This is a genomic window from Corynebacterium sp. c25Ua_89, assembly GCF_047459735.1.
Classification (GTDB): Bacteria; Actinomycetota; Actinomycetes; order Mycobacteriales; family Mycobacteriaceae; genus Corynebacterium; species Corynebacterium simulans.
Genome location: NZ_JASBOD010000002.1, coordinates 171,731 through 284,176, shown reverse-complemented (window position 1 = coordinate 284,176; position 112,446 = coordinate 171,731). Strand labels below are relative to the sequence as shown.

General features: G+C 60.3%; 112 protein-coding genes, 1 pseudogene and 1 riboswitch (2 of these 114 only partly in view). Of the genes and pseudogenes, 71 read left to right on the top strand and 42 right to left on the bottom strand.

Annotation, left to right across the window (positions count from 1 at the left end; translation table 11 throughout):
- The 3 genes from QKB66_RS04165 to QKB66_RS04155 form a co-directional block, all read left to right on the top strand.
- Positions 1-413, top strand: the final stretch of a protein-coding gene (locus tag QKB66_RS04165) for a [protein-PII] uridylyltransferase (RefSeq protein ID WP_070587296.1). Its footprint begins 1,699 nt before the window's first position; 413 of the gene's 2,112 nt are visible here — the last part of the coding sequence; its start codon lies off the left edge, out of view; it ends in the stop codon at positions 411-413.
- A gap of 48 nt (positions 414-461) precedes the next feature.
- Entirely contained in the window at positions 462-2,090 is a 1,629-nt protein-coding gene (gene ffh / locus QKB66_RS04160; RefSeq protein ID WP_070456386.1) for a signal recognition particle protein, read from the top strand.
- A gap of 83 nt (positions 2,091-2,173) precedes the next feature.
- On the top strand, positions 2,174-3,316 hold the full coding sequence (locus QKB66_RS04155) for a TIGR04053 family radical SAM/SPASM domain-containing protein (protein ID WP_414252756.1): 1,143 nt from the start codon (positions 2,174-2,176) through the stop codon (positions 3,314-3,316).
- Positions 3,317-3,386: 70 nt separating this feature from the next.
- On the opposite strand, the gene QKB66_RS04150 is transcribed toward QKB66_RS04155, so the two are convergent.
- On the bottom strand, positions 3,387-5,663 hold the full coding sequence (locus QKB66_RS04150) for an acyltransferase family protein (protein WP_414252755.1): 2,277 nt from the start codon (positions 5,661-5,663) through the stop codon (positions 3,387-3,389).
- Between the two features lie 442 nt (positions 5,664-6,105).
- Here QKB66_RS04150 and rpsP point away from each other — a divergent pair, with 442 nt between their 5' ends.
- The gene (gene rpsP / locus QKB66_RS04145) at positions 6,106-6,612 is read left to right on the top strand and encodes a 30S ribosomal protein S16 (RefSeq protein ID WP_062038405.1); all 507 of its coding nucleotides are present in this window, start codon (positions 6,106-6,108) and stop codon (positions 6,610-6,612) included.
- Between the two features lie 83 nt (positions 6,613-6,695).
- Here rpsP and QKB66_RS04140 read toward each other — a convergent pair whose 3' ends face one another.
- The 3 genes from QKB66_RS04140 to QKB66_RS04130 form a co-directional block, all read right to left on the bottom strand.
- Positions 6,696-7,202: a TetR/AcrR family transcriptional regulator gene (locus QKB66_RS04140; RefSeq protein ID WP_414252754.1), complete on the bottom strand. Its 507-nt coding sequence runs from the start codon at positions 7,200-7,202 to the stop codon at positions 6,696-6,698.
- 121 nt (positions 7,203-7,323) lie between these two features.
- Positions 7,324-8,532 (bottom strand): IS110 family transposase, encoded by a 1,209-nt coding sequence (locus QKB66_RS04135; RefSeq protein ID WP_005297392.1) that lies wholly within the window; start codon positions 8,530-8,532, stop codon positions 7,324-7,326.
- Positions 8,533-8,925: 393 nt separating this feature from the next.
- Positions 8,926-9,351, bottom strand: coding sequence for a cupin domain-containing protein (locus QKB66_RS04130; RefSeq protein ID WP_282440016.1), 426 nt, complete (start codon positions 9,349-9,351; stop codon positions 8,926-8,928).
- A gap of 131 nt (positions 9,352-9,482) precedes the next feature.
- Between QKB66_RS04130 and rimM the strand changes: the two genes are divergently transcribed.
- From rimM to QKB66_RS04100, 6 genes are all read left to right on the top strand, one after another.
- Positions 9,483-9,983 (top strand): ribosome maturation factor RimM, encoded by a 501-nt coding sequence (rimM, locus tag QKB66_RS04125; protein WP_414252753.1) that lies wholly within the window; start codon positions 9,483-9,485, stop codon positions 9,981-9,983.
- Positions 9,980-10,846, top strand: a complete 867-nt coding sequence (gene trmD, locus QKB66_RS04120; RefSeq protein WP_070433262.1) for a tRNA (guanosine(37)-N1)-methyltransferase TrmD — start codon at positions 9,980-9,982, stop codon at positions 10,844-10,846. The genes rimM and trmD overlap by 4 nt, the downstream gene beginning before the upstream one ends.
- On the top strand, positions 10,836-11,198 hold the full coding sequence (locus QKB66_RS04115) for a hypothetical protein (RefSeq protein WP_414252752.1): 363 nt from the start codon (positions 10,836-10,838) through the stop codon (positions 11,196-11,198). The genes trmD and QKB66_RS04115 overlap by 11 nt, the downstream gene beginning before the upstream one ends.
- A gap of 202 nt (positions 11,199-11,400) precedes the next feature.
- Positions 11,401-11,979: a hypothetical protein gene (locus QKB66_RS04110; protein ID WP_311517875.1), complete on the top strand. Its 579-nt coding sequence runs from the start codon at positions 11,401-11,403 to the stop codon at positions 11,977-11,979.
- A gap of 182 nt (positions 11,980-12,161) precedes the next feature.
- A complete protein-coding gene (locus QKB66_RS04105) occupies positions 12,162-14,492 on the top strand; it encodes a Tex family protein (protein WP_248091600.1) in 2,331 nt (776 codons plus the stop codon).
- Positions 14,493-14,610: 118 nt separating this feature from the next.
- Positions 14,611-16,716, top strand: coding sequence for a YhgE/Pip family protein (locus QKB66_RS04100; protein ID WP_414252751.1), 2,106 nt, complete (start codon positions 14,611-14,613; stop codon positions 16,714-16,716).
- 14 nt (positions 16,717-16,730) lie between these two features.
- Here QKB66_RS04100 and QKB66_RS04095 read toward each other — a convergent pair whose 3' ends face one another.
- The 6 genes from QKB66_RS04095 to thiC form a co-directional block, all read right to left on the bottom strand.
- Positions 16,731-17,867 carry a ThiF family adenylyltransferase gene (locus tag QKB66_RS04095; RefSeq protein ID WP_414252750.1) on the bottom strand — a complete coding sequence of 379 codons (1,137 nt, stop codon included), beginning with the start codon at positions 17,865-17,867 and terminating at the stop codon, positions 16,731-16,733.
- Positions 17,867-18,646 (bottom strand): thiazole synthase, encoded by a 780-nt coding sequence (locus QKB66_RS04090; RefSeq protein ID WP_414252749.1) that lies wholly within the window; start codon positions 18,644-18,646, stop codon positions 17,867-17,869. Before QKB66_RS04090 ends, QKB66_RS04095 begins: the two co-directional genes overlap by 1 nt.
- Positions 18,647-18,650: 4 nt before the next feature.
- Complete coding sequence (gene thiS / locus QKB66_RS04085; RefSeq protein WP_061923244.1) at positions 18,651-18,848, bottom strand: sulfur carrier protein ThiS; 198 nt, start codon at positions 18,846-18,848, stop codon at positions 18,651-18,653.
- 47 nt (positions 18,849-18,895) lie between these two features.
- Complete coding sequence (thiO, locus tag QKB66_RS04080; protein WP_414252748.1) at positions 18,896-20,020, bottom strand: glycine oxidase ThiO; 1,125 nt, start codon at positions 20,018-20,020, stop codon at positions 18,896-18,898.
- On the bottom strand, positions 20,017-20,658 hold the full coding sequence (locus tag QKB66_RS04075) for a thiamine phosphate synthase (RefSeq protein WP_345791624.1): 642 nt from the start codon (positions 20,656-20,658) through the stop codon (positions 20,017-20,019). The genes thiO and QKB66_RS04075 overlap by 4 nt, the downstream gene beginning before the upstream one ends.
- The gene (gene thiC, locus QKB66_RS04070; RefSeq protein ID WP_414252747.1) at positions 20,651-22,408 is read right to left on the bottom strand and encodes a phosphomethylpyrimidine synthase ThiC; all 1,758 of its coding nucleotides are present in this window, start codon (positions 22,406-22,408) and stop codon (positions 20,651-20,653) included. Before thiC ends, QKB66_RS04075 begins: the two co-directional genes overlap by 8 nt.
- Positions 22,405-22,520, bottom strand: a riboswitch (TPP riboswitch). Its footprint overlaps the gene before it by 4 nt.
- A 175-nt stretch (positions 22,521-22,695) precedes the next feature.
- Here thiC and rplS point away from each other — a divergent pair.
- The gene (gene rplS / locus QKB66_RS04065) at positions 22,696-23,040 is read left to right on the top strand and encodes a 50S ribosomal protein L19 (protein WP_311517870.1); all 345 of its coding nucleotides are present in this window, start codon (positions 22,696-22,698) and stop codon (positions 23,038-23,040) included.
- Between the two features lie 139 nt (positions 23,041-23,179).
- On the opposite strand, the gene QKB66_RS04060 is transcribed toward rplS, so the two are convergent.
- Positions 23,180-23,371: a hypothetical protein gene (locus QKB66_RS04060; protein WP_414252746.1), complete on the bottom strand. Its 192-nt coding sequence runs from the start codon at positions 23,369-23,371 to the stop codon at positions 23,180-23,182.
- A 232-nt stretch (positions 23,372-23,603) separates the two neighbouring features.
- On the opposite strand from QKB66_RS04060, the gene lepB (QKB66_RS04055) reads away from it, so the two are divergent.
- The 8 genes from lepB (QKB66_RS04055) to QKB66_RS04020 all read left to right on the top strand — a co-directional run bounded on the left by lepB (QKB66_RS04055) (position 23,604) and on the right by QKB66_RS04020 (position 30,400).
- Positions 23,604-24,335: a signal peptidase I gene (gene lepB / locus QKB66_RS04055; RefSeq protein ID WP_414252859.1), complete on the top strand. Its 732-nt coding sequence runs from the start codon at positions 23,604-23,606 to the stop codon at positions 24,333-24,335.
- The gene (lepB, locus tag QKB66_RS04050) at positions 24,313-25,092 is read left to right on the top strand and encodes a signal peptidase I (protein ID WP_414252745.1); all 780 of its coding nucleotides are present in this window, start codon (positions 24,313-24,315) and stop codon (positions 25,090-25,092) included. Before lepB (QKB66_RS04055) ends, lepB (QKB66_RS04050) begins: the two co-directional genes overlap by 23 nt.
- Positions 25,079-25,720, top strand: coding sequence for a ribonuclease HII (locus QKB66_RS04045; RefSeq protein ID WP_311517867.1), 642 nt, complete (start codon positions 25,079-25,081; stop codon positions 25,718-25,720). The genes lepB (QKB66_RS04050) and QKB66_RS04045 overlap by 14 nt, the downstream gene beginning before the upstream one ends.
- A gap of 66 nt (positions 25,721-25,786) precedes the next feature.
- A complete protein-coding gene (locus QKB66_RS04040; protein ID WP_061923219.1) occupies positions 25,787-26,092 on the top strand; it encodes a DUF2469 domain-containing protein in 306 nt (101 codons plus the stop codon).
- Positions 26,093-26,358: 266 nt separating this feature from the next.
- Positions 26,359-26,727, top strand: coding sequence for a YraN family protein (locus QKB66_RS04035; protein ID WP_248091611.1), 369 nt, complete (start codon positions 26,359-26,361; stop codon positions 26,725-26,727).
- The gene (locus tag QKB66_RS04030; protein ID WP_248091614.1) at positions 26,714-28,234 is read left to right on the top strand and encodes a YifB family Mg chelatase-like AAA ATPase; all 1,521 of its coding nucleotides are present in this window, start codon (positions 26,714-26,716) and stop codon (positions 28,232-28,234) included. The genes QKB66_RS04035 and QKB66_RS04030 overlap by 14 nt, the downstream gene beginning before the upstream one ends.
- Positions 28,231-29,409: a DNA-processing protein DprA gene (gene dprA, locus QKB66_RS04025; protein WP_414252744.1), complete on the top strand. Its 1,179-nt coding sequence runs from the start codon at positions 28,231-28,233 to the stop codon at positions 29,407-29,409. The genes QKB66_RS04030 and dprA overlap by 4 nt, the downstream gene beginning before the upstream one ends.
- Before the next feature lie 91 nt (positions 29,410-29,500).
- Positions 29,501-30,400, top strand: coding sequence for a tyrosine recombinase XerC (locus QKB66_RS04020; protein WP_061923208.1), 900 nt, complete (start codon positions 29,501-29,503; stop codon positions 30,398-30,400).
- On the opposite strand, the gene QKB66_RS04015 is transcribed toward QKB66_RS04020, so the two are convergent.
- Complete coding sequence (locus QKB66_RS04015; protein ID WP_248091618.1) at positions 30,378-30,935, bottom strand: M23 family metallopeptidase; 558 nt, start codon at positions 30,933-30,935, stop codon at positions 30,378-30,380. The two genes, QKB66_RS04020 and QKB66_RS04015, sit on opposite strands and share 23 nt — an antisense overlap.
- 393 nt (positions 30,936-31,328) lie before the next feature.
- Here QKB66_RS04015 and rpsB point away from each other — a divergent pair, with 393 nt between their 5' ends.
- The 5 genes from rpsB (at position 31,329) to QKB66_RS03990 (ending at position 35,646) form a co-directional block, all read left to right on the top strand.
- Complete coding sequence (gene rpsB, locus QKB66_RS04010) at positions 31,329-32,135, top strand: 30S ribosomal protein S2 (protein WP_061923205.1); 807 nt, start codon at positions 31,329-31,331, stop codon at positions 32,133-32,135.
- A gap of 153 nt (positions 32,136-32,288) precedes the next feature.
- Positions 32,289-33,101: a translation elongation factor Ts gene (gene tsf, locus QKB66_RS04005; RefSeq protein WP_061923201.1), complete on the top strand. Its 813-nt coding sequence runs from the start codon at positions 32,289-32,291 to the stop codon at positions 33,099-33,101.
- 177 nt (positions 33,102-33,278) lie between these two features.
- Positions 33,279-34,025: a UMP kinase gene (gene pyrH / locus QKB66_RS04000; protein ID WP_061923198.1), complete on the top strand. Its 747-nt coding sequence runs from the start codon at positions 33,279-33,281 to the stop codon at positions 34,023-34,025.
- 98 nt (positions 34,026-34,123) lie between these two features.
- Positions 34,124-34,681 carry a ribosome recycling factor gene (gene frr, locus QKB66_RS03995; protein ID WP_061923195.1) on the top strand — a complete coding sequence of 186 codons (558 nt, stop codon included), beginning with the start codon at positions 34,124-34,126 and terminating at the stop codon, positions 34,679-34,681.
- A gap of 83 nt (positions 34,682-34,764) precedes the next feature.
- Positions 34,765-35,646, top strand: a complete 882-nt coding sequence (locus QKB66_RS03990) for a phosphatidate cytidylyltransferase (RefSeq protein WP_179294363.1) — start codon at positions 34,765-34,767, stop codon at positions 35,644-35,646.
- 120 nt (positions 35,647-35,766) lie between these two features.
- On the opposite strand, the gene QKB66_RS03985 is transcribed toward QKB66_RS03990, so the two are convergent.
- Positions 35,767-36,147 carry a LapA family protein gene (locus tag QKB66_RS03985; RefSeq protein WP_414252743.1) on the bottom strand — a complete coding sequence of 127 codons (381 nt, stop codon included), beginning with the start codon at positions 36,145-36,147 and terminating at the stop codon, positions 35,767-35,769.
- Positions 36,148-36,241: 94 nt separating this feature from the next.
- Here QKB66_RS03985 and rlmN point away from each other — a divergent pair, with 94 nt between their 5' ends.
- Complete coding sequence (rlmN, locus tag QKB66_RS03980; protein ID WP_070497271.1) at positions 36,242-37,348, top strand: 23S rRNA (adenine(2503)-C(2))-methyltransferase RlmN; 1,107 nt, start codon at positions 36,242-36,244, stop codon at positions 37,346-37,348.
- Here rlmN and QKB66_RS03975 read toward each other — a convergent pair.
- Positions 37,345-37,476 carry a hypothetical protein gene (locus QKB66_RS03975; protein ID WP_414252742.1) on the bottom strand — a complete coding sequence of 44 codons (132 nt, stop codon included), beginning with the start codon at positions 37,474-37,476 and terminating at the stop codon, positions 37,345-37,347. The two genes, rlmN and QKB66_RS03975, sit on opposite strands and share 4 nt — an antisense overlap.
- 59 nt (positions 37,477-37,535) lie before the next feature.
- Positions 37,536-37,985 (bottom strand): DUF2631 domain-containing protein, encoded by a 450-nt coding sequence (locus tag QKB66_RS03970; protein ID WP_248091626.1) that lies wholly within the window; start codon positions 37,983-37,985, stop codon positions 37,536-37,538.
- Positions 37,986-38,145: 160 nt separating this feature from the next.
- Here QKB66_RS03970 and dxr point away from each other — a divergent pair, with 160 nt between their 5' ends.
- The 5 genes from dxr to map all read left to right on the top strand — a co-directional run bounded on the left by dxr (position 38,146) and on the right by map (position 44,734).
- A complete protein-coding gene (gene dxr, locus QKB66_RS03965; protein ID WP_061923187.1) occupies positions 38,146-39,312 on the top strand; it encodes a 1-deoxy-D-xylulose-5-phosphate reductoisomerase in 1,167 nt (388 codons plus the stop codon).
- 15 nt (positions 39,313-39,327) lie between these two features.
- Positions 39,328-40,536, top strand: a complete 1,209-nt coding sequence (locus QKB66_RS03960; RefSeq protein ID WP_414252741.1) for a M50 family metallopeptidase — start codon at positions 39,328-39,330, stop codon at positions 40,534-40,536.
- A 125-nt stretch (positions 40,537-40,661) separates the two neighbouring features.
- Entirely contained in the window at positions 40,662-41,825 is a 1,164-nt protein-coding gene (gene ispG / locus QKB66_RS03955) for a flavodoxin-dependent (E)-4-hydroxy-3-methylbut-2-enyl-diphosphate synthase (RefSeq protein ID WP_248091635.1), read from the top strand.
- A 103-nt stretch (positions 41,826-41,928) separates the two neighbouring features.
- Positions 41,929-43,785: a penicillin-binding transpeptidase domain-containing protein gene (locus tag QKB66_RS03950; RefSeq protein ID WP_248091638.1), complete on the top strand. Its 1,857-nt coding sequence runs from the start codon at positions 41,929-41,931 to the stop codon at positions 43,783-43,785.
- 79 nt (positions 43,786-43,864) lie between these two features.
- Positions 43,865-44,734 (top strand): type I methionyl aminopeptidase, encoded by an 870-nt coding sequence (map, locus tag QKB66_RS03945; protein WP_248091641.1) that lies wholly within the window; start codon positions 43,865-43,867, stop codon positions 44,732-44,734.
- Between the two features lie 172 nt (positions 44,735-44,906).
- Here the strand turns inward: map and QKB66_RS03940 are convergent, their stop codons facing one another.
- From QKB66_RS03940 to QKB66_RS03925, 4 genes are all read right to left on the bottom strand, one after another.
- On the bottom strand, positions 44,907-45,263 hold the full coding sequence (locus QKB66_RS03940) for a hypothetical protein (protein WP_248091644.1): 357 nt from the start codon (positions 45,261-45,263) through the stop codon (positions 44,907-44,909).
- Positions 45,264-45,296: 33 nt separating this feature from the next.
- Entirely contained in the window at positions 45,297-45,671 is a 375-nt protein-coding gene (locus QKB66_RS03935; protein WP_070433242.1) for a hypothetical protein, read from the bottom strand.
- Positions 45,672-46,013: 342 nt separating this feature from the next.
- The gene (gene mtr / locus QKB66_RS03930; RefSeq protein WP_248091650.1) at positions 46,014-47,405 is read right to left on the bottom strand and encodes a mycothione reductase; all 1,392 of its coding nucleotides are present in this window, start codon (positions 47,403-47,405) and stop codon (positions 46,014-46,016) included.
- A 56-nt stretch (positions 47,406-47,461) separates the two neighbouring features.
- Positions 47,462-48,496, bottom strand: a complete 1,035-nt coding sequence (locus QKB66_RS03925; protein ID WP_414252740.1) for an alpha/beta hydrolase — start codon at positions 48,494-48,496, stop codon at positions 47,462-47,464.
- A 317-nt stretch (positions 48,497-48,813) separates the two neighbouring features.
- Here QKB66_RS03925 and mqo point away from each other — a divergent pair, with 317 nt between their 5' ends.
- Positions 48,814-50,316, top strand: a complete 1,503-nt coding sequence (gene mqo, locus QKB66_RS03920; RefSeq protein ID WP_414252739.1) for a malate dehydrogenase (quinone) — start codon at positions 48,814-48,816, stop codon at positions 50,314-50,316.
- 9 nt (positions 50,317-50,325) lie between these two features.
- Here the strand turns inward: mqo and QKB66_RS03915 are convergent, their stop codons facing one another.
- Positions 50,326-51,660 carry a protein adenylyltransferase SelO family protein gene (locus QKB66_RS03915; RefSeq protein ID WP_414252738.1) on the bottom strand — a complete coding sequence of 445 codons (1,335 nt, stop codon included), beginning with the start codon at positions 51,658-51,660 and terminating at the stop codon, positions 50,326-50,328.
- 2 nt (positions 51,661-51,662) lie between these two features.
- Positions 51,663-52,478, bottom strand: coding sequence for a PhzF family phenazine biosynthesis protein (locus QKB66_RS03910; protein WP_414252737.1), 816 nt, complete (start codon positions 52,476-52,478; stop codon positions 51,663-51,665).
- Between the two features lie 56 nt (positions 52,479-52,534).
- Between QKB66_RS03910 and QKB66_RS03905 the strand changes: the two genes are divergently transcribed.
- Positions 52,535-53,842, top strand: coding sequence for a DUF4921 family protein (locus QKB66_RS03905; protein ID WP_414252736.1), 1,308 nt, complete (start codon positions 52,535-52,537; stop codon positions 53,840-53,842).
- 17 nt (positions 53,843-53,859) lie between these two features.
- On the opposite strand, the gene yaaA is transcribed toward QKB66_RS03905, so the two are convergent.
- Entirely contained in the window at positions 53,860-54,600 is a 741-nt protein-coding gene (gene yaaA, locus QKB66_RS03900; protein WP_414252735.1) for a peroxide stress protein YaaA, read from the bottom strand.
- A 31-nt stretch (positions 54,601-54,631) separates the two neighbouring features.
- On the opposite strand from yaaA, the gene QKB66_RS03895 reads away from it, so the two are divergent.
- Positions 54,632-56,401, top strand: a complete 1,770-nt coding sequence (locus QKB66_RS03895; protein ID WP_414252734.1) for a proline--tRNA ligase — start codon at positions 54,632-54,634, stop codon at positions 56,399-56,401.
- A 456-nt stretch (positions 56,402-56,857) separates the two neighbouring features.
- On the opposite strand, the gene QKB66_RS03890 is transcribed toward QKB66_RS03895, so the two are convergent.
- Positions 56,858-57,193, bottom strand: a complete 336-nt coding sequence (locus QKB66_RS03890) for a transglycosylase family protein (RefSeq protein WP_414252733.1) — start codon at positions 57,191-57,193, stop codon at positions 56,858-56,860.
- Positions 57,194-57,401: 208 nt separating this feature from the next.
- On the opposite strand from QKB66_RS03890, the gene QKB66_RS03885 reads away from it, so the two are divergent.
- Complete coding sequence (locus QKB66_RS03885) at positions 57,402-57,779, top strand: hypothetical protein (protein ID WP_414252732.1); 378 nt, start codon at positions 57,402-57,404, stop codon at positions 57,777-57,779.
- Here the strand turns inward: QKB66_RS03885 and QKB66_RS03880 are convergent.
- The 3 genes and pseudogenes from QKB66_RS03880 to QKB66_RS03870 form a co-directional block, all read right to left on the bottom strand.
- Positions 57,748-58,062 (bottom strand): annotated as a pseudogene (locus QKB66_RS03880) (MMPL family transporter); the annotation flags it as partial. The gene QKB66_RS03885 and the pseudogene QKB66_RS03880 overlap by 32 nt on opposite strands.
- Positions 57,990-58,211 carry a hypothetical protein gene (locus QKB66_RS03875; RefSeq protein WP_414252731.1) on the bottom strand — a complete coding sequence of 74 codons (222 nt, stop codon included), beginning with the start codon at positions 58,209-58,211 and terminating at the stop codon, positions 57,990-57,992. The pseudogene QKB66_RS03880 and the gene QKB66_RS03875, both read right to left, overlap by 73 nt.
- 136 nt (positions 58,212-58,347) lie before the next feature.
- Positions 58,348-59,235 carry a DUF4439 domain-containing protein gene (locus tag QKB66_RS03870; protein ID WP_414252730.1) on the bottom strand — a complete coding sequence of 296 codons (888 nt, stop codon included), beginning with the start codon at positions 59,233-59,235 and terminating at the stop codon, positions 58,348-58,350.
- Positions 59,236-59,272: 37 nt separating this feature from the next.
- On the opposite strand from QKB66_RS03870, the gene rimP reads away from it, so the two are divergent.
- The 9 genes from rimP to QKB66_RS03825 all read left to right on the top strand — a co-directional run bounded on the left by rimP (position 59,273) and on the right by QKB66_RS03825 (position 68,789).
- On the top strand, positions 59,273-59,839 hold the full coding sequence (rimP, locus tag QKB66_RS03865; RefSeq protein WP_414252729.1) for a ribosome maturation factor RimP: 567 nt from the start codon (positions 59,273-59,275) through the stop codon (positions 59,837-59,839).
- Positions 59,836-60,852, top strand: coding sequence for a transcription termination factor NusA (nusA, locus tag QKB66_RS03860; protein WP_414252728.1), 1,017 nt, complete (start codon positions 59,836-59,838; stop codon positions 60,850-60,852). The genes rimP and nusA overlap by 4 nt, the downstream gene beginning before the upstream one ends.
- Before the next feature lie 130 nt (positions 60,853-60,982).
- Positions 60,983-61,294, top strand: coding sequence for a YlxR family protein (locus QKB66_RS03855; RefSeq protein ID WP_248091681.1), 312 nt, complete (start codon positions 60,983-60,985; stop codon positions 61,292-61,294).
- 164 nt (positions 61,295-61,458) lie between these two features.
- Positions 61,459-64,305: a translation initiation factor IF-2 gene (infB, locus tag QKB66_RS03850; protein ID WP_414252727.1), complete on the top strand. Its 2,847-nt coding sequence runs from the start codon at positions 61,459-61,461 to the stop codon at positions 64,303-64,305.
- Between the two features lie 168 nt (positions 64,306-64,473).
- Positions 64,474-64,917, top strand: a complete 444-nt coding sequence (gene rbfA, locus QKB66_RS03845) for a 30S ribosome-binding factor RbfA (protein ID WP_070733318.1) — start codon at positions 64,474-64,476, stop codon at positions 64,915-64,917.
- A 1-nt stretch (position 64,918) separates the two neighbouring features.
- Positions 64,919-65,911 (top strand): DHH family phosphoesterase, encoded by a 993-nt coding sequence (locus QKB66_RS03840; protein WP_147760413.1) that lies wholly within the window; start codon positions 64,919-64,921, stop codon positions 65,909-65,911.
- 77 nt (positions 65,912-65,988) lie between these two features.
- Positions 65,989-67,263 carry an MATE family efflux transporter gene (locus QKB66_RS03835; protein WP_311517852.1) on the top strand — a complete coding sequence of 425 codons (1,275 nt, stop codon included), beginning with the start codon at positions 65,989-65,991 and terminating at the stop codon, positions 67,261-67,263.
- A gap of 30 nt (positions 67,264-67,293) precedes the next feature.
- Entirely contained in the window at positions 67,294-68,121 is an 828-nt protein-coding gene (locus QKB66_RS03830) for a metallophosphoesterase family protein (RefSeq protein ID WP_062044087.1), read from the top strand.
- Complete coding sequence (locus QKB66_RS03825; protein ID WP_414252726.1) at positions 68,121-68,789, top strand: 4'-phosphopantetheinyl transferase family protein; 669 nt, start codon at positions 68,121-68,123, stop codon at positions 68,787-68,789. The genes QKB66_RS03830 and QKB66_RS03825 overlap by 1 nt, the downstream gene beginning before the upstream one ends.
- A gap of 29 nt (positions 68,790-68,818) precedes the next feature.
- On the opposite strand, the gene truB is transcribed toward QKB66_RS03825, so the two are convergent.
- Complete coding sequence (gene truB / locus QKB66_RS03820) at positions 68,819-69,712, bottom strand: tRNA pseudouridine(55) synthase TruB (protein ID WP_248091688.1); 894 nt, start codon at positions 69,710-69,712, stop codon at positions 68,819-68,821.
- Between the two features lie 37 nt (positions 69,713-69,749).
- Between truB and QKB66_RS03815 the strand changes: the two genes are divergently transcribed.
- The 4 genes from QKB66_RS03815 (at position 69,750) to QKB66_RS03800 (ending at position 72,568) form a co-directional block, all read left to right on the top strand.
- Positions 69,750-70,775, top strand: coding sequence for a bifunctional riboflavin kinase/FAD synthetase (locus QKB66_RS03815; RefSeq protein WP_248092069.1), 1,026 nt, complete (start codon positions 69,750-69,752; stop codon positions 70,773-70,775).
- Positions 70,776-71,708 (top strand): nucleoside hydrolase, encoded by a 933-nt coding sequence (locus QKB66_RS03810; protein WP_070733306.1) that lies wholly within the window; start codon positions 70,776-70,778, stop codon positions 71,706-71,708.
- A gap of 167 nt (positions 71,709-71,875) precedes the next feature.
- Positions 71,876-72,145, top strand: coding sequence for a 30S ribosomal protein S15 (rpsO, locus tag QKB66_RS03805; protein ID WP_070733304.1), 270 nt, complete (start codon positions 71,876-71,878; stop codon positions 72,143-72,145).
- Between the two features lie 108 nt (positions 72,146-72,253).
- A complete protein-coding gene (locus QKB66_RS03800; protein ID WP_061923115.1) occupies positions 72,254-72,568 on the top strand; it encodes a DUF4288 domain-containing protein in 315 nt (104 codons plus the stop codon).
- Between the two features lie 13 nt (positions 72,569-72,581).
- Here QKB66_RS03800 and QKB66_RS03795 read toward each other — a convergent pair whose 3' ends face one another.
- Entirely contained in the window at positions 72,582-73,094 is a 513-nt protein-coding gene (locus QKB66_RS03795; RefSeq protein WP_061923112.1) for a CPBP family intramembrane glutamic endopeptidase, read from the bottom strand.
- 149 nt (positions 73,095-73,243) lie between these two features.
- On the opposite strand from QKB66_RS03795, the gene QKB66_RS03790 reads away from it, so the two are divergent.
- Positions 73,244-75,484 carry a polyribonucleotide nucleotidyltransferase gene (locus QKB66_RS03790; protein ID WP_414252725.1) on the top strand — a complete coding sequence of 747 codons (2,241 nt, stop codon included), beginning with the start codon at positions 73,244-73,246 and terminating at the stop codon, positions 75,482-75,484.
- A gap of 164 nt (positions 75,485-75,648) precedes the next feature.
- Here the strand turns inward: QKB66_RS03790 and QKB66_RS03785 are convergent, their stop codons facing one another.
- Complete coding sequence (locus QKB66_RS03785) at positions 75,649-76,047, bottom strand: VOC family protein (protein ID WP_061923103.1); 399 nt, start codon at positions 76,045-76,047, stop codon at positions 75,649-75,651.
- 149 nt (positions 76,048-76,196) lie between these two features.
- Here QKB66_RS03785 and dapB point away from each other — a divergent pair, with 149 nt between their 5' ends.
- From dapB to QKB66_RS03750, 7 genes are all read left to right on the top strand, one after another.
- A complete protein-coding gene (gene dapB, locus QKB66_RS03780) occupies positions 76,197-76,943 on the top strand; it encodes a 4-hydroxy-tetrahydrodipicolinate reductase (protein ID WP_070588380.1) in 747 nt (248 codons plus the stop codon).
- 33 nt (positions 76,944-76,976) lie between these two features.
- Positions 76,977-77,726: an FAD-dependent thymidylate synthase gene (gene thyX, locus QKB66_RS03775; protein ID WP_070497230.1), complete on the top strand. Its 750-nt coding sequence runs from the start codon at positions 76,977-76,979 to the stop codon at positions 77,724-77,726.
- A gap of 87 nt (positions 77,727-77,813) precedes the next feature.
- A complete protein-coding gene (gene dapA / locus QKB66_RS03770) occupies positions 77,814-78,722 on the top strand; it encodes a 4-hydroxy-tetrahydrodipicolinate synthase (RefSeq protein WP_070497231.1) in 909 nt (302 codons plus the stop codon).
- Between the two features lie 2 nt (positions 78,723-78,724).
- Complete coding sequence (locus tag QKB66_RS03765) at positions 78,725-80,830, top strand: ribonuclease J (protein WP_248091703.1); 2,106 nt, start codon at positions 78,725-78,727, stop codon at positions 80,828-80,830.
- 79 nt (positions 80,831-80,909) lie between these two features.
- Complete coding sequence (locus tag QKB66_RS03760; RefSeq protein WP_414252858.1) at positions 80,910-81,548, top strand: TIGR03085 family metal-binding protein; 639 nt, start codon at positions 80,910-80,912, stop codon at positions 81,546-81,548.
- A 133-nt stretch (positions 81,549-81,681) separates the two neighbouring features.
- Positions 81,682-85,059: a DNA translocase FtsK 4TM domain-containing protein gene (locus tag QKB66_RS03755; RefSeq protein ID WP_414252724.1), complete on the top strand. Its 3,378-nt coding sequence runs from the start codon at positions 81,682-81,684 to the stop codon at positions 85,057-85,059.
- Between the two features lie 216 nt (positions 85,060-85,275).
- Positions 85,276-86,394 carry a TerC family protein gene (locus QKB66_RS03750; RefSeq protein ID WP_414252723.1) on the top strand — a complete coding sequence of 373 codons (1,119 nt, stop codon included), beginning with the start codon at positions 85,276-85,278 and terminating at the stop codon, positions 86,392-86,394.
- 3 nt (positions 86,395-86,397) lie between these two features.
- On the opposite strand, the gene QKB66_RS03745 is transcribed toward QKB66_RS03750, so the two are convergent.
- The gene (locus QKB66_RS03745) at positions 86,398-86,691 is read right to left on the bottom strand and encodes a YciI family protein (protein WP_414252722.1); all 294 of its coding nucleotides are present in this window, start codon (positions 86,689-86,691) and stop codon (positions 86,398-86,400) included.
- Between the two features lie 67 nt (positions 86,692-86,758).
- Here QKB66_RS03745 and pgsA point away from each other — a divergent pair, with 67 nt between their 5' ends.
- The 4 genes from pgsA to QKB66_RS03725 all read left to right on the top strand — a co-directional run bounded on the left by pgsA (position 86,759) and on the right by QKB66_RS03725 (position 89,215).
- The gene (gene pgsA, locus QKB66_RS03740) at positions 86,759-87,340 is read left to right on the top strand and encodes a CDP-diacylglycerol--glycerol-3-phosphate 3-phosphatidyltransferase (protein WP_414252721.1); all 582 of its coding nucleotides are present in this window, start codon (positions 86,759-86,761) and stop codon (positions 87,338-87,340) included.
- Positions 87,340-87,813, top strand: a complete 474-nt coding sequence (locus QKB66_RS03735; RefSeq protein ID WP_414252720.1) for a nicotinamide-nucleotide amidohydrolase family protein — start codon at positions 87,340-87,342, stop codon at positions 87,811-87,813. Before pgsA ends, QKB66_RS03735 begins: the two co-directional genes overlap by 1 nt.
- A gap of 44 nt (positions 87,814-87,857) precedes the next feature.
- Entirely contained in the window at positions 87,858-88,217 is a 360-nt protein-coding gene (locus QKB66_RS03730; protein ID WP_061923073.1) for a helix-turn-helix domain-containing protein, read from the top strand.
- Between the two features lie 134 nt (positions 88,218-88,351).
- Positions 88,352-89,215: a PspA/IM30 family protein gene (locus QKB66_RS03725; protein ID WP_061923070.1), complete on the top strand. Its 864-nt coding sequence runs from the start codon at positions 88,352-88,354 to the stop codon at positions 89,213-89,215.
- Between the two features lie 74 nt (positions 89,216-89,289).
- Here QKB66_RS03725 and QKB66_RS03720 read toward each other — a convergent pair whose 3' ends face one another.
- From QKB66_RS03720 to QKB66_RS03710, 3 genes are read right to left on the bottom strand one after another with little or no spacing between them, the layout of a single operon-like run.
- Entirely contained in the window at positions 89,290-89,904 is a 615-nt protein-coding gene (locus QKB66_RS03720) for an energy-coupling factor transporter transmembrane component T family protein (RefSeq protein WP_414252719.1), read from the bottom strand.
- 31 nt (positions 89,905-89,935) lie between these two features.
- The gene (locus tag QKB66_RS03715) at positions 89,936-90,628 is read right to left on the bottom strand and encodes an energy-coupling factor ABC transporter ATP-binding protein (RefSeq protein ID WP_414252718.1); all 693 of its coding nucleotides are present in this window, start codon (positions 90,626-90,628) and stop codon (positions 89,936-89,938) included.
- Positions 90,629-91,201, bottom strand: a complete 573-nt coding sequence (locus tag QKB66_RS03710) for a biotin transporter BioY (RefSeq protein ID WP_248091731.1) — start codon at positions 91,199-91,201, stop codon at positions 90,629-90,631.
- Between the two features lie 117 nt (positions 91,202-91,318).
- Here QKB66_RS03710 and QKB66_RS03705 point away from each other — a divergent pair, with 117 nt between their 5' ends.
- The 5 genes from QKB66_RS03705 (at position 91,319) to QKB66_RS03685 (ending at position 95,642) form a co-directional block, all read left to right on the top strand.
- On the top strand, positions 91,319-91,534 hold the full coding sequence (locus tag QKB66_RS03705; protein ID WP_414252717.1) for a DUF3046 domain-containing protein: 216 nt from the start codon (positions 91,319-91,321) through the stop codon (positions 91,532-91,534).
- Between the two features lie 210 nt (positions 91,535-91,744).
- Positions 91,745-92,878, top strand: a complete 1,134-nt coding sequence (gene recA, locus QKB66_RS03700; RefSeq protein WP_061923051.1) for a recombinase RecA — start codon at positions 91,745-91,747, stop codon at positions 92,876-92,878.
- Positions 92,879-93,475, top strand: a complete 597-nt coding sequence (gene recX, locus QKB66_RS03695; protein ID WP_311517843.1) for a recombination regulator RecX — start codon at positions 92,879-92,881, stop codon at positions 93,473-93,475.
- Between the two features lie 41 nt (positions 93,476-93,516).
- A complete protein-coding gene (gene miaB / locus QKB66_RS03690; protein ID WP_414252716.1) occupies positions 93,517-95,037 on the top strand; it encodes a tRNA (N6-isopentenyl adenosine(37)-C2)-methylthiotransferase MiaB in 1,521 nt (506 codons plus the stop codon).
- Between the two features lie 11 nt (positions 95,038-95,048).
- Positions 95,049-95,642 carry a hypothetical protein gene (locus QKB66_RS03685; protein ID WP_248091749.1) on the top strand — a complete coding sequence of 198 codons (594 nt, stop codon included), beginning with the start codon at positions 95,049-95,051 and terminating at the stop codon, positions 95,640-95,642.
- A gap of 9 nt (positions 95,643-95,651) precedes the next feature.
- Here the strand turns inward: QKB66_RS03685 and QKB66_RS03680 are convergent, their stop codons facing one another.
- Both QKB66_RS03680 and QKB66_RS03675 read right to left on the bottom strand, forming a co-directional pair.
- Positions 95,652-96,752 (bottom strand): GNAT family N-acetyltransferase, encoded by a 1,101-nt coding sequence (locus QKB66_RS03680; protein ID WP_414252715.1) that lies wholly within the window; start codon positions 96,750-96,752, stop codon positions 95,652-95,654.
- Positions 96,742-98,049: a DUF349 domain-containing protein gene (locus tag QKB66_RS03675; protein WP_070823575.1), complete on the bottom strand. Its 1,308-nt coding sequence runs from the start codon at positions 98,047-98,049 to the stop codon at positions 96,742-96,744. The genes QKB66_RS03680 and QKB66_RS03675 overlap by 11 nt, the downstream gene beginning before the upstream one ends.
- A gap of 96 nt (positions 98,050-98,145) precedes the next feature.
- On the opposite strand from QKB66_RS03675, the gene QKB66_RS03670 reads away from it, so the two are divergent.
- Genes QKB66_RS03670 through dapF form a run of 3 tightly spaced genes read left to right on the top strand, consistent with a single transcriptional unit; the run spans position 98,146 to position 100,474 of the window.
- Positions 98,146-98,751, top strand: coding sequence for a hypothetical protein (locus tag QKB66_RS03670; protein ID WP_414252714.1), 606 nt, complete (start codon positions 98,146-98,148; stop codon positions 98,749-98,751).
- Positions 98,745-99,647, top strand: a complete 903-nt coding sequence (gene miaA, locus QKB66_RS03665) for a tRNA (adenosine(37)-N6)-dimethylallyltransferase MiaA (RefSeq protein ID WP_414252713.1) — start codon at positions 98,745-98,747, stop codon at positions 99,645-99,647. The genes QKB66_RS03670 and miaA overlap by 7 nt, the downstream gene beginning before the upstream one ends.
- Positions 99,644-100,474 (top strand): diaminopimelate epimerase, encoded by an 831-nt coding sequence (gene dapF / locus QKB66_RS03660; protein WP_414252712.1) that lies wholly within the window; start codon positions 99,644-99,646, stop codon positions 100,472-100,474. The genes miaA and dapF overlap by 4 nt, the downstream gene beginning before the upstream one ends.
- Here dapF and QKB66_RS03655 read toward each other — a convergent pair.
- Together QKB66_RS03655 and QKB66_RS03650 are read right to left on the bottom strand one after the other, a co-directional pair.
- A complete protein-coding gene (locus tag QKB66_RS03655) occupies positions 100,471-100,986 on the bottom strand; it encodes a hypothetical protein (RefSeq protein ID WP_062038628.1) in 516 nt (171 codons plus the stop codon). The two genes, dapF and QKB66_RS03655, sit on opposite strands and share 4 nt — an antisense overlap.
- A gap of 22 nt (positions 100,987-101,008) precedes the next feature.
- The gene (locus QKB66_RS03650) at positions 101,009-101,785 is read right to left on the bottom strand and encodes a hypothetical protein (protein ID WP_414252711.1); all 777 of its coding nucleotides are present in this window, start codon (positions 101,783-101,785) and stop codon (positions 101,009-101,011) included.
- Between the two features lie 79 nt (positions 101,786-101,864).
- On the opposite strand from QKB66_RS03650, the gene hflX reads away from it, so the two are divergent.
- The 3 genes from hflX (at position 101,865) to QKB66_RS03635 (ending at position 105,742) form a co-directional block, all read left to right on the top strand.
- Entirely contained in the window at positions 101,865-103,319 is a 1,455-nt protein-coding gene (gene hflX / locus QKB66_RS03645) for a GTPase HflX (protein WP_248091765.1), read from the top strand.
- Positions 103,320-103,349: 30 nt separating this feature from the next.
- Entirely contained in the window at positions 103,350-104,630 is a 1,281-nt protein-coding gene (locus QKB66_RS03640; protein WP_070497239.1) for a uracil-xanthine permease family protein, read from the top strand.
- 113 nt (positions 104,631-104,743) lie between these two features.
- Positions 104,744-105,742, top strand: coding sequence for an HNH endonuclease signature motif containing protein (locus tag QKB66_RS03635; protein ID WP_414252710.1), 999 nt, complete (start codon positions 104,744-104,746; stop codon positions 105,740-105,742).
- 89 nt (positions 105,743-105,831) lie between these two features.
- Here QKB66_RS03635 and QKB66_RS03630 read toward each other — a convergent pair whose 3' ends face one another.
- Genes QKB66_RS03630 through QKB66_RS03620 form a run of 3 tightly spaced genes read right to left on the bottom strand, consistent with a single transcriptional unit; the run spans position 105,832 to position 109,280 of the window.
- On the bottom strand, positions 105,832-106,101 hold the full coding sequence (locus QKB66_RS03630) for an HPr family phosphocarrier protein (protein ID WP_062038643.1): 270 nt from the start codon (positions 106,099-106,101) through the stop codon (positions 105,832-105,834).
- A gap of 51 nt (positions 106,102-106,152) precedes the next feature.
- Positions 106,153-108,276 carry a fructose-specific PTS transporter subunit EIIC gene (locus tag QKB66_RS03625; RefSeq protein ID WP_414252709.1) on the bottom strand — a complete coding sequence of 708 codons (2,124 nt, stop codon included), beginning with the start codon at positions 108,274-108,276 and terminating at the stop codon, positions 106,153-106,155.
- A 41-nt stretch (positions 108,277-108,317) separates the two neighbouring features.
- Positions 108,318-109,280: a 1-phosphofructokinase family hexose kinase gene (locus tag QKB66_RS03620; protein WP_414252708.1), complete on the bottom strand. Its 963-nt coding sequence runs from the start codon at positions 109,278-109,280 to the stop codon at positions 108,318-108,320.
- A gap of 201 nt (positions 109,281-109,481) precedes the next feature.
- On the opposite strand from QKB66_RS03620, the gene ptsP reads away from it, so the two are divergent.
- Complete coding sequence (ptsP, locus tag QKB66_RS03615; RefSeq protein ID WP_414252707.1) at positions 109,482-111,167, top strand: phosphoenolpyruvate--protein phosphotransferase; 1,686 nt, start codon at positions 109,482-109,484, stop codon at positions 111,165-111,167.
- A 51-nt stretch (positions 111,168-111,218) separates the two neighbouring features.
- Here ptsP and QKB66_RS03610 read toward each other — a convergent pair whose 3' ends face one another.
- The gene (locus QKB66_RS03610; RefSeq protein ID WP_414252706.1) at positions 111,219-112,004 is read right to left on the bottom strand and encodes a DeoR/GlpR family DNA-binding transcription regulator; all 786 of its coding nucleotides are present in this window, start codon (positions 112,002-112,004) and stop codon (positions 111,219-111,221) included.
- Between the two features lie 310 nt (positions 112,005-112,314).
- Positions 112,315-112,446 carry the end of a transcriptional repressor LexA gene (gene lexA, locus QKB66_RS03605; RefSeq protein ID WP_414252705.1) on the bottom strand. The gene runs 588 nt beyond the window's last position, so 132 of the gene's 720 nt are visible here — the last part of the coding sequence; its start codon lies beyond the right edge, outside the window; the stop codon is at positions 112,315-112,317.

The following is a 112,446-nucleotide window of genomic DNA, read 5'->3' as shown; positions in this document are numbered from 1 at the left end:
TGGCGCTGATTGCGGCGTTGGGGTGGACCATCGAGTCCTCCCGCATGGGCAGGGTAAGTGACGAGCAAGGCGAGGGCTTTGCTGCCGAATTCGACGTGCGTACCGTGGCGGAGAGCTTCGATGCGGCGGCCGATGAGGCGCGTTTCATCCAGTCCTATAAATCTGGCGTGTACACCATGCTTCCGGAGATTGATGGCGCGCCCACAACGGCGATGTGGACGGGAAGCATCTTCGAGGTGCGCACGGGCGAGCGTACGGGTGTGCTTGGACATGTCATCGCCAAGCTTCCCGATTGCGAATGGATTACGAGCTACGTTCCGGGCGCAACGATGGTGCTGCACGCCAAACCGCTAGGCGATGTCGCGCGCGCGACATTGGTCAGGAATGTGACCGAAGCGCTAGTCAGCGGCTAAGCTGGGGGAGTTAAAAAATACTCGAGATTGTTTAGGGAGCACTCACTCGTGTTTGAGTCACTGTCCGATCGCTTGCAAACTGCCTTGTCGGGCCTGCGTGGCAAGGGCAAGCTGACCGAGGCCGACATCAATGCCACCGCGCGCGAGATTCGCCTTGCGCTGCTGGAAGCTGACGTCTCGCTGACCGTAGTCCGCGCGTTCATCAAGCGTATTAAGGAGCGCGCTGCCGGTGCAGAGGTCTCTGAGGCGCTGAACCCGGCGCAGCAGGTTGTCAAGATTGTCAATGAAGAACTCGTTGACGTCCTGGGTGGCGAGACTCGCCGCCTGCAGCTGGCAAAGAACCCGCCTACGGTCATCATGTTGGCTGGTCTGCAGGGTGCTGGTAAGACCACTTTGGCCGGTAAGCTGTCCAAGCACCTGGCCAAGCAAGGCCATACACCGATGCTGGTCGCCTGTGACTTGCAGCGTCCGGGCGCGGTCCAGCAGCTGCAGATTGTTGGTGAGCGTGCGGAGGTGCAGGTCTTTGCTCCGGACCCAGGTACCTCCATCGACTCCAACGATCACGAGATGGGTACCTCCCACGGTGACCCAGTCGCCGTCGCCCAGGCCGGCATCGAGGAAGCTAAGCGGACCCAGCACGACATCGTGATTATCGATACCGCGGGCCGCCTCGGCATCGATGAGACCTTGATGACGCAGGCACGCAACATTCGCGATGCTGTGAACCCGGACGAGGTCCTCTTTGTCATCGATTCCATGATCGGTCAGGACGCGGTGCAGACCGCCGAGGCCTTCCGTGACGGCGTTGATTTCACCGGCGTCGTGCTGACCAAGCTCGATGGCGATGCCCGCGGTGGTGCGGCGCTGTCCATCCGTGAGGTCACCGGCAAGCCGATCATGTTTGCCTCCACCGGTGAGAAGCTTGAGGACTTTGACGTCTTCCACCCAGAGCGCATGGCTTCGCGCATCCTGGGCATGGGTGACCTTCTCTCGCTGATTGAGCAGGCTGAGGCCACCCTGGACCACCAGAAGGCAGAGGAAGCTGCCGCCAAGCTGGGCACCGGTGAGCTAACGCTCAACGACTTCTTGGACCAGATGCTGATGATCCGCCGCATGGGCCCGATTGGCAATCTGCTGAAAATGATGCCGGGCGGCAAGCAGATGAACAAGATGGCGGAAATGGTCGATGAGAAGCAGCTCGACCGCATCCAGGCCATCATCCGCGGTATGACCCCGCAAGAGCGTGAGAATCCGAAGATCCTTAACGCCTCGCGCCGTAAGCGTATTGCAAACGGTTCTGGCGTTTCCGTCTCCGAGGTCAACCAGCTCATCGAGCGCTTCAACGAGGCGAAGAAGATGATGTCCAAGATGGCCGGTCAGTTTGGCATGGGCCCGGGCATGGGGCGCTCTGCCACCAAGAAGAAGCGGAAGGGGCGCAAGGGCAAGAACGGCAAGCGCAAGGCCCCGAAGAACCGTCCAGGCGGCGGCATGCCAGGCATGCCAGGCGGTATGCCGGGAATGCCAGGCGGCATGCCTTCCATGGAGGAGCTGCAGAAGCTGCAGGAGCAGATGGGCGGCGGCGGAATGCCAGGCATGCCAGGGGGTATGCCTAAGATGCCGAAGGGCATGGAAAACATCGACTTGAATAACCTGGACTTTGGCCAGGGCAAGAAGTAGTCGGGCCTAGAAGAGGCGAGGGAACTCCTCGCCTCTTTTTTCGCGTTTTGGAGGCGTGTTTTTCTACGACTAAAGTTGTATTTATGAAGCCGACTCCAGCCGTTCGCCAAGTTCGCCACGACATCAACGCCAAGCCTTTCATCGCAATCTGGGAGGTGACGCGCGCGTGCCAGCTGGTGTGCCAGCATTGCCGCGCCGATGCGCAGCATGAGCCAGCGCCAGGGCAGCTGAGCACGCAGCAGGGCAAGGCGCTATTGGATTCCATCGCGAGCTATGAGAAGCCGCGTCCCATTGTGGTGCTCACAGGCGGCGATCCTTTTGAGCGTGGCGACCTCGAGGAGCTGACGGAGTACGGCACCTCGCTGGGGCTAAACATCTCCCTTTCGCCTTCGGTCACCCCGCGTCTTACTCGCGAGCGCCTAGAGGGCCTGCGGGCCGCGGGTGGCTCGGCGTTATCGCTTTCGCTCGACGGCGCGACGGCCAAGACCCACGATTATTTTCGCGGCTTTTCCGGCATCTTTGACCAGACCATCGAGATGGCGGAGGTGGTCACGGACGTGGGCTACCGCCTGCAGATCAACTCCACGATCACCAAGAACAACGTTTATGAGGCGCCACAGCTGCTCAAGCGCGTCATCGACATGGGAGCAAAGCTGTGGAGCGTGTTTTTCTTGGTGCCAACTGGCCGTGGAACGGGTCTCGAGGCGCTGACTCCGCACGAGCGAGAGGACGCTATGCACTGGCTGCACGATGTTTCGAATTGCGTGGCAATCAAGACCACTGAGGGCCCGCAGTATCGCCGTATCGTGCTGGAGGCACAGCAGGGCAAGGAATACGTCGGGGGAGAGCTCTATCGCTATCTCACCGAAGAGACCGAGCGGGTACTCGGGCCTGCCGACGCCGCGCATACTCGCCGCCCGCGCCCGCCTATGGCGATTAATGCAGGCTCCGGCTTCGTGTTCATCGACCACCTCGGCGATGTTTATCCCAACGGCTTCCTACCGATGCACTGCGGCAACGTCAAAGACACTCCGCTGCCCGAAATCTATGCCAATTCGCCTGTCTTTAAGAAGTTGCGCGACCCCGCCCAGTGGTCGGGCAAGTGCTCCGTGTGCGAGTACGCCACCGTCTGCGGCGGTTCCCGCTCGACCGCGTTCGCAATGACGGGTGATCCGCTAGCTTCCGACCCGACGTGCGCATACGTGCCCGCGGCGTGGGTCAAATAGCAGAAAGCGTGGTGCCATCTGGCACCACGCTTTCTTTGCTCTAGGGTGAGGAAATTAAGTAATCCGCGACTTAGACTGCGTCGTTGTCGGTCAGATACGGGTAGGGGACCGGCTGGGCATTGGAGGCCGTGGCCGTGGAATCGGCCGGTGCTGACGGCGTGGTCGGTGCGGTTGAGGTCGGCATGTTAGCAGGCGTCTTAGGCGGTGCCTGCTTTACTTTTTTGCCGGCCAGGAACGGCTCGATGGCCTCGCGCAGCATTGGCATTGCGGACTCCGCGAAGGCGTTGCTGATGTGGTGCATATCGCGGTAGACCATCGTGTTGCCGATGACCACCGGGCAGTCGCCATTTTTGTCACAGAACCAGGAAGAGGTATCCAGCGACAGCATGTTGTCGTATTGGGACAGGATTTCCGCGCCTGGATCGACCGGCGCGTAGACCTCGTCGAAGGTCATGCCGCAGCCCTTCTCGTCCTCGGTGGCGACATAGCACTCGTCGAACTCGCGGCCCTTGCCAGCATCGTCAAAGCCCCACGGGTTATCGCGCAGGCCCATAAATGGAATCTTGGCGTCTGCCAATTGCTTCCAGAACTCGGCGTAGCCTGCCGGGACGTAGTCTGGGCCTTCTCCCAGCGGGCCGGATGGGCGAGTGGTATTCGAGATGACCAGCGCCGGATCCGCATCCAGGATGCGCTCGGTGACCATCTCGCCCCACTCGTGACATTCAGGGGTAACGGTCAGGTCTTCGCCAAGTTCGATCGGGCAACCCTGACGCAGCATTGGGATGATCTTGAAGTGCATCTCACGGCCCAGGCGGTCCAAGCCGGACATCCACTGTTCCGCGTGGGAGCCACCGACGACGTAGACCTCGGTCTTTGACTCACGGTCGCCCCACTCACATGGAGTGCCGTCGCGGCGGGCATCCGGCAGGTAATCCGCCGGCATGTCCTGCCCAATAAAGCAATAGGCCACTGCGGTTGGCGGCATGAGGCCGCCAACGAGGATCGGGTCCGGCTTGTACTCTACGTCCTTCGGCACCGGCTTATTTAGTGCGAGGGCCGTGGCACCTGGGTAGAGCTTCGGGTCGAGGTTCTCCGCATTCTCGGAGTAGATGGTGTTCATCCACAGCGGCTGAATGGCAAGCAAACCGACAACGCAGGCGCCCACGACGACGCCGCCTACTGCTCGGAATGCGCCAGCGCGCTGCTTCATTGAGGCAATTGCGCTATTGACCGGCATATCGTCCGCCGTCGGGCGCTTGCGGGCCTGGCGCAGCGGCTTCTCCAAGAAGCGGTGGGTAAGATCTGCCAGCACCAGGGAGATGGCGATGATAATGATGCCCAGCCACCATGGAGGGGTCTCCAGCTCGAGGGCCTTGGTGGACAAAATCAGAAGCGGCCAGTGCCAGAGGTAGAGCGGGTAGGCGACGTCGCCAAGCCAGCGCGCCTTTTTTGAAGCCATGTGGCGGGAGATGGAACCGCCGCCGCCCAAGATGATGAGCACCGCACCACCCAACGGCAGCAGGGAGAGCGGGCCTGGGTAAGCCGTGGTCTCAGCAATGATAGCGCCGGTAAACGCTAGGCACACCAGGCCGAGGCCAGTAAACAGGTTGGAAAAACGGTTAGAAATATTCCACTTCGTACCGTAAATAGCTAAAACCGCACCCAGGGTCAGCTCCCATGCGCGCGACCACGTGGAGTAGTAGTTCGCGGCCGTGCCGTAGAGGCCATCGCGGGAAGCATAGGCAAAGGACGCGATGGTAACGACGATAAGGATAGGGCCAGCAATCTGGTTGACGGTGGGGAAGCGCACCTGCTTGAGGCGCTTCGGGTCCGGCGCCGGGCGCAGCTTCATGATGGCTGCCAGAATCAGCGCAAAGGCGATGCCCATGATGTAGAACTGACCCTGTACAGCCATGGACCACATGTGCTGCAGAGGGGAGGTGCTAGCAGAAGCTGCGGTGTAGTCCGCGTTTTGGCGGGCTAGCTCCCAGTTCTGGAAATACAGCATCGTGGCCGTGATTTGCTGGGCGAGCTCTGTGCGCATCAGTTCCGGAGTAAAAATGCGAACCAAGATATAGGTGACGCCGATGACCAACACGAGGCTGGGAACGAGGCGTCGCAAAGTGCGCCAGATTGGCCACCATGGATTCAAAGAAGCATTAGGCTTGGCCGCGTAACGCAGCTGGGAGCCTAAGAAAAAGTAGCCCGAAAGCAAAAGGAACACGTCCACGCCGCCCGAGACTCGGCCGACGAAGACGTGATAAATGACCACGAGTGCGATGGCGATGCCGCGCAGACCATCGAGGTCATAGCGGTAACGGAAGCTGCGTGGTGAATTTTGAGTCATAATTTCTCTCAGCAGGCCAATTAAGGCATACGTCTGCCCCTTAAAGGTTTTGCCTCAAGGGGAAGTGTTAGGAAGTATATAAAGGCAAACTGGCCTGAAAGGTGTCTAGGTTAGCGTCAAATAGGTTACTCTCTCGGGCCGCGCTGTTCATAACGCCACGGGCAGTGCCGCCAAAGATTGCATAAAAGTCAAAGGAAAAGTGCCACCAGAGTTCGCCGCGGGAGGATTTCCGTTTTGGGGAGTCTGCCGCTAATATAGTCGGGGTTGTCTATAGGTAGTTGGTTCTATAGATAGACAACACTGCAAACTTAACATTCTGCGTAACGCCGTATACCGCCTACGGACGGCCGGCACGTCACGCGCAGGGTAAATCCAAGAGCTGAACCGGCGTGGTTTGAATCCACGCGTCTGAACTGCTCGGTGACTAGAAAAGGAGCCAATCATGGCTGTCAAGATCAAGCTGCAGCGTATGGGTAAGATCCGCAACGCTGAGTACCGCGTCATCATCGCTGATGCACGCACCCGCCGTTCCGGCAAGGCTATCGAGAACATCGGCATCTACCAGCCGAAGCAGGAGCCTTCCCTCATCCAGATCGATTCCGAGCGCGCACAGTACTGGCTGGGCGTCGGCGCACAGCCGACCGAGCCGGTTCTCGCACTGTTGAAGGTGACCGGTGACTGGCAGAAGTTCAAGGGCCTGCCAGGTGCTGAGGGCACCCTGAAGGTTGCTGAGGAGAAGCCTTCCAAGCTGGAGCTGTTCAACGCTGCACTGGCTGAGGCCAACAACGGCCCGACCATCGAGGCTATTACCGAAAAGAAGAAGAAGGCCAAGGAAGAGGCAGAGGCTAAGGCTGCTGCTGAGAAGGCTGCAGAAGAAGCTGCTGCCGCTGAGGCTGCCGCTGCAGAGTCCGAGGAGTCCGCTGAGGCTTCTGAGGAGTCCGCAGAGTAATCTCGCCGCGCTTTTGCGTAACTAGATCTTCTAAAGGGCGCCTGTTACCTCCCGTAAAGGGGAACGGTAACAGGCGCTTTTTGCTATTGCGCTTCCGGGCGCACGCTGCCTGGGTAGTTGCGATAAGGATTTTCCGGATTCTTAAAATCGGTGCCGCGGATGACGGCGGCGAACACGAATTTGGCGATGTCGAGCTTCATTTGCTCCGGCAGCGCGCTGAGGTGACCGCTGGTGGCGAGTACCGAAAAGCGGTGCAGCGTAGGCGAGCGGCAGTCGGAAGCGCCCATGTCTAGATCATCGTTGAGTGCCCGCGGGTAATTAAAGCCGCGTCCAGACAAGATGCATTGGAAGAAGCCGTTTTCGCCCAAAGCGAAGCGGAGATAAGCCATTGCGGCGTGCATGAGCTGCTCGACGTGAATGGGGCCTGGATGTTCTTCCTGCGCGGCGAAGTCCTCGGTCTCTATCAGCGCGGCGTCGAGGCGCTTGAGGAGCTCATCAATCGAGGCGTCGGCAACCGCGCGTAGCAGTTCCTCCCGATCCGTGAAGTGGTGGTACGCCGAGGTGGGGGGTGTTCCTATATAGGTTGTCAACCTAGCGGGTGGAGAAATTGGGGGCGGATTCTCTCTGCGGGGTTGTTTGGTCGTGTTGTTTTCGGGCATGGCTGCTAGCCGACTGGGATTTTACCCGGTCGGCTATCTTTACTCTTAGTGTCTAGGCTGCTAGGTCTTCCTGTGATGGTGCGGGATCGTGGTAGTGCTTGTGGTTGCGCATCATGGCGTAGAGGACGTTGAGCCGTCTGCGGGCTAGTGCTACTACTGCGGCGTTGTGTCTCTTGCCTTCACGGCGCTTTCGTTCATAGAATTGCCGGGAACGCTCATGGAATCTGATGGATGCAAAAGATGATTGCCATAGGGCGTTCTTTAATTTTTTATTGCCAGCTCGGTTCAGTGAGTTCGACATGATCGAGGTCCCGGACTGGTTTGTCCGAGGTGATAAGCCAGCGTAAGAGGCTAGGTGCCCAGCTGTCGGGAAGTCGGTCATGTCGCCCGCGGTCATGAGAATTTGTGCTGCCGTCTTTGGTCCGATTCCTGGCATGGATAGCAGGATTTGAGTGTGGGGGATGTCGTTGATGAGCTCGATGACTTCCTGCTCGATTTGTGTGCGGTGCTCGAGCTTTAAAAGCGCGTCCTTCGCCGACATTGCTACGCCCATTTCGGCATAGTGTGCACCAGCAATGGCAACTGTTTGCTCAGAGATGGCAGCGAAAATGGCATCGAGGACAGGTTCAGGATTGCGTGCCTTATAGCGTCGAGCGAAGGCAGTTGCCTTGGCCTTTCCGAGGCGTTTTATCTTGGTCGGTCCGCCGTAGCGTGCAAGTAGGTGCAGAACCCACTTGCGGTGAATTATCTGACCGCGAAGGGCCTGTTCGAATTGCGGGTAGCAGCCTACTAGTGCACTTCGAATCTGATTGATGAGCCTGGTGTAGGAGCGCGCTAAATCTTCGTCGATACCGTTGAGGACCTTCAACTGGAGGAAGGCTTCTTCGACGCGGTCGACGCTGCGGAGGGATTCCGGAAGGTTCTTTGCAGCGTGGGCGATGATATAGGCGTCCCGGATATCAGTTTTGGCATTGCCAGCGTGGATGCGCGAGAGTTGACGCATAGCCAAACCGGGAAGGTAGCGCACGTCGATCCCGAGTTCTTGAGCAACCGCGACAGTTAGTCGACCAATGTTATTGGGCTGGTCCACGACGACAAGGACCTTGTGGTCGTGTGCGCTGAACGCTGAAAACAGTGCGCGCAGGGATTTTTCGTTTTGGTTGATGCGCTTAGATAGCACCTGGGTGCCGTCGATATCTAAGACGCAAGCGTGGTGAAAGTATTTACCGACGTCCATGCCGATGACATAGTCGTAGGTCATGCCAGACCTCCTAGCGAATTGAATGAGTATGGGACTTATTTCATCGCTGGTGGTCGGACATACTTCACGCTGGCATCCAGATTACTTTGAGACCTCGCACATTCTGTGCGGGTCAGGTTCCTATTAGCAGTCTGGAGTATGCCACTGCCTTCGGCGGCATCACCCCCCGGATCATTTTCAGACAGGGACGAAAACAAGCCATACCGAAGCCAGCGACTAGTTCCACTGCCCCAAGGCAGAAGGAACGCAGATAAACATAACCTGCCCCAGCATGGGGCTAGGAGTACGAATCCTGAGTTCCTTCAAGCGGAACTGCCAACAACGTAATGGGACACACCAATGGTGTGCGTGACTGCACGAATGTGGCTTGGAGGCACACATGTTTTCACCGTCTTAAGCGCTCGTTATTGTTTCTCCTGTCAACATTGTGAGCAGCATAATTGCCGGTGAATCGCCGTCGGATTTCACTGCGTCAACCCGGTGTGGAACATAGGCCGGAAGGTGGATGATCTGGCCTGGTCGGAGGAGGACTTCTTTGCCTTCACACGTAAACAAGACTTCTCCGCGCAACGTTTGTACGGTAATCGGATGCGCGGCCTTGTGATCCGGCAAACTTTGGCCCGCGTTAAAGGTGAATAGGATGAGGTTGCCGCCATCGGCGCTTAACACGCGTTTGACGGCCGGGCGTGGGCGCTGCGCGTTTGGTTCCGGCGCCTCCGCCAGGAGGTCCAGGTTAAGCATTTTCTCGCCGTGATGGCTGGCATTACCGAAGGTGCTTACGTCATTGATTGGAAGCTCTGCCACGGGCCTATCTGTCATGGGCTTCTCCTTTATCTAAAGGCGGTGGTTTCATTCTCAACGTTACCCAAAAACATCAGATTTAATAAGGCTCGAGCCGTATAAAATATTGTAGTTCGTGCCGTCAGTTGGAAGCGATTAAAGTTGAGCAAATGGAACTAATGATCGGCCGTGTCATCAAATCGCACGGAATCAAAGGCGAGCTGAGCATCGAAGCCACCACCGACGAGCCCGAAATCCGCTTCGCGGTGGGCGAGGTGCTCCATGGCCGCCAGGGAAAGAAGGAACACGATCTCACCGTCAAGGCAGTGCGCGCGCACAAGGGCCGCCTGCTCATTACCTTCGAGGAAGTAAAAGACCGAACCGCAGCCGATAGTCTGCGCGGCACCCAATTTTTTGCGCCACCACTGGATAACCCAGACGACGAAGGTTTCTACGACCACGAGCTCGAGGGTCTGCGCGTCATCCACGAGGGGGCCGGCATCGGTGAGGTCACCGGAATTACCCATGGGCCAACCCAGTCCTTGCTAGAGGTGCGATTGGAATCTGGCAAGGAAGCCTTGATTCCCTTCGTTGAAGAAATCGTTCCCGAGGTCGACCTTGAGGAAGGCACCTGCACGATTACGCCACCGGAAGGATTGCTAGAGCTGTGAGGCTAGACGTCGTCACAATTTTCCCTGAATACCTAGACCCGCTGCGCCATGCTTTGCTGGGCAAGGCCATCGAGCAGGGCAAGCTTTCGGTGGGCGTGCACGATCTGCGCGGCTGGGCCACCGATACACATAAGTCGGTGGATGATTCGCCCTTCGGTGGCGGCCCCGGCATGGTGATGAAGCCGGAGGTCTGGGGCCCTGCGCTTGACGACGTCGCCAGTGGCGCCGCGCGCACCGCGGACCTGGAATCCTCGCTCCCGCACCTCAATAAGCCGCGCCACGACGACGTCGAGGGCGTGGAGGCCACCGGCTACGAGCGGTCGGTAGGGGAGGACGGCGTTGCCGAGGATCTGTCCTTGCCGCTGCTTATCGTCCCGACGCCTGCCGGAAAACCTTTCACGCAGGCAGACGCCCAAGAGTGGTCCAATGAGGAACATATCGTCTTTGCCTGCGGGCGCTACGAGGGCATCGACCAGCGCGTCATTGACGATGCAGCGCAGCGCTACCGCGTACGCGAGGTCTCCATCGGTGACTACGTGTTGATCGGCGGGGAAGTGGCGGTGCTCGTCATGGCCGAGGCCATCGTGCGCTTAATCCCAGGAGTGCTGGGCAACAAGCGCTCTCATGAGGAAGATTCATTCTCCGATGGTTTGCTGGAGGGGCCGAGCTACACCAAACCACGTGAATGGCGCGGGCTGGCCGTGCCTGAGGTGCTGACCTCTGGAAACCACGCGCTCGTGGATAAGTGGCGCCGCGAGCAATCCCTGCGCCGCACCTTTGAACGCCGCCCCGAGCTATTGGACGGCGTGGAGCTCGATAAAGCCGACCGCAAGTACCTGGAGCAGCTACGCAATGGAAGTTAGTACCGATCTATCTATTTTGATGACGGAAAAAGAATGGAATGACATTCTTACCCGCATGCCGCAGCAGCTGGCAGAAGGTGGCTATGAGCCGGCGAATATCAGCGCGGAGGTCATCTCCTTTACCTGCGAGCCAGACAACATCTTGGTCAACGAGTACATGTCCAAGCACGGCAGCGCACCAGTAGGTGAGAGCGTGTGGCGCGTCATCGTCAATGGTAGCTCTGACCTGCCCTTGCATAAGGTCACCGCGGTGGTGGTGGACTGTTTGCCGCCGCACACGCTGTGGTACGGCACCTCCGAGATCGGTCATACCGAGTTTGGGTTGGGTACCGCCTGCGCGTGGCAACCATAAATCTTTAGGTAGTAACTTCGGCGACGAAAATGGGGAACCTCGCCCTCTGATTAGTTGCTGCAGAATCATCTTGTGAACTGCGGAAAGAGGAATGCTCCCCGGATTCAATCGTCGTTGGTAGCGTCCGTCTTAACATGAGGTCATCAAAAGGAAGTCTCCTTACTTCCTTCTCTCTTTACTCGATATAAGGCAGGTGCACCGCATGTCCATCCCCAACACTTTCCCTCCGGCCAACAACGTCGCTGGTTTCCCCAATCCGGCAGATGGCTACGTGGCACCCACAGAGCAGCGCGGCGGGATATCGACCGGCTTGACGGTGGCTATTACGGCCATCGTTGGTCTTTGCCTGGCTGCAATCGTGGCGGGCGTCATGGCGTTCATGGGCAAAATTGGCGGCTCTGATGCTGCTGCTGGTGCGGCCTCCCCAGCACTCGTCTCTCCTGCACAGGAGGCCGTCCCAGTAACTGTTACTGAGCAGCGCCCGGCCACCGTGACCGCGCAGGCGCCAGAACCCGTCGTACCTGTTGAGCGCGTTGCACAAGCTCCGTCCTATTCCTCTGGATACTCCAGCTATCGAGCGCTCACCGGCAACACCTCGCAAAGCTTTGCAGCAAATGTTTATTCATCCTTTGTAAGCAACTACGCTGCGACCGGCTCCCCGAACGCAACGCTGAAGGTTTATTCTCCGGCTACCGGCGGCAACTACTACATGTACTGCTCCGGCACGTCCTCCTCTGTCCGCTGTTCTGGAGGCGACAACGCAGCAGTTCTCATCTACTAGCACCCTGCGAGCACGTCAAAGCGCTTTCGTTTCCTGGACGAGTCGCCCCGACACGAATGTGTTGGGGCGTTACTGCGTGAGGGAAAGTAATTGAGGAGTTGGAGCGCTCATCGCTGGGATGAAAGGGCGGTGCGGTACCTTTGTTGAGTCCAGAAAATCAGCCACAAAGGTGAGGATTTCTTTTGAAGATTGCAGCTACCATCGCCGCAGAGATTGGTGTAAAGGAGTCTCAGGTTGAGACTGCTTTGACGCTTCTGGCGGAGGGAAACACTGTCCCATTCATCGCGCGTTACCGCAAAGAAGCCACTGGTGGTTTGGATGATTCGCAGTTGCGCACCATCGAGGAGCGCGCGACGTACCTGCGCGAATTGGAAGAGCGTAAAGAGGCAATTTTGGCGGCTATCGATGAGCAGGGAAAGCTCACCGACGAGCTGCGTGCCCAGATTCTCGAGTGTGAGACCAAGGCGCGTTTGGAAGACTTGTACCTGCCATACAAGAAGCGCCGCAAGACCAAGGCGGACATCGCTCGTGAGGCCGGCCTGGAAGAGTTGACGGACAAGCTCATTGAGAACCCCACGGCCAATCCAGAAGAGATGGCGGGGCAGTTCCTGACTGAAGGATTTGAAGACACCAAGAAGGCTCTCGAGGGCGCGCGTTCCATCATCATTGACCGTTTTGCTCTCGACGCCGACTTGGTCGGCGAGGTGCGCGAGCGCATGTTCAACGAGGGCACCATGGGTGCTTCCGTGGTGGCTGGCAAGGAAACCGAAGGCGCCAAGTTTAAGGACTACTTCGAGTTCTCTGAGCCTTTCGACCAGCTGCCCTCGCACCGCATCCTGGCGTTGCTGCGCGGTGAGAACGAGGGCGTTCTCCAGCTCAACCTGGATGCCGGTGAAGACGAAGTCTATGAGGGCATGATTGCCGAGCGTTTTGATCTTGCGGTTAAGGATTCCAAGTGGCTTTCCGACGCCGTGCACTGGGGCTGGCGCACGAAGCTCTATATCTCTTCTGGCCTTGATGTGCGCATGCGCCTCAAAGAAATCGCGGAGGAGGGCGCGCTCAAGGTCTTTGCTACCAACCTGCGCGACGTCTTGTTGGCGGCACCGGCGGGTCAACGCGCCACGATTGGACTGGACCCGGGCTATCGAAACGGCGTGAAGTGCGCTGTAGTTGATTCCACCGGCAAGGTTCTTGATACCGCAATTGTCTACCCGCACCAGCCACAGAACCAGTGGAGCCAGGCAGTAAACACTCTGGCCACGCTGTGTGCGAAGCACTCGGTGGACCTTATGGCTATCGGCAACGGCACCGCTTCCCGTGAGACGGAAAAGCTGGCCAACGAGATCGCCGACATGTTGAAGCAGGCCGGCGGCCAGCGCCCAACTCCGGTCGTGGTCTCTGAGTCGGGTGCTTCGGTCTACTCCGCATCCCAGCTTGCCGCGGATGAGTTCCCAGACATGGACGTCTCGCTGCGTGGTGCGGTCTCCATCGCTCGCCGCCTCCAGGATCCCCTGGCTGAGCTGGTAAAGATCGATCCGAAGGCCATCGGCGTGGGGCAGTACCAACACGACGTCAACCAGACCTCGCTGGCGCGCACCCTCGACGGCGTGGTTGAGGACGCCGTAAACGGTGTCGGCGTTGACCTAAACACCGCATCTGTTCCGCTGCTTGAGCGCGTGGCGGGCGTGAACGCCACTATCGCCACCAACATCGTGGCCTACCGCGACGAGAACGGTTCCTTCGCATCCCGCAAGGAACTCAAGAAAGTTCCGCGCTTGGGGCCGAAAGCCTTCGAGCAGGCAGCAGGCTTCCTGCGCATCAATGGTGGCGTTGACCCACTTGATTCCTCCGCCGTACACCCTGAGGCCTACCCGGTGGTCGCCCGCATTGCGGAGTCCACGGGGCTCGGCGTGGCTGAACTTATCGGTAACTCCAGAGTGCTGCAGAAACTGCAGCCGGCAGACTTCGCTGACGATACTTTCGGTGTCCCGACTGTCACCGACATCATTGCCGAGCTGGATAAGCCTGGCCGCGACCCGCGTCCAGAGTTTAAGACCGCTACTTTCAAGGAAGGCGTGGACAAAGTCTCGGACCTGGTACCGGGCATGATCCTGGAGGGGACCGTCACCAACGTTGCGGCTTTCGGCGCCTTCGTGGACGTCGGAGTGCACCAGGACGGCCTAGTACACGTCTCCGCGATGAGCAATAAGTTCATCTCCGATCCACATGAGGTCGTGCGCTCCGGGCAGGTAGTAAAAGTCAAAGTCATGGAAGTTGACGTGCAGCGTCAGCGCATCGGCCTCTCGCTGCGCCTCGATGATGAACCAGGCCAGCCTGCACAACGCCAGGGTGGTGGCAAGCGTGGTGGCAACGGCGGTAGCAGCAAAGGCGGCAACACTGGCAATGGGGCCAAGGGTGGCCGTGGAGCGCGTGGCGGCCGCGGCAATTCCGGTGGGCGTCCCGCCGGCGGCTCCATGGCGGATGCGCTGAAGAAGGCCGGCTTCGGCAACTAAATTTATTAAAAGTTGCTTCGTGGCGTGCTAGTGCAGCGCGGCGAGTTAGTGATAAGTTTGGTGAAACAAACAAAAGGGTGACCGCGGTCACCATACCTTCATGAGGGAGGGTTTCGCCTTGCACCAGAAACAAACGCCGTTCGACGCCACGCAGCCGGCTGCCCATGCCGTGCAGGAAACGGAAGCGAAGGGGTGGCATCGCATCCTGGACTGGCGCCCGCGTAGCGCACTCTCGCGGGTGCTGATCGTTTTCCTGCTGGTAGCGCCAGTCATCCTCGCAGCCACGATGATGTGGGCGATGTGGGACCCTTCCAAGTACATGCGGCAGATTGACTTGGCGGTGGTCAATGAGGACGCCGGCGTGGAAAAGCAGGGCAAATACGTCAACTACGGCGATCAAGTAGTAGAAGGCCTCCTGGAAACTGACTACCTGAACTTCGCCGAGATGAACGCTCAGGAGGCAAACGATGGGTTGTTAAAGGGCAAGTACCTGATGGTGGTGACCATCCCAAAGGTTTTCTCGGAGCAAGCGGTCACCATCATTAGCGATAAGCCGGTCAAACCGCAGATCCACTTCGCCAGCAACGACTATTACGGAACGAATGGCTCGGTGATTTCTTCGAGCCTGGTTCCGCAGGTTCAGACCAGCGTTGAGAACGCGATTTCCAAAAAGTATGCGGATCAAGTCATCGAGGGCATGGTCAAGCTCAGCGATGACATTGGTACCGCGGCCGAAGGTGCAGGCCGTCTTGACGAGGGCGTGGGCAAGCTCCAGGTTGGCGGCGAGAAGGCTGTGACCGGCATCGACAAGCTGGATGCCGGAGCGGGCGAGCTCAACAACGGTGCGGGTCAGCTGCACGATGGCACTGGCCGGCTGGTCCAGGGCGTAAGCGAGCTTTCCACGGGCGCGGGTCGGCTTGACGACGGCGCGAATGAGTTGGCGACGGGCTCCGATAAGTTGCTGGAGGGCACGGGCAAGCTTGGCGAAGGCGCCAGCCAAATCGAAGGCGGCGTCGGCCAGCTCACCGGCATGCTCATCCCACTCCTGCAGCAAGCACAGTTAGTGGTGCCGAACCTCATCGGCTTGGTGGATGTGCTGCGCGGAATGGGAATGACGGCTCAGGCAGACCAGCTTTCCACTTTGCTGACGAAGCTGGATCCGGCAAATAGCAGCAACATGGTCTCCCAGCTGGAGAAGCTGCGTGATGGTACGCAGCAGCTGAATTACAACTTGTCCGACCCGAATTCCGAGTACCTAGGTGGCATGCTCAAGCTCAACCAGGGCACCCATCAGCTGGCGGAGGGAACCGGACAGCTGAAAAGCGGCGTGGGCGAGCTATCTACCGGCGCTGTGCAGCTGGATGAAGGTGCGGGACGCTTGGCAGAGGGCACCACGAGCCTTAAGGATGGTACCGGTCAGTTGAAGGGCGGCGGTGCCCAATTGAAAGACGGCATCGATCAGCTCAAGGATGGTTCGGGTCAGCTCGCCACGAAGCTGGGGGAGGGTGCTGAGAAGGCCCCGCATATTACCCAGCCCGACGTGACGGCACAGAATATGGCGGTGCCGATCAACTTCACCGAATCCAACGTCCATCCGGTGCAGACCGGCGTTAGCGCCGTCGACCCAACCAAGAAGGAAATCACGGGCGGCGTCTCGATGCTTCTGGTGCTCGTCTTTGGCTTCCTAGCCATGCTGCTGCTCGCTATGACCCTGCCTTATTATCTGCGTGGCATTTTGCCCGCATTCGCGGTGGTTAGCGGCATCAACTTCCTGTTGTTGCTGGGGATGGCGCTGATGTCCACGCTTATGGGCTGGCACCCGGCAAGCTGGCCGATGATGCTGGGAGTGCTCGCAGCAATCGCGATGGTGGGCGCTGCCACCTACCAGCTGCTGCTGGTGACCTTCGGGCGCAGGATTGGCGCCATCTTCTCGGTTGGCGTTTTTGCCATGGGAGTCATGGTTTTCGGCGGCGTGTGGCCCACGGCGGCCATCCCGGCACCGCTGCGTTTGCTGCATCCTTTGCACCCGATGACCTATGCCAAGAACGCCTTCACACGCGCCACCGATGGTATTCATGACGGCACCTTCGCCGGCGGCATCATGGTCTTGCTCAGCGTCACCGTCTTGGCGGTAGCCGCCAGCTACCTCATCTTCCGCGCACGCCACCACGGCACCGCGCGCCTGCTGGACGAGCACAAGGTCATGGCAGCGACCACGGCTTAAGCCGCGTGCGCGAGCTAACCAAGCTCCCGGTGTAGGCGCTCCGCGCCGCCGGGGTAGCTTCTCAGACGCAGCCCAAGTCCTGCGGCGAGCTCGCCATAGCGCAGCGCGAAACCGGCGCTGCGGCTGCCAGAATCACAAATTACCCAGACGGTGCCGCCAGCCGGAGCATCTAAGGAGCCCAGTGCCGCGCGCACCATCTCATCGCCAGCGGTGCCTGCCGCAATTTTGTGAAAAGGCAGAGCGCGCTGGCGCAAGTTCGCCGGCAGCGAGCTATAAAGCAGTGTGGACGGGTCACGGATGTCGAGGAAGCACTCCGCAGCCTCGCCAGCGCTAGCAGCAACGCCAGCGCTAGCAGCAACGCTGGCGTTAGAATTGAGCTCGGCATGAGCTTCCAATGAGGTGCATAGTGCGCGCCCAGGATCGGCGCTGACGCGGAAGCTGCGCAGGCTAGCTGGGTACGCGGTGTAGCTGGATACCTGGCCCACGGTGGTGTCGATTCCGGTGAACCAGCCAATCGCGGCGGTGGCCATCAGCCCGCCGATGACGGAGGTGGTAGCTCCCAGAACACCGGCGCTGGCGCAATCGGGAAGGGCATCGGCATTGGGAGCGGCAGGGAAGAGGTCGCGCAAACCGCAGCCGCGGCCATCCGGTGTGAAAGTGCCTGAATGCCATAGTGCTACGTCGCCGCGAAAACCCAAGACGGTGCCCCAGACCAGCGGAGTCGAGGTTGCCTCGCAGGCGTCGGCGATGAGGTACTTCGTGTCGAAGGTATCTGTGCCGTCGATGACGAGGTCTGTGTCCTGACACAGTCGCAGTGCATTGTCGGCGCTAAATCGGGCGACTTTCGCCTGAATGTGTATCTCTGGCTGTAGCTCGTGGGCGCGCCGGGCGGCGACCGCGGCTTTGGGCTGGCCCACGTCATCCACGCCGAAGAGCACCTGGCGGTGGATATTGCTCAGCGCTACCTCGTCATCGTCGATGAGCGTAATGTGCCCGATACCCGCGGCGGCCAGCTGCTGCAGGACCGGGCAGCCCAATCCGCCCGCACCCACGATGAGCACGTGCGCGCGGTTAAGAGCTACCTGCGCATCTTGGCCGATTAGCACCTGTTGGCGCGCGGTGCGGGCAGACTCGAGTTCGCTAAGGCCCACTAGAGCACCTCATCGGCCCAGCTGGCAAGGCCTTCAAAGGTTGAAGAGGCTTGGGCATGCTCGCGGCGCGGGATGCGTCCTGCCTGGCGGGCATAGTGCCCGGCGGCCACCGCATGACGCATAGCGTGGGCCATGGCCACGGGGTCTTGGCAGCGGTTGATAGCGCTGGCCAGCAGAACCCCGTCGCAGCCTAGCTCCATCGCGAGGGCGGCGTCGGAGGCGGTGCCGATGCCGGCGTCGACAAGCACGGGTACATTGGCGCGCGCGGCGATGAGCTCGATGTTGTGGGGATTTAAAATACCCAGCCCCGTGCCGATGGGCGCTCCCAGCGGCATCACGGCGGAAGCGCCCGCATCCTCCAAGCGCAGCGCCGCCACTGGGTCATCGCTGGTATAGGCCAAGACCGTAAACCCCTCTGCCACGAGGAGCTCGGTGGCGTCGATGGTTTCTACGACATCGGGAAGCAGCGTGTGCTCATCCGCAATGACTTCTACCTTGACCCAATTGGTGCCTAGCGCCTCGCGCGCCAGCTGCGCCGTAAGCACGGCATCGCGCGCGGTGCGGCAGCCCGCGGTATTCGGCAGCGGCTCAATGTTAAGCCGGCGCAGCAAGTCAAAGACGCTCTCGCCACCTGCCTGCGCGCTGTGGCGGCGCATCGCCACGGTGGTTAGCTGCGTGCCGGAAGCTACCAGTGCTTTTTCCAGCGCGCCCTGGCTGCTTGCGCCACCCGTGCCCATGATGAGCCGGGATTCAAAGCTCTTATCCGCGATTGTCAGCACTTTACTAGCCTCCCTGGATTGCAGTAAGAACATCGATGACCGCACCCTCTTCGAGGCGGGTGTCTTCCCACGCCGAGCGCGGAACCACCGCGCCATTTATGGCCACCGCAGTGCCCGCCTCTGGTGCATTGACCTCGGCAATTAGTGCCGCCACTGTTGCTGCGGTGGTATCCATCTTCTGCCCGTTGTAGGTGATTGTCATCGTGTTCCTTATATATCTGTCTTGATATAGCTGTCTTTATTTCGGCTCTAGCGCGCAAAGCGCAGCGGGTCGCAGGCCGAAAGGTCGATGCTGGGGTCCTCGCCGAGGACGAACTCGCGCGTACACCGTGCACCGAAGGCGGCCAGCAAGATGCCGTGGCGGAAATACCCGGTGGAGACAATGAGCCTGTCACTCACGCGCCCCAGGTAGGGAAGATCATCAGGCGTGCCCGGGCGGGCGCCGGTGGTAGCTTCCAGGAACTCGCAATCTTCGATGCCCGGCAGCACCCGGATGGCATCGCGCAGCAGGTCATAGACACCGCCGGCCAGCGGGGCATTGAGGCTATCCTCGCGGCTGGTCGCGCCCACGGCGATGGTTCCGTCGCCGCGTGGAATCAGATAGATAGGGCGGTCTTCCACGAATCCGCGCACCACGCGGTTTAGCAGCGGGCGGCGTTCCTCTGGCACACGTAGGCGCAGAATGTCGCCATAGACTGGGCGTAGCGGTTGCGACCATTCGCTAAGGCCATTCGCCCCCAGTCCGGCGGCCAGCACCACCTGGTCTGCGGCGAAAGTACCTTCTTCGGTGTGCACCATTCCGCCGTCGACTCCATCGCCGAGGTGTGTGACCTTTGTGCGGTGAAAGCGCACGCCTAGGTTTTCCGCGGCGTCGTATAGCGCGAGCGCCCATTGCCGGGGGAAGACCTGCGTATCCCCAGGAATTGAGACGGCGCCGGCCAAGCGTGGGCTCAGCCCCGGTTCGAGGGAGCGCGCCTGCCGCACGGTGATGCGCTCGACCTGCATGCCGTGCGCATTCTGGTAGTCCATGAGCTCTGACAAATGCTGGGAATCGGCGCGGTCCGCGGCTACCACGAGAGTGCCTTCGTCGCGGTAGCCGGTATCGAGGTCGCTGTGCTTGGCGACGGCCGCGATAAGCTCCGGATACCACTTGCCCGAGGCCTGCATCAGCGGAAAGAGCGGGTCTTGTTGATAGACCACCTCCGCGGCGGGAGCCAGCATGCCGCCGGCATGGTGCGTGGCGCCGGATGCTGGCGCTGGGTCGAAGACATCGACTTTGATTCCTGACTGGGCCAACTCTACTGCGGTGGCAAGGCCGATGACCCCGGCGCCGACGATGGCAACGCTTGAGCTGGCAGTGCTGGCAGTGCTCATGCGCGACCTTTCTCGAATTCGCTCAGGAGACGCTCGCAGTAGGCGGCTGGGTCCGGGGCATTCATGATTCCGCGCACGACGGCCAGGCCGTCGACGCCGGTTGCAGCGAGCTCGGCGGCATCGTCCGCGGTGACGTCGCCGATGGCGACTACGGGCAGCTGCGAGGCGGCGACGATCTCTGGGTAGCCCTCGAGTCCCAGCGGGGTGCGCCCAGAATCCTTCGTCGGGGTAGCGCGGAAGGGACCGCAGCCGACGTAGTCGAGGACGTCCGCGTACTGGTTTGCGTCCCTAATTAACTCAAGCGTTCCCGTGGTCAGGCCAATTATGGCATCGGGGCCGAGCAGCTCACGCGCGGCACGTGGGCAGAGATCGTCCTGGCCGATGTGCACGCCGTGGACGGGCGCGCCCGCGCAACGCAGAGCTAGGGCGACGTCGACGCGGTCGTCGATAAGCACGTGCGCGCGCGGATTTACCTCGTGCACCGCCTCGGCCACGCGGGCGCCCAAATCATAGAGCGAGCGGGCAGAAATTGGCTTTGAGCGCACCTGTACCACGCCCGCGCCGCCACGCACGGCGGCCGCGGCAATCTCCGGTGTCATATTGGTGCCGGTGACGAAGTAACAACGCAGATCAAGCACGGTCGGCTGGCTCCTTGTCTGCCGTTTGATAGAGCTTGGAGCCTTGCGCCTTGAACTCGGCTGACATCATTGCCTCGCCCGCCTTGGCGTCGGTGGGAAAGCTCGGCATGCCCAGGGAATCCGAGAAAGTATCGCGGATGTCCTGGCTAATCCGCATGGAACAGAACTTCGGGCCACACATCGAACAAAAGTGCGCGGTCTTGGCGGGCTCAGCCGGCAGGGTCTCATCGTGGTATTCCTGCGCGGTCTCAGGGTCGAGCGAAAGCGCGAACTGATCGTGCCAGCGGAACTCGAAGCGGGCCTTGCTCATGGCGTCGTCCCACGCCCGCGCGCCGGGGTGGCCCTTGGCCACGTCGGCGGCATGCGCGGCGAGCTTATAGGTGATGACGCCGGTCTTGACATCGTCGCGGTTCGGCAGACCCAGATGTTCCTTCGGGGTGACGTAGCACAGCATCGCGGTGCCGCCCATGGCGATGTGTGCGGCGCCGATGGCGGAGGTGATGTGGTCATATCCCGGAGCAATGTCCGTGACCAGCGGACCCAGGGTGTAGAACGGGGCGTCGTGGGCCCAGTCCTGTTCCAGCTCGTTGTTTTCCTGGATCATGTTCAGCGGAACGTGGCCGGGGCCTTCCACCATGACCTGCACGTCGTACTCCCAGGCGCGGCGGGTGAGCTCGCCGATGGTCTTAAGCTCGGCGAACTGCGCGGTGTCGTTGGCGTCGGCCAGGCTGCCAGGGCGAAGGCCATCGCCCAAGGAGAAGGCGACGTCGTATTGCGCGAAAATCTCGCAGAGCTCGTCGAAGTTCTCGTAGAGGAAGGACTCCTTGTGGTGAGCCAAGCACCAGCCCGCCATGATGGAACCGCCGCGGGAGACAATTCCGGTGACGCGCCCCGTGGTCAACGGGATGAATGGGAGCAGAACGCCGGCGTGGACGGTCATGTAGTCCACGCCCTGCTCGCACTGCTCGATGACGGTATCGCGGAAGATCTCCCAGGTAAGGTCCTCGGCAACGCCGTTTACCTTCTCCAGCGCCTGGTAGATAGGCACGGTTCCAATCGGTACTGGGGAGTTACGCAGAATCCACTCGCGGGTGGTGTGGATGTCATCGCCGGTGGAAAGATCCATCACGGTATCGGCTCCCCAGCGGGTGGCCCAGCGCAGTTTGGACACTTCTTCTGCGATAGAAGAAGTCACGGCGGAGTTGCCGATGTTGGCGTTGATCTTGGTCAAGAACTTGCGGCCGATGATCATCGGCTCGGACTCAGGGTGGTTGATGTTATTCGGGATAATCGCGCGTCCGCGGGCGACCTCGGAACGCACGAACTCGGGATCGCAGTGCTCGCGCAGCGCCACGAACTCCATTTCCTTGGTGATGATTCCCTTGCGGGCATAGTGCATCTGGGTGACGCGCTTGCCGGCCTTGGCGCGCAGGACAGCACGCTTCTCGCCGCTCCATTCCGCTGAGGCCGCACCACGCTTTTGGGCGGACTTGCCGTCGTCGGCCAGATTGCGCTCGCGGCCGGCGTACTCCTCGACGTCGCCGCGGCCTGCAATCCACTTGCTGCGCAGACCCGGCAGGCCCACCTCCGGCTCACACTCGGGGCCGCGGGTGCGGTAGACGCGGAAAGGTTCGTTGGGCCCAGTGGGCGAGTCATCGAGCTCGATCTGGGTTTCCGGTACCTCCAGTCCATCACGGATGATGGGGGAGTAAGAGTGCTTTGGATGGATCTCGTTAGGGGTAGCCGACATGGCGCCTTCCTCACTTCCTTCGCTGGTGCTAACCAGACAGGTTCGAACGGTCTAGACGCGGCCTTGGCGCCTATCTCAGCCCACTTCTTCGTGGGCACCCGTGGGGTACTTGCATCACACACCATAAACCCTGTGATGCGCGGCTGTCTTGGAATTGCAAGAATTTGCTGTTCGCGCGGTGGGTATGGAAGAATTCCTTTGTTCTATGTAACAGGCACGAACCGGTCAGCTTCTTCAAGGTTGAAGGGGCGCTAGGGTCCTCTGTCTTAAACTGAAAAGGAAAAACAATGGCTAACCTCATTGAAAAGGTAGATGCAGCACAGCTGCGTGACGATGTCCCAGACTTCCGCCCAGGCGATACCCTCGACGTAAACGTCAAGGTCATCGAGGGTAAGACCCAGCGTGTTCAGCTCTTTAAGGGCGTGTGCATCCGCCGCCAGGGCGCTGGCATCCGTGAGACCTTCACCGTCCGTAAGGTCTCCTTCGGTATCGGCGTTGAGCGTACCTTCCCGGTTCACTCCCCGAACATCGAGTCCATCCAGGTTGTACGCCGCGGCCGCGTCCGCCGTGCAAAGCTGTACTACCTGCGCGACCTGCGCGGCAAGAAGGCTCGCATCAAGGAGCGCCGCTAGTTCTAGCGCCGAAAGCGCCCGCCTCCGTCTTCGTTCCTCATTCGAGGTTCGAGGGGGAGAGCGGGCGCTTTTGCTATGTCTAGACTGTTAGGTCTGGACTGTTAGCTTTGCTCTAGTTTTCTTGTTTTCGGTCCTGCGTTTAAATCTGTGCTGAGCCGGTGCCCGGCTGCTGGGTGGAGCCCTGGGCCATTTGCTGCTCGGTGAGCATGTGCTTAATGTCTTGTTGGTCGCTCCTTACCTTTTTCGCCCACCAGACGACGCCCGCGACGATCGCAACGATGATCAGTAGCGGTACGAGCATGAAAAGAAGTTCAATTATTCCCAAAGACATAAACAGCACGCTACTTCAGGCGAAAAAGTAATTCAATACTTTTTGATGGAAGTTTGCGGAGCTTGCGGGGGACTGATGGAGGATTCGGCGAGCTTAGAGTTCGCTGAATGCTTTCGTCAGGGTGCCGGTTTTCGAGCCTATTGTTGCTAGGATTTAGCCCGTGAATAACGAGAAGGAATTCGAAGACCATGGCGCAGACCTCGCGACTAGCGAGGCCAAGCCGGTAGAAGAAATATCAGAGAAGACAGAAGAGAAGGAGAAAAAGGAGCTGCCGTGGCTCCTAGAGACCCTTCTCATCATCCTCTGCGTGTTGTGCGTGGTAGGCCTCGTACAAACTTTCATCGGCCGCCAATATGTCATTCCTTCTGGTTCGATGGAGCCAACCCTCCACGGCTGCGATGGCTGCACCAATGACCGCATCTTCACCGAGAAGATTTCCTACTACGGAGATAAGAGCCCAGAGCCTGGCGACGTCGTGGTGTTCAAGGGCACCGATGACTGGAATCGCAATTACCAGTCGCCGCGTTCTTCCAACGAGGTCATTCACAAGATTCAGGATGTACTGAGCTACGTCTCGCTGACCCCGCCGGATGAGAACACCTTGGTCAAGCGCGTCGTAGCTACGGGCGGCCAGACCGTGTCCTGTCAGGAGGGAGATCCAGCTGTGATGGTGGATGGCAAGCCGATTAACCAGGACTATGTTATGGACCCGCCAACCTACAAGGTTGACGAGAAGACCGGTTCCTATGCCTGCGGTGGTGCTTACTTTGGCCCAGTTACCGTTCCGGAAGGAAACATCTGGGTAATGGGCGATAACCGCACGGCTTCCGCGGACTCCCGCTATCACATGCAGGATCAGTACCAGGGCACCATTCCGGTAGAAAACGTCCGCGGCAAGGTCATGTTCGTGTTCTTCCCGTTCAACCACATCGGTGGGGTAGATGACCCAGACATCCAGGCCTAGAAAGCGGCGTCCCAACCTAGAAAACCGCGCCGTTGACCACGCCCCGGAAGAAGAGCCCGTGCGCGTGCGCGATCTTCTGCCTACGGTCATCGTGGTGTTTCTGGTCTTGGCTTTCGTGCAGACGTTCATCGGGCGGATGTATCTGATTCCGTCGGCTTCGATGGAGCCGACGTTGCATGGCTGTGCGGGCTGTAAGAATGACCGTATCTTGGTCCAAAAGCTCAGCTATTACTTCTCTGATCCGCAGCCCGGTGATGTCGTGGTCTTCGCGGGCGCCGATTCCTGGAATTCCTCTTTCGAAATAAAACGCTCCGATAACGTGCTCGTTCGCGGCGTCGAAAACGCCGGCGCGGCCATCGGTTTGCTGCCTAATGGTGAAAACATTTTGGTCAAGCGCGTTATCGCTACCGAAGGCCAGATCGTTTCCTGCGAGGCAGGCGACCCGGCAGTGATGGTGGATGGCCAGCCCATCGACCAGTCTTATGTCAAGACCCCGCCAGAGATGCCGGTGGATACCGCAGCTGGCTCGGAGGCCTGCGGCGGCAGCTATTTTGGCCCCGTCACGGTCCCGGAGGGAAATATTTGGGTGATGGGTGATAATCGCACGAACTCGCTCGACTCCCGCGCGCACTTGGGCGATAACCTGCAGGGCACGATTCCGGTGGACAACGTTCGCGGCAAGGTAGAGGCAGTGGTTCTGCCGATTCCACGCGCACAGCTTATCGACGATCCCAAAATCCAACATGCGGCGGCTTAAACAACAGCGCACCTACGAAGTGGCCTTGAGTAAGGCTGGCCTGGGCCCAGTAGCCGGCGTCGATGAGGCCGGCCGCGGGGCGTGCTGCGGGCCGATTACTATCGCCGCATGTATCCTGCCGGAGAAGATCATTCCGGAGTTGGATAAGCTCACCGACTCTAAAAAGCTCACGCCCAAGACGCGGGAGAAGCTCTATCCCATCATCAAAGACAAGGCTCTGGCCTGGTCTGTGGTGCATATTGAGGCGGATGACATTGATTCTTGCGGCATCCAGCACGCTAACGTCTCTGGAATGCGCAGGGCGGTAGCGCGCCTGGAGGTGCGCCCGCACTACGTGCTTACCGACGCCCTGAAGATCCCCGGCATGCCCGCACCCCAGCTGCCCATGGTGGGCGGCGATGCCGCGGCGCGCTGCATTGCGGCTGCCAGCGTGCTGGCGAAGGTCTCGCGCGACCACGTGATGGATGAGCTCGATAGGCAGTATCCGGGCTATGGTCTGGGCTCGCACAAGGGCTATGGAACGGCTATTCATCAGGAAGCGATCGCCCAATTGGGTGCCTGCCCGGAACACCGGATGAGCTATCGCAACGTGGCACAAGCCCACGCGAAATTTCTCGCGCGCGCCTGAAACTGTTCAGGTGATTTCCGGGTTAAGCTAAGGCCCATTGACCCCACAACTTTGGAGGATTAACAAGTGAGCGCCGAGGAACTCGACAACTACGAGGCGGAAGTAGAACTCTCCCTCTACCGCGAATATCGAGATGTTGTAAGCCAGTTCTCCTACGTAGTGGAAACCGAGCGCCGCTTCTACCTGGCGAACGCCGTGGAGCTCATCCCGCACACCTCGGGCCCGGATGTCTACTACGAGGTACGCATGTCTGATGCCTGGGTATGGGACATGTACCGCTCTGCTCGCTTCGTGCGCTACGTCCGCGTTATTACCTACAAAGACGTCAACATCGAGGAGCTGGATAAGCCAGACTTCCTCCTGCCGGAATAGTTATTTCCTTAAAATGTCAGCTCCTGAATAAGGCTGTGCTGGCTTAGCAAACGACACCATCTTTGCGCGCCCTGTCGCGGTAACTTGCCTGAGTCGCGGTGAGTTATCCACAGTTGGCGCGCTTTTTGCGCTTTGGGGCTAGCTATATTCTCTGCTTCTGCGCTGGACTGGGTCTTACAAAGAAAAGTTGATGCGGCTTTTGCGGCGTTTCAGCGGGTGTCGCAGCCCAGGGCGCGGCGAAAGCTCGGAATTTGGGGGAGTAAAGCGTGCTTTTAAGGTCCAATAAGAACCAGGTTTTAGGAAAACGCGGGGAGGCATTTGCCGCGAAGTTTTATCGTGAGCGCGGCGGACAGGTGCTGGCCGCCAACGTGCATTATGCGGTGGGCGAGATTGATCTTATCGTGCAGGAGGGGGCCACGACTGTTTTCGTAGAAGTTAAGACGAGGGCCTCTGATGCTTTTGGGGTAGCCGAAGCCGTTACCCCGCGAAAGCTGGCGCGCATGCGGAAGGCTGCGGCGCAGTGGCTGCAGGATAAACCCTTGTCCGTGGTGCGCTTCGACGTCGTGGCACTGGTGGCTCGCGGCCAGGGATTTGAGCTCACGCACTACGAAGGGGTGGAGCATGGCGCTCGGTAGATGCCATACGACGGCCCTCGAAGGCGTTACCGCGCACGTGGTCACGGTGGAAGCCAACGTGGGAACGGGGCTGCCGGGAGTGCAGGTGGTGGGCATGGCGGATACGGCGATCTCGGAATCGCGAGACCGCATCCGTACTGCGGTGGTTAACTCGCGGCTGCCGTGGGCGAAGACGCGCGTGGTGGTCTCAATGGCGCCAGCGGCGTTGCCGAAGTCAGGCGCACACTTTGACCTGCCCATGGCGTTGGCGATCTTGTCTGCACAGATGCCGCGCAATGAACTCCTCGATAATGCGTTGGTGCTTGGTGAGCTGGGCTTGGATGGCAGCGTGCGCCCAGTATCTGGCATCATTCCCGCACTTCTAACGGCGCGTTCCCAGGGCTTCGATACCTTGGTGATCCCGCCGGGCAATGCAGCTGAGGCGACGCTGGTGCCGGATATGAACGTGCTGGTGGCGCACACGCTTGTCGATGCCTTCGCATGGGCATGCGGCAGCCGGGACTTGCCTCCGGCGCAGGGGATGGAAGTACCAGTACCCGCATGCGAGGAGGTTCCAGACTTTCGCGACATCGCGGGCCAGAGGGAAGCGAAGTGGGCCGCAGAGGTTGCGGCCGCTGGCGGGCATCACCTGTTGATGGTGGGCCCGCCGGGATCAGGAAAATCGATGATCGCGGCACGTTTGCCTTCCATCCTGCCCAAGCTGAGCACCGATCAATCCGTCGAGGCCACAGCCATCCACTCTTTGGCGGGCACTCCCGGCGCGGTGGTCTCCCGTGCGCCGTTTATTGCGCCCCATTCCTCGGTCACGCGGGCAGCGCTGCTCGGCGGCGGTGCGGGGAATCCGCGGCCAGGCGCGGTGAGCTTGGCGCATCATGGGGTCTTGTTCCTCGACGAGGCCAGCGAAGTATCCGCGCGCGTATTGGACGGGCTGCGCGCTCCCTTGGAGGACGGGCACGTGACCATCTCGCGTGCGCGGCGCGAAGTTACCTTCCCGGCGCGCTTTCAGCTGGTGCTGGCCGCCAATCCATGCCGGTGTGCCGCTGAGGAGCCAAGCAAGTGCCGGTGTAGGGCGTCTGAGCGGCGGAACTATCTCACAAATTTGTCGGGGCCGTTGCGTGACCGCTTGGATATGGTGGTGGATTTATCGGGCCGGGCGGCGAGCTTGCATGCGGTGGATGAGGAGCCTTCGGCGGCAATCGCGGAAAGGGTCGCGCAAGCACGGGATAGAGCGAAGCGGCGCTGGCGCGGTGACGGACTTGCCGTTCACAGTAACGGTGCGGTGCCGGCTTCCTATTTGCGGCGGAATCGTCCTGCGACGGAGACTGCAATGGCGATGCTTGCGGCCTATCTTGCAGAGGGCGAGCTAAGCCAGCGCGGCGTTGACCGTGTACTACGCCTAGCGTGGACGCTGGCAGACCTTGATGGCAGCGCCCAGCCTGACATCGACCATGTGGGCAAGGCGCTAGACCTGCGAGGGGCGGGCGTGCTGGAAAGGCTGGCGGCATGAGTAGCTTAAATTTGTCTACTTCGCTGCATGCTTGGGTCTATCTCAACCGAGTGGTGGAAGGCCCGTCTCGTACCCTGCACGGTTTGTTGTCCCAGTACCCCGTGGATGAGGTGGCACATGGTGTCTATCACGCGGCGGACTGGATTGGTGCGCTGCGAGATGAGACGGCAAGTAGGAGGGACTGGCTGCGGCAGGACGAAGACTTGGCAGCGGCGCAGCGCGTGGGCGCGCGGCTGATTACTCCTGAGGATGCTGAATGGCCTAGGGAAGAATTCGCGCAGGCCTTCGGCTTCTATCAGTCAGGCAGCGCCGATGCCCCGGCGACCTTTGATAGCCAGGCCGTTCCACCGCATGCGCTGTGGGTGAAAGGCAAGTCCGTGCGCGAATGCGTGGCTCAGTCGGTAGCTCTCGTGGGAACACGCGCGATTAGTCGCTATGGCTGGGAGGTCTCCAAGTTGCTGGCTGGGGGCCTGGCCAGCCATCAATGGACCACAGTTTCGGGCGGGGCGCTGGGCGTGGATACGACTATCCATGAAGCAACTTTGGAAGCAGGCGGCCAAACAGTCGCGGTTGCGCCATGCGGCATTGATGTTAACTATCCTGCGCGCAATGCGTCCTTGTTCGCGCGGATCGCGGAAAGCGGATGCGTCATCTCCGAGTTCGCGCCGGGGACTACCCCGCAGCGTCATCGTTTTCTCACTCGCAACCGCTTGGTCGCGGCGCTTTCGGCCGGCACTGTGGTGGTAGAAGCCGCGTTTCGTTCAGGGGCTCTCAACACTTTGAACTGGGCGGAGGCGCTCGGCCGGGTAACCATGGCGGTGCCAGGGCCAGTCACCACAGCAGGCTCGCTGGGATGCCATCAACGCATCCAGGACCAACGGGCACAGCTGGTAACATCGGTGGATGAGATTCGCGGGTTGGTGGGCAACGTCGGAAGTGTGGATGCGGCAGGGCAATACGAGCTCGACTTTGCTCCGAGCAAGGTGCAGCAGCTATCTCGCAACGAGCTCAAGGTCTTTGATGCCGCGCCACAAAATAGCGAGGAAGGTGCAACCGCAGAAGACATCGCGCAACAAGCAGGCATGCGCGTGGCCTTGTGTGTCCACCTCTTGGTGGCTTTGCAGAAACAGGGGCTGGTCATGCGCGAGGGCAAGCACTGGCGGCGCAGTGAATGAGATACGAGAACACAAATGACAAAGGCGACAAAGGCGCTGCGCTAGACAGGGGAATGTTGAGCCTTCTGCAACTGGAGTAGACTCCTGGGACATGACACGGAGCGCGGAGGAGCTATCTGGGCAGCTGGTGGAGGCAATCGAGGATTTCGCCGAGCACCAGCTGCTCATCCGTGGGCGCTCGCAGGCCACGGTGAAGGGATACCGCTCTGACCTTCGGGACTTAGCTCGTAGCGTTCCAGATTTTGCGAGTTTCGACCTGAACGCATTGCGCGCCTGGCTCGGTGAGGCTGTCACCGCCGGCAAGTCCCGAGCCACCTTGGCACGCCGCACCGCGGCGGTTCGAGCGTTTTCGACGTGGGCGGTGCGCGAAGGCCATCTTGGCTCGGACGTTGCAGCGCGCTTGGTGACTCCGAAGGTGGGCAAACACCTGCCTAAGGTTCTGGGGGAGAACGAAGCAGGGGAGCTCGTGGGCAATGCCGTCTCGGCCGACGAGGTTCATTTCCTGCGTGATAGTGCGATGCTGGAGCTGCTCTACGCCACCGGCATGCGTGTGGCAGAGCTTGCCGGCCTCGATATCGGTGACCTCGATCTGCGCCGGCAGACCGCGCGGGTTACCGGTAAAGGAAACAAACAGCGCGTGGTGCCTTTTGGAGAGGCAGCCGCTGATGCCTTGCGCACTTGGCTGGATAAGGGCCGCGCGCAATTGGCGGGGGAGACGGAAGCCGTCTTCGTGGGCACACGCGGTGGGCGTATTGACCAACGCCAGGTACGCCGCGTGGTGGAGAAAGCCGCACAGGTAACCGGCGCCAATGGGCTAAGCCCGCACAGCTTGCGGCACACAGCGGCGACCCACCTTCTAGAAGGCGGCGCAGACCTGCGCGTGGTGCAGGAGCTTTTGGGGCACTCGTCCTTGCAGACCACGCAGGTTTATACCCACGTTTCCGCACAGCGGCTCAAGGACGTTTACTCTAAGGCCCATCCACGGGCTTAAGCCGGATCACCGGGGCGTCGAGAAGCGAAAGCGGATCGATATACGTCTTTTCCGGGCCGTCGATAAGCGCGCCCCAGTGCAGGCCAGGCTTGCCGTCCACCGGTGGCGCTAACCTGCCAATGATTTGGCCCTCGCGGACCTTATCGCCTTTGGCCACATGCCCGAATACAGGCTGATAGGTCGTGCGCACGCCATCGGCATGTGCGATGGAAAGTACGGGTTTGCCCGCCACCTTGCCAACAAAGTAGACCTCGCCGTCGCCAGCAGCGCGTACGTCAGAGCCAATCGAAAGCGCCAGGTCCACACCGCGATGACCAGCGTTCCACTTCTGTGCCGGTGGATCAAAACCTTCCAAAACCCGCGTTGCCATGGCAGCGCCCGTCGTGGGATCGACATATGCCCATGCGGTCGGCGTGTTGGGCGCGCCGGGAACACAGGGAAGAATGACCAGTTGAAAGGCGCCGAGGCACAGAGCGAGCCAGCAGACAGTCGGCTTTGTGTGTATCCAAGACAGGTTCTTTGCGTTGAGTTTCATAGACCTAGTTTTTGCAATGGGGCAGTGGTGGCGAAAGAGTTGATTAATGCGCTGTGAACAAACTGGGGTTAGTGAGGTGCATGTGAACGATGTGGCGCAGTTTGGGGCCGCGTCAGCGAAAAATTGTGGAAAAGCGCCACTCGTTTTGGACTAGTGCGCAGGATGCGGCTAGAATTTGCCCCAGCAGTGTGTCTGGCATGTTTAAAAACATTTCGATGCGCTGACTACGCGCGGCGAAGTCGTTGCTTCCTGGGTTAAGGAAGAAACAGCCCTGTGTTGACGCGGTCCCCACATGAAGTGGGGTGTTGACCAGAGCCTTCGTTGCTAGGGTGCGGAATAAAACACCGCACATTTTCTTGCAAAACCGAAATAACAACAGAAAGCGAGCGAATCATGGCAGTTGTAACCATGCGCGAGCTCCTCGACGCTGGTGTGCACTTCGGCCACCAGACCCGTCGTTGGAACCCAAAGATGAAGCGTTTCATCTTCACCGACCGTAACGGCATCTACATCATCGATCTTCAGCAGACCCTGACCTACATCGATGAGGCTTTCGAGTTCGTCAAGGAGACCGTTGCCCACGGCGGCACCATCCTCTTCGTCGGCACCAAGAAGCAGGCTCAGGAAGCAGTTGCTGAGGAAGCAACTCGCGTTGGCATGCCTTACGTCAACCACCGTTGGCTGGGCGGCATGCTCACCAACTTCCAGACCGTTTCCAAGCGTCTGAAGCGCATGAAGGAGCTTCAGGCAATGGACGCAGCTGAAGACGGCTACAAGGGCCGCACCAAGAAAGAAGTTCTCATGCTGACGCGCGAGCGCGTCAAGCTGGAGCGCGTTCTCGGTGGCATCTCCGAGATGACCAAGGCGCCTTCCGCACTGTGGATTGTTGACACCAACAAGGAGCACATCGCGGTTAAGGAAGCTCAGAAGCTGAACATTCCAGTTGTTGCCATCCTGGACACCAACTGCGATCCGGATGACGTTGACTTCCCGATCCCGGGCAACGACGACGCAATCCGCGCTACCAAACTGCTGTCCGGCATCATCGCCACCGCAGTTGAAGAGGGCAAGAAGGCCCGCGAGGAGCGCCAGCTGGCTGCAGCTAAGGAAGCTGCCGGCGACTCCGCTGAGAAGGAAGCTCGCGACGCAGCAGAGGCTGCTGCTGCTTCCGACCCAGCATCTGCTGAGTCCGCAGAGTAAAAGACTTTAGGCTAAGCCCCCGCTACCGTTGGATTACGGCCGCGGGGGTTTATTCTTCTGTAAAAACTCACCCCCAAGGGCGGCGTAAAACGTTAGCGTCGAGTACGCTGTCACATCGAATACTGTTTGAAACCAAGGAGGATCGCCCGAACTATGGCGAACTACACTGCTGCAGACGTAAAGGCACTGCGCGAGGCTACCGGCTCCGGCATGCTTGATTGCAAGAAGGCACTCGACGAGTCCAACGGTGACTACGACAAGGCCGTAGAGTTCCTGCGCATCAAGGGCGCAAAGAACGTTTCCAAGCGCGCTGAGCGCGAGGCTACCGAGGGCCTCGTTGCTGTTTCCGGCAACACCATGGTCGAAATCAACTGCGAGACCGACTTCGTTGCAAAGAACGAGGCATTCAAGGCTTTCGCTACCAAGATCGCTGAGGCTGCTGGCGAGGCTAAGGTCAACTCCGGCGAGGAGCTGAACAACCTCGAGATCGACGGCAAGAAGGTTTCTGAGATCGTCGACGAAGAGTCCGCAAAGACCGGCGAGAAGCTGCAGGCACGCCGTGCAGTCACCCTCGAGGGCGACAACGTCGCTGTCTACCTGCACCAGCGTTCCGCTGACCTGCCGCCGGCAGTTGGCGTTCTCGTTTCCTACGAGGGCAACGCTGAGGGCGCACACGCTGTTGCTCTGCAGATCGCAGCTATGAACGCTGAGTACCTGACCCGCGAGGACGTTCCGGCTGAGGTCGTTGAGAAGGAGCGCGAGATCGCTGAGGCTACCACCCGCGAGGAGGGCAAGCCGGAAGCTGCTCTGCCGAAGATCGTGGAAGGTCGCCTGAACGGCTTCTACAAGTCCGTCGTTCTGCTTGAGCAGGCTGCACTGTCCGACTCCAAGAAGACCGTCAAGCAGGTTGCTGAGGAAGCTGGCACCACCATCAAGGGCTTCGTGCGTTATGAGGTCGGCGCCTAAGGCTTCGATTTAAAGCTGCTTGCTTTTTAGCTGCAGACTTTCTAGTGGTCCTGTCGCAATTGCGGCAGGACCATTTCGCGTTTTCTGTGCGGGTGGCATCCACCCCATTGAATATGAGCAATAGAGCTTGTGTGGGTAAGATGGAACGGACTTAAAAACGCCCGCATTAAGGAGACGATGAAGGCCGTGGCTAACCCTGACACCAAGCGAACCGGATACAAGCGCGTAATGCTTAAGCTGGGCGGTGAAATGTTCGGAGGTGGCAAGGTCGGCATCGACCCAGACGTTGTAGAAAACGTCGCCCAGCAGATCGCCGAGATTGCAAAGCAGGGCACCGAGGTTGCCGTAGTCATTGGCGGCGGTAACTTCTTCCGCGGCGCCGAGCTTTCCCAGCGCGGCATGGATCGCGCCCGTTCTGACTACATGGGCATGCTGGGCACCGTTATGAACTCCCTTGCACTGCAGGACTTCCTGAAGCAGCAGGGCGTCGATTGCCGCGTGCAGACCTCCATCAACATGGCTCAGATCGCAGAGCCTTACCTGCCGCTGCGCGCAGACCGCCACTTGGAAAAGGGCCGCGTGGTTATTTTCGGCGCTGGCATGGGCATGCCGTACTTTTCCACTGACACCACCGCCGCACAGCGCGCGCTGGAAATTGGGGCAGAGGTGCTCTTCCTCGCCAAGGCTGTCGACGGCGTCTATTCCGACGACCCACGCACCAACCCTGATGCGGAGCTCTACTCCGAAATCACCCCGCGTGAGGTCATCGAGAAGGGGCTAAAGGTTGCAGACGCCACCGCGTTCAGCCTCTGCATGGATAATGACATGCCAATCCTGGTGTTCAACCTGCTGACTGAGGGCAACATCAAGCGCGCCGTCAACGGCGAGCAGATCGGCACCCTGGTTCAGTCCAAGGAAGACTAAGAAAGTACTTTAGGCCACGTCCTTCGCCCCAGAAGGCGTGCGATCCTGCTAGATTCAATCCCAGTTACTTTAAATTCGAAAAGGGGAGTTTTAACCCAATGATCGACGAGATCCAGCTCGAAGCAGAAGAGCACATGACCGCTTCGGTGGAGCACACCCGCGAGCAGCTGGTCACCATCCGTACCGGCCGCGCAAACCCGGCTATGTTCAACGGCCTGGTCGCTGAGTACTACGGTGCGCCGACCCCGATCACCCAGATGGCTACCATCTCCGTTCCGGAACCACGCATGATGCTCATCAAGCCTTATGAACAGTCCATGATCCAAGAGATCGAAAACGCTATCCGCAACTCCGACTTGGGCGTTAACCCAACCAACGACGGCCACGTTCTGCGCGTAACCATCCCGCAGCTGACCGAGGAGCGCCGCCGCGACCTCGTCAAGCAGGCAAAAGGCAAGGGCGAAGACGGAAAGATTGCTATCCGCAACATCCGCCGCAAGGCCATGGACCAGCTGAAGAAGCTGCAGAAGGACGGCGACGCCGGCGAGGACGAAGTCGTTGCAGCCGAAAAGGAAATGGAAAAGACCACCGCGGGTTATATCGACCAGGTGGATAAGCTCGTTGCCAACAAGGAAAACGAGTTGATGGAGGTCTAAGCACCTCGAACCTGGCCGCCGGGCACTTTCAGCTCGGCGGCGCTTTTTTGTGAGTATCCCATCTTCCTGTGGAAGGAGCGCGCGTGACTAGCGAGTCGAATCGTCGTCTGCCCAAGCCGAAGAACGGCGCGGGCCGTGACCTGCCTGCGGCGGTCGGGGTAGGCGTGGGCCTTGGCGCACTCGTTGTCTTTGCCGTCTGGGCCGGTGCCTTTGCTTGGTACATGGTCGTGGCAGTAGCCGTCGCTATCGCAATGTGGGAAGTACTCACACGCCTGCGCGAGCATTCCTTTTTTATGCCTCGCACCCTGCTCATCGTCTTGGGCCAGGCGATGCTTTGGGTCTCCTGGCCTCTGGGAGCCCCCGGCCTCGTAGCGGTCTACGTCGTCGCCGTCTTGGCACTCATGTTTGGCCGTCTCTTCCACAACGGCCGGCATCGCCCGCCGATTAACTATCTGCGCGATATGTCCGTGGGACTTTTCGTCCTGACCTGGATTCCTTTGTTTGCCACGTTTGCGGCGATGCTGTCCCGCGTGGAGACCCCGTTCGCCTCTGGCGCGGCGTCGATTGTGGCCTTCATGCTCTGTGTCGTGGCCTCTGACACCGGCGGCTACGTAGCCGGCGTGATGTTCGGCTCGCACCCCATGGCTCCTGCAGTAAGCCCCAAGAAGTCGTGGGAAGGTTTTATCGGCTCGGTCATCTTTGGCGTTGCCACCGGTGCCCTTAGCGTGAAGCTGCTGCTGCACCACGATGCATGGGTAGGCGGCCTGATGGGCTTGGGTCTGGTGTTCTGCGCCACCTTGGGCGACCTCGTGGAATCCCAATTTAAGCGCGAGCTGGGTATCAAGGACATGTCCCAGATTCTTCCCGGCCACGGCGGCTTAATGGATCGCCTCGACGGCATGCTTCCTTCCGCCATGGTGACCTGGGTGGCCGTGAACTTCTTGGCTAATTTCCACGGTTTCTAAATTTTTAGCCGAAGGCAAAACCAAAAAGACTCCTCCCTCTCTTCCGGCCACGCGTCGAGCGTGACTTAAGAAGATGCGGGAGGAGATTTTTAATGTATTAGTGTTTGGCTCGCTGGGTATTTAGCGGTTGCGTGCCTTGGCCTGCTTGCGCACCTGGCGGCGCAGCTCGAACATGCGCCACATGCCAACCAGTGCCATGATCAGTGCGCCGGCGATGGCGAAGATGAGGTAGGCGATGCCAGCCGGGAATTCGCCCGACCAGTTCAGGAAGTTCATCGGCACCTTCTGCTGGTTCTGCAGGATAAAGACGATGAGGACGATGAGCAGCAGGAATTCCACGATCAGTGCGGCCCAGGTGGAAGCTGCGAAAGATCCTTTGACCTTCGTGTCCTCTTGCTGGGAGTAAGTGGACTCAACTTCGGTGTGCGTGCCAGTGGTGTTATCAGCGGTGGTCTCTGGCGCGTAGGCGGTCTCGTCTGCGGGGAATTCGTTTTGTGTCATATGTCTATTTAATCCTGCGAGCTGTCGATTGTGCCACTTCGCCTCGGTTTCAATTGGGTAAAAGTGCCGAAAACGTGGAAAAATGGGCGGAACCATGGCTGAAGCATTGAAACTTAATTTCTCCGCCCCTCGGCGCGGTTTGCCGCCGAAGCACTTCGCGGATCTGTCCCACGACGAGCGCATTGACGTCCTCGCGGAAATTGGCCTGCCTAAGTTCCGCGCGAACCAGCTGGCAAAGCACTACTACGTACACCGCACCGCGGATGTCTCCGAGATGACGGACATCCCGGCCGGCAAGCGTGAGGAAGTCCAGGAGCGTCTCTTCCCAACGCTGATGACTCCCATCCGCCAGACCTCCACGGATGACGGGGAGACCACCAAGTCCCTGTGGCGCCTGCACGATGGCACCATGCTCGAGTCTGTGCTTATGCGCTACCCGGGCCGCGCCACCTTGTGTATTTCTTCCCAGGCCGGCTGCGGCATGGCGTGCCCGTTCTGCGCTACCGGTCAGGGCGGCCTCGACCGCAACCTGTCCACCGCAGAGATCGTGGAGCAGTTCCGCCACGCCGCCAAGCTCATGGAGGAAGAAGGCGGCCGCCTGTCCAACGTGGTGTTCATGGGTATGGGCGAGCCGCTGGCCAACTACAAGCGCGTGGTTCACGCCGTGCGCCAGATAACCGGCCAGGACTTGACGGGCTTTGGCCTTTCCCAGCGCAACGTGACGGTTTCCACCGTGGGACTTGCTCCAGCTATCCGCAAGCTTGCCGACGAAGACCTCTCCTGCACCCTGGCAGTCTCCCTGCACACTCCAGACGATGAGCTGCGTGATTCCCTGGTTCCGGTCAACAACCGCTGGCCGGTCGAGGAGGTCCTCGACGCCGCTCGTTACTACGCTGACAAGTCCGGCCGTCGCGTCTCCATCGAGTATGCGCTCATCCGTGACAAGAATGATCAGGACTTCCGCGCCGACATGCTGGGGCAGAAGCTGCACCGCGCGCTCGGCTCCAAGGTGCACGTCAACGTCATCCCGCTGAACCCAACCCCGGGCTCTGAGTGGGACGCCGCACCGAGGGACCGCCAGGACGAGTTCGTCCGCCGTGTCATCGCACAGGGCGTGCCGTGCACCGTCCGCGATACTAAGGGCGATGAAATCGCCGCCGCCTGCGGCCAGCTCGCTGCCGACGAGCGCGAGTCCGCCTAAAGCTCGGCCAATCCACCCGAGCCATTCACGCCGCCCAAGCCACTCACGCCGCCCAAGCCACTCACGCCGCCCAAGCCACTCACGCCGCCCAAGCTCGCCTTGGGCGGCGCTTCAGCTAAAGAGCGCATAAAAATCTCCCCGTCACCCAACAGCAACGTGGGTGGCGGGGAGTATTTCGCGTATGCGTTTAGTGCATTGCCTTGTGAGCTGGACGAGCGGTTCCGCGCTCGACGCGCAGGTGGGAAACGCGAGCCGGGTCGATGTTCAGGGCGCGCAGCTCTGCGTCGCTAAGCTCAGCGTAGGAGCCGGAAACCGTCTTCTGGTCATATACCCAGTCCGGCTCAACGTGGCCAACCGGCTGGTTGCGAGCGGTGACGGTACGCACCTGGGAGAGGTTCGGGCGCAGGGCAAAGATGATAAGGCCCAGAGCAAGAACGACGGCAAGAGCGATGAGCCAGACGGTCTCAACGTGGCCCTTGTGGTTACCGAAGTTGTAGGCCAGCAGGAAGAGTACAGAAATCCAGCCAGCGATCTGAACGCCAGAGCGGCTGATGCGGGACCAACCGAAACCTGCGGATGGGACATCCTCAGTGGAAATGCCGTCGAAAATCTGCGATGCCGGCTTATGGGAAGACACTTGCTCTCCTTTGCGTGTACATGCGGCTTAGGTCTAGTGCGCACATGAAATGCCATTTATTCTGTGTAGTAGTTTAAATCATCCTCTGCGCGTTAGCGAAGAAACACCCCCGGCAATTTCGCTCACCCTATTTTGGCCGCGGCTCGCTAGGGTTGGAGAGGTGAGTACACAGCGCATTCTTATTCTCGGGTCCACGGGCTCCATCGGCACCCAGGCACTGGAAGTTATCGCCGATAACCCGGATAAATTCCAAGTAGTCGGCATCGCCGCGGGCGGTTCCAACCCGCAATTAGTGATAGAGCAGGCCCGTGCTCTCAATCTTTCGTTTGACCACGTGGCGGTGGCGAGTGAGCAGGCTGCACGCGAAGTCTCAGCAGCCTTGGGAGGCCCGGTGCGCACGGGCGCGGATGCCGCTGAGCAGTTGGTGCGCGAAGTCGAAGCAGACAAGGTGCTCAACGCCTTGGTGGGCTCGATGGGCCTGCGCTCTACCATCGCCACGCTGGAGCAGGGGGCGTTTCTTGCCCTGGCCAATAAAGAATCTCTGGTGGCCGGCGGCCATATTGTCACCCGCATGGCAAAACCGGGCCAGATCATCCCGGTCGATTCCGAGCATTCCGCCATGGCGCAGTGCCTGCGCTCCGGCGCGGAAGGGGAGCTGGATAAGCTCGTGTTGACGGCTTCGGGTGGCCCTTTCCGCGGCCGCACGCGTGAGGAGATGTGGGACGTGACCCCGCAGCAAGCGGCGCAGCACCCCACGTGGTCCATGGGGCAGATGAATACGCTTAATTCCGCGACCTTAATTAATAAAGGCTTGGAGCTTATCGAGGCCACCTTGCTCTTCGACATTGCCCCCGAGCGCATCGACGTTACGGTGCACCCGCAGTCCATCATTCATTCCATGGCTACCTTCAAGGATGGCTGCACCATTGCCCAGGCTTCGCCACCTTCGATGAAGCTGCCGATTTCCCTGGCGCTGGATTGGCCGCATCGCGTGCCCGGTGCGCAGCCGGCGCTCGATTTTTCCAAGGCGCACGATTGGCACTTTGAGCCGCTTGACGACGCCGCGTTCCCCGCCGTTTCCCTTGCCCGCGCCGCGGCGGAGGCGGGTGGCACGCATCCGGCGGTCTACAACGCCGCGAACGAGGAGGCTGCGGCGGCTTTCTTGGCAGGCCGCATCCACTTCCCAGAGATCGTCGACGTGGTTGACAAGGTCGTGGGGGAGGCCTCCCAGTTCGCTGGTGTACCCTCATCCGTCGAGGATGTAATCGCCGTTGAGGGCGAGGCCCGCCGGCGCGCAAACGCGCTGGTGGACACTTTGGCTAACTAGAAAGCTTTCACCACTATGGCAAATATCCTGGGCATCGTCTTATTCGCCCTGGGAATCGGTATCACCGTTGCTTTGCACGAGGCTGGACACATGTTCAGCGCTCGTGCTTTCGGCATGCGCGTGCGCCGTTTCTACATCGGCTTTGGCCCCAAGATCGCGGGCTTTACTCGCGGGTACACCGAGTACGGCCTAGCGGCCTTCCCGGTGGGCGGTTTCTGCGACATCGCGGGCATGACGGAACAAGATGACTTCCTCACGGAGGAGGAAGAGCCGCATGCGATGTACAAAAAGCCGGCATGGCAGCGCGTCATCGTGATGGCTGGCGGCATCACGGTCAACCTCTTTTTGGGTTTTGTCATCTTGCTGCTCATCGCCATGACGGCGGGCATTCCGAACCCGGATGCAGACGTGCGCCCACGAGTGGGCGAGGTGGTTTGCTCAGCAGATCAGAACCAGCAGGGCGAGTTTGCGGACTGCCAGGGCGAGGGGCCTGCGGGCAAGGCTGGAGTGAAGGTCGGCGACATCGTCGTGGCCTTGGACGGCAAGCCTTTGCAAAGCTTTGCGCAGCTGCGCGAGGAGGTCTTCCCGCGCCCGGGGGAGAAGGTGCAACTCGAGGTCGAGCGCGATGGCCAGCACAAGACGCTGGAGATCACTCTGGATTCGGTCAAGCGTTTGAATCAGGAGGGCGCGCTTGTCGACGCCGGCTCCATCGGCCTGGTCAACCAGCCGGTAGATACCACGGAAAAGCATGACTTTATCGGCGCCTTCCCGGCCACGGCGCGTTATGCGGGCTATGTCTTAGACGCGACTGTCGACGGCATCATTCAGTTCCCGGCCAAGGTACCTGGGGTAGTGGCCTCCATCTTTGGTCACGAGCGCGATGTCAACGGTCCGATGTCAGTGGTTGGCGCTTCCCGGGTAGGCGGCGAGCTGGTGGAGCGTAGCCTGTGGTCGACCTTCTTCATGATGCTGGCGACGCTGAACTTCTTCCTGGCTTTGTTCAACCTCATTCCGCTGCCGCCTTTTGATGGCGGTCACATTGCGGTCATCATTTATGAAAAGATTCGCGACGCCATCCGCCGCTTGCTTGGCAAGGAGCCGAAGGGTCCGGCCGACTACACAGCCTTGATGCCTATTACTTATGCCATCGCGGCCGTGCTGATGGTGGTTGGTGCGCTCATCATCGTCGCCGATGTGGTCAACCCGATCCGCCTCTTCGGCTAAGCCTCTTCGGCTTAGCGCTATTGCTCGCCTCGGGCGCAGGGCGGGCAAGAGGCGCACCACTTAGCGGTGCTAAAGTGGTGACGTTAAATCCCCATTTAAATTCCATGCTTGGTTAAGGAGCATTCATGTCGACCCCAATCGGTCTTGGTATCCCAGACGGCCCACCTCCTACCTTGGCTCCGCGACGCAAAACGCGTCAGCTTTTCGTAGGCCCTGTTGGCGTTGGCTCCGAGCACCCGATTTCGGTGCAGTCCATGACCACCACCAAGACCCACGACGTTAATGCCACGCTGCAGCAGATCGCGCAGCTGACCGCCACCGGTTGTGACATCGTGCGCGTTGCTTGCCCGAAGCCAGTCGACGCCGAGGCGCTGCCAGCGATTGCGAAGAAGTCGCCGATCCCGGTCATCGCCGATATTCACTTCCAGCCGAAGTACATCTTCCAGGCCATCGATGCCGGCTGCGCGGCTATCCGCGTGAACCCGGGTAACATCAAGGAGTTCGACGGCCGCGTCAAGGAAGTTGCTAAGGCAGCCGGTGACGCTGGCATCCCGATCCGCATTGGCGTCAACGGCGGCTCCCTGGATAAGCGCCTGCTCGAAAAGTACGGCAAGGCCACCCCGGAGGCCCTCGTCGAGTCCGCTATCTGGGAGGCTGGCCTCTTTGAGGAGCATGGCTTCGGCGACATCGCAATTTCCGTGAAGCACTCTGACCCAGTCCTGATGGTCGAGGCTTATCGCCAGCTGGCTGCGAAGACCGATTATCCGCTGCACCTCGGCGTTACCGAGGCGGGCCCGAAGTTCATGGGCACCATCAAGTCCTCCGTGGCTTTCGGCGCCCTGCTTTCTGAGGGCATTGGCGATACCATCCGCGTTTCGCTTTCCGCCGATCCGGTTGAGGAAATCAAGGTTGGTGACCAGATTCTGCAGTCGCTAAACCTGCGTCCACGCAAGCTGGAGATCGTCTCCTGCCCGTCTTGTGGCCGTGCCCAGGTGGACGTTTATAAGCTCGCCGAGGAAGTTACCGCTGGTCTCGAGGGTATGGAGTTCCCGCTGCGCGTGGCTGTTATGGGTTGTGTTGTTAACGGCCCAGGTGAGGCTCGCGATGCCGACTTGGGTGTTGCTTCCGGCAACGGCAAGGGCCAGATCTTTGTCAAGGGCAAGGTCATTAAGACTGTCCCTGAGTCCCAGATTGTGGAAACCCTCATCGAGGAAGCTATGCGCATTGCTGACGAGGAAGGCTTGGAGGCCGTCGAGGGTGCCAAGGCTGAGGTCCGCGTAACACGCTAGGGACCACAGAAAACTCAGCATAAAAATACGCTCAAAATCGTCCGCTTCACGCTTCGGCGTGGGGCGGACTTTTTGTCTCTTTCGGCTACTAGTATGCCGAAACATGAGAAAGATGTTGGCGCTGCTATGTGCGGCTTCGTTTGGGGCTAGCTCGCTTGTGGCGTGCACGCCGAAACTTGTTTCGGCGGGGCCGGTGGCGGAAAAATTCATCGCGGACATGGAAGCCCGCAACAACGATGAGCTGGCAACGCTGGTGGATAATCCGGACGCCACCACGTCCACGCTGGATGCCACCTACTCGGGCCTGCAGGCAGAAGGTCTTGATATTGAGCTTGGCGATGTTACCCAGGATGACACGCACGCCACGGCCAAGTACAAAGTGACGTGGGACCTGCCCAAGGACCGCACCTTGAGCTACGACACCGAGATGACCTTGACCAAGAAGGACAAGGACTGGCAGGTGCGCTGGCAGCCGAGCCTGGTTCACCCGAACTTGGGCGCACATCAGCACTTGGAGCTGCGCGCCATTGACGCCAAGCGTGCGAGCGTGGTTTCCTCCGACGGCGTGGAGCTATTATCGCCGGGCCTGCAGTACCGCGTGGTGGTGGACAAGGAAAAGGCGGGGGATATGCGCCCGCTGGCTGCCAAGATTTCAAACGCGTTGAACCAGGCGCACGCCAAGGACGATTCCGTGCCGGAGAAGGACGCGGGGGAGTTAGCTAAGGAGCTGGAGGGCTCTGAGGGCAATAGCTACTCGGTGACGTTGCTCAATGAGGCCCAGGTTGAGCAGGTGCGCCCGCAGTTAGAGCACATCAAAGGCGTGCGTTTGAACGAGGAGCCTGCGATGGTGGCGAGGGAGACGGGCCTGGCCCCGGATATCCTGGCGCGCGTGCGCTCGATTGTTTCGGATGAGGTCGAGGGCAATTCTGGTTGGTCTATTTCGGTGGTCAATGAGAACGGTGCCGCGCTTAGCGACGTCGAGCTGCATCAACCCGAGGAATCTCCCTCCATTCGCGTTGGCTTGGACTACAACGTGCAGCGCGCGGCCCAGGAAGCGGTGAACATGCGTGCTGACTCCGAGACGATGCTCGTTGCCATCCGCCCCTCCAACGGTGAGATCCTTGCCGTTGCGCAGACTGAACAGGCAGACAAGAAGGGCGATATCGCGCTGCAGGGGCAGTTCCCGCCGGGTTCGGTGTTCAAGATCATCACGGCCTCGGCCGCGGTGGATAAGCAGGGCGCTACGCCGGATACCATCGTCCCGTGCCCGGGCACGATGAATCTGTTCGGCCGCACCGTCACTAACTTCGACGGCTTTTCGCTGGGCAGCGTGCCGATGCGCGAGGCTTTTGCACAGTCTTGTAACACCACCTTCGCTGAGGCTTCGACGAACCTGAAGGAAGGCGAGTTGGCGAAGACGGGCAAGGAGTTCGGCCTGGGCATTGATTACGACATCCCGGGGCTGACCACTATCACGGGCTCCATTCCAGAGGGCAAGACTCCGTTGGAACGCACCGAAGCAGGGTATGGCCAGGGCACGGACTTGGCTAGCCCGTTTGGCATAGCTTTGGTTTCTGCAACGGTGGCGGCCGGCAAGACGCCGATGCCGACTCTGCTGTCGAATCACAAGACGAAGGCGTCTGAGGACGCCCCGGCACCTGACCCACATGTGCTAGAAGAAGTCCGCGACATGATGCGCGCGGTGGTTACCGGCGGTACGGCATCGGGTATGCAGGCCGGCGGTACTATTTACGGCAAGACCGGTGAGGCTGAGATCAACGAAGGCTCACACGCTTGGTTTACCGGTTACCGCGACGATGACATCGCCTTCGCTACGCTCGTTGTCTTGGGCGGTGGTTCCGAAATCTCGGTCAACATCACCGACAACTTCCTGCAGAAGCTTGATGCTTACCGCGCCGAGGGCAACGGCTCGGCGCCCGCGCCACAAGAAGGCGAGTAGAACGCACGAAACCCAGCGCTAGCCGCAGCACTTAACCTGGTTAGCGGCGGGGTGGGGAACAGGACTACCATGGTCAAACATGAGTAATCGCGCAAAATTGACCCCTCAGAAGCCCACCCCGATCCGTACGGTTCCGGATTCCATTGAGCGCCCGGAGTACGTCTGGAAGCAAACCGTCCAGGAAGCGATGGGTGAGCCTTTCGTTCAGACCCCTGAGACCGTTGAGGCCATGCGCGAGGCATCCAAGATTGCCGCTAACGCCCTGCAGGAGGCCGGCAAGGCTGTTGCTCCCGGCGTTACGACTGATGAGCTGGACCGCATCGCGCATGAGTACATGCTGGATCACGGTGCATACCCTTCGACGCTGGGGTACATGGGCTTCCCGAAGTCCTGCTGCATCTCGCTGAACGAGATCATCTGCCACGGCATCCCGGATAGCACCGTGATTGAGGATGGCGACATTGTCAACATCGACGTCACCGCATTCAAGAATGGTGTCCACGGCGATACCAACGCTACCTTCTTCGCCGGAAACGTTTCTGAGGAGCACAAGCTCCTTGTCGAGCGCACCCACGAGGCAATGATGCGCGGCATTAAGGCTGCAAAGCCAGGCCGTGAGGTTAACGTCATCGGCCGCGTTATCGAGTCTTACGCCAACCGCTTTGGGTACAACGTTGTCCGTGACTTCACTGGCCACGGCGTTGGCCCTACCTTCCATAACGGCCTCGTGGTCCTGCACTACGATTCCACCACGTACCGTGACATCCTCGAGCCAGGCATGACCCTTACCGTCGAGCCGATGATCAACCTCGGTTCCCTTGATTACGAAATCTGGGACAATGACTGGACCGTGCAGAACGTTGACGGCAAGTTCACCGCGCAGTTCGAGCACACCCTCGTCATCACCAACGACGGCGCCGAAATCCTCACGCTGCCAGATGAGGAATAGTCGAAGCTAGAAACCCAGTCAACACAATATAGTGGCGCCCTCCATCTTGGAAGGCGCCACTTTTGCTATCTGATCCCGACTCAATACTGAGCCCAGATACGCGAAAAGCGCTCCGTCCCCAAAAGGGGAGGAGCGCCAGCGCTTTGAAAGTCCTAGAACCTTCTACCGTGAATTAGCGGCGGAAGATTGGGTCCAGGATGTGCTGCGGCAGGATGCCGGTGTAGACAGCCTGGTTGTAAGCAGCGATCAGGCCACCGATAGCAGCAACGATGCCAGCAGCGATGGTGCCATCGCGCCAAACGAGGGACCAGGTTGCGTCGTTGTTCTCGTCATTGGTCTCCTTGCCAAGAAGATCGGTGCCGACAACCTCTTCATCAGCCTTCAGCCAGTCACCGAGCTTGGAGGAACCAGAGAAAGAGGAGGTCTGGGACTGGGTGTCAGGCTCTGCTGCGGACGCAGCGGAAACGCCGCCGAAAGCGACGGTGGTAGCAGTTGCGAGTGCAACAGCAGCGGTACGGAAGTTACGCATTATTTTGCCTTTCGGAATTCTTGATAGTGCTGATTAGCGAGCGAACGGGCCGTGAACGATGAAGTTGTAAACAGGGCCGATGACGCCGCCAACGAGAGCGCCGATGCCGCCAACGATGGTTGCAGCGTAGAGAGCCTTAGCCCATGCCGGAACTGCGGAGAAGTCCTTGGAGGAACCAAAGATGTCGCGGCCATTGGTGGCCTGATCGTTCTCGAGATCGATCTTGGAAGACAGGGAGCCTTCGCCCTTGGTCTCGCCTTCGGAGTTTGCCAGGTCGTTGGAAGAACCAGCGAAGATTCCGTCGTAGGAGGAACCGTCAGCGGTCTCAGCAGCGGAAGCAACGGTGGTGCCGCCGAATGCTACAGCGATTGCGGTTGCGCCGGCGAGGGCTGCATTGCGGATACGCATATCAAAAATCCTTAAATGTCGTACTTGCAAGGCTTTCGATGGAAAACCTAAGTGTTTTGTGGAAACTACTTCCGAAATTGCTTTCAGAGCATTTCCAGAAACACACGGTCGCCGGTTTAATATCGGCTCGAGCCGGTGTCCTCAATCAAGTTAGCCCATATGCACTTAAATTGCACGTCACGTTTGTAATTTGATTTAGAAAGTTTTCGGGGCTGCCCCCGAAACCTATCGGATTTACAACGATGGATTTCGGGATGGTCCCCGCGCTCAAGTGGGCAAACTCTCTTTCTGGGGCTTCCCTGTGGGGGGGTGATCGTGATGATGGTCACGTAATGCAGTCATTTACCAGTTTAATCCAAGGACTGCGTTTTCTACGAGCTCTGGCAGAGCTGGATGAATCCAGTATTGCTTCCGAGCAAATGTGCGCATGTCAACGTCGTAAACCATGGCGGTGATGAGTTGCTGGATTAGCGTCGATGCTTGGGGTCCCATTAGGTGTGCGCCTAGTAGGCGGCCGGTTTCTTTGCAAGCGATTAGCTTACAAATTCCTGAATTATCTTCCATGGCCCATCCATAGGCAACATCCCCGTAGTTCTGAACCTTAACGGTAATGTTGTACCCCTGTTCGAGGGCTGCTTCCTCCGTTAGACCAACGCTCGCGATCTGCGGATGGGTGAAAACAGCCGCCGGGACGTGCTCATGCGGCATAGCCTGAAGCTCCTCAGGGTGAAGGAGGTTGTGCTGCACCGCGCGCATCTCTGCATTCGCAACGTGCTTGAGCATGTAGGGAGACGAGACGTCGCCAAGCGCCCAAACGCCCTCCACGGAGGTGCGGCCAAACTCGTCGACCTTGATGCGTCCGTCCTCACGGACCTCAATGCCTGCCTTGTCCAAGTCCATCAAGTCGCCGTTTGGTTTGCGGCCCGTTGCCACCAAGATTGCCTCGGCCTCAACTGTGGAACCATCCTCCAGCGTCAGCGCTACACCTCCCGCAGTCTTCTCCAATTTCTGGGCATTCGCGATGCGGACATCGAAGCGCTCACGGGCGAGCTTGTTGAAGCGCTCCACAATGTCGTGGTCCAAGTGGCGCAGGAGCTTCTCAGAACGGTTGACCACCGTGACCTTCGTACCAAGACCATCGAAGACGTGGGCAAACTCCATGGCAATGTAGCCGCCGCCCACGATAATCAGGCTCTCCGGCTGCTTAGGCATGCGCATGATGTTTTCGTTCGTATAGAACTTCACGCCGGAATCCTTGTATACCGCAGGAATAGATGGGCGAGAGCCCGCCGCAATGACGACCTGCTCGCCAGTAATGACTTCATCGCCCACCGCAATTGCCTTGGGGCCTAAGAACGTGGCGTGCTTGTCAAAGACCGTAATATTCGGCGTCTCATCGCCGCGCCGGTAGGCCTCGCCGCCCTCGGCAATCTTGTCGATGCGGTTGACGAAGACGCGCTCAATAATGGATTCCCAGTCCACATTATTTACCTGCGCATCAATTCCCAGGCGCTTTCCCTCTTTCGCTGCGTGCGCCAAGTCGGCTGCGTAGACGTACATCTTCGTCGGAATGCAACCCACGTTCAAGCAAGTGCCGCCAAAGGTTCCTTCCTCGACGATTGCGATCTTCTTATCCTCGAAATCTTCCGAAGGAATCGAGTTGCCGGAACCGGTACCGATAATGATCAGGTCGAAGTGTTCAGCGCCCGGGAAAGTGGAATCTTGCGAAGTCATTTTTCTCCTTATTATTTAGGAAACGTTTTAGGGTGCGTTTATTCAGTTTGTTTTAGCTAGGGCTCAAGTATGCCCGGCAACCATTCATCGACTACGTGGAAGGCCTCGTTGCGGATCGGCTCCCGAGACAAGAACACGTCATGGCGCGCGCCCTCAATCGGGTGCAACGTGTAGTGCGTGCCCAGTTCCTTGGCCCAGCGCTGCGTTTGCTTGACATCAATTACCGCGTCCACGTAGTTGATTTCCTCCGAATACGGTGCGGTGAAATTCGACTTGGTGGACGTCAGCGTCAGGATTGGCACACCGACATCGATGCGGCCGGAGTGGATGGCGTCGAATGCCTTAAACACCGCGCGGATCCATCCCATATATTTCTTGTGGCCCGCCAGGGGCTTCTTCTCAAGGTCATAGTTCCACTCGCCATAGCGGCTGGAATGGATGGAATCACCGAATGCTGTGAGATTGCCGCCGTAAAGCGGGAGAGTGGGGGCGAGCTTGCCTAAAGCGAAGATGGCTGGTTTGAGCGCCGTGTAAGCCGGCTTCGGCACACCCATCATGTCAAGCCATGGGCTATTGAGGATAAGCCCTGCAATGCGGTTATGGCGCTGCTCGTCGCGACGGCGCAACTGGTCAAGCCACAGCGGAAGGATGCAACCTGCGGTGGAGTGGCCCAAGAACACGACCTTGTCCTGCGGGAGGGCGTCGAGTGCCGCGTTTAAGTCCACAAAGTAATGGTGCATGTCCGTGGTGTAATGCCACTTCTGGTTCGGCTTCCGGGAGCGGCCGCACTTGCGAAGATCGAGGGCGTAGAACGCGTAACTCTTCTCGTGGAAGTGCTTTGCCACGTGCGCCTGGAAGAAGTAGTCGGTCATGCCGTGAACCCACACGACGGCGACCCGGCTATCTAACCCGGTGTGCTCGGCGTCTTGTCGGTCCGTGGCTTCGTCGGCGTCGTTCGCGGTGCCTGTATAGCGAATCAAGGTGGCCTCGACTTCGCCTTCGCCGTCGGGGTCGGCGCCTAGGGGCAAGGTCGCGGCTTGGAAACCCGTGCCCAAAATGTCTTGTTTCCATTGCAGAGTTGACTCAGTCATATGCACAGTCTAGGCAAAGTGGGGTGATACGGACTGTGAAAAACGGACATTTTCCCGGTTGAAGAATCCCAATTTCTACATTAAGGGCGTATGGTGGTTTGGTAATGCGTGACGCGTCCCTTGTTATGTGCCGTTGTCAGCGACAAAGGATTAGGGCAGTTGCCTGGCCTTTGCGTGACCAAAGCCGCCGCAGGCTTTGTCCTCCTGATAGTGGAATGTAAAAGGTAGGCGAGAACGTAAGACACTAAAGGCTCTTGTTCACCAGCGAGAGCTTTGTCCAGGAGCAATAACTTTCAATCTGAAGAGGTAATAGCAAGGTGTCCTCCGACAAGAAGACAGCACAAGTTGTAGATGAGGTAGATGTAGCCCTCGTAGGCGCCGGTATCATGAGCGCCACCCTGGGCGCTATGCTCCGCGAGCTGGAGCCAAGCTGGACCCAGATGGTCTTCGAGCGCCTCGATGGACCTGCTCTGGAGTCCTCCTCCCCATGGAACAACGCTGGTACCGGCCACTCTGCGCTGTGCGAGCTGAACTACACCCCAGAAAAGAACGGTCGCATCGACATTTCTAAGGCTCTGGGCATTAATGAGAAGTTCCAGGTTTCTCGCCAGTTTTGGTCTCACCAGCTCAACAACGGCATCCTGACCGACCCGAAGGCATTCATCAACCCGGTCCCACACGTGTCCTTCGCACAGGGCTCCATCCAGGTTGATTACCTGAAGCGCCGCTTCGAGGCCCTCAAGGACAACCACATGTTCCCGAACATGCAGTTCTCCGACGACGACGCAGTATTCCAGGAGAAGCTGCCGCTGATGTCCGAAGGCCGCGACTTCAACTCCAAGAAGGTTGCAATTTCTTGGACCGAGGCAGGCACCGACGTAAACTTCGGTGCACTGACCAAGCAGTTCTTCACCGCTGCAAAGGCGTCCGGCACCGAGATCCGTTACGGCCACGAGGTCATTGACATCAAGCGCGACGGCTCCACCTGGAAGGTTTACGCCAAGAACCTGCACACCGGTGACTACTCCGTGGTCCGCGCGAAGTTCGTCTTCGTTGGTGCTGGCGGATACGCACTCGATCTGCTGCGCAAAGCAGGCGTCCGCGAGGTCTCCGGCTTCGCTGGCTTCCCAGTTTCCGGCCTGTGGCTGCGTTCCAAGAACCCTGAGCTGGTCAAGCAGCATCACGCGAAGGTGTACGGCAAGGCTGCCGTCGGCGCTCCTCCGATGTCTGTTCCGCACCTTGACACACGCGTCATCGACGGCGAAGAGGGCCTCCTGTTCGGCCCATACGGTGGCTGGTCTCCGAAGTTCCTGAAGAAGGGCTCCTACCTCGACCTCTTCAAGTCCATCCGCCCGGACAACATTCCTTCCTACCTCGGCGTTGCCGTGCAGGAGTTCGGCCTGACCCAGTACCTGGTTTCCGAGGTTCTCAAGGACTTCGACAAGCGCGTCGAGGCGCTGAAGGAATACGTTCCTTCCGCAGACCCAGCAGACTGGGAGACCGTCATCGCCGGCCAGCGCGTTCAGGTCATCAAGCCGGCCGCTGCACCGCACTTCGGCTCCCTCGAGTTCGGCACCACCCTCATTAACAACCCAGAGGGCAACATCGCCGGCCTACTCGGCGCTTCCCCGGGCGCTTCTATCACCCCGGCCGTCATGATCGAGCTGCTTGAGCGTTGCTTCGGCGAGAACATGATCCATTGGGGCGACAAGATCCAGGAAATGATTCCTTCCTACGGCATCAAGCTGGCCAAGGATAAGAAGCTCTACGACGAGATGTGGGACTACACTCAGAAGACCCTCAAGCTCGACGAGAAGTAAAAACTTCGCCTAAGTTCCGCAGTACGTCCGGTAGCCCTCAGGGTTGCCGGGCGTTTCGTATTTGGCGTTGGGCGCAAATGGGCGAGTAATGGCGTCCAAGAACTCGTGGAAGGCGTCCATGTCGAGCAGTGCTTCCTCCACGTTGTGTGGGCGCGGGATGATCCGCGGAACAGTACTGTTCTTCGGGCCGCCGGGCGGATTCGTTGGCTGCGTACCGTGCAGCTTCTCCCACAGCTCTAGGTTGGCCAGCGTGAAGTCCGGCTGCTTTTCTGCCAGCTCGGTGAAATATTCGCTGCGGAGATCGGCGTTCGTCCTGGCTTGGCCTTTGGCATCGGTGCTGATGCCAAAGCGCTTGACGAAGTCGCTCTCAAGTTGAGCAGCGAAGCGTTCGTGGTAGCTGTTGATGGTTTCTTGAGCGAAGTTGATGGCCTGGTTGGGGGAGGCGTCGAAAAGCGGCAACATACTCTCCGCCAGACGCGCGAAGTTCCAGCCCAGGATGTCGGGCTGGTGCCCAAAGCGGTAACGGCCGCGGGTGTCGATGGAGCTAAAACAAGTATCAGGATCGTAGGTCTCCATGAAGGCGCACGGTCCGTAGTCGATGGTCTCGCCAGACAGGGTGGTGTTGTCCGTGTTCATCACGCCATGGATGAAACCTACGTGCTGCCAGGCCGCGACCGTAGCAATCTGGGCGTCGAGGGCGCGGGTAAACAGCTCCTTGTAGCTCGCGCCAGGGTAATGCCGGGCGATCGTGAAATCCGCCAGCTGCTGTAGCTGGCCTGTTTGCGCCGCGTAGTGGAAAGAACCGATGCGGATGTGGCTGGCAGCTACTCGCACCAAGATGCCGGCTTCTTCCTCCACCTGGCGCTGGATGCGCCGGCCGGTAGAAAGGACCGCTAGCGAGCGTGTCGTCGGAATGCCCAGCGCGTGCATCGCCTCCGAGAACAGGTACTCGCGCAACATAGAACGGACTGTTCCGCGCCCGTCAGCCCCAGGGCGCGAGTAGGGGGTAGGGCCAGTTCCCTTCGCATGAAGATCGCGCAGGCCATCCGGAGTCTCGATTTCCCCCAGTAGTAAGGCGCGGCCGTCGCCCATGCGCGGATTGAATTGACCGAATTGGTATCCGGCATAGGCCATCGCGTGTGCCGGGCTATCCTCGCTGCGCCCGCAAAGGAAATCGACTCCAGCGGGGCTGCGCAGCCACTCTGGGTCGATGCCCAGCTCCGTAGCTAGATCCTCGTTCAAGATGAGCAGGCGGGGCGCAGGTTGCTGCTCGCCGCGGCTTTCCCGCGCCATGCCGGGAAGGCGCTTAGCAAAGGTGTGGTGCAGTTCGAAGGGAAGTGACATGCCTAAACCTCCAAGCTTCCGCGAACTCGTACGTGGACGTTTCCACCGACCCAGACATTAGCGCCGTCGTCAGTAATGTGCACCAAACCGTTCCTGCCAAGCTGGCTGCCCTGCCGTGCGGTGTAACTAGCCGGTACCAGGCCCCGCTTGCGCATGAATTGGGCTGCTGCGCCATTGAGAGAGCCTGTGACTGGGTCTTCGAAACCAGGGGTAAAAGCCCGTATCTCGTAGAGCGGTTGACCTGCTTGTTGCGGGGACTCAAGTCCCACGACACCGACCTTGATGCCGCGCGCGTTGTTGGGCTGCAGTGTGCGGACCGCGGCGGCGTCGCGAAGCTGCACCAGGCGCCAGCCGGGGCCGTTGTCTGCCCATGCGGCGTCGTAGATTTCAGTCTCATCGATGCCGAGTGCTGCGGCGGACTCGCTCAGCTCGGCCGCGCTCAATGGCCCAGATTTGTAAAGCGCGGGGGTGGCAAAGGAAAAGACTTCCCTTTCTTCCTTGATATCTACCAGCCCAACGCCGCATTCCTGAACGAGGTCGCCTGTATGCCCGGTGAGCTCGCAGAACACCCGTGCTGTGCCCAACGTGGGGTGACCTGCGAAAGCGAATTCTTCGTGCGGCGTGAAGATACGCACCCGGTAGTCAGCGTCTGCGGTAGTAGGGTGCAACAGGAACGTCGTCTCCGAGAAGTTGATCCAGTTAGCAATGCGCTGCATCTGCTCGGTCGAAAGCTCATCCGCCCCGGCGATGACAGCTAGGGGATTGCCGCTAAAGGCCGTGGTGGCGAAGACATCGACTTCGAAGTAATCAAGGTGCATGGCCACCAGCTTACGAGCCCGCGCAAGCCGCCATGCCGCGGTCTATCCTATGGAACATGAGCGAAGCACTTTTTAGCCGCATCGAGCCAATTCAAGTAATGGCGGATGGCACCGTCAAACAGGTCAATCCCTTCTCCGGAACCGAGGTATGGACCGTTCCAGGCCGCGGGAATCGTCCGTTTGCGCATGCCGCCTCTAGTTCCCAACCGCTGGCTGCCGATGCCGCGCGAAACACCTGTGCTTTTTGTTCTTCGCGCAAGCTGGAAACCCCGCCTGAGAAGTCACGCATCTTAGCCTCTGGCGAGATAGTTCGTGGGGTTGCGCCAGATTCGTTGGATGCAACCCAGCCTGCTTTTAGGCGCGTACCGAACCTCTTTGAGATCGTCTCCTTCGACTACTGGAAGGCCAACTACGAGTATGAGATGGACGCGGAGACTAAAGAGAGGATGGAGGGCTACATTGCGAATCCTGTAGGCCGCGAGCACGTTCTAAACATCGTGCGGACGAAGCTCAGGGCGGCCGGTCGAGATGCGGACCTAGGGGAGCAGGAACTGCTTACACACGCCGGCTGCTTTTTCGGTGGCGGTCACGATGTCATCATTAGCGCCCGCCACTTTGTAGAAGGAGCTACTGACGATTCGCAGTTGGCCTCATCTGGCACGCTCAGCCCCGACGAACACTTCCTCTTTACTTCCTTCACCGTAGACTCCATGCGTGACCTTTACGAGCGCAACCGTTACGCCGACTATGTGGTGGCCTTCCAGAACTGGCTGGCGCCAGCCGGGGCTTCCTTTGACCATCTACACAAGCAGCTGGTGGCCATTGATGACCTCAGCATGTCGGCCGCGCATGAAAATGACATCCTGCGCGCGCATCCCAACATGTACAACGACTGGGCCGTAGGCTACGCGGCGCAGCACAACCTGGTGATTGCAGAAAACGATTATGCGGTGCTATTCGCCGGCTTTGGCCACCGCTATCCCACGCTGGAGATCTTCTCCAAGTCCGAGCACTGCGAGCCGTGGAAGCAAACGCCTGGGGAAATCCGCGGAATGTCTGACCTTATCCACGCGGCCCATGTGGCAGTTGGCCCCGATGTGGCCTGTAATGAGGAATGGCACCACAAGGCGCCATCGGTCGACCTCGCGCAGCCGTGGCGAGCGATGATCAAACTGCGCGTGTCCACGCTGGCCGGCTTTGAGGGCGGGACCAAGATTTATATCAACACCATCTCGCCGTGGGGATTGCGCGACCGCATCGTTGATTCGCTGTACCGCCTGCGCGAGCGAGGCAAGCTTGCCTCCGGGATTGCGATTGCCACCGAATGCAGCCTAGAGCGCAATAGCCTGCGCTATAACAGCTAATTTGCCGGTGTTCGGTCCTAGGAGTCAAGCACGAGCACCAATTCTGGGGCGCGCTCGCTGCCGCGGATTTCCGTCTCCCACTCGGGGAAGCTTGCGGCGGCTGCGGAAAACTCCTCGAAGGTGGTTGGAAGCACCGGCTGGCTGAGCACGTGGCGGGCGAGTAGGCCCTTGTAGTGCTTGTTGAAGTGAGAGATGACCTTGTGCGAGCCATCAGGCTGAACCGATTCCACGCGAACCGTGGCCGCCGTCTTGAGCTTGCCCAGCTGCTGGTAGGTGCCAGAGCGCATATCGACCACCAGCTCATGGGCCGCGACTTCCTCCAAGGCCTCAGTGATCGCCTTACCCCACCAAGACTTCATAGTGTTTCCACTCAGCTTCGTTCCGCCGGAGAGACGATAATGCGGAATCAGATCATCGGCGCGGACGATGCCGAACAAGGCGGAGCCGATGGCTAGGTGGGAACGAGCGGCGTCGGAAAGCGTGGCGGCATCCAGCGCGTCATAAAGCACACCCGTATACCGTTCGATGGCCGGCAGGGTAGGAGAGCTATAAATTACCTGGTTGGCCTCGGCCTCCCCGCGGAGCTTTTCCGAGAGCTTTAGCTGAATCATCGCCTCATCCACCTCGAGAGAGGCAAGCGCCTGCGCGATCTCCTGGCGCGCCGGGTTCAGCGAGGGGAAGGACAATGCTCCGAAGTCGAGCGGGGCACCGGTGCCGCCGGGGGCTTTCGTCTCAGAAGGAGGGAGGAGAATGAGCATAGCTAAATACTAGCGGGGTAGAGTGCTAGGCATGATTACTCGCCTTTCGAATCTCTTCCTTCGCACCTTGCGCGAAGATCCGGCAGATGCCGAAGTAACCAGCCACAAGCTCCTCGTTCGTGCAGGCTACGTCCGCCGCGCCGCGCCGGGCGTTTACACCTGGCTGCCACTCGGCCTGCGCACCCTGTCCAAGATTGAAGACATCGTGCGCGAGGAGATGAACGCAATCGACGGCCAGGAGATGCTCTTCCCGGCCCTTTTGCCGCGTGAGCCGTATGAGCAGACCCAGCGCTGGACCGAGTACGGCGATAACCTCTTCCGCCTGAAGGACCGCAAGGGCGCAGACATGCTGCTCGGCCCGACGCACGAGGAGATGTTCGCCTCGGCGGTAAAAGACATGTACTCCTCTTATAAGGACTTCCCGGTTACCCTGTACCAAATCCAGACCAAGTACCGCGATGAGGAGCGTCCGCGTGCGGGCATCCTCCGCGGCCGCGAGTTTGTGATGAAGGATTCCTACTCCTTCGACATGAGCGACGACGGCCTGGACGAGTCCTACCAGCGCCACCGCAAGGCTTACCAGAACATCTTCAACCGTCTGAAGATTGATTACGCCATCTGCAAGGCAACCTCTGGTGCCATGGGAGGTTCCGCGTCCGAGGAATTTCTGGCTGTCTCTCCGGCAGGTGAGGACACCTTCGTACGCGCCACGGAGGGCGAGTACGCGGCTAACGTTGAGGCCGTGGTTACTCCTGTGCCGGAAGAAAAAGCAATTGAAGGCCAGGCAGAGGCGAAGGTTTACCAGACGCCTGATGCAGCGACCATTGACTCTTTGGTGCAGTGGGCTAACTCTGAAGGCATCGAGGTTGAAGGCCGTGCGGTGGAAGCCGCTGACACCCTGAAGTGCATGGTTCTCAAGGTGGCACAGCCTGCGGCAAGCGAGGAAGAAAAGGAATGGCAGCTAGCTGCTGTTCTGATTCCGGGCGACCGCGAGCTAGACGAAAAGCGCCTTGAGGCCTCCCTTGAGCCTGCCGAGTATGAGCTGGCCGGTGACGAGGACTTCAAGAAGAACCCATTCCTGGTTCGCGGCTACGTGGGCCCGCGTTCTCTCAATGCTAATGAGGTCAAGGTCTACGCTGACCCGCGCGTGGTAACGGGCTCTTCCTGGATTACTGGTGCTGATGAGGCTAACCACCACGTGGTGGGCTGTATTGCTGGCCGCGACTTCGAGGTTGACGAGTTCATCGAGGCCGCCGAGGTCAAGGAAGGCGATCCGGCACCGAACGGCATGGGCACCCTGACCCTGGAGCGCGGCATCGAGCTGGGCCACATCTTCCAGCTGGGCCGCAAGTACACCGAGGCATTCGATGTTCAGATCCTGGATGAGAACGGCAAGCGTGCGGTTCCGACCATGGGCTCCTACGGCATCGGTATCTCCCGCATGATGGCTGTCTTGGCCGAGCAGATGGCTGACGAGAAGGGCCTGCGTTGGCCGGTTGAAGTTGCTCCTTTCCAGGTGCACGTGGCTGTGGCGAACAAGGACGCCGCTGCGCTTGAGGCAGGGCAGAAGCTGGTCGAGGACCTGGATGCTGCTGGCATCGAGGTTCTCTTTGATGACCGTCCGAAGGTTTCCCCGGGCGTGAAGTTCAAGGACGCTGAGCTGCTGGGTATGCCGTTCATCGCCATCCTTGGCCGCTCGTTTGCCGATGGCATCATCGAGCTGCGCATCCGTGGTGGCGAGACGCTTGAGGTGCCGGCTGAGCAGATCGTGGACAAGCTCTTGGAGCTCGTGCGCGGTTGAGGCGAGCCGTTAGGGTGCGCTGTTGGCGCGTGCTGTTAAGGGCACGCTGTTAAGACGCAGGTACCGCTGTATGTAAATAGGGCTTCCAATCTTGTGATTTGGGGGCCTTATTTGCATATATAGGTACCTGGCAGCTGGGTCTAACCGGCTGCGCGGGTTCGCGGGGCGTTTCCGCGTGGGGTGGTGCGGTTTGTGGGGGGCGGTGCGAGGGGTTGAGGCGAGCCGTTAGAAGGTGAGTACCGCTCTGTGTAAATAGGGCAGCTGTTTGCCGTGTATCAGGCGGCCTATTTGCACACAGAAGTACGTTGATGGGGGATGCAAAGCGGTCCGTTGATGGGGGATGCAAAGCACATACGTTGCTGGGGATGCAAAGCGTTGGGTCGCTGTGGATACGCGAAGGCCCTGCCCCTCTCGGCTTGAGGGGGGCAGGGCCTTATGGCACATATGAGTGTGGCTTTAGTAGCCGCCTACCGGGCCACCACAGTTTGGCCAAGCGCCGGCGCCCTGGGTAGCCAGGACCTGCTCGGCAACAGCAATCTGCTGCTCCTTAGTTGCCTGGTCAGCGGTTGGGGCGTACTGCTGGCCGCCGAAGCTGCTCCAGGTCTGTGCATTGAACTGCAGGCCACCGTAGTAGCCGTTGCCCGTGTTGATCTGCCAGTTACCACCGGACTCGCATGCTGCAACCTGGTCCCATGCGGAGGCCGGGGCAGCGTTTGCTGCAGGTTGCACCAGTGCGGCAACGCCCATTGCAGCGGCAGCGGACAGGGTTGCAAGCTTCTTCTTTGAACGCATTGAGAAAGTTCTCCTTCTCTTTGTGTCATTAAAGGAACATCCACGCGGTATCTCCGGTGTGTCCATGACCAACCAACGTAAAAGCGGTGGGAGGGCCCTCGCAATGAAATGCGTCGTAGAGTTTGCTGTTCATTGTCTGGCCGCTACTCAGTAAGCTTTAAGTGGCTGTGAGCTCGGTGGAGAAAGCTCGGCGTTGTAGAGTCAGGGCATGGCTATTGATTGGAAGCGTGCCCGTGCCCTTACGTTTGGCTCTGTGATGCTAAGCATGGGCACGTTGCACTTTGTGAAGAAGGAAGAATTTGAATCCATCGTGCCGCCGCGTCTGCCAGGCGGTGCGCGGTTTTATAACTATGCATCAGGTATCTGGGAGCTGGCCACCGGTGCAGCAGTAATGAATGAGCGCACACGTTCCGTCGGCGGCTGGTCCGCAGTAGCGCTGTTGCTCGCGGTATGGCCCGCCAATATGTATCACGCCCGTAAGGATTGGAATCAATCCTCCACGGGCGTAGGTAAGAAGCTCTATCACGTGCTGCGTCAGCCAGCACAGTTGCTGATTATTCGCGAGGCGTTGCAGCTTGTGAGCTAGCGCTGTTCGTAGCAGCTCGCTTTAGGTGTGCGGGCCACCAGAACTTCTCGCCGAGGATCTGGACCAAGGCCGGTACCAAGACGGTGCGCACGATGAGTGTATCGAGCAGAACACCGATGAAGACGATGATGCCGAGCTACGCCAGGACTACCAGCGGCAGCACGCTCAATGCGGCGAAGACTGCCGCGAGCAGGATGCCAGCGGAGGTAATCACGCCGCCCGTTGCGGACAACGCGCTAAGGATGCCGCGGCGGGTATCGGCTCGGGCATCCTCGCGGCCGCGGATTCTTCGTCAGCTAGCTGGGAGTCGGGGTCGCCTACCAGTACAGAGCCCTCGCTGCGGGTGCCGGCGTGCTCACCGAAGTGCTCGCGCAGCTGGGTGACCTTGTCGGCGTTTTCGGTAGAGGTCCCGGCCGTTACCCGGACTGGCACGATGGCTGAGTTGCCGTCCTTGCTAGGGATGAGCGGGCCATCTAAAGTGGCGTATTTTCTGGTGAGACACCCTGGCCATTGTAAAAGCCCAGCCTTAAGGCGGGGCCCGAAGATTTGTTTAGGGATTCACGCTTTTCTATAAACCGTGGGATTGGGCAGCAACGGCGATGAGCCAGTTGCGCCAGGCCACGCGTTCCTCGCCCTCGGCAGTGGGGGCGGCGGCTTGTGACGCGGCAGAAGACCACTCGAGGGAGTCATTCCACCCCAGGTGGTCGACGAAAGCCTGGGCGGAAGCGGCGTCGCTAGGCAGCGGCATTTCCTCAGGCGTTGGCTCGTAAGCGGGAGCCGGTTGGGGGACTTCGCCAAGCGGAGCGAGTGACTTTTGCAGCGCTGCGATGCGTTTTTCGTGCATCTCGAGGCGGTCATCGATGTTTTCTTCCATCGACGGCGCGGCGTAGGAGCGGGCGAAGTCCAGGCCGTAGACCTGCTCGTATTCCCATTCCAGAAGCTCTCGGGCGCGGGCGGCTTCGCTGGGATCAAGCTCCGGGGACTCCGGCAGCTGGGAAGGCTCCCACGCGTCCAAGATGATGGCCTGGTTGGTCACCAGCGCGCGGGACTCCGCGCTGACCTCGCTCAGGGCGTCGCGGGTATGCACCGCGGCTTGGTCCATGACTTCGATGACATCAATATTTTCTGCGGCCGGCTCTTGGTCGGCGGCCTGCGGGTCGCGCTGGACCTCGCAGGAGCGCGGGGCAGCGCCTTTCTCGTTGCGGCCGCAAAGCCGCTCGACCTCGGCATAAAGGGCGTCGGCCTGCTCGGAGCGCAACTGCGAAGCGTGGGGATCGACCGCAGCGAGCTGCTGCGCGTCCGCGTCGGCGCTGCGGCCTAAGCCCACGAGTGCCTCATCGGGACGGGGGCCAAAGTAGTCGACGATGGAGTCGACGGCTTGGCATCCGCTCAGCGCGGGCGCGAGTGCGCCAAGGGCGGTAAGCGTTGCGATGGGGGCTAGGGCACGGCGGTTCACGCAAAAGACCTTACACGTAACAGTTAGGCTAGAGCGCATGGCTTTTCCAGATGCAGAACAATTAACTGAACTACTCCAACCATTGCTGGAGCCCCGCGGACTCGACGTGGAGGACATAAAGACCACCAAGGCGGGAAAGAAATCCCAGGTCATCATCCGCATCGATGGTGATAGTCGACCGAGCTCCGATGTCCTGGAAGAAGTCTCCAATCAGATCTCCCAATTCTTCGATGCCAAGGAAGAAACAGGCGAGTTGAACTTTGGCGCAGGCTACACCCTGGAGGTCTCGACCCCGGGCGTCGATCTGCCATTTACCGCCCCGCGCCACTGGCGCCGCAACCGTGGCCGCCTCGTCGCATTTGAAACTGCTCCAGGCAAGACCGAAGTGGCTCGTATCGGTGCGCTTTCCGCGGATGAGGCTGCGGTAGCGCTTATCACTACGGTGAAGAAGCAAGTCCAATTCCGCATCGAGCGATTGGAAAATATCCACCGCGCGGTGGTAGAAATTGAATTTGCTAAACCTTCTGCGGACGAGCAGGAGGCAGCGCAGCAGACGTTTGAATATGCCGAGCAGAACTCGGCAACCCGAGAGGATGAAAAGTGAATATTGATCTAGAGGCACTCCGTACGATCCAGAACGAGCGCGGCGTCCACGTCAAGGACCTGCTCGAAGCGATCGCGAGTGCCTTGTTGTATTCGTACCTGGATTATCGCAAGCAGTCGGCAGAAACCAAGGCGGAGGGCACCAAGTCCCGCGTTGACATCGACGCCGACACCGGTGCAGTTTCCGTCATCGTCACGGAGACTGACCTGGAAACTGGCGAGACTTTGAGCGAGTACGACGATACACCAGAAAACTTTGGTCGCTTCGGTGTGCAGGCAGTGCGCGAGGCCATCATCCGTAAGCTGCGCGAGGCAGAAGCCGAGCACACCTATGAGTCCTATTCGGAGCTGACAGGGCGCGTCGTATCCGGCGTCGTCCAGCGCGATGTGCGCGCCAACGAGCGCGGCGTCGTTGTGGTCCAGCTCGGTACTGAACTAGATTCCCAGGACGCTATCTTGCTGCCCGCTGAGCAGCTGCCGGGTGAGAAACTCGAGCACGGTGACCGTATCAAGGCATATGTTGTGGGAGTTACCCGCAACGGCGCGCAGGTGCAGATCACCCTTTCGCGCACCCACCCGGAGCTGGTGCGCGGCCTGTTCGAGCTGGAAATCCCTGAGGTGGGCGACGGCACCGTCGAGCTCGTGGCCATCGCGCGTGAGGCCGGACACCGCTCCAAGGTGGCAGTGGTGGGCCACGCTAAGGGCCTTAACGCCAAGGGCGCCTGCATTGGTCCACGTGGCCAGCGTGTCAACAACATCATGCGTGAGCTCGGCGGCGAGAAGATCGACATCATCGATTACAGCGAGGATCCAAGCGTCTACGTGGGCAACTCCCTGGCGCCGTCCAAGGTTGTCCGCGTTGAGGTCATTGACCACGAAGCACAGGTTGCGCGCGTGACCGTTCCGGATTACCAGCTGTCTTTGGCAATTGGTAAGGAAGGCCAGAACGCTCGCCTGGCGGCGCGTCTTACCGGTTGGAAGATCGACATCCACTCCGATGCAAAATCCAACTAGTAATCGGGCTGCACTGGGATAAAGGTACTAATTAAGGTTCTGCCAGGTTTTCGCGTAAGCTAGATAACGGCCCACATGCAGAAAAAGCTGTGGCGTTTTTCAGGTAAGCGCGAAAACGTAAGGGAGTTGGATGTCACTGAGACAACCACAGTCAGACCCTCACGTACGTATTCGTACCTGTATTGCTACGCGCCGCCGCTTTCCCGATACGCAGCTATTGCGTGTTGTCGTTGACCGCGATGACCCAAGCGGCCGGCGTGTCGTGGCGGATCCGCGGCGCCGCCTTCCCGGAAGGGGAGCCTGGATTAGCCCGGAACTTTCTGCATTAGAGCTGGCGGAGCGCACCCGAGCATTTCGGCGCGCGCTTCGGCTATCCACTGAGGTGGATACAGGTCACGTACGTGAGTACCTGGAGAAGTTGGCGAAAGCCGGCGATTCATAGGTGCATTCGTGAAGGCACCGCGCCTTCACGAGCCAGAGTTAAAGGAAGACCGAACACTGATGAGCGCACAACGATGAAGCATCAGCGATGAAAGTCCATAGCCATTAACTAGGGGTCAGGCCACTTCCAGGCCTTGGCTCCTAGTAACGATCACAAGGAGACAAGTGCCCGGAAAGCTACGTGTTCACGAGCTCGCAAAGCAGCTCGGAGTAACCAGCAAGGAACTACTCGCCACGCTCAAGGAGCAGGGCGAATTCGTCAAGACTGCTTCTTCTACCATTGAACCTCCAGTGGTAAAGAAGATGCGCGCCCACTACGAGGCGCAGTCCGGCGGCGAGAAGCCAGCCGGTGAGAAGTCGGCAGAGCAGAAGCCTGCCGCAAACAAGGACGCTAAGCCAGCTAAGGCTGAAGGCGCCGCCAAGGTAGAAAAGCCTGCAGCTAACGCGCCAAAGCCAGACGCACCGAAGCCAGGCGCCCCGAAGCCAGGCGCCCCGAAGCCGGGAGCTGCCAAGCCAGGTGCAAAGCCTGCCGCAAAGGATTCTGCTTCCGCACAGGCAGAGCAGAAGTCTGCTGCCAAGCCAGGCGCCCCGAAGCCAGGTGCTGCCAAGCCGGGCCCGAAGGGTGGTCAGAAGCCACAGGCAAACGGCGCGGACAAGTCCGCTTCTAAGTCTGCCCCGAAGCCGGGTGCAGAGCGTCCAAACCCAGGCAACGCTATGCCTCGTCCAATGCCGAAGCCGGGCGGCACCCGCCGCGTGGCCAACAACCCGTTCTCCACGGGTGGTGGCGAGGGCGGCCGTCCAGGACCACGTCCGGGCGGCTCCAAGGGTCAGCGTTCTGGCGGCAAGCCAGGCGATAACCGCGGCGGCAAGGGCGGCGGACGCTCGGGCCAGGGCGAGGGCAACCAGCGTCAGGGGCAGGGCGGCGGTCGTCGTCCATCGCCGGCCATGATGCCTTCGCATCCAAACCCGGCAGCCATGCCGTCTAAGTCCTCCAACGGTGGCGGCGGTGGCCGCGGCCGCGGTGGGCGTGGCCAGGGTGGACCAGGCGGTCCAGGTGGCTTCCGTGGTGGCGGACGCGGCGGACGTCGCGGCGGTACCGCAGGTGCATTCGGTCGTCCAGGTGGCGCACCGCGTCGCGGCAAGAAGTCGAAGCGTCAGAAGCGCCATGAGTTTGAAGAGCAGCAGAAGCATGAGGTAGGCGGCGTACGCCTGCCTGACGGCAAGGGCAAGACCATTCGTCTGCGCCGCGGTGCTTCCTTGGCTGACTTCGCAGAGAAGATTGGTGCAGATCCAGCAGCATTGGTGCAGGCACTGTTCAACTTGGGCGAGATGGTTACCGCAACCGCTTCCGTTTCCGAAGAAACACTGCAGCTGCTCGGCGCTGAGATTCACTACGACGTTCAGGTCGTCTCCCCAGAGGACGAGGACCGTGAGCTGCTCGAGTCCTTCGATCTGAAGTTCGGTGAGGACGAAGGTGGCGAAGAGGCGCTGGAGAACCGTCCTCCAGTCGTTACCGTCATGGGTCACGTTGACCACGGTAAGACCCGCCTTTTGGACTCCATCCGTAAGACCAACGAGCGCGAGGGCGAGGCCGGCGGCATCACCCAGGGCATCGGTGCATACCAGACCACCGTTGAACTGGAAGATGGCGAGCGCACCATCACCTTCCTGGATACCCCGGGTCACGAGGCGTTTACCGCTATGCGTGCACGTGGTGCGAAGTCCACCGACTTGGCAATCCTGGTTGTCGCAGCAGATGACGGCGTTATGCCGCAGACCGTTGAGGCAATCAACCACGCCAAGGCTGCGGACATCCCAGTTGTGGTTGCAGTCAACAAGATCGATAAGCCAGAGGCTTCCCCAGACAAGATCCGTGGCCAGCTCACCGAGTACGGCCTGGTGCCGGAGGAGTACGGCGGCGACACCATGTTCGTCGACATCTCTGCAAAGCAGGATCTGCACATCGATAGCCTGCTTGAGGCAGTCATCCTGACTGCTGATGCAGCGCTTGAGCTGACTGCTAACCCAGAGATGGACGCACAGGGCGTTGCCATCGAGTCTCACCTCGACCGTGGCCGCGGCCCGGTTGCCACCGTCATCGTCCAGCGCGGTACCCTCCGCGTTGGTGACTCCATCGTCGTCGGTGACGCTCACGGCCGTGTCCGCCGCATGCTCGACGAGTTCGGTAACGACGTCGAAGAGGCTGGTCCATCCCGTCCGGTTCAGGTCCAGGGCCTCAACGGTGTTCCGGGCGCCGGCGACAACCTGCTCGTGGTCGAAGATGACCGCGTGGCACGCCAGATTGCTGCACAGCGTGATGCCCGTAAGCGTTCCGCTCTGCAGGCAAAGGCTCGCAAGCGCGTCTCTCTCGAGGATCTGGATGCAGTTCTCAAGGAGACCTCGACCCTCAACCTCATCCTCAAGGGCGACAACGCCGGTTCGGTGGAAGCCCTGGAAGATGCGTTGTTGGACATCGAGATCGACGACGAGGTACAGCTCAACATCATCGACCGTGGCGTCGGTGCTGTAACCCAGACCAACGTCTCCCTGGCAGCGGCTTCCGACGCCATCATCATCGCCTTCAACGTTCGCGCTGAGGGTAAGGCAACCGAGGAAGCTAACGCCGAGGGCGTGGATATCCGCTACTACACGATTATCTACCGCGCCATCGAAGAGGTCGAGGCTGCTCTCAAGGGCATGCTTAAGCCAATCTACGAGGAGCGCGACACCGGTGCTGCGGAGATCCGTGCGCTGTTCAAGTCCTCCGCCGTCGGCACCATCGCGGGCTGCATGGTTACCGAGGGCAAGGTCAAGCGCAACGGCAAGGTCCGTCTCGTTCGCGATGGCAACGTCATTACTTCCGACGCCAAGATCGAGTCCCTGCGCCACGAAAAGGACGACGCAAACGAGATCAACGCCGGCTACGAGTGCGGTATGGTCCTGTCTTACCCGGACATCCAGGTGGGCGACCAGATCCAGGCCTACGAAGAGGTCGAGGTTCCGCGTACCTAGTCCGCAAGCGGCATAAATAGAATCGCCAGGTGTTTCCCCGATGGGGGAAGCCCTGGCGATTTTATTTGCAGCTTCTGCTGCAGGGCATGCATGCGGAGTAATGTAAGATGAACACGATTTTATAGATCTTGGTAGAGATCGCTAGTTCGACGGAGAAGGAGTTGCACCATGGTTGACCACGCGCGTGCTGCACGAATGGCCAAGCGTATTCAGGAAATCGTGGCGAGTGCTATCGAACGCGATATCAAGGATCGTCGCCTCGAGATGGTGACCATCACCGATACTCGCGTCACGGGCGATCTCCACGATGCCACCGTTTACTACACCGTGCGCGGCAAGGACATCGACTCCGAGCCGGACTTCGACAAGGCAGCAGAGGCACTCAACCGCGCGAAGGGCCAACTGCGCAAGATTGTGGGAGATCAGCTCTCCGTGCGCTTTACCCCGACGCTCGCCTTCGAAGTCGATACCGTTCCGGAGGCTTCCGCCCACATGGAAGATTTGCTGGAGCGCGCCCGCGCCCGCGATGCGGAGCTTGCCAAGCTGAAGGCCAATGCGAAGCCGGCTGGAGACGCGAACCCATACAAGGATTCCGATCGGGAAGAGGCCTAGGGTGCGCCGCGCCGATTATCAAGGCGCTGCCGACGCTTTGATAGAAGCGAGCAGCATTTGCATCATTACGCACCTGCGCCCCGATGCGGATGCTATCGGTTCTGCCGCCGCGTTGAACCTGGCGTTGCGCCAGCGGGGCAAGCAGACCCGCACCGTCATCGGCCAAGAACGCCCGATTTCGAACAATCTCTTCACCATCCCTGCCGCCGACGAGATCGAGCTCGTCAACACCCTGCCAAAAGGCTATGACCTTTATGTCACGGTGGACTGTGGTTCCATCGACCGCACCGGCGCTCTCATGGGGGAGTTGGAGAAGATGGCGGGCACCGGCCGGGTACTGTGCATCGACCACCACGCATCGAATCGCGGTTTCGGTTCCATCAATCTGATTGATCCGGAGTGCGAGTCCACCACTGTGGTGCTTCTCGACGTCCTCGATATGCTCTCCGTGCAGATCGATCGCGGGATTGCACATTGCCTTTATGCCGGTCTGGTCACCGACACTGGCAGCTTCCGCTGGGGCCGGCCAGCCATGCACGACATCGCTGCCCGCCTGATGTTCTATGGACTCGATACCAAGCAGATCGCAGTGGATCTGATGGACTCCAATACTGCCGACGACGTGCAGATGGTCGGCCGCGTGCTGTCTGGTCTGCGCATCATCGAAGCTGGCGAGCACCGCCTCGGCACGCTTATTGTGCCCGTTGAGGAAGTACAGTCGCACTCCGATTCCGCCGTGGAATCCATGGTGGACTTCGTGCGCGCGCTCAAGGGCACCGACATGGGCGTGGTGTTCAAAGAGCAACGCGCGGGAGTCTGGGCGGTGTCGCTGCGTTCTTCCACCGTTAACTGCGCGCAGGTGGCGCTCATGTTCGACGGCGGCGGGCACATCCCGGCGGCCGGCTATACGGCTCTGGGCAAGCCAGAAGAAATCATTGCTCATCTCGTCGACGCACTTGCCAATTACGACGAAGAAAATGCTGTAGGGGAGTAACCATCACGCGGCGCGAACAGGACAAAGCTTCGGCAGAGGCAGAAGATACTTCGAAGCCAGGTAAGGCAGTCACCCGTGTGAGCGCTGGTGAGGTATTTCGCCTCGCGTTTCCGGCGCTCGGCGTGCTCGCTGCCATGCCGCTCTACCTATTGCTGGATACGGCCGTGGTGGGCCGCTTGGGCGCGCACCAGCTGGCCGCACTTGGCGCTGCGGCAACCATCCACACGGTTGTCACTACCCAGCTGACCTTCCTTTCCTATGGCACAACCTCACGCGCCTCGCGGCTTTTCGGCGCCGGTAAAAAGGACGAGGCCGTAGCCGAGGGTGTTCAGGCTACCTACGTGGCCATCGGCGTGGGCATGACCCTGGCGGTCGTCATGTGGATCGGTGCCGGGCACTTTGCGCGCTGGCTAACCGGCAATCCAGAAACTGCCCAGGACACCGCGTTGTGGCTGCGCATCGCTGCCTTCGCTATCCCGCTTAATCTCATCGAGATGGCAGGCAACGGTTGGATGCGCGGCGTTCAGAACACTGTAAAACCGCTGCTTTTTACCCTGGCCGGCCTCATTCCTGGCGCCATCGCTGTGCCAGTATTCGTCCACCAGTGGGGCCTTGCCGGCTCCGCCTGGGCCACGGTGTTGGGCATGGCTATCATGGCCTCGCTCTTCCTGTGGGAACTTCACCGTGAGCACGTGGGCTCCTGGCGGCTGCAGTGGGGCGTCGTCAAGCGCCAGCTCGTGTTGGGTCGCGATCTCATCGTGCGCTCTGCCAGCTTCCAGGTGGCCTTCCTTTCGGCCGCCGCCGTGGCCTCCCGCTTCGGAACGGCCCAGCTTGCCGCGCATCAGATCATGATTCAGTTGTGGAACTTCCTATCCCTCGTGCTGGATTCTCTGGCCATCGCCGCCCAGGCGTTGACCGGCGCGGCGCTCGGCGCGGGCTCGGCCAAGCACGCGCGCAGCGTCGGCACCAAGGTCACTTTCTACTCCACGGCCTTTGCGCTCGGGCTCGGCGCAGTCCTAGCCCTGGGCATCGGCATCATCCCTGCTCTTTTCACTACCGATGCAGTGGTGCTCGAGGTCATCCGGCTGCCGTGGCTCATCATGATTGTCATGGTGGTTCTGGGAGGCGTGGTCTTTGCACTCGACGGCGTCCTGCTCGGTGCCAGCGATGCCGCCTTCCTGCGAACGCTGACCGTCGTTTCGGTGCTCTGCGGATTCCTGCCCGGCGTGTGGGCGGCTTACGCCTTGGGCGCGGGCCTGCCCGGCGTGTGGTGCGGCCTTGCGCTGTTTGTTTTCATCCGTTTCCTCGGCGTGGTCTATCGCTTCCGCTCGATGCGCTGGGCTGTGGTCTAACCTGAAGGAGAACGCAGAAAGGAGCACGCCATGGCCACCTTATGGGCGGTGTCAGATCTCCACGCGGCAGTGCGCGCTAATTCCAGCCGCATCGATGAGCTTTACCCGGAAGATCCTGCCGATTGGCTCATCGTGGCCGGTGACGTGGCCGAGCGCACCGAACTCGTACTGCGCATCCTCACTAAGCTTTCGCGGCGCTATGCCAAGGTGATCTGGGTGCCGGGAAACCACGAGCTCTTCTCGCGTTCCCAAGATAGGTGCCAGGGCCGCGCCAAGTATGACGAGTTGGTGGAGGGCTGCCGTGAAATCGGCGTGGTGACTCCGGAAGACCCATATCCCGTCTTCGGCGGGGTGACCATCGTGCCGCTGTTTACTCTTTATGATTACAGCTTCCGCCCACCTGGCACCACCGTCGAGGGCGCCCTAGAGCGTGCCCGTGAACGCCAGATTGTCATGACTGATGACTTCGCCATCGCTCCCTTCGTCGACGTTCGCGCCTGGTGCTGGGATCGCCTTGCCTATTCCATCAAGCGCCTTTCCCGGGTAAGTGGGCCTACGGTGTTGGTCAATCACTGGCCGCTGGTTCAAGAACCCACTCTGCGCATGGCGTGGCCGGAAATCGCCCTGTGGTGCGGCACTCGCCATACCCGCTCGTGGGCGCGGCGCTATAACGCGCAGGCGGTCATCTACGGTCACCTGCATCTGCCCGGCCGCACCAACGTCGATGGGGTAGACCACATCGAGGTCTCACTGGGCTATCCCCGCGAGTGGGAGGCGCACGGCCATCTCCAGCAGTGGCCCTATCCGGTCCTACACAGTGATGAGCCCGCGTCCTCGGCGCTTGAGGAGGTGCGCTAATGCTGGAACCACACCTGTTCCCAGATACCGCCCGCTACTGCTACGTGCGCACCGACGCTGCGCTTACGGATTTGATGAATTACACGCAGCTGGACCCGCAGGAGCAATCCTTGGTCTCCCAGGCAGTAGACGTGCGCAAGGCGGAATTTGGAGACGCCCGCTGGTGCGCGCATCGCGCTTTGCAGGAGCTGGGCTGTGCAAGTCAGGAGCCCATCATGCGCGGCGAGCGGGGCATGCCGCTGTGGCCGCACGGCTATACCGGTTCCATGACGCATACAGAGGGCCTGCGCGCGGCGGTAGCGGCTCCGAGTAGACATGTGCGCTCCATGGGCCTCGACGCCGAACCCGCCGAGCCATTGCCCGATCACGTGCTGACCATGATCGCGCGCGCAGGGGAGATGGCGCAGTTAACGCAGCTTGCCGACGCCGGGATTGACTGCCCCGATCGCCTCTTGTTCTGCGCCAAGGAAGCCACGTACAAGGCGTGGTTTCCCATGACACATCGCTGGCTGGACTTCGACCAGGCAGAGATCGACCTGCGCCTCGATGGCACATTGATCTCCTATATCTTGGCCCGTCCGACCCCCGTGCCGCTGATTAGCGGCCGCTGGATTATCCGCGATGGCTTCGTCATCGTCTCCACGGTGGTGCCCGCGGTGGGCTTTTAGTGGTGGGCCCTCAATAGCCCACCACGGGCTTAAAGCGTCGACGGCCGCGCCACGAAGACCGTGGCCAGGCGCTTTCCTTTTTCCTTGATGAGCGCAATCGAGCGACCATCAGGATCTACTGCCGCATAGGTGCCCTTTAGCCCGCGCGGCTCGAGCCATTTGCCCATGGCGAGCGCCTTTGCCTCGTCTTCGGTGACCTGAAGGACAGGGTAGGAGCGGGCGAGCGCCTCGTCGAGGCTAAGCGATAAGGCCGGAGCCTCTGCAAGCTCGTCGAGAGTGCGGGCGTCGCCAAGCTTAAAAGGCCCTACCTCCGTGCGGCGCAGGGCGGTGAGGTGACCGCCCACGCCGAGCGCCTCACCTAAGTCGCGGGCGAGGGAGCGAATATAGGTGCCAGACGAGCAATCAACGGTGACGTCGAGGTCCAGGTACTCACCTTCGATACGGTGGGCGAGGATGTCGAAGCGGCTGACCGTAACCGGGCGGGCGGGGATTTCCACCTCTTCGCCCTCGCGCACGCGCTCGTGGGCGCGCTTGCCGTCGATCTTGATAGCAGAGACCGCAGCGGGGCGCTGCATGATGTCACCGGTGAGAGCTGCGACCTCTTTATTGACCTGCTCCATATCGAGTTCGCTTGCAGGCTCGCCCCAGGTGCGCTCGCCCTCGGCGTCGTCAGTATGCGTCGCCATGCCAAGGCGAATAGTGGCGTCGTAGGACTTGGTTGACGCGACCATGTGCGCGAGGAACTTGGTGCCGCGTTCCAAACCGACCACCAAAACGCCGGTGGCCATCGGGTCGAGGGTGCCTGCGTGGCCCACCTTGCGGGTGTGAAATATGCGGCGGAGGCGGCCCACCACATCGTGTGAGGTCATGCCTTGCGGCTTGTCCACTACCACCAGGCCAGAATTTGCGAGCGCATCAGTCATGCCCTGCAGTCTATTCCACGCCTCGCCGTGCATTAGCATGGTGGCCGTGGATATTTGGTACGGAATCGACAGCATCCCCGGTGACTTTGGCCCGACTGCGGTGACCATCGGCGTCTTTGACGGCGTACACCGCGGCCATCAGCAGCTGATCAATAATGCGGTGAGCTATGCGCGCGCGGAGGAATTGCGCACGGTGATGGTGACTTTTGATCCGCACCCCGTCGCGGTCTTCCTCCCGGAGCGCGCGCCGCTGTCCGTGGTGACGTTTGAGCGGCGCCTGCAGCTGGCGGAAGAGATGGGCATCGATGCGGTGCTCGTCATCGACTTCACCAAGGAGCTCGTGGGCACGACTCCGCAGCACTACGTCGAAGACCTGATTGTGGGAAAGCTGCATGCGCGTCACGTGGTCGTGGGGGAGAACTTCACGTTCGGTGCGGGCGCGAGCGGCACGGCGGACGCGATGGTGGAGTTCGGCAAAACCTATGGCTTTAGCGTCGACGTGGTGCCGCTGCTTGACGACGCCGGGGTGCGAATCTGCTCCACAAACATCCGCGCTAACCTGGCGGCGGGCGAGATTGCCAAGGCTAACTGGGCGCTTGGCCGCCACTTCTCAGTGACTGGCCCGGTGGTGCGCGGTGCCGGGCGCGGCGGCAAGGAGCTCGGTTTTCCCACCGCCAATCAGTACTTCCCGGACAGCGTGGCTATTCCGGCCGATGGCGTCTATGCGGGTTGGTTCATCCTGGAGCCGGCTGAGGCACCCGTCGAGGGCAACATGGACCATGGCGTGGCTTATGCGGCAGCGATCTCCGTGGGCACGAACCCGACCTTCGGCGACGAAGAACGTTCCATCGAGTCCTTCGTGCTGGATCGCGACGCCGATCTCTATGGGCACGTGGCCACCGTGAAGTTCGTGGATCATCTGCGCGACATGGTGAAGTTCAACTCGGTAGAAGAGTTGCTGGACGCGATGGCAGCAGATGTGGCCAAGGCACGTGAGGTCCTCGCCGAGGATGCTAAGGCCCGCGGTTGGGAGAAGGACGAGTACTTCCTGCAGGAGGGCTAAATGAAGGTCATTTTGGATCTCGATACCGGGATCGACGATGCCCTGGCGCTGGCCTATGCGCTGGCGCACCCAGGCCTCGAGCTCATCGGCGTGACGGTGACTTATGGCAACGTGCCTGTGGAACTGGGCGTGCGCAATACCTTGGTGCTGCTGGAGCTGCTCGGCGCGGGCGACGTCCCGGTCTTTGCCGGTGAGCAGCCGGCGGGATTCCAGGTCAAGCCAATTTCCGCCTTCATCCATGGCCGAAACGGTATTGGCGACGTCCTGCTTCCGCCGCCGCGCGGGCAGGTACAGGAAGAATCCGCGGTGGAGTTTCTGTGCCGGGCGGCGCGTGAACATGGCGAAGACCTGGTGATTATCCCGACTGGGCCGTCCACCACGATTGCGGCGGCGCTGAAAGCTGAACCGGCACTCGCGGATACTCGCATCGTCATGATGGGCGGCGCCCTGACCGTGCCGGGCAACGTCACCACCTGGTCTGAGGCCAATGTGGCGCAGGACCCCGCTGCCACGGACTTCCTCTTCCGCACTGCACGCGATGTCACGATGGTGGGCTTGGATGTTACGCTGCAAACGCTTCTGACCACTGCGGAGACACGGCAGTGGCGTGGGCTCGGTACGCGGGCCGGACGCGTTTATGCGGACATGCTCGACTATTACATCCGCGCCTACGCCGCCATCGAACCGGACCTGGGCGGTTGTGGCCTGCATGATCCGCTCGCGGTGGCCGTGGCGGCAGACCCTAGCCTGGTCACCTGCTTCGATACCAACCTGGCCTGCGAAACTACTGGCACGACCCCTGGCCGCACCATCGGCGATGTTGCCAGGATGCAAGAACTACACAAGGCTGCCCACGTGGCAGTAGATGTGGATGCCCCGCGTTTTGTGGCCGAGCTGATGGACAAGCTCGATTCGCTTCTGCAACAGCATTAACGTGCAGAAAGTGGCGTGCCTTCCTGCGGATTGTGCCAAGAAGCCGCAGTTTGGGTTTGGGGCAGAAAAGCTGTTAGAGTTATCCCTTGGCTTTGTGACTGCGGTCCGCAGCAGTTAAAGGCGCTAAGAATTTCATGCGGACTGAAATACAATAGGAGAAATCCAACATGGCTTTGAGCACTGAGAAGAAGGCAGAGATCCTCAAGGAGTACGGCCTGCACGAGACCGACACCGGCTCCCCAGAGGCACAGATCGCTCTGCTGACCTCCCGTATCAACACCCTGACCGAGCACCTGAAGTCCCACAAGCACGATCACCACTCCCGTCGTGGTCTGCTGCTGATGGTCGGTCGTCGCCGCGGCCTGCTGAAGTACCTCGCAGCTAACGACATCGATCGTTACCGTGACCTCATCTCCCGCCTGGGCCTGCGCCGCTAAGCCTTTCGGTAGCTTTCAGACCCCGTCTTCGGACGGGGTTTGTTGCGTTTTAGGGCCGCCTCGATCACGAAGCAGGTATCGCGGCCCCAGAGGCGGTAGCTTGGCACCATGGAACCTTATATCGGCATTGTCGTTTTTGAACTTGAATCGGTAGAGCCTAGCGAGCCGTCGTATTTCCGGGAAGATTTTGTCCTCGTCCGCGCCACAGACGACGATGAGGCGCGCGCGAAGGTCGAGGCGCTGGCGCGTAGCCAAGAATCGGCAGAGCATCCCACGAGCGTGATGCGCCACATCGTGGATGTCGCGCCCGCACTCGACGGCACGGTCGAGGGAGACGTGGACCTCTACGCGCGCCACTTTGCGTCGCTTGAGGACTATGCGCGCTTTGAAATGATGCTGGGAGGGCGCGACCCGTTCGCCTAGTCCCGAGCGTGGGCTACACGAGGAGCACTGCCGTGAGGATGTTGATGGTAGCGTGCACGGCGGCGCCGGGCCATAGAGAAGCACTTTTCTCGCGCAGCCAACCCATGGCGAAGCCGGTGGCAATCTGCAAAACAAAGAGCGGGATGAGGCTGATATCCAGCATGGCCAGCGGTAGGTGGATGAGGCCGAAGAGGAGGCCCTGCACTGTAATTCCCGCGCCGGCATTCCAGCGCTGGGTGATAATTCCTTGTAGAAAACCGCGGAAGAAGATTTCTTCGCCCACCGCGCGCAGCGCCATCGCAAGGAATCCCATTGCCGTTGTTGCAGTCGTGGTCTGCGCGACAACCTCCGCCGGCGCAGGCAACAAAGCGAGGTAGCTCAGCACCAGCAATACGAGCAGCATCACCGCTGCCCACGCCCACCCGCGCGCCCATGGACGTCCCAGTCCGCAGACGGCGACTGCCGGCTGGCGGCGCAGGAGAAGGTAGATGAGTGTGGGAAGCGACCACAGCAACAACATGACCATGGTTTAAGTCTAAGTCTGGACCGCGATTCGGGAAGCGTGATGTTCGACATAATCCCAGGAAAGCTGCTAAAATCGCTACTCGTTGTAGAAACCTAACCATTTTTAACCGGCGGCACCGATGATCGCCGGGCTACAAGGAGTAGAAAACTTTGAGCGCTAGAAACGCTGTTGAGTTCAACATTGATGAAGAATTCGGTATCACCGAAGCAGTCGCCACCCTTGACAATGGCGATTTTGGCACCCGCACCATCCGTTTCGAGACTGGCCAGCTGGCTCGTCAGGCGGGCGGCTCTGTCACCACTTACCTGGACGAGGACACCATGCTCCTGTCCACCACCACCGCCTCCAACCAGCCGCGTGAGGGCTTCGACTTCTTCCCTCTGACCGTGGACGTCGAGGAGCGCATGTACGCAGCCGGCAAAATTCCGGGCTCCTTCTTCCGTCGCGAAGGCCGTCCTTCCACCGAGGCCATCCTGGCCTGCCGTCTGATTGACCGTCCACTGCGTCCGACTTTTGTCAAGGGCCTGCGCAACGAGGTGCAGGTCGTTGTCACGGTGCTTTCCATGGCGCCGGAGGAGTACTACGACGTCATCGCCATCAACGGCGCATCTGCTTCCACCCAGCTTTCCGGCCTGCCGGTATCCGGCGCCGTCGGCGGCGTGCGCATGGCGCTTATCGCTGATGACAAGCATCCAGAAGGCCAGTGGGTTGCGTTCCCGAACCACGAGCAGCACGAGCGTGCGCTGTTCGAGATGGTCGTCGCCGGCCGCATTGTGAAGAAGGGCCGCAAGGAAGACGTTGCCATCATGATGGTCGAGGCAGGCGCCGGCATCAATGTTGCAGAGCGCATCAAGGAAGGCGCACCGGCACCGCAGGAATCCACCGTTGCCGCAGGCCTTGAAGCAGCAAAGCCATTCATCAAGACCCTCTGCGAGGCGCAGGCAGGTCTGGCTGAGCGCGCTGCTAAGGAAACCCAGGAGTTCCCGCTCTTCCCGCCATACACCGATGACGTATTTGCCGCCGTGGAAAAGGCAGCCTCCAAGAAGCTGGAGAAGCTGATGACCATCCCCGGCAAGCAGGACCGTGACGACGCTACCAACGAGTACATGGAGCAGGTCGAGGCGGATCTCCTCGAGAAGTTTGAGGATGAGGATGCCTCCAAGCAGATCCGCGCTGCGTATAACGCTGTCATGAAGGCCATCGTGCGCAAGAAGATCCTCACCGAGGGCTTCCGTATCGACGGCCGTGGCGTCACCGACATCCGTGACCTGGGCGTCGAGGTTGACCTCATCCCACGCGCACACGGTTCCTCCCTTTTCGAGCGCGGTGAGACCCAGATCCTGGGCGTTACCACCCTGGACATGCTCAAGATGGAGCAGCAGATCGATTCCCTGACTCCGGTCACGGGCAAGCGCTACATGCACCACTACAACTTCCCGCCGTACTCCACCGGTGAGACCGGCCGCGTTGGCTCCCCGAAGCGCCGCGAGATCGGCCACGGTGCTCTTGCCGAGCGTGCCCTGCTGCCGGTCATCCCTTCCCGTGAGGACTTCCCGTACGCCATCCGTCAGGTCTCTGAGGCCCTCGGCTCCAACGGTTCTACTTCCATGGGCTCGGTTTGTGCTTCCACGCTGTCCCTGTACAACGCTGGTGTGCCGCTGAAGGCCCCGGTTGCAGGTATCGCAATGGGCCTGGTTTCCGGTGAGGTAGACGGCAAGGAGAAGTTCGTCGCTCTGACTGACATCCTGGGCGCCGAGGATGCATTCGGTGACATGGACTTCAAGGTCGCAGGTACCTCCGAGTTCATCACCGCGCTGCAGCTGGACACCAAGCTCGATGGCATCCCGTCCAAGGTCCTGGCTAAGGCACTGGAGCAGGCTCGCGACGCCCGCGCCACCATCCTGGAGACCATGGCTGAGGTCATCGAAGGACCAGACGAGATGTCTGGTCTGGCTCCGAAGATCACTTCCGTGAAGATTCCGATCAACAAGATCGGCGAGCTCATCGGTCCGAAGGGCAAGACCATCAACTCGATTACCGAGGAGACCGGTGCTGAGGTCTCCATTGAGGAAGATGGCACCGTCTACATCTCTGCTGCCACGGGCGAGGCTGCCGACGCCGCGATCGAGAAGGTTAACTCCATCGCTAACCCGCAGCTGCCGAAGGTCGGCGAGCGCTTTTTGGGCACCGTCGTTAAGACCGTCGCCTTCGGTGCCTTCGTCTCCCTGACCCCGGGCCGCGATGGCCTCATCCACATCTCGAAGCTCGGCGGCGACGAGCGCATCGAGAAGGTCGAGGACGTCGTCAACGTCGGCGATAAGATTCAGGTCGAAATCGCAGACATCGACAACCGCGGAAAGATCTCCTTGGTTCCAGTCGAAGAGGCTTAAGGCTTCAGGCTTTAGGCTTTAGGCCTTATGACCTAAAGCCTTGAGCATTCCAAAATAGAAAATCTCCTCCGCTCAACATCTGCTTAAAGTTTAAGCTGGCGCTGCTATTGCGGCGTGAAATGTTGAGGGAGGAGATTTTTGTGTCTTGTTAGTTTTGAAAGGCTTTAATGCTTGAGCTGGACTAGCTGAATCAGGTTGCCCACTGTGTCGTCGAAGACGGCGATGATGGAAGGGCCGACGTCGGTTGGCTCCATGGTGAAATTAACGCCCTTTGCGCTGAGCTTTTCGTACTCGGCCTGCACGTCCTCAGACAGGAACTGGGTAAACGGAATGCCGTCTTTTTTGAGTGCCTCGGTAAAAGGAGCTGCTGCTGGAGGGCCATTGGGCTCTAGCAGGAGTTCGATGCCGCTTCCGTCGGCTGGACCGGAGGCGTTGGTGACAGTGAGCCAACGGAAGTCGCCGTGCGTGACATCGTCTTTGACCTTGAATCCCAAGGTGTTGACGTAGAAATCGTGGGCGCGAGCGACGTCGTCGACAAGCACGGAAGCAATATAGATACGCATGGCACAAAGTCTGCGTTGCCAACTGGCGCGTTAGACTGGTCGGCGTTGGGGCAGGCAATAAGGCCTGCGCTAGATGTAGCGTGCTTATACGTATTTAAATTTAGATTGAACATCGAACATTGAATATTGAACAGGGCAAAGGAGCATTTATGGCTATCAAAGTTGGCGTTTTGGGTGCGAAGGGCCGCGTGGGTCAGGCGATTGTAGAAGGCGTTAATGCGGCAGATGACCTCGAGCTGGTCGCTGAGGTTGACCGCGATACCGACCTGCAGGTGCTGGTGGATAGCCACGCCGAGGTTATCGTTGACTTCACCCAGCCATCTTCGGTGATGGCAAACCTTGAGTTCTGCATTGGCAACGGCATTCACTGCGTCGTGGGCACCACCGGTTTCGACGCAGACCGCCTGGCACAGGTCGAGGAGTGGACCAAGCAAGATGGCGCAGGCAACGTCCTGATTGCACCAAACTTTGCCATCTCCGCCGTGCTGACCATGTTTTTCGCAGCACAGGCTGCGAAGTACTTCGAGACCGCCGAGGTTGTGGAGTACCACCACCCAACCAAGCTGGATGCGCCTTCTGGCACCGCCATCCACACCGCGCAGGGCATTGCGGCCGCCCGCAAGGAAGCAGGCCTAGGTCAGATGCCGGACGCTACCGAGCAAGCTCTCGAAGGCGCACGCGGCGCCGACGTCGACGGTGTCCCAGTCCACGCCGTGCGTACCCGCGGCATGGTTGCCCACGAGGAGGTCATCTTTGGCGCCCAGGGGCAGTCCTTGACCATCCGCCAGGATTCCTATGATCGTTCTTCCTTCACCCCGGGCGTGCTGGTTGGCGTTCGCCAGATTGCAGAGCACCCAGGGCTGACCGTGGGTCTTGAGAAGTACTTGGGCCTATAAGTCGGACTATCAGGGAGACATAAGGCACTAGACATGGCACGCATTAGCGAACTGGACGTCCAGCTCATCGCGGCAACGCAGTTCCACCCGCCGCAGGGCATCGAGTGGGAGAGGGAACAGGCAGCCTCCGATGGCGAGGCTCTCGTCGAATTTGCCGGCCGGGCTTGCTACGAGTCCTTCGATAAGCCGAACCCGCGCACCGCGACAAACTCGGCCTACCTGCGCCACATTCTGGAGGTCGGCCACGACGCATTGCTGGAGCACGCTACGGCTACGTTGTATATCCGCGGCCTGTCGCGCTCTGCCAGTCATGAGCTGGTGCGCCACCGCCACTTTTCCTTCTCCCAGCTCTCGCAGCGCTATGTCCACCCGGAGGAAACTCAGGTGGTGCTGCCCAAGCTCATTGCTGAAGACGAGCAGCTGACGCGGCTTACTATGCAGGCCGTTGATGAAACTCGCTTTGTCTATAACGAGCTGCTCAGCGCGCTGGAGAGCAAGTTAGAAGATGAGCCCAACGCACTGCTGCGCAAGAAGCAGGCTCGGCAGGCGGCACGTGCGGTGTTGCCCAATCTCACGGAAAGCCGCATCGTGGTTACCGGAAACTACCGCGCTTGGCGTCACTTCATCGGCGCGCGTGCCACAGAGCAGGCGGATACCGAGATGCGCGAGTTAGCTATTGCCTGCCTAAAGCTGTTGCGGGAGCAGTCGCCGGTGGTATTCGATGACTTCCACATCACCCAGCTTGCCGACGGCACCGAAATGGCATCGAGCCCATACGCCTAGCTCAAGTCCGTGGCGGTGGCCATAGCTTGTTCCGCCACGCGACCCCGATGAACAAAATTTCGCGGGAAGCGGGTAATCTTGACGGCTATGAGCACAGGTATGACAGCAAAGACAGGCGTAGAAACCTTCGGACGTGTCGGAGTAGCCATGGTCACCCCGTTTGACGGGGATGGCAAACTCGATGTCGCTGCGGGACGCCGGCTGGCAGCTCACCTCGTTGACAACGGTATCGACTCTTTGATTCTGGGCGGTACCACCGGTGAATCGCCGACGACAACGCTGGATGAAAAGCTAACGCTGCTCAAGGCCGTCAAGGAAGAAGTAGGGGACCGCGCAAAGATCTGCGCTGGAGCAGGTACCAACAACACCGCCACCTCGATTGAGATGGCAAAGGCTTCCGCAAAAGCGGGAGCAGACAGCCTGCTCGTCGTGACCCCTTACTACTCCAAGCCTTCGCAGGAAGGCGTGTATGCGCACTTCGCAGCGATTGCTCAGGCAACTGATACCCCAATTTGTCTCTATGACATTCCTGGCCGCTCGGGCATTCCGATTGCGACGGATACCATCCGTCGCCTCGCGGAATTGCCGACTATTCAGGCCATCAAGGACGCCAAAGGCAACCTTGGTGCAGCCACCCCACTTATTCAGGAGACCGGCCTCGCCTGGTACTCCGGCGATGACCCGCTAAACCTGCCTTGGCTGACCTTGGGCGCATCTGGCGTCATCTCCGTGGTTGGCCATGCAGCACCGCGCGGTCTCGCAGATCTTCTGGATGCCTTCGAAGAAGGCGATCTTGCACGCGCAAGGGAGATCAATGCACAAACTTTGACCCCGCTCATCCAAGCTCAAGCACGCTTGGGAGGAGCAACACTCGCAAAGGCTGCCCTGCGCCTGCAGGGCATCGAAGTCGGAGATCCTCGTCTGCCTGTTGTCGCAGCAAGCGAGCAGGAGATTGAGGAACTTCGCCGTGATATGGAAAAGGCTGGAGTCCTTTAAGAATGACTGAACCCCGTAACCGTTCCCGCAAGGTTACCCGCAAGGCGGGCCCACCAGCGGAAACCGAGTCCGCCTCCAACGAGGCGGCTTCGCCGGTTTTTCAGGCACCGAGCAACTCGGAGCCAAAGCAGGAATCCGGCGACAAGAAATCCAATAACAACGGCAATTCCGAGAACTCGAACGGCGGCAACCGCCGCTCGCGTTCCCGTGGCTCCCGTGGTGGTCGCGGTCGCGGCCGTGGCGGCAACAACGCCGAGAACAACGGAAATAACAACAACGGCAATAACGGCAACAACAATGGTGGCCGTGGCAACCGCAACAACAACCGCGGTCGCCGCAACGTTCCGAAGTCCATGCAGGGCGCGGATCTGACCAAGCGCCTGCCGCAGCCGCCGAAGCAGCCGAAGGATGCCCTGCGCATCTACGCTCTGGGCGGTATTTCAGAGATCGGTCGTAACATGACCGTCTTTGAGTACCAGGACGAGCTGCTCATCATTGACTGTGGCGTGCTCTTCCCGTCCTCCGGGGAGCCGGGCGTGGACCTTATCTTGCCGGACTTTGGCCCGATCGAAAAGAAGATCGACAAGGTCAAGGCGCTCGTGGTTACCCACGCTCACGAGGACCACATTGGTGCTATCCCGTGGCTTCTCAAGCTGCGCCCGGATATCCCAATCGTGGCATCGCGCTTTACCATCGCCCTGATTGCGGCGAAGTGTAAGGAGCACCGCCAGAAGCCGAAGTTCGTTGAGGTCAACGAGAAGTCCGATGTGAACTACGGTCCGTTCCGTCTGCGCTTCTGGGCAGTTAATCACTCCGTGCCAGATGCATTGGGCATCATGCTGGGCACCCCGGCTGGCAATATCATCCACACTGGTGACATCAAGCTGGACCAGACCCCGCTGGATAACCGTCCGACCGACCTTCCGGCGCTGTCTCGCTACGGCGACGAGGGCGTCGACCTCATGCTCTGCGATTCCACCAACGCGAACATCCCAGGCGTTTCCGCATCTGAGGGCGATATCCCGGCTACCTTCCGCCGCTTGGTCTCCAATGCCAAGCAGCGCGTCATCATTGCGTCCTTCGCCTCGAACGTCTACCGCGTGCAGGCGGCTATCGACGCCGCCGTTTACGCTGGCCGCAAGGTCGCGTTCAACGGCCGTTCCATGATGCGCAACATGGAAATCGCCGAGAAGATGGGCTTCCTTAAGGTTCCGCGCGGCACTATCGTCCCGATCGATGAGGCTGCCAAGATGGCACCGCACAAGGTCCTTCTGATTACCACCGGTACCCAGGGCGAGCCGATGGCGGCACTGTCGCGCATGGCGCGTCGCGAGCACCGCCAGATCACCGTTCGCGATGGCGATCTGATCATCTTCTCTTCCTCCCTGATTCCGGGTAACGAAGAGGCCGTCTACGGTGTGATGAACATGCTCTCCCAGATTGGTGCCGAGGTTGTCACCAACAAGGAGGCTAAGGTTCACGCTTCCGGCCACGGCTACGGCGGCGAGCTTTTGTTCCTCTACAACGCTGCACGTCCGAAGAACGCTATGCCGGTCCACGGCGAGTGGCGCCATCTGCGTGCGAACAAGGAATTGGCTGTCTCTACTGGCGTCGCCCGCGACCGCGTAGTTCTCGCCCAGAACGGCGTCGTTGTAGACCTGCGCAAGGGTCGCGCCGAGGTCGTTGGCCAGATCACGGTGGGCAACCTCTACGTCGATGGTGTTTCCATGGGTGACGTCGATGCCGATACCTTGGCAGACCGCACCAACCTGGGTGCTGGCGGCGTTGTCTCCATCACCTGTGTCATCGACAACCGCACCTCGCGTCTGCTCGAAAAGCCCGCGGTTTCCACCACGGGCTTCTCCGACGACGACCGTGGAATCGTGCCAGAGGTTGCCGAGATCGTGGAAAACACCATGAACGATCTCGCTGCCGAAGGTGAGAACGATACCTACCGCATGGTCCAGAAGGTCCGCCGCAAGGTCACCAAGCTCATGGATTCCAAGTACAAGCGTGAGCCGGTCATCCTGCCGACCATCATTCCGACCAACTCTGGTCCGTTGCTTGCAGACGACGATGAGGTAGAGGCTTCCCGCGAGTCCCTTTAGAATCTTTTTAGAATCCTTTAGGTTTGGCAGCGCGTATCGAGCCGCCTTGTTCGCCTGACGGCGTGTGCCCCAGCAGTCTATGCTGGGGCACATGTCGTTTTCTTCTGCTGAGCGCGCCAAGCTGGTGACGCTATTTCATAAGCTCGGACCAGACGCTCCCACCCTCTGCCAGGGCTGGAGCACCCGCGATCTAGCTGCCCACCTGTGGGTGCGTGAGAACCGTCCCGACGCTGCGGCGGGCATGCTGGTCCCACAGCTTGCCGGCCGTCTCGACGCCGCGATGGAGCAGGCGGCTGCCCGCGATTTCACCGAGCTCGTCGATGACTGGGGGAGGGGAGCCGGACGCGCCAACCCAATGCGTCTTGTTGACTCCAAGATCAATCTCACCGAGCACTTTGTCCACCACGAGGACGTGCGCCGGGCCAATGGCATGACTGAGCAACGCGAGTTCTCCGCGGTGGTTTTGGGCGAGCTGTATAAGGCTCTGAAAATGCTCGCGCCACGCATGCTGAATAAGTCTTCCAAGCCGGTCGTGTTGTATCCGGAGAACTTTGGCCGTATTGTCGTCGCGGACGATAGGAAGGTCGCCGATCGCGGCGATGACGTCGTCCGCGTGATGGGGCCCGTTCCAGAGCTCGTGCTGTGGGTCTTTGGCCGCGATGCTTGCTCGCTGAAAATTGAGGGTGACGTAAGCGCCGTCGTTAGGTCAACCCTCTAGGCTAGATATGGCCGCGTACTTCTTGCGGACAGCCCCACAGGCCCGCAGACGCATCATTAACTAAGGAAAATACTTCCCCGAAACCCGTGTGGCGTATGTGATTAGTGGGGTGTGGGCTACTAGAGTGGCTAGCATGTCTGTCAAAAACGCACCGTCACGCGCCTCGCATCGCGGCCGCTCCGGCAAGGGGGCGGCCCGTCCTGCGAATCGATCGCGCCCCTTGGGGCGGTCTGGAGCGGCCAAGTCCACGTCGCGGAATGCGGCAGAGAACCTGACGCTTACTTCCGCCAACCGCGCTGCTGATCCCTCTTATGAGCGGACCGGCAGCGCATTTCGTGCTGTCGGGCGTGGCCTAAGTGCCGCATTCGGTGCCACCGCGCGTGGCATGGGCGATATGACGCGCGGCGTTAGCCGCGGTTTTGGCAATCTGCGTCCGAGTGACGGCGGGGCAGAAGGCTATGAAGAATTCGCATACGACGATGCAAGGGAGCCAGAGGAAATTTCTACTCGCGGCAAACAAAAGAAAAACAAGGTGACCCGCGCAAAGGCCACAGAAGATCGCGCAGCGCGCGAGCATGAGCTCGATGAGCATCCGGCAACTGCTCCTGATGCAATCGCGCGCGAAGAGCGCACCATCCAGATTTCCAACCCAGATGCCGTTGCTTTAACACTTATCGGCGTAGCCATCGTCTTGGCATGCGCGGTTTGGTTCGACATCGTTGGCGTTATCGGCGCCTATCTCACCGACGCCGTGCGCTATGTCATCGGCGCGGGCGCTTACGTCTTGCCGGTCGCCCTGATCGCGCTCGCCATGGCGCTGATGATGGGAGTTTCCGGCGTAGCTGGCCGTCTGCAGCCCCGCGTGATGGGCGGCATCGGCCTCATCATTGTTTCGATGCTGGGCCTAATTCACATCTTCGCCGGTCTGCCCAAGCTTTCCTGGCATGATAACGCGGCTGGCGACGCCGGCGGTGCCATCGGCTTTGCCGTAGGCCAGCTTTTGGAGGCAGCATTTTCCGCCTACGTCGCCGTGCCGCTGCTTATCCTGCTCATCATCTACGGCGCTTTGAACGTCACGGGCATCACCTTGCGCCAGGCCTTCGACTACCTCTCTGCGCTCTTCAACGACCTGATGGCGGGCCTGCGCGAGAAGAAGGCCGAGCGTTATGGCGACTATGACGAGGACATCGACGACGATGCCTATGGCCACGTCGACGATGACATCGAAGACATTGCCGAAGGCCGCGAGCGCACCCCGCGTGATAAGCGCCAGCAGTCGCAGCCACGTCGCGCGCGGCGCCAGGCCCCACGCCGCTTGGCGACGCCGATGGATAACTACCCGGCAGATTACCAATCGGCCAACCCGCCCACCGTGTCCTTCGATTCCGCGAACACCAAGCCGGCTGCCCAAGAAGAAGAGCAAGCATTGCTTGACGAGGCCGGCCAGCCCACCGAAGCCTTTTCTAACGCCGCGCCGGTCCAGCACGGCCGCCCAGACTTCGCTGGCTCCCGCAACATCGAGGACACCGACGAGTTCCCGGCCGTGCGTGATGAAGAGCAGACCACCGTTTTGCCTTCTGCACCGCAGCGTCAAGAATCTGCACAGCCGACTCAGCAGCCGGCCCAGCAGCCGGCCGCACAACCTGTAGCCAAGAGGGCGTCGCCAAGCGTTGCTGGTGCCGCCGTTGCCGGCGCTGCTGGTGCGGCCGCAATGGACGCTGCTTCCGACGTTGTTTCTTCCGCACACGCGGAGGCAGTGCGCCTGTTCCAGCAGCGCTCCGGCCGCGATGCGGCGACGGGCAAGTCCGTGGAGGAGCCTGCTGCGCAGCAACAGGCCGCGCAGGCCCCTGCAGCGCAGCAACCGGCCGCCGCACAGGTTGGCGCGATGGGCAATGACTCCGACTACGACCTGCCTACCACCGCATTGTTGACCGCGGGCAAGCCCACCAAGGCGCGCACCGAGGCCAACGACCGCATCATCGAGGCGATTACCGATGTCTTTGAGGAGTTCAAGGTCAACGCGCAGGTCACCGGCTTTAGCCGTGGCCCGACAGTCACCCGCTACGAAATCGAGCTGGGACCAGGCGTGAAGGTCTCCAAGATTACGAACCTGCAGTCCAACCTGGCCTATGCCGTGGCGACGGACAACCTGCGCCTGCTGACCCCAATCCCGGGCAAGTCTGCGGTGGGTATCGAGGTTCCGAATGCGGACCGTGAGATGGTGCGCCTGCGTGACGTTCTGGATTCCCCGGCCATCGCCAGTGATGAGGACCCAATGCTCATCGGCCTGGGCAAAGACATCGAGGGCGAGTACTCGTCCTATTCCGTGCAGAAGATGCCGCACCTGCTCGTCGCCGGCGCCACCGGTTCCGGTAAGTCGGCGTTCGTGAACTCGATGCTGGTTTCCCTCCTGACGCGCGCGACCCCGGAGCAGGTCCGCCTCATCCTCGTTGACCCGAAAATGGTGGAGCTGACTCCTTACGAGGGCATCCCGCACCTTATTACGCCTATTATCACCCAGCCGAAGAAGGCGGCGGCGGCCCTGCAGTGGCTCGTCGAGGAGATGGAGCAGCGCTACATGGACATGAAGGCTGCCCGGGTGCGCAAGATCGAGGACTATAACCGCAAGGTCATCTCCGGCGAGCACCAGGCGCCGCTCGGCTCCGAGCGCGAGATGCGCCCGTACCCGTACATCGTCTGCGTCGTGGACGAGTTGGCCGACCTTATGATGACCGCGCCGAAGGAAATTGAGGAATCCATCGTGCGCATCACCCAGAAGGCGCGTGCGGCCGGCATCCACTTGGTGCTCGCAACTCAGCGACCTTCCGTGGACGTGGTCACCGGTCTTATCAAGACCAACGTTCCTTCCCGCCTGGCATTTGCTACCTCGTCCCTTACGGACTCCCGCGTCATTTTGGACCAAGGCGGTGCAGAAAAGCTCATCGGCATGGGTGACGGTCTCTTCATTCCGCAGGGCGGCCGTCCGGTGCGTATGCAGGGCGCTTTCGTCTCCGACGAAGAGGTGCAAGCGGTTGTCGACGCCGCGAAGGCCCAAGGCCAGCCCAACTACACCGAGGGCGTTACCGAGGAAAAGCAGTCCGAGGCAAAGAAGCAAATTGATGACGATATCGGCAAGGACATGGACGATCTGCTCGAGGCAGTCGAACTTGTGGTCACCGCCCAGTTTGGGTCGACGTCGATGCTCCAGCGCAAGCTGCGCATCGGTTTCGCCAAGGCGGGCCGCCTCATGGATCTCATGGAATCCCGCGGTGTCGTGGGCCCATCCGAGGGCTCCAAGGCACGTGAGGTGCTGGTCAAGCCGGAAGAACTCGACACCATCATCTGGATGATCAAGGGCGCCGACCCAGCAGAGGCACCGAAGGAAATCCAGGACGAGATGGCGCAGGCTGAATCGGCGGAAGATTCTTCCGCCGACGATGCCTCCGCCCCAAGTGGCGAGGACACGCGCACTGTCCAAGCGACGTATAACCCGTCCTCCGGCGCCTTCTAGGCAAAAAGTTTCTCGCCCCACCGCAGCCATTGCGGTGGGGTATTAACTTTTGTGTAAGATAGTACAAGTCTTGGAGGGGAGTACCCCGTTCCACAGCGATGATCGTCAACACGGCAACTCCGCAGGGAAATGAGTTCCCGGTCTCGCTGGCTCGCAGTAGGCGAGTTGGGGGAGACCTCCGGTCAATTTCGTAACTCGACCGGAGGATATTTATATATGCATGTCCCTTTGTGGATTTGGATACTAACCATCGCCGTCATCCTCGGCTTTTTCATCTTTGACTTCTTGAGCCACGTGCGTTCGCCGCACGAACCCTCCATGAAGGAATCCGGTTTTTGGACCTTGTTCTACATGGGCATGGCCGTCATCTTTGGCGGTATCGTCTGGGTGCTGTGGGATCACGAGCACGCCATTCAGTTCTTCACCGGTTGGGTAACCGAACAGGCGTTGAGCGTGGATAACCTCTTCGTGTTCGCACTGATCATGGGCGCGTTCAAGATTCCGCGCCGCTTCCAGCAAAAGGTGCTGCTCATCGGCATCGTCCTGGCGCTGGTATTCCGCCTCATCTTCATCATGCTCGGTGCTGCGATCATCCAGGCGTGGTCCGACGTGTTCTATCTGTTCGCAATCTTCCTCATCTACACCGCGGTCAAGCTCATCGTGGACGAGGTCACCGATGCTGAAGAGACTGATCCGAATGACATGCTGATCATCAAGTGGCTGCGCAAGGTAATCCACGTCACCCCGCGCTACCACGGTGACAAGCTCACCCACCGCGAGGAGTCCGGCCCGAAGAAGGGCAAGCTGGCTCTGACGCCTTTGTTCGTGGCACTGGTCGCCATCGGGCTTATCGACGTCATGTTCGCCTTCGACTCCATCCCAGCCATCTACGGCATTACTTCGGAGCCGTTCCTGGTCTTTAGTACCAACGCCTTCGCGCTGATGGGCCTGCGTCAGATGTTCTTCCTCATCGATGGCCTGCTCGAGCGCTTGGTTTACCTGCCTTATGGCCTGGGCATCATCTTGGGCTTCATCGGCGTGAAGCTCCTCTTCCACGCGCTGCACGAGAACAACCTGCCGTTCGTGAATGGCGGTGAAAACGTCGGCGGCATTCCAGAGATTCCGACCTTGATGTCCCTGCTGGTTATCGTGGGCGTCCTCGCGGTGACCGTTGCCGCCTCTGTTTTGAAGAACAAGCGCGACGAAGCGCAGGGCGGCATCACCGTGTCCCACAACCACTACGACTGGGACGAAGAGGGCAACAAAATCGTCCGCACCAAGTCGGGCGAGCTCGTCGGTAAGGCTGCCGATCTGCCAGAGACCGAACTGCCCTAACCTTTAAGCAAAAGAGTTAATCACCGGGTTCCACTCGCGGAATGCGCGCGCGGTAACAGCGCCGCAGACAAAGAACGGATCTTGGTCCATAATTTTGATGCCTTCGGCAACCTCGGTGGCCTCATCGGCAAATTGCAAAACGATGAGCGCACCGCCCTTGGAATCAGTAAAGGGGCCGGAGCCTAAAATTATGCCCTTTTCATTTAGATCACCGATGAATTCGCGGTGCGCTGGGCGGTTTTCCGCGATGGCCGGATTTTGCGGGTTGTATTCGTAGCTGACTGCGAAGTATTTCATGAACTTATCTTAAAGAGATGGGGGAGTTTGCCGCAGCGGCTTTAGTAGGACAGGTAGGATAAAGTCCGTGAATCATTCTAGGGCTCGGCAGAAAACGGCGGCGGCGTCGGATGTAAATCCCCACGTTTCCAACTGGAATCTACCCAATATCCTGACGAGCTTGCGCATCTTGTTCATCCCCGTACTCGTCTGGTTGGTGCTGGCCGGCCACGACTGGTGGGCTTTTGGTGTATTCGCCGCGTTGATGATTACGGACAAACTCGATGGCGACATCGCCCGTTCCCGTGGCCTCATCACCGACTTCGGCAAAATCGCTGACCCTATCGCAGACAAAGCCTTAATGACCGCGGCCTTCGTCTGCCTCAACATCATCGGCGCTTTGCCGGTATGGGTCACCGTGGTCATCCTTGTCCGCGAATTCGGCATCACTTTCTGGCGCATGGCCCTTCTGCGTCAGGGCAAGGTCGTTCCGGCGTCTAAAGGTGGCAAGCTCAAGACCGTCTTGCAGTCCCTTGCCGTGGCGATGTACCTGTGCCCGCTGCCGAGCTGGATGGACATTCCTTCCTTCGTGGTCATGCTTATCGCCGTCGTGGTCACTGTGGTCACGGGCGTGCAGTACCTCATCGACGGCAGGAAGCAGAACTCCTGATGTCTGCGCCCGCGCTTGTCGATGCCCTGCGCAACCGCAACCAGACCGTATCCTTCTGCGAGTCCTTGACTGCGGGCCTAGCGGCGGCCACGCTCGCTACGGTCCCGGGGGCGTCGGCAGTCTTGCGCGGTGGATTAGTAACTTATGCCACCGAGGTGAAGTCTCACTTCTTGTCGGTTCCGGTGGAGGAGCTGGAAGCCCAGGGAGTGGTCTCTGCCAAAACCGCGCAAGCGATGGCCGAGACTGCGGTGCGCGAGACCGGCGCGGACTGGGGGCTATCGCTGACAGGCGTGGCAGGACCTGACCCGCAAGAGGGCAAATCCGCGGGAACGGTCTTCGTGGGCATCGTTGGCCCCGGGGTTCCTGCCCGTGGCATACAACTGGAGCAGCTATCGGGCAGCCGTAACGCGATCCGTGAAGCCGCAGTGGAAGAGGTCTTGAGCCTGCTTCTATCAACTTTGGAAGAAAATTAGGATTTTCGGGAACAAAGCCGGCCGCAGCGCCGTTGTACAGATTGATGAACACTACTACTGCACTTCTTGAAAAGCCTTTCAACGCCTCGGCAGGTGCTGTTGAGGCTCCCAAGCGCGCGCCGGAGCCGCTGCTGCGTGAGGCGCTGGGACTGACCCTTCGCGCATTCCGCGCCGACAAGGGCGTGACCCTGCGCGAACTTGCTAGCGTCGCGCGTGTTTCCCCGGGCTACCTTTCGGAGCTCGAGCGCGGCCGCAAGGAAGTCTCCTCCGAGCTTTTGGCCTCCGTCTGCCACGCTCTAGAGGTCAGCGTTTCTGACGTCTTGATTGAGGCTGCAGGTTTCATGGCGCTGCCGTCCATGGACGAGGAACTGGCAACCACCGCGCCTGCTGCTTCTGAGCTTTAAAACTCTTCGCGTCTCACAGTGAACTTTATGCCTTCGGGTACCACAGTGGGGCGCGGATTTCGTTAGTATTGGTGGGGTAACGAAACACTTTTAGTCACGCGTTAAACGCAACTTAGGAAGGCTTAAACACACTAATGGCGAATCCATTTTCCAAGGCATGGAAGTACCTGATGGCACTCTTCGATTCCAAGATCGAAGAAAACGCTGATCCCAAGGTGCAGATCGAGCAGGCCATCGAGGACGCACAGCGCCAGCACCAGGAGCTTTCGCAGCAGGCAGCTGCTGTCATCGGTAACCAGCGTCAGCTGGAGATGCAGCTCAACCGCCGCCTGAATGAGATTGAGAAGCTGCAGGGCAATACCCGCCAGGCGCTGGAGCTTGCTGATAAGGCTCGCGCTGCAGGTGATAACACCAAGGCCACCGAGTACGAGAACGCCGCAGAGGCCTTCGCCGCGCAGCTGGTTACCGCAGAGCAGTCTGTGGAAGACACCAAGAAGCTCCACGATCAAGCCCTTCAGCAGGCAGAGCAGGCCAAGAAGGCCGTCGAGCGCAATGGCATGGCCCTGCGTGAAAAGGTCAACGAGCGTTCCAAGCTGCTTTCCCAGCTCGAGCAGGCGAAGATGCAGGAGAAGGTCTCCGAGTCTCTCAACTCCATGAACGAGATGACCGCTAACGGCAACACTCCGTCTTTGGATTCCGTCCGTGACAAGATTGAGCGCCGCTACACCAAGGCCCTGGGCCAGGCGGAGCTGGCGGAGAACTCCGTGGCTAACCGCATGCACGAGGTGGAGCAGGCAGGCGTGCAGCTGGCCGGCCACTCCCGTCTGGAGCAGATTCGTGCAGAGATGGGTTCCTCCAAGGCTGTTGAGGGCAACTCCCAGCAGGCAATCGAGGGCAACCGCACCGCTGGTTCTGCAGCAGACCAGGCGGCGCAGCCAAACGCCGCTGCTGACGACGCCGTCCAAGCCCGCCTGCGCGAACTGCGCGGCGAGCAGTAGCCTCTAGTTCTAAGAAGACCCTCGAGAACTTCTCTCGGGGGTCTTTGTGGATCTAGACGGTATCTAGTCGGTATCTAGTCGCCCACGCCGCGGGCTTGGAGTGCCTCGCCCATGGCTCGGGCGCGGCGTATCGAACGGATGACCACCGGAGTACCGAAAGCTAGCAGGGAAGTGCCCGCACCGCGGGCCTTGCGGGCGTCCATGACCTCTTGAACCGTGCCGAGCATCAGCGGCAGGAGGCGGATCGTAAGTGACATCGCCAGGCTGATATTTTCCACCGGCAGCCCCAGCTTGCCAAGAGGTGCGAGCGCCTTCTCAAAAGACTCCATCATCTCCGAGACCTTAGTAGTCAGCGTGAGGAGTACTGCCGCGACGATGGCGGCATAAATGCTAAAGAAAGTAGCCACCGCCGTTTCAAGGTCTTGCTGCCACCATTGCAGCGCCGCCAGCGCCACGAGCAAATAGAGCGGGGGATAAAGCTGGCTCCAGGCCACGCGCGCAGGGATAAGCGCGAGCGGGTAGACCGCAAGCGCGACTGCCGCGCAGCCCACGGCTACGGGAATGGTCTTTGCAAAAATCGTGGTGCTGATGATGAAAGCGATGAGCACTACAAATTTCACCCACGCCGGCAGGCGGTGGATGAAGGTATCGGCATCGACATAAAACCCAAGCGGAATATTCTGTGGCACGAATGTCTCCCTTTGCTACAGCGGGCGGAAATTACAGAGGGCGGGAGGCCATAAGCGAGCGATAGAAGTCGATGACCTTAGCGGGCGCGCCGTCGGCTGCAATGCGGTGATTATCGATGCAAATGACTCGGTCGAAATCGTGGATGAAATCCAAGTCGTGCGTGACCACGATAAGCTGCTGCTCCAAGCGCGCAAACTCGCGGCGGATGCGGTCGCGGTTGCGCAGGTCCAAAAGAGTGGTAGGTTCGTCGGCGATGATAAGCACCGGCTCCATCACGAGAACCGCGGCCAAAGCCAGCAGCTGCTTCTGCCCGCCAGAAAGCGTATGCGGCGACTGGTCTGCCAGCTCGCGTAGCCCAAAGCGCTCCAGCGCAGCATCCACGCGCGCGTTCCGCTCGGCCTTGCTGAGCTTTAGCCGACGCAGCGAAAAGGCGACGTCGTCACGCACGTTCGGCATCACAATTTGGTTCTCCGCATCGGAGAAGACAAAACCGACCTTGCGGCGGATTTCTTTTCCGTGGCGGGTGACATCCGCGCCGTCGACAAGCACGGTGCCCGAGGTGGGCTCGCTTAGGCCATTGATGAGGCGGGTGAGCGTGGATTTACCGCCGCCGTTCGCGCCGATGATGGCAATGCGCTGCTCAGAAAGCGTGAGGTTTATATCGCTTAAAACCTCTTCCTCGTCGAAAGCGACGCTGACGTTCTGGAACTCGATGGTGGACATTTATGCCTTCTTGGGCTTGCGTCCCATCAGATCCGGAAACGCCGCGTGCACGCCAATCGCGATAACGACCATGACCGCCAGCTTTAGTGCGTCAGGGCCCAAGAAAGGAATCTGTGCGAGTGCGGCCTCGCCCCAGCCCATGCCCGCGCGCAAGGCCATGCCGATGGTGCCGCAGGTGTATTGCACGAGCAGGCTGACGATGCCCGCGAGCGCAATGACGATGCACATGCCGGCCTTGTTGCGCGGGGCGCGGTAAGCAATCGCGCCGCCTACGGCAGGGGAGATGACATAGCCCGCGATGTAGCCCACAGTAGGCCCGGCCAGTGCGCTCAAAACGCTGCGGCCGCCTGCCAGGACAGGTAGGCCAACGAGACCCAGAACGATGAAAAGTAGGCCTACGTAGAAGCCACGGCGCCCGCCCAAAATCAGGCCAGCAAGGGTGATGACGGCGTTCTGCAAAACGATCGGAACGCCGGAGACCGGGCTGGGGATCGAAACGAACGCGAAGACAATAATGAGAGCGGTAAAGACGGCAACGTAAGCAATGTCGCCCGCGACAGAGTTCTTCTTCATGTTGGGCAGATTACACGCCTAGCATTGCGGCTGGGAAACTCGCCTTTTGAACGGCGTTCAGGCGGGCGTGTTGAGCGGGGGCTGGGGCTTGGAATTTCGGCCTGTAGGATAGCGGGCATGCGATTGACGGAGTATCACCAACTGATAGTCGATGAATTCGGTGAATCCGAAGGCAAGTGGATAAGCCATTCCCACGTGCTGGCTAAATACGGTGAAACCGCCGACGAGCTCATCGAACGTGGGGTAGACCCAGGCGAGGTGTGGGAAGGCCTGTGCCATGATTTTGATGTTCCGGAAAACCGCCGCCTGGGCGTGGATTATCCCACGCTCTAGTTGTTCGAACGCATTCGAAGACCTGTGAGTTAAAAACCGGGCGGACACGCGGAGTTTGTATTTTAGTTTCGAACACTTGTGTGTAAGGTGGTTTGGGGTGTCGGGCGTCGGCGCTAGCTTAGCTTTTGCTGCGGAACCGCAGGTGCGGTTTGGCAGTCTAAATCAATGAGCCTGTGGGATGTGCAGGTAAATCAACGTTAGGAATTGAAAATGGCAACGAAGAAGAAGTCCACCGCTGCGGCGGGCAAGGGAGATGACCGCCAGAAGGCGCTCGACGCCGCGATGGCGATGATTGAGAAGGATTTCGGTAAGGGTGCTGTCATGCGCCTTGGCGACGACGAGCGTCCCCCAATCCGCGCGATTTCCTCCGGCAACACCGCCATCGACATCGCACTGGGCATTGGCGGATTCCCGCGCGGGCGCATCGTGGAGATTTACGGCCCAGAATCCTCGGGTAAGACTACCGTTGCGCTGCACGCGATTGCGTCTGCGCAGAAGGAAGGTGGCATCGCTGCGTTTATCGACGCCGAGCACGCCCTTGACCCTGAGTACGCTCGCCTTTTGGGCGTGGATACGGATAACCTGCTGGTTTCACAGCCGGATACCGGTGAGCAGGCGCTGGAAATCGCCGACATGCTCGTGCGTTCCGGCGCTATCGACATCATCGTTATCGACTCCGTCGCGGCCCTTACCCCGAAGGCGGAAATCGAAGGTGAGATGGGTGACTCCCACGTCGGCCTGCAGGCCCGCCTGATGTCCCAGGCGCTGCGCAAGATGACCGGCGCGCTGTACAACTCCGGCACCACCGCCATCTTTATTAACCAGCTGCGCGAGAAGATCGGCGTCATGTTCGGCTCCCCGGAGACCACCACCGGTGGTAAGGCGCTGAAGTTCTACGCTTCCGTGCGCTGCGATATCCGTCGCATCCAGACGCTTAAGGATGGCCAGGATGCGATTGGTAACCGCACCAAGATCAAGATTGTGAAGAACAAGGTTTCCCCGCCTTTCAAGATCGCTGAGTTCGACATCATGTACGGCGAGGGTATTTCGCGTGAGTCCTCCATCATCGACCTTGGCGTGGAGCATGGCTTTATCAAGAAGTCCGGTTCCTGGTTTACCTACGAGGGTGACCAGCTGGGGCAGGGTAAGGAGAAGGCCCGTAACTTCCTGAAGGAAAACAAGGACCTGGCTGATGAGATCGAGAAGAAGATCTTCACCAAGCTGGGCATCGGCGCCGCGGCCGCGACGGGGGAGGAAGTCCACATGGACGTGCCCGGTGCGGACGATTCCTTGACGGATGACGCCGTCGATTTGGTTCCGAACGTCGACTTCGACGACGACTAAATGTCAAAGCCCGCCCCAGAAAAGCTCGAAAAGCTTCGCCAAGCGCTTGCCGAATATGAATCCGGCGCCGCTGGAGGCGGGCTTTTTGATGCCGAAGCAGAAGAAGCCAAAGCCAAGGTGCGCTCCCGCGCGCTGTTGTTGCTGGATCAGCGCGCGCGTTCGCGCACGGAATTAAGTGACCGCCTCCTTGCCCTCGAATTCGACGCCGAGGTGGTGGAGATGGTCCTCGATGACCTAACACACGTGGGCCTGCTTGACGACGCCACCTTTGCCAAAGAGTGGGTGCGCCAGCGCCATGCCCGCAGGGGTAAATCCGCGCGGGTGCTAGACCGCGAGCTGCAGGAAAAGGGCGTGTCCCAAGCCCTGCGGAGTGAGGCCCTGGAGCAGGTGACGGAGGAATCTGAGGAGTCCATTGCCCAGGCTTTGGCGGTAAAGAAAGCGCGCTCTGTGAAAACGGTGCCGGCGGATCGGGCGGAACGTGATAAGTACTTGCGCCGCATCGTAGGCGTGCTGGCGCGGCGCGGTTTCAACCAAGGCATGTCCATGCGGATTGCCATTGCGGCGCTGGATGCGCGCATCGCGGAGCTGGAATCCTAGGGTTTATGAGTTGGCTGCTTTGGCCGATAGAATGACCCGACGTGAGTAATCCCCAGACTGAGGCGCCCCGCACCTACGAAGTGCGTACTTTTGGCTGCCAGATGAACGTGCACGATTCCGAGCGCATCTCCGGCTTGCTGGAGGAGGCAGGCTACTGCGCAGTCGACTCCGGCGACGAGCCCGACCTCATCGTCTTTAATACCTGCGCGGTGCGTGAGAACGCAGATAAGCGCCTATACGGCACCCTGGGCGCATTGAAGAAAACCAAGGAGAATCACCCCGGCATGCAGATTGCCGTGGGCGGCTGCTTGGCGCAAAAGGACAAAGACACCGTCCTCGATAATGCGCCGTGGGTCGATGCGGTCTTTGGCACCCACAACATGGGAGCCCTTCCTACGCTGCTCGAACGCGCGCGCCACAATGACGAGGCCCAAGTGGAAATCGTTGATTCCCTCGAGGCTTTCCCTTCCGTGCTCCCTGCAAAGCGCGAGTCTGCCTACGCCGGTTGGGTCTCGGTCTCGGTGGGCTGCAACAACACCTGTACTTTCTGCATCGTTCCTTCCCTGCGCGGTAAGGAAGAGGACCGCCGCCCAGGCGACATCCTGGCGGAGGTCAAGGCGCTGGTAGACCAAGGCGTCTCCGAGGTCACCCTGCTGGGCCAAAACGTCAACGCTTATGGCGTGAACTTTGCAGACCCTGACCTGCCGCGCGATAAGTTCGCGTTCTCGAAGCTGCTGCGCGAGGTGGGAAAGATCGAGGGCTTGGAGCGTCTGCGCTTTACCTCGCCGCACCCGGCAGAATTTACTTCCGACGTCATCGATGCCATGGCCGAGACCGCAGCCGTGTGCCCGCAGCTGCACATGCCGCTGCAGTCTGGCTCCGACCGCATTTTGAAGGAGATGCGCCGGTCTTATCGTTCGAAGAAGTTCCTCGCCATCCTGGATGAAGTCCGCGAGAAGATGCCGCATGCGGCCATCACCACCGATATCATTGTCGGCTTCCCAGGCGAGACCGAAGAGGACTTCGAGGCCACCATGGAAGTGGTAAAGCGCGCCCGTTTTGCCTCCGCTTTTACCTTCCAGTATTCGCCGCGCCCGGGTACCCCGGCGGCGGAGATGGAAAAGCAGGTCCCGAAGCACATCGTGCAGGAGCGCTTCGAGCGCCTCGTCGCGCTGCAAGACTCCATCCAAGCCGAGGAGAATGCGAAGCTGGTTGGCACCGACGTCGAGCTGCTGGTGCAGGCCGAGGGCGGCCGCAAGGCTGACAAGACTCACCGCCTGACCGGACGTTCCCGCGATGGCCGCCTCGTGCACTTTGCGCCTATCGACGCCGCCGGCACTTCCATCAGCACAGATATCCGCCCAGGCGACGTCGTGCATACCACCGTTACCGATTCCGGTTCCTTCTTCCTCGTGGCTGACTCCGGCGTTACCGAGCACCGCCGCACTAAGGCCGGCGACATGTCCGCAGCGGGGCAGACCCCAACCACCGCGCCTATCGGCGTAGGTTTGGGGCTACCGCAGGTTGGCGCCCCCGCCACCCAAGATTCCTGCGGCTGCTAAAGGAGTTTTTCATGAGCAATCAGTACGACACCGCCCACGCCGCCGAGCGCGCTGCCGCCCAGAAGATGGAACTGGGAGGCTACAAAACCGCGCTCATCGCAGCGGTTGTCGCGTGGGTGGCGTACCTGGTTCTGCCTTATGCCGGCTCCGCCCACGGCTGGGAGGTCCTTGGTCTGGGCAGCCCGAGTGTGAAGATTTCCATCATGGAGAACATCTCGGGGTGGTGTGCCCTGCTGGGCATCGGCGTGCTGACTAGCCTCACCGTCATCACCCGCCGCTTAAACTACGGCCTTGCTGCATGGATGCTGGTAGCAATCTCGCTGTTTCTTAACCTCTGGGGCTTCTGGTACCGCGGCTCGACCGCTAACGGCGCCTCCATCGGCATGTGGGTCGGCGTGCTCGCTAGCCTGATTGCATTCTTGGCGTACTGCCGCGTGGCCTTTAGGCGCAGCCCCGAGCAAATTGCAGCGGCCGAAAAGGCCCGCGCCGCAGCCAGCTCCCTCGATCAAGTCGGCGTCCTGCAGACGGAGGCCGCGACCACACTTCCTCCGGAGGAGAATCCGCTGCTTATCGACGACCGGCGCCGCCGAGCGCACAAGCGTTAAGCTCCGAATTTAACTCCGGAGATGCAGCTCCCAGGCTGAGGACGTGGAAATAACCTTCGCACCTAGGTGCTTATAGATGCGGTTCATCGCCGGGTCCTCATCCGCTACCGAGCAATATGCCCGGCGCGCGTCCGGCCACCACCGCGCGACCTCGTGCAGTGCGTGCAGTTTCGCAGCCGTGGCCAGTCCGCGTCGACGCCTATCGCGGGCGGTGACCGTCAGCGTCCACTCACAGACCTCCGGGTCCGCATCCGCGTGCCGGGAAAGCTCCGTCAGCGCCACGATACGCCCGGCTTCCTCGACCGCAACCAGAAGAGTATGCGAGCGCCGTGCCCGCAGCCTGCGATGCGCCTCCTCCAAACGCTGCGCGGTCCAATAAATAGGCTCGGTGCTCAAATCGCCGTAGACCGCATCCGTGGAGGCCACGGTCAAAAGCTCCAGGATGTCATCCAGATACTCAGCGGGGATGTCATAGTCGGCAAAGACATGAAATTTGCGCGAGGCCACCGGGAAAGGCCGCGCTGGCGTATCCGGAAACTCTACGAACATCTGGTGCTCGGCGTGCATTTGTGCAAAGCCCCGCGCGATATACGGGCCTGAGAACGGGTCATAAGAGTAGTCCGCATCGGCAGGGTAGAGCATGCCTACCTGCGCGACGCTGCGGCCGAGCTTATGGGCCAGGTCGAGGGCGGCGTCGACAAGCTGCTTGGCTACCCCGCGCGCTTCCGCGGACAGCTCCTCGCCGGGCATGGGCAGCAGGCCCGCCGCGAGAACGCACTCGATTTCCGCATTCTGTGTTTCTTCAAGAAGAGGCAGCGAGATATGGATGAAGCCGTCGAAATCCAACTCCGGGCTGGGCTCCACCGCGGAAATAGTGGGCACGCCCAGCGCGCCCACCTCCAGTGGGGTAGGAGAAGTTAGCCCAAAGAGATAGGTCTGCGACTCGTTCGAGCCTTGTAGGCGCTGGACCACCCGCGAAGGCGCAGAAGATGCGGCTGGGTCACCGCTGGCCTCTTGCGCATACAGGTTCGCGTCGAAGACGAAGCTACGGACGCAATCTGCTGGCTTTCCGCGGCCGGGGACAATCTGGACGAGCAAACTATTTGTCATTTACAGCAGCTGCCGCTGCGTCCGCGAACTCCTGCCACTGCGCGGCCTGGGCGCGCAGGTCCTGCTCCTTCGTGGCGTTGCCCTTGGCAGCGGCGGCGTCGGCTTGCGCGTTTAGATCGTCAACCTTGGACTGGAACTGCGCCACGCGTGCCTGAGCTTCGGGGTCGGTACGGCGCCACTCGGAATCCTCCGCGGCGGAAACGCGCTTTTCCAGGGCCTCAATCTTGGCCTCGTATTCACGGACCTGGTTGCGTGGGACGAATCCAATTTCCTCCCACTTTTCTTGCAGCTCGCGCAGCTTCGCCTTGGCGGCCTCGATGGACTTGGAAGGATCGATTTGCGAGTCGTATTCCGCAATCAGGGCGTCCTTCGCCTGCGCGTTGGCGGCGAATTCCTTATCGCGCTCGTCGTTGACGGCGTTGCGAGCGGAGAAGAAGTGGTCCTGCGCAGCGCGGAACTGCGCCCACAGCTTGTCATCGGCCTCGCGCGGGGCGCGGCCGGCGGCCTTCCACTCGGTCATCAGGTCACGGTAGGCGCGCGCGGTGGCTGCCCAGTCGGTGGAATCCTGCAGCGCCACGGCGCGCTCGACGAGCTCTTCCTTGCGCTTGCGGGCCGCCGCGCGATTGCGGTCCAGTTCCGCGAAGTGCGCTCCACGGCGCCTATTAAAGGAGTCGCGTGCGCGCGAGTAGCGCTTCCAGAGGGCGTCGTCAGTCTTGCGGTCGATTCCGCGAATCTGCTTCCACTCCTCGAGGATGGCGCGGATGCGATCTCCCGCGGCCTTCCACTCGGTGGAGTTCGCTGCGATGTCCTCGGCCTCTGCCGCGAGCTTCTCCTTGGCCGCGATGCCTTCCGCGCGGCGGCGCGCTTTATCGGCCTGCGCCTGCTCGCCGGCGCTTACGGAGTGCTCGATGACAGCGCCCAAACGCTTGTCCAAGGCCGCAATATCGCCGATAACGGCAGCGGTAGGCAAAGACTCCCGCAGCTCCGCGGCGGTGGCCTTGATGGTTTCCGCTTCGCCCGGGTGCGCCTTCAAGCGTGTTTCCAGCAGCTCAATTTCGGTGGAAAGGTCATCGTAGCGGGCACCATAGTGCGCCAAGCCCTCAGCCGGGGTGCCGGCCTTCCACTCGCCAATCTTGCGTTCGCCTTCGGGAGCATTGACGAAGACGGAACCGTCTTCCTCCACGCGGCCCCATTTGGCCGGATCATTCTTTGCGACCTTAGCCGCCGGCTGTGCGCCCGGGCGAGGGCCTGGACGAGCACCCTTCTTGGGCATTGCACCTGGGGTTGGGATAGACATGGTTGAAACCGCCTTTATGAAAGTCGCGCCGCGCGTCACGGCTGCCTAGAGTGTTCTCCCTAACAGTACCTTCTCCTGCATTAGGATGAGTGAGCAATGTTAAATCTTTTGATTATGCCTTCCTCGCCGGCCTTGGCGGAGGAATTATCTCCCGCAGATGCCCCTAGCCGCGCGCTATTAGGCGCAGCTCGGCAGCTGGTCCGCGAATACGCGTCGGCCAATGAGGAGCTGGTGTTAGACATCGTTGGCTCCAGGGATGCACGCTGGCATACGGCACATACAGGTTCACTGCGCGCGTGGGGTGCCCCGAGTGTGGAGCTGGGCGAGGGCAATTACCTGCCGGAGCTTATGGCGCGCTACATGCTTGCAGGTGGTCCGGATTATCGCGTGGGCGAGGTCCGCGAGCACCTAGGCACCCCGCGCGCGGGCGTTCTCACCATCGTGTGCGTAGACGGCAGTGCCGGGCTTACCCAACGCGCGCCGCTCGCGCTTATCGACGCCGCCCCCGCGGCCGCCCGGTGGTGCGAATCCCTGCTAGCGGGCGCGGACGAAAGCTGCGATGAAGAAAAGCTGCGTGCCGCCGGCGTCGAGGAGACTGTGCTGTGGGCAGAGCTCGCGGCGCTGCGGCCGCTAAAGGCAGAACTGCGCGCGGCGGATTCGACGCTGGGCGTTGGACGATACGTGGCGGGGTGGCAATGCTAAGACCAATCGCAGTCGTAGGGCCTACGGGTTCGGGTAAAAGTGACTTGGGCGTGCAGCTCGCGCATGAGCTAGACGGCGAGGTTGTCAACGTCGATTCCATGCAGCTCTACCGCGGCATGAACATCGGCACGGCGAAGCTCACGATTGAAGAACGCGAGGGCATCCCGCACCACCAGCTTGACGTCTGGGAAGTCACGGAGAAGGCCTCCGTCGCGCGCTATCAAGCAGACGCCATTGCCGACGTCGAGGCGATCATGGCCCGCGGCAAAACGCCCATCCTCGTGGGCGGCTCGATGCTCTATGTCCAAGCGCTCGTCGACGACTGGCAGTTTCCACCCACCGACCCTGCAGTTCGCGCGAAGTATGAGCAGCGGAGGGTGGAAATCGGCGTCGATAAGCTGCACGCGGAGCTTGCAGAAGTAGATCCGGCCGCGGCCGCCATCATCGAGGACAAGGACCCGCGGCGTACCGTCCGTGCGCTGGAGGTCATCGAGCTGACCGGCAAACCCTTCAAGGCCAGCCAGCCGCTGAAGGACGCTCCGCCGCGTTGGAACACGCTGCTGCTGGGCCTGCGCACGCAAGCAGATTGGCTCAACCCGCGCATCGAGTTGCGCAGCCGACGTATGTTCGAACGCGGGCTCGTAACGGAGGTCGAGCGCCTGCAAACACAAGGCCTCGTAGAAGATTCCACTGCCGGCCGCGCCATCGGCTACGCGCAGGTATTCCAAGCTCAGCGAGGAGAGCTGACCTGGGATGAAGCCATAGAGCGTACGATTACCGGAACGCGGCGCTACGTGCGCCGCCAACGCTCCTGGTTTAACCGCGACAAGCGCATCAACTGGCTGGATGCGGCCGCCGATACGCGCGGGCAGGCGCTGCGTATTATTGAGGCATGAAATTTGCCAAGGGACACGGTACGGAAAACGATTTCGTCATCATCGAAGACCATGACGGCCAGCTAGAGCTTAGCCCCGAGCGCGTGCAGCGCCTGTGCGATCGCCGCGCCGGCATCGGCGGGGATGGCCTGCTGCGCGTGGTCCGCGCGGGCGCGCTGGGGGAGCCGCTCGCAGACGGCATCGCGGACGAGGATTGGTTCATGGACTACCGCAACGCCGATGGTTCCGTCGCCGAAATGTGTGGCAACGGCACTCGCGTCTTCGCCCACTGGGTGCGCTCCCGCGGCTTGGTGAATGCCGATTCCTTCACCGTCGGCACCCGTGCCGGTGCGAAAACGGTGACGGTGCATTCCTTCGATGAGTTCGAGGCGCAGGTTAGCGTGGAGATGGGTGCTGCGCGGGTAACCGGAGTTTCCACCGCGTCGATGGCAGGCGAGAGCTTTGCGGGCCTAGGTGTCGACGTGGGCAATCCACACCTGGCAGCGGTCATCCCGGGGCTTTCAGCAGAGGGCCTGGCCGAGATGACCTTCGAGCAGCCGACTTTCGATGAGTCCTTCTTTCCCGAGGGAGTCAACGTTGAGGTGCTGACTCAGCTCGCCGAAGGCGCCGTTTCCATGCGTGTCTTCGAACGCGGCGTCGGAGAGACCCGCTCCTGCGGCACCGGCACCGTGGCGGCCGCATGCGCCGCGCTTGCCGACGCCGGCTACGGCACCGGCACCGTCAGCGTCCATGTTCCCGGCGGCACGGTGGAAGTGGAGATCTTTGACGAAGACTCGCGTCTTACCGGCCCTTCGCGCATCGTGGCAACTGGCGAGACCGCGCTTTAGTCTTTGTAGTGCGTGCCGAGGGAAAGGGCCGCGCGGCGGGCGGCGAGCCAGGTCTCGCGCAGCTCGGTCGCGCGGTCATCGGTAACCCTTAAGAGGGATTCCAGCTCGTCGGTTTCGATGTCTGTGCGGTATACGCGGATGTCCAAGCGGCTTAAGAATCGCTTGGCGCCGTTTAATTCGTAGCGGAAGGCCTCGATGGTGGGATCCGTGCAATCCAGATCCAGCAGCGCGGGGCGGTGCAAAGTGCGGTCTGCAATGGCATCGGTATTTTGCGAATTGCAGAAGGCGTCGAATTCAGCGATCACGTCGCGGATATCGTCCGCGGAAAGATCGATGGAGGTGCGCAGGGCGGCGTGCTCGGAGGCGTCGGGACGTGCAGAGGCGAAAAGCCATATGGCGCCTGCCACCAAGAGCGAAATGAAAAGGCCAGGCAGTTTCAGGGTCACGATGAGCGCAACGGCTGCCACCACCGCGAGGGTGACGGCGAGCATATGTCGCCCTGTCGAGTCCATACCTGGCCCTTCTTCGTTTTATTTAGTGGCATCCGCCAGAACCGCAGGAGCAGCCGCCGTCGGAGCCGCAGCCGCCGGTGGGCATTTCGATTGAAGCCGTCAGCATACCAGTTCCAGCCAGAACTTCATCCTTGGCGGGAAGCTCGCCGAAGCTGGCCGGTAAGCAGAGGTCGAACGGGAAGACGCCGTCCATGACCAGGTGCATGAACTTTTCGCCGGTGAGCTGGTTTTCGCGCCACTCGGATTCCATCACGCGGGCGGCGAATCGGCAGCCCGGGGTAGGCACCGCTGCGCCGGAACCCTGCGCGACAATCTCTGCGCCCTCAGACTCGAAGGCTGCGGGGTAAGTATCAAACTCCGCCTCGTAGTCTGCGGCGGAGGCAAAGCGTTTCACACCGAAGCCCATGACGCTAAGGCCTACCTGCTGCCACGGCTGGGTTTCTTCGTCTGCCAGCAGCGGACCCTGCGCGAGGTTAGCGGTGGCCTGTGCGAGAACGGTGCCGAATGGGTCCAGGATTTCCATGAAAGCCAGCACGTCATTGACCATGGACACATGCGCAAAGCCCTGCGTCACGGAATCGAAACCGATATAGGTGGCAAAAGGCTCGACCGCGAGGATATTGATCTGCGCTCCGGACGGGTCCGCGAATTGGATGAGCTGACCGTCGCGGATCTCGCCGGTGACGGTGAGCTGGTTGGTGGAAATAGCTGCCTCAACGGCGTCTTGCCAACGCACAAAGTTCAGGCCAATTGCCTGCATCTCAGTATTGGCAGTGGAGGCGGGGGAAGATTCGGTCATAGTGGCTATTGTATCTCCGCAGGCTTTAGCTACTAAAAATTGGGGTTTTAAGCCTGCGACGTGCAAGAATAAAAGCAACATGAACGAAAATCACGAAGAACTTCTCGCGCAGGCTTTTGGTGAGGAATTCCAGCCCACCACGGGCGACCTCGATCTAGCCGAGCGCAACGCCTTTCGCCGCGTTTCCACCACCATCCGCGCTGAGGACACCACCGATGGCTATGAGGTGGAGTACCGCAAGCTGCGCCTCGAGCAGGTCGTACTCGTGGGCGTATGGACCGAAGGCACCGTCGCCGAAGTAGAGGCCACCATGGCCGAGCTTGCCGCGCTGACCGAGACCGCCGGCGCCGAAGTCGTAGAAGCGATTTACCAAAAGCGCGAAAAGCCCGACCCCGGCACCTACATCGGCCGTGGCAAGGTCCAAGAACTCAAAGAAATCGTCGAAGCCACCGGCGCCGACACCGTCATCTGCGACGGCGAACTGCAGCCCGGCCAGCTTTCCGCCCTAGAGCGCGAGCTCAACACCAAGGTCATTGACCGCACCATGCTGATTCTGGATATCTTCGCCCAACACGCGAAGTCCAAAGAGGGCAAGGCGCAGGTCTCGCTTGCACAGCTGGAATACCTCTATACCCATACCCGCGGTTGGGGCGGCAACCTCTCGCGCCAGGCGGGTGGCCGCGCGGGCTCTAACGGCGGCGTCGGCTTGCGCGGCCCCGGCGAGACCAAGATTGAGTCCGACCGTCGCCGCATCCGCTCCGAGATGGCGCGCCTGCGTAAAGAGCTGCGCGGAATGAAAACCGCACGTGATATCAAACGCTCGAAGCGTCAGGCGTCGACAATCGCGCAAATTGCGATCGCCGGCTACACCAACGCGGGCAAATCTTCCCTCATCAACGCGATGACCGGCGCAGGCGTGCTGGTGGAAAACGCGCTTTTCGCTACCCTTGACCCAACCACCCGCCGCGCAGAGCTTGCCGACGGCCGCCAAGTCGTCTTCACCGACACCGTCGGCTTCGTGCGCCACTTGCCCACGCAGCTGGTGGAGGCCTTCAAGTCCACCCTCGAGGAGGTCTTGGCTGCAGATATCATGCTGCACGTGGTCGATGGCTCCGACCCGTTCCCGCTGAAACAGATCGAGGCTGTCAATAAGGTCATCTATGACATCGTGCAGGAAACAGGCGAGCAGGCGCCGCCGGAGATTATCGTCATCAACAAGATCGATAAGGCCGATCCGCTGGTGCTTGCTGAGATTCGTCACGTGCTCGACCGCGAGAACGTGGTCTACGTATCCGCGCACACCGGCGAGGGCATTGACGAGCTGACCTCGCGCGTTGAGCTCTTTCTCAACTCCCGTGATGTGCACGTGCGTTTGCTGGTGCCTTTTACTCGCGGCGATGTTGTCTCCCGTGTGCATGCCGAAGGCACCGTTTTGGGCGAGGAGTACACAGGGGAGGGCACGCTTGTCGACGTCCGCCTGCCTGCCTCCATTGCCCACGAATTGGCGGAGTACGTTGCGGAAGAAGTTTCCTAAAACGCCGCTGGTGGGCCATAATGAAAGCTCGTGAGTACTTTTGGTTGGCGCCTGCACGGCGATGGTAAGAATATTGCACCTGGCGCGGTAGTAGCGCCCGAAGAACGCTTGAGCTGGGGCCGCACTATCGGCATCGGCATGCAGCACGTGGTGGCTATGTTTGGCGCTACGTTGCTGGTTCCCACCTTGACCGGTTTCCCGGTTAATACGACGCTGCTGTTCTCGGGCATCAGCACTATTTTGTTCCTGTTGATTACCCGCAATCGCCTGCCCTCCTACCTGGGCTCTTCTTTTGCCTTCATCGCACCGCTGACGGCGTCGCAGCAGTATGGCATTAGTGCGCAGGCCGGTTCCATTTTGGTGACCGGTGCAGTGTTGATGGCCGTCGGTTTCGTGGTGAAAGCTGCGGGGCGCCGTGTGCTGGACGCGGTGATGCCGCCGGCCGTGACCGGTTCCATCGTGGCGCTCATCGGCCTGAACTTGGCGCCGGCGGCCACGACGAACTTCCAGACCCAGCCGCTCGTTGCAGCGATTACCCTGGCTGCTATCGTCCTTGCGACCGTGGGTGGGCGCGGCATGGTCTCCCGCTTGGGCATCCTCATCGGCGTTGTCGTGGGCTGGGTCTTTGCGGCGCTTACCGGAAACCTGGCGGAAGGAACCGCGCAGACCATCCGCGATGCTGCCTGGATTGGCTTCCCGCAGTTCCACTCGCCGGAGTTTAAGTTCTCTGCCATCGCCGTGGCGCTGCCGGTGCTGGTGGTGCTGATCGCAGAAAACATCGGCCACGTTAAGGCCGTGTCTGAGATGACGAAGCGCGACCTCGATGACCTAGCTGGCGACGCGCTTATTGCCGACGGTCTCGGCACCGCCATCGCCGGCGGCTTCGGCGGTTCCGGCACCACAACTTATGCCGAGAACATCGGCGTTATGGCCGCGACCCGCGTGTACTCCACGGCGGCCTACTGGGTGGCTGCGGTCTTCGCCATCTGCTTGGCCTTCATCCCGAAGTTCGGCGCCCTGATTTTCACCATCCCCACCGGTGTGCTGGGCGGAGCGACCCTCGTGCTTTACGGCCTCATCGGCATGCTGGGCATCCGTATCTGGATGGATAACAAGGTCAACTTCAACAATCCGGTGAACCTGACCTGTGCTGCGGTGGCGTTGATTGCGGGCATCGGCAACCTGACGCTGAACGTGGGTTCCGTTTCCCTCGAGGGCATCGCTTGGGGCTCCATCGGCGTCATTGTGGTCTACCCTGCGGCGAAGTGGCTCTACGAAACACTTGGTGAGGGCAAGGGCGCCAAGTACTAAAAGGGGATACGTCACCAATCTCGCCCCTTTTCGGGGTGAATTTGGCGAAGTTATCCACAGGCCAAAAATTGCCTCTTGTGGGGCTTGGTGAGGGCTTTTTAGGCTCAAAAACCATGAACGCACTAGCAGACTTCCTCGCAGCCCAGGCGCCAGGCATGGCCATTCTTGCCGGCGCCTACCGGCGCAGCGAAGCACAGCTCGTGCAGCTCGGCGCGTCGAACTTACAAGCCCGCGAGCTTATCTATCTGGCGGGCATCTATTTTGGCCCCACCTCCTCTTCGCGCCGCCAGCGCAACGCGCAGAGCTCAGCGCATAGCCTGTCCACGCTGACGATGATCGAAGGCTACATTTCCCGCATCCCACGCCAACGCGATAAGTGGAAAGTGCGGGAAGCACTCTGCGCGAGCACCCTTCCCGCGGACAAGCTGAAGGCAAAAGCCCGCGCGATGGCGAAAGAATACGCCAAGCAACCACACGAAGGGGTGCGGATTACGCGGCGTCGCCAAGCACTGTGGTCCCTGACCGTTACCGGCAAGCAGGACATGATTGCCGATATCTTCTCTGCCTTAAAACCCGAAGCGCCCGTCCAATCCTTTTATGAGGGATTCTTTTCCGGTGCGCACAAGCCGGTGGCGGGCTCCCACGTCGTCATCACTCTGGATGAGTTCGTGGAAATCGCGCAAGGCGGCGGAGAGGAAATCCTGCTTCGCATGACCAACGGCGCGAGCATTTCTGGCGCGGATTTCGTCTCCCGCGTGCTTTCCGCGCATGGATTGGTCAGCCTCGTGCATCCTTATGAAGGGCCGGTCAATCTTTATCGCATGCGGCGGTTTGCTAATGAAAAGCAGCGTCTGCTGGCCGCGGCCGAAAATCCCACGTGCGCGTGGCCGGGCTGTAATCACCCGGCGGATAGTGCGCAGGTCCATCACCTCACCGCTTGGGCTAGGGGAGGCGATACGAACATCGGAAACCTCGTTACCTGCTGTGCGTATCACAACGGAATAAACGACGACTCTCCGCCAGGAAGTTCGCCGAAAACTTCCCGCGGAAAGCTGGCTCGCATTCGCGGAAAAATCACCTGGTTGCCGCCGTGGGCTTCGCCGGTGAGCTAGAGCCCCCGCCACGCGCGGGCGCTTTGGCATGCTCAAAACTTAAAAAAGACTCCCAAGCTTTAAAGCTCGGGAGTCTTTTAAAGCTAACGCTAGGAAGCGTCGAGGTCCTGCTCGATGAGAGCGGCGATCTTCTCGACTGCTTCTGCATTCTCGGAGGTAACGGTAACTTCGTCACCCTGCTCAGCGCCCAAGGCCATGATCATCAGGGAGGAAGCTGCGTCGGTCTCTTCGTCGTCATCGCCCCCGACGAGGGTCAGCAGAATGTCTTCGTCATAAGCCTCTGCAGCGTCTGCGATGATGGACGCAGGACGTGCGTGCAGTCCGACGGAAGAGCCAACCTTTACGGTCTTAGATGCCATGATGATAAGTCCTTTCGACTATGTGAGATTTCGTGCCTACGAGTGTACGCGTTATGCCGCGGCCTTGGCAGCCTCCGCCTTGGCGGCTGCTTCCTCGACGGTCTTGTTCGGCCAGAACTGCTTCAGCGCGATGACCGCCAGCGCGGAAATCACGACACCCGCCGCGATAGCCAGGACATAAGCCCAGGCCGGGTCGATGGCAAAGAAGACAAAGATGCCGCCGTGTGGGGCACGCGAACCGACGCCCAGGGCCATCGACAGTGCACCGGTGGTGGCGCCACCGAGCATCATCGCCGGGATGACGCGCAGCGGGTCAGCGGCAGCGAATGGGATGGCGCCCTCCGAGACGAAGGAGAGGCCAAGTAGCCACGCGGACTTGCCGTTTTCCTGCTCCGCCGGGGTAAACAGGTTCTTGCGCAGGAAGGTTGCAATCGATAGCGCAATCGGCGGAACCATGCCGGAGGCCATGACGGCGGCCATGATCTCCATGGAAGCCTGGTCGCCGGTGGAAAGGCCGGCGGTGGCAAAGAGATAGGCCGCCTTGTTGACGGGGCCGCCCAAGTCGAAGCACATCATCAGGCCGAGGATGATGCCCAGCAGCACGGCAGACGAGCCGGACATGGAAGATAGCCAGTTCTGCAGGCCGTCCATAACTGCGGCCAGCGGAGCGCCGAGCAGCAGGTACATCAACAGACCTGTGATAAGGCTGGTCAGCAGTGGAATGATGACAACCGGCATCAGGGAACCGATCCAGCGCGGGACCTTCCAGTTGCCGATCCACATGGCGATGAGTCCCGCGATAAGACCGGTGACCAGGCCACCGATGAAGCCCGCGCCGAGGGTGACGGCGATGGCGCCGCCGGCGAAACCAGGAGCGATGCCCGGGCGGCCGGCAAATGCGAAGGCGATATAGCCCGACAGTGCCGCAACGATAAAGCCCATGGCTGCTTGGCCGATGGCAAAGAGCACCGCACCGATATAGAGCAGCAAGCCGGAGCGGTCGAAGCTCATCATCTCGCCGTCGACCTCAACTTGGTGGCCGGGCAGGTTGGTCAACGAGTAGTTGGTGGAAATCGCCTGCCAACCGTTGGCCATGTCGTATCCGCCGAAGAGGAAGCCGAGGGCGAGCAAAAGGCCGCCTGCGGCGACGAAAGGCACCATGTAGGACACGCCGGTCATGATCGCCTTTTGAATGCGCTTGCCCCAGCCGAGTGCTTCGCCTTCTTCTCCGCTGCCTGATGTGCTTCCAGACGCGCTTTCCGACGCCCCCGTTCCCGCCACGCGCCGCGCATTCGGGTTCTTGGCGGCGGCGACTGCCTCATCGAGCATGACGCCGGGCTCGTTGATGGCGCGCTTGACGCCGGATTCGATGACGGGCTTGCCGGCGAAGCGTTCACGTTCGCGCACTCCGACGTCAGTGGCGAAAATGACGGCGTCAGCGGCGTCGATCACCGATTGCGAGACGGAGGCGTTATTCGAGGAGCCTTGGGTCTCGACGGTGAGGTTTATGTCGGTGCGCTCTGCCGCGGTTTGGGTCAGGGCGTCGGCAGCCATGTAGGTGTGCGCGATGCCGGTGGGGCAGGCGGTGACCGCCACGATGTTGGTGGCTGCGTTCTCGGTAGTTGGTGTTGCGGTAGCGGACGCCGCCGTAGCGGCGGAAGTTGACGCCGCGGAAGCAGATGACGCCGCGGAAACAGAATTCGCGGGCTTCTTTGGCTTTTCCGCGTTGACCACATCCAGCACCAGCTTGACGATTTCCTCCTTGGTCGCCGCAGTACGCAGTGCCTCGAGGAAGTCCTTCTTGACCAGCGCGCGGGCCAATTTGGAAAGGATCTTTAGATGCGCCTTACCGCCACCGGCGGGGGCAGCGATGAGGAAGACCAATTGGGCGTCACCGTCTGGACCGGAGAAATCGACGCCGCGGGAAAGGCGCGCGAAGGCCAGCGTTGGCTCGGTTACGACCTCAGAGCGGCAGTGTGGAATAGCAACGCCTCCGGGCACGCCGGTGCCAGCCTTGGCCTCGCGGTCGATGGCCGGTTGGGCGAGACCCTCGACGGAGGTCGCGCGCCCCGTCTCGTGCACCAGGGTGGCAAGGTTTGTGATGACAGATTCGACACTGTCGCCGAAATCGGCGTCCAACGCGACCAAGTCTGTCGTGATGAGATTGGATGCCATGAGGGCACTCCTTTAATGATCAGAGTTGTAGTTAAACGCGGTTATAGGGTTAAAACTTTAGTTTCTGCGATATTGACTTGTGCAGGCTTTGGTAGCTGGGTGCCGGGCAAAGCCGCTGCGGCAGAACCGTAGGCCACGGATTGGCGCAAAGCTTCCGCAAAGTCCTTCCCTGCGCGGCGGGCCAAAATATAGCCGGCAAGTGCGGAATCACCCGCGCCGACGGTGGACGCGACAGCCGTGGGAGGTGGGGTAGCAGCCCAAGCGCCATCTGCAGTAGCGAGAACTGCGCCAGCACCGCCCAAAGTGACGAGAACCTCATCGACGCCGCGGCCAACCACTACGCGCGCGGCTTCGACAACGCCTGAGTAGTCGCCCTGTTCCGCGGCCGCCTCGAGTGCATTTCCGTCAGTATCGGTGAGCTGGCCGAGTTCAAGCCCATTGGGCTTGATTAGATTCGGCGCGGACTCGTTGAGGCGCTCTGCAAGGGCGACCATCGGGGCGTCAGAAGTGTCGACGGCGATGCGTGCTTGGGGCGCGGCGGTGCGGATGACGTCGACAAGCGTGGCGTACCAATGCGTGGGAACGCCCTTGGGCAGGGAACCCGCAAGCACCACCCATTCCGCGCCGATGGAAAGCGCGGCCAGCGAGGAGGAAATGGCAGACTGGACTGTCTCGTTGAGCTCAGGGCCAGGGCCGTTGACTTTGGTGGTGCGGCCACCTGGCTCGGTGATGGTGGTGTTGGTTCGGACAGAACCGGGCATAGATACGGCATCGAAGGGAATGTTGCCGTCTTCCATCAAGGTAAGGAAGTGATCGCCCTTGCGCGCGGGCAAAAGAGCGACGGATTTCTCGCCGGCAAGGTGCACCGCGTGCGTGACGTTGACGCCTTTGCCGCCTGCGACCTGAGAAACCTGACTGGCGCGGTGAACTGCGCCAGGATTGATGGCTTCTTGGAGGTTTAGGGTGGCGTCAATACTGGGGTTGGGGGTCAATGTGAGAATCATTGTGGAGACTCGTCCCTTTCGCAGTTTGCGTATATTGGGAGAAAGCTAGCTGGACGGTGGTCGAGCGCAGATTTCTGCTCCCTGTTGATTGTTGTCTGGTTATGCCCGAAAGTCAATCAAAAGAGTGTGGTATTCGTTGCTTTTTCGCCCGATCTGTGATGATCTAGGGGGAGAGCAAATCCCCTCCCGAAGGAATGTGTGATGGAAAACGAATCTCAATCAACCATCAAAGGTACTGGCGTCGTTGCCGGTGTCGCATACGCCGAGGCCGTGTGGGTGCGTCCTCGTCCAGAACTGCCCACTGCTGGGGAGCTAATCGACGAAGAAAAGCGCGACGGCGAGTATGACCGATTCCTAGAGGCCGTCGATATCGTGGCAAGCCGCCTCGAGCAGCGTGCGGCCGGCGCAGAAGGCCAGGCGGCTGAGGTGCTGGGCGCTACCGCCGGCATGGTCAAGGACCGCGGTTGGCACAAGGCGGTGCGCAAGTCCATCCGTGCAGGCCGGCCGGCGGAGTACGCAACCGCGAGCGCGACTGAGAAGTTTGTCACCATGTTTGAAGCAGCAGGTGGCGTGATGGCCGAGCGTACGACGGACCTGAAGGATGTGCGCGACCGCGTTATTGCGCAGCTGCGTGGCGAGCAGGAGCCAGGTTTGCCAATGGTCACCGGGGAAGCAGTGCTGCTTGCTGATGACCTCGCGCCCGCCGATACCGCAACCCTCGACACCGCACACATCAAGGCTTTGGTCACCGAGCTCGGTGGCCCGACGAGCCATACAGCGATTATCGCCCGCCAGCTGGACATTCCATGCATCGTGGCCGTGGGCGCGGAGCTGCGTGACATTGAGGCCGGCACGCTTGTGTTCGTGGACGGCTCTATTGGCGCGGTGAACTTGGGTGCCGACCGCGAGGAGTCTTTGCGGGCGGTGGAGGAGTACCGCGAGAAGGCTGCGCGAGTGGCGCAGTGGCGTGGCCCGGCGCAAACTAAGGATGGCCATCGCGTGCAGCTTTTGGCCAACGTCGCGGACGGAAACGCGGCGCGTATCGCGTCGGATTCCCAGGCGGAGGGCATTGGTCTTTACCGCACTGAGCTTTCCTTCCTCTCTGCGAGCGAGGAGCCGACGGTGGATGAGCAGGCGCGCATCTATGGGAAGGTCTTTAACGCCTTCCCGTCTTCCAAGGTGGTTGTTCGCACCTTGGATGCGGGTTCAGATAAACCGATTTCTTATGCCACCCTGTCTTCCGAGGAAAACCCTGCGCTTGGCGTGCGTGGTCTGCGTATCGCGCGCGATAACGAGGCGCTGTTGACTCGCCAGCTGGATGCCATTGCGAAGGCTTCCGCAGACCGTGGCGACGATGCCCCGACGTGGGTTATGGCGCCGATGGTCGCTACCGCCGTTGAGGCGAAGTGGTTCGCGGGTCTTTGCCGCGAGCGTGGCCTTACTGCGGGCGCCATGATTGAGGTTCCCGCGGCGGCTTTGATGGCCGATACCATCATGCCGCATCTAGACTTCGTCTCCATTGGTACCAATGACTTGACGCAGTACACCATGGCGGCGGATCGTCTTTCCCCGCAGCTGGCATATCTTACTGACCCATGGCAGCCGGCGGTGCTGCGCCTTATCCAGCACACCTGCGTGGTGGGCCAGGATAACGATGTTCCGGTTGGCGTATGCGGCGAGGCGGCAGCGGATCCGCTGCTCGCCTGCGTGCTGACTGGCTTGGGCGTGAACTCCCTGTCGGCGGCTTCCACGGCCGTCGCCGGCGTGGGCGCCCAGCTTGCGGAGCTGACGTTCGAGCAGTGTCAAACGCTTGCCGACGCCGCCATCAACGCCGAGGGTCCATCCGAAGCCCGAGCGGCAGCGCTCGCTTTGTTGGACGAGTTCTAAAACATAACAATAGCCCCGCTTTTGGCGGGGCTATTGTTGTATGTGCCGATGCTACTTATCGGCGGCGATGACTACTTCGATTTCGCGCTCGCGAAGCGCCTCGATGAAGCTTTCTGGTGCGGCGGAATCGGTGATGACGACGTCGATATCCGCGATGGAGGCGAAGCTGACCAAGTAATCGTTACCGAGTTTTGAGGAATCGCAGAGGACCACGACCTTGTGGGCGTTGGTGACAAAGGCGGCCTTGATAGCTGCCTCTTGGGAATCTGCGGTAGACAGGCCGTGGTCGAGGGTGAGTGCATTGGTGCCGATGAAAGCGACGTCGGCACGCATGAGCGCCATGGTGCGTAGTGCAGTATCGCCCACGACTGCCTGGGTGATGGCGCGGACGGTGCCGCCGAGCAGCTGAACGTCGGGAACGCCGTTGCTTGCCAAGGAGAGCGAGATGGGCAAGCTATTGGAAACTATCGAAAATTGCCCTGCGGCGAATTGTTGGCCGATGAGGTCTGCCAGGGCATTGGTGGTGGTACCCGCGTCGAGGAAGACGCTGCCGCCGGCGTCTGGGAGGAACTGCATGGCGGCGCGTGCGATGGCAATCTTGGCGCCGGTAGCGGAACGCTGCCGGGTGTCGAGGGTCAGCTCTGCGGTTTGGAAGGACTGAGAGGCCACAGCGCCGCCATGCACGCGGTGCACAACGCCTTCGCGGTCTAGAACCGCGAGATCGCGACGAATGGTTTCAGCGGTGACGTCGAAGCGCTCGGAAAGCTCGGTGACGTTGACGCGTCCCTCAACTGCGGTGAGGGAGGCGATCTGACGGCGACGCTCCTCTGCGTACATAGGGTCCTCCAAAGGTCTGCCCAGGAACGGGGTGGGGGCTAGACAACTTCCGATTCTTGGGGGTAAAGCGGAAGCTGTTGCCGGAATGATACTGGCTTGCCTCTAGTTTTCCAGAAATCCCTACGAATCGGAACGAAACAAAGAGTTTCACATATCGCCAATCTTGCGTGCGATCGCCGAAATTTTCTTTAGCTGCAGATTTGCAAAATGTGACATTAAACGCCGGTCAATGGGCAACCGGAAAATTACGCATAAAAGGGGGTATTTTCGGGCACCCGTTGGCCGGCGTTGAAGCAGCAGAAGTGGGTGGTTAGAGCTTGCGGAACACAGAAACTACCTTGCCCATGATTTCTGCATCGTCACCCTTGATTGGGGAGTAAGCATCGTTGTGGGGCAGGAGCCACACGCCCGAGGAATCCCGGTGGAATTCCTTGACGGTGGC

What these genes read in the sequence shown, in the direction of transcription:
- truB (WP_248091688.1), bottom strand. Translation starts at nt 69,712, where the DNA reads ATGACTGATGCGCTCGCAAATTCTGGCCTGGTGGTAGTGGACAAGCCG.
- QKB66_RS03975 (WP_414252742.1), bottom strand. Translation starts at nt 37,476, where the DNA reads ATGCGCTCTTTAGCTGAAGCGCCGCCCAAGGCGAGCTTGGGCGGCGTG.
- QKB66_RS03825 (WP_414252726.1), top strand. Translation starts at nt 68,121, where the DNA reads ATGCTGGAACCACACCTGTTCCCAGATACCGCCCGCTACTGCTACGTG.
- QKB66_RS04135 (WP_005297392.1), bottom strand. Translation starts at nt 8,532, where the DNA reads ATGACCTACGACTATGTCATCGGCATGGACGTCGGTAAATACTTTCAC.
- QKB66_RS03985 (WP_414252743.1), bottom strand. Translation starts at nt 36,147, where the DNA reads ATGACACAAAACGAATTCCCCGCAGACGAGACCGCCTACGCGCCAGAG.
- rimP (WP_414252729.1), top strand. Translation starts at nt 59,273, where the DNA reads ATGGCTTTTCCAGATGCAGAACAATTAACTGAACTACTCCAACCATTG.
- QKB66_RS03650 (WP_414252711.1), bottom strand. Translation starts at nt 101,785, where the DNA reads ATGACCGAATCTTCCCCCGCCTCCACTGCCAATACTGAGATGCAGGCA.
- QKB66_RS04060 (WP_414252746.1), bottom strand. Translation starts at nt 23,371, where the DNA reads ATGTCTTTGGGAATAATTGAACTTCTTTTCATGCTCGTACCGCTACTG.
- QKB66_RS03940 (WP_248091644.1), bottom strand. Translation starts at nt 45,263, where the DNA reads ATGCGTAACTTCCGTACCGCTGCTGTTGCACTCGCAACTGCTACCACC.
- mtr (WP_248091650.1), bottom strand. Translation starts at nt 47,405, where the DNA reads ATGACTTCGCAAGATTCCACTTTCCCGGGCGCTGAACACTTCGACCTG.
- rpsO (WP_070733304.1), top strand. Translation starts at nt 71,876, where the DNA reads ATGGCTTTGAGCACTGAGAAGAAGGCAGAGATCCTCAAGGAGTACGGC.
- QKB66_RS03635 (WP_414252710.1), top strand. Translation starts at nt 104,744, where the DNA reads ATGAACGCACTAGCAGACTTCCTCGCAGCCCAGGCGCCAGGCATGGCC.
- QKB66_RS03760 (WP_414252858.1), top strand. Translation starts at nt 80,910, where the DNA reads ATGCTGGGGCACATGTCGTTTTCTTCTGCTGAGCGCGCCAAGCTGGTG.
- QKB66_RS03765 (WP_248091703.1), top strand. Translation starts at nt 78,725, where the DNA reads ATGACTGAACCCCGTAACCGTTCCCGCAAGGTTACCCGCAAGGCGGGC.
- thiO (WP_414252748.1), bottom strand. Translation starts at nt 20,020, where the DNA reads ATGAGCACTGCCAGCACTGCCAGCTCAAGCGTTGCCATCGTCGGCGCC.
- QKB66_RS03655 (WP_062038628.1), bottom strand. Translation starts at nt 100,986, where the DNA reads ATGGACTCGACAGGGCGACATATGCTCGCCGTCACCCTCGCGGTGGTG.
- QKB66_RS04110 (WP_311517875.1), top strand. Translation starts at nt 11,401, where the DNA reads ATGTCCATCCCCAACACTTTCCCTCCGGCCAACAACGTCGCTGGTTTC.
- QKB66_RS03960 (WP_414252741.1), top strand. Translation starts at nt 39,328, where the DNA reads ATGGCAAATATCCTGGGCATCGTCTTATTCGCCCTGGGAATCGGTATC.
- QKB66_RS03815 (WP_248092069.1), top strand. Translation starts at nt 69,750, where the DNA reads ATGGTGGCCGTGGATATTTGGTACGGAATCGACAGCATCCCCGGTGAC.
- QKB66_RS03925 (WP_414252740.1), bottom strand. Translation starts at nt 48,496, where the DNA reads ATGACTGAGTCAACTCTGCAATGGAAACAAGACATTTTGGGCACGGGT.
- QKB66_RS04130 (WP_282440016.1), bottom strand. Translation starts at nt 9,351, where the DNA reads ATGACAGATAGGCCCGTGGCAGAGCTTCCAATCAATGACGTAAGCACC.
- QKB66_RS03715 (WP_414252718.1), bottom strand. Translation starts at nt 90,628, where the DNA reads ATGTCCACCATCGAGTTCCAGAACGTCAGCGTCGCTTTCGACGAGGAA.
- ptsP (WP_414252707.1), top strand. Translation starts at nt 109,482, where the DNA reads ATGGAAAACGAATCTCAATCAACCATCAAAGGTACTGGCGTCGTTGCC.
- QKB66_RS03620 (WP_414252708.1), bottom strand. Translation starts at nt 109,280, where the DNA reads ATGATTCTCACATTGACCCCCAACCCCAGTATTGACGCCACCCTAAAC.
- QKB66_RS03905 (WP_414252736.1), top strand. Translation starts at nt 52,535, where the DNA reads ATGAGCGAAGCACTTTTTAGCCGCATCGAGCCAATTCAAGTAATGGCG.
- dapA (WP_070497231.1), top strand. Translation starts at nt 77,814, where the DNA reads ATGAGCACAGGTATGACAGCAAAGACAGGCGTAGAAACCTTCGGACGT.
- QKB66_RS03730 (WP_061923073.1), top strand. Translation starts at nt 87,858, where the DNA reads ATGAACACTACTACTGCACTTCTTGAAAAGCCTTTCAACGCCTCGGCA.
- map (WP_248091641.1), top strand. Translation starts at nt 43,865, where the DNA reads ATGAGTAATCGCGCAAAATTGACCCCTCAGAAGCCCACCCCGATCCGT.
- QKB66_RS03610 (WP_414252706.1), bottom strand. Translation starts at nt 112,004, where the DNA reads ATGTACGCAGAGGAGCGTCGCCGTCAGATCGCCTCCCTCACCGCAGTT.
- QKB66_RS03895 (WP_414252734.1), top strand. Translation starts at nt 54,632, where the DNA reads ATGATTACTCGCCTTTCGAATCTCTTCCTTCGCACCTTGCGCGAAGAT.
- QKB66_RS03630 (WP_062038643.1), bottom strand. Translation starts at nt 106,101, where the DNA reads ATGGCATCTAAGACCGTAAAGGTTGGCTCTTCCGTCGGACTGCACGCA.
- pyrH (WP_061923198.1), top strand. Translation starts at nt 33,279, where the DNA reads ATGAAGGCCGTGGCTAACCCTGACACCAAGCGAACCGGATACAAGCGC.
- hflX (WP_248091765.1), top strand. Translation starts at nt 101,865, where the DNA reads ATGAACGAAAATCACGAAGAACTTCTCGCGCAGGCTTTTGGTGAGGAA.
- rlmN (WP_070497271.1), top strand. Translation starts at nt 36,242, where the DNA reads ATGGCTGAAGCATTGAAACTTAATTTCTCCGCCCCTCGGCGCGGTTTG.
- recA (WP_061923051.1), top strand. Translation starts at nt 91,745, where the DNA reads ATGGCAACGAAGAAGAAGTCCACCGCTGCGGCGGGCAAGGGAGATGAC.
- yaaA (WP_414252735.1), bottom strand. Translation starts at nt 54,600, where the DNA reads ATGCTCATTCTCCTCCCTCCTTCTGAGACGAAAGCCCCCGGCGGCACC.
- QKB66_RS03670 (WP_414252714.1), top strand. Translation starts at nt 98,146, where the DNA reads ATGTTAAATCTTTTGATTATGCCTTCCTCGCCGGCCTTGGCGGAGGAA.
- tsf (WP_061923201.1), top strand. Translation starts at nt 32,289, where the DNA reads ATGGCGAACTACACTGCTGCAGACGTAAAGGCACTGCGCGAGGCTACC.
- QKB66_RS03755 (WP_414252724.1), top strand. Translation starts at nt 81,682, where the DNA reads ATGTCTGTCAAAAACGCACCGTCACGCGCCTCGCATCGCGGCCGCTCC.
- rimM (WP_414252753.1), top strand. Translation starts at nt 9,483, where the DNA reads ATGGAACTAATGATCGGCCGTGTCATCAAATCGCACGGAATCAAAGGC.
- dapB (WP_070588380.1), top strand. Translation starts at nt 76,197, where the DNA reads ATGGCTATCAAAGTTGGCGTTTTGGGTGCGAAGGGCCGCGTGGGTCAG.
- QKB66_RS03710 (WP_248091731.1), bottom strand. Translation starts at nt 91,201, where the DNA reads ATGAAGAAGAACTCTGTCGCGGGCGACATTGCTTACGTTGCCGTCTTT.
- QKB66_RS03685 (WP_248091749.1), top strand. Translation starts at nt 95,049, where the DNA reads ATGAGCAATCAGTACGACACCGCCCACGCCGCCGAGCGCGCTGCCGCC.
- dapF (WP_414252712.1), top strand. Translation starts at nt 99,644, where the DNA reads ATGAAATTTGCCAAGGGACACGGTACGGAAAACGATTTCGTCATCATC.
- QKB66_RS03800 (WP_061923115.1), top strand. Translation starts at nt 72,254, where the DNA reads ATGGAACCTTATATCGGCATTGTCGTTTTTGAACTTGAATCGGTAGAG.
- QKB66_RS03785 (WP_061923103.1), bottom strand. Translation starts at nt 76,047, where the DNA reads ATGCGTATCTATATTGCTTCCGTGCTTGTCGACGACGTCGCTCGCGCC.
- thyX (WP_070497230.1), top strand. Translation starts at nt 76,977, where the DNA reads ATGGCACGCATTAGCGAACTGGACGTCCAGCTCATCGCGGCAACGCAG.
- thiC (WP_414252747.1), bottom strand. Translation starts at nt 22,408, where the DNA reads ATGTCGGCTACCCCTAACGAGATCCATCCAAAGCACTCTTACTCCCCC.
- QKB66_RS03935 (WP_070433242.1), bottom strand. Translation starts at nt 45,671, where the DNA reads ATGCGTATCCGCAATGCAGCCCTCGCCGGCGCAACCGCAATCGCTGTA.
- QKB66_RS03795 (WP_061923112.1), bottom strand. Translation starts at nt 73,094, where the DNA reads ATGGTCATGTTGTTGCTGTGGTCGCTTCCCACACTCATCTACCTTCTC.
- QKB66_RS03910 (WP_414252737.1), bottom strand. Translation starts at nt 52,478, where the DNA reads ATGCACCTTGATTACTTCGAAGTCGATGTCTTCGCCACCACGGCCTTT.
- rbfA (WP_070733318.1), top strand. Translation starts at nt 64,474, where the DNA reads ATGGTTGACCACGCGCGTGCTGCACGAATGGCCAAGCGTATTCAGGAA.
- QKB66_RS03855 (WP_248091681.1), top strand. Translation starts at nt 60,983, where the DNA reads ATGTCACTGAGACAACCACAGTCAGACCCTCACGTACGTATTCGTACC.
- QKB66_RS04155 (WP_414252756.1), top strand. Translation starts at nt 2,174, where the DNA reads ATGAAGCCGACTCCAGCCGTTCGCCAAGTTCGCCACGACATCAACGCC.
- ispG (WP_248091635.1), top strand. Translation starts at nt 40,662, where the DNA reads ATGTCGACCCCAATCGGTCTTGGTATCCCAGACGGCCCACCTCCTACC.
- dprA (WP_414252744.1), top strand. Translation starts at nt 28,231, where the DNA reads ATGAGTAGCTTAAATTTGTCTACTTCGCTGCATGCTTGGGTCTATCTC.
- QKB66_RS03680 (WP_414252715.1), bottom strand. Translation starts at nt 96,752, where the DNA reads ATGACAAATAGTTTGCTCGTCCAGATTGTCCCCGGCCGCGGAAAGCCA.
- QKB66_RS04030 (WP_248091614.1), top strand. Translation starts at nt 26,714, where the DNA reads ATGGCGCTCGGTAGATGCCATACGACGGCCCTCGAAGGCGTTACCGCG.
- thiS (WP_061923244.1), bottom strand. Translation starts at nt 18,848, where the DNA reads ATGACAATCACCTACAACGGGCAGAAGATGGATACCACCGCAGCAACA.
- QKB66_RS03890 (WP_414252733.1), bottom strand. Translation starts at nt 57,193, where the DNA reads ATGCGTTCAAAGAAGAAGCTTGCAACCCTGTCCGCTGCCGCTGCAATG.
- rpsB (WP_061923205.1), top strand. Translation starts at nt 31,329, where the DNA reads ATGGCAGTTGTAACCATGCGCGAGCTCCTCGACGCTGGTGTGCACTTC.
- QKB66_RS03830 (WP_062044087.1), top strand. Translation starts at nt 67,294, where the DNA reads ATGGCCACCTTATGGGCGGTGTCAGATCTCCACGCGGCAGTGCGCGCT.
- QKB66_RS04015 (WP_248091618.1), bottom strand. Translation starts at nt 30,935, where the DNA reads ATGAAACTCAACGCAAAGAACCTGTCTTGGATACACACAAAGCCGACT.
- QKB66_RS03745 (WP_414252722.1), bottom strand. Translation starts at nt 86,691, where the DNA reads ATGAAATACTTCGCAGTCAGCTACGAATACAACCCGCAAAATCCGGCC.
- QKB66_RS03625 (WP_414252709.1), bottom strand. Translation starts at nt 108,276, where the DNA reads ATGGCATCCAATCTCATCACGACAGACTTGGTCGCGTTGGACGCCGAT.
- QKB66_RS03735 (WP_414252720.1), top strand. Translation starts at nt 87,340, where the DNA reads ATGTCTGCGCCCGCGCTTGTCGATGCCCTGCGCAACCGCAACCAGACC.
- QKB66_RS04020 (WP_061923208.1), top strand. Translation starts at nt 29,501, where the DNA reads ATGACACGGAGCGCGGAGGAGCTATCTGGGCAGCTGGTGGAGGCAATC.
- QKB66_RS03950 (WP_248091638.1), top strand. Translation starts at nt 41,929, where the DNA reads ATGAGAAAGATGTTGGCGCTGCTATGTGCGGCTTCGTTTGGGGCTAGC.
- QKB66_RS03885 (WP_414252732.1), top strand. Translation starts at nt 57,402, where the DNA reads ATGGCTATTGATTGGAAGCGTGCCCGTGCCCTTACGTTTGGCTCTGTG.
- QKB66_RS03810 (WP_070733306.1), top strand. Translation starts at nt 70,776, where the DNA reads ATGAAGGTCATTTTGGATCTCGATACCGGGATCGACGATGCCCTGGCG.
- QKB66_RS03915 (WP_414252738.1), bottom strand. Translation starts at nt 51,660, where the DNA reads ATGTCACTTCCCTTCGAACTGCACCACACCTTTGCTAAGCGCCTTCCC.
- rpsP (WP_062038405.1), top strand. Translation starts at nt 6,106, where the DNA reads ATGGCTGTCAAGATCAAGCTGCAGCGTATGGGTAAGATCCGCAACGCT.
- QKB66_RS03725 (WP_061923070.1), top strand. Translation starts at nt 88,352, where the DNA reads ATGGCGAATCCATTTTCCAAGGCATGGAAGTACCTGATGGCACTCTTC.
- QKB66_RS03750 (WP_414252723.1), top strand. Translation starts at nt 85,276, where the DNA reads ATGCATGTCCCTTTGTGGATTTGGATACTAACCATCGCCGTCATCCTC.
- rplS (WP_311517870.1), top strand. Translation starts at nt 22,696, where the DNA reads ATGGCTAACCTCATTGAAAAGGTAGATGCAGCACAGCTGCGTGACGAT.
- lepB (WP_414252745.1), top strand. Translation starts at nt 24,313, where the DNA reads ATGACCCAGACATCCAGGCCTAGAAAGCGGCGTCCCAACCTAGAAAAC.
- QKB66_RS04045 (WP_311517867.1), top strand. Translation starts at nt 25,079, where the DNA reads ATGCGGCGGCTTAAACAACAGCGCACCTACGAAGTGGCCTTGAGTAAG.
- frr (WP_061923195.1), top strand. Translation starts at nt 34,124, where the DNA reads ATGATCGACGAGATCCAGCTCGAAGCAGAAGAGCACATGACCGCTTCG.
- QKB66_RS04115 (WP_414252752.1), top strand. Translation starts at nt 10,836, where the DNA reads ATGGAAGTTAGTACCGATCTATCTATTTTGATGACGGAAAAAGAATGG.
- QKB66_RS03705 (WP_414252717.1), top strand. Translation starts at nt 91,319, where the DNA reads ATGCGATTGACGGAGTATCACCAACTGATAGTCGATGAATTCGGTGAA.
- QKB66_RS03675 (WP_070823575.1), bottom strand. Translation starts at nt 98,049, where the DNA reads ATGTCTATCCCAACCCCAGGTGCAATGCCCAAGAAGGGTGCTCGTCCA.
- recX (WP_311517843.1), top strand. Translation starts at nt 92,879, where the DNA reads ATGTCAAAGCCCGCCCCAGAAAAGCTCGAAAAGCTTCGCCAAGCGCTT.
- miaA (WP_414252713.1), top strand. Translation starts at nt 98,745, where the DNA reads ATGCTAAGACCAATCGCAGTCGTAGGGCCTACGGGTTCGGGTAAAAGT.
- QKB66_RS04150 (WP_414252755.1), bottom strand. Translation starts at nt 5,663, where the DNA reads ATGACTCAAAATTCACCACGCAGCTTCCGTTACCGCTATGACCTCGAT.